This window comes from Hyphobacterium sp. (assembly GCF_043584775.1).
Classification (GTDB): Bacteria; Pseudomonadota; Alphaproteobacteria; order Caulobacterales; family Maricaulaceae; genus Hyphobacterium.
In genome coordinates this window covers 2,611,262-2,723,666 of the sequence record NZ_CP121327.1, presented here as the reverse complement: position 1 = coordinate 2,723,666, position 112,405 = coordinate 2,611,262, and the positions used below count along the sequence as shown (strand labels likewise).

Sequence of the window (112,405 nt, the reverse complement as noted above, 5' to 3'; positions counted from 1 at the left end):
CAGTCCCAATGCCCGCAGAGCCTGCGCCATTTCCCATGGCCCGGAGTGCGCCTTGAACGCTATGCCACCGATCCGCGGCGGTTGATTTTGTGCACCTTCAAGGCGGGTAAACTCGATGCCGGTTGATCCTTCCCACAACGCGCCCGACTGAATGGCCTCGGACGTCGTGAAGGGCCACAATTCGGGCAGACCGGTTGCCGCCTGGAGCGCTTTCAAATGCTGTTCTGGCGTGTCGGTGATAACGGCAACATGGTCAATTTCTATACGCATGAATTCTCGCCCACATGAAAACTGGAATCAGCGCAAGAGCCTTATCGAAGTGCGGACTATTCGGCAGTACACGTCTGAGTGATCAGGCTTTCTGCCGCCTCACCAATCAGGTCCAGCGCCTCGGGCGACATGGCATGCGGGGCGGTCGCATATTCTTCTGGCAGGCCGGTTTCGGCTTGCTGGAACAGGTGATTGACGCCGGGCACCACGGTGATCTCGGTCGGATGGTCGCGCCGCGCCCATGACAGGGCCGCGGATTGGGGTTCATGCCGAACCTGCAGATCGCGCTCTCCGAAAAAGGCATGCACCGGCCCGTCATACTCGGCCATGGAGAAGGCCGGATCCAGATCCAGCGCAGCAACCGCATAATCCTGCCCCCAGATCGCGCCTTGCTGGCGGGCCGCCTCTTCCGGAAAGCCCAGCGCGGTCAGTGCTTCGGTCAACGCAGCGGGATAATCCGTCACCGTTTCATCGCGCATCACCGCAAACATGGCATCCTGCAGCGCCCGGTTCCGGTCGGCTGCCCCCTGCCCGGCACCAGAGGCGAGGAATATGGCTTCCGACTGATCATACAGCGTGTCGGCCATGGTCATGTGCATGCCGGCCAGTGTGATCAGAAAGGCGGGTTCGGCCTCATTTGCGGCCAGAAAGGCGATGAGTCCGCCTTCGGAATGACCGAGAATGGCGGCGCAGCTGGCATCCACGCCGCCGGCCCCGCGCATCGCCGCCATCGCCGCCACGGCATCGTCCGCCAGATCATGGGGGGAGGCGGGAGCGACAGCATCCGAACCGCCAATGCCTCTGTCATCCAGCCGCAGCGTTGCGATACCGCGCTCGGCCAGCGCATCGGCCAGAACGCCGAAGACCGGCTGTCCCACAACGGTCGCATTGCGGTCCTGCGCGCCCGAGCCGTTGAGAAGGAGGACCGCCGGGAAAGGTCCATCGCCCTCCGGGCGTTGCAGCGTGCCGGCCAGCCGGACATCTCCTGACATCACGATAAAATCATCAGCTATTGCATCGTCTTCCGGAAAGAAAACGCCCCGGACCCGGTCGCGCTCCAGCGTCAGGGGGACGGTCGCGCCGCCCTGGCTGAACGTGCCGGAGAGGGTTTCACTATCAATCCGCTCAAAGGCCATCGATGCGCCGACACTGGCGATTGTGCCGGTAAGCCCGTCAGTATCCATTTGCGTGATATCGATGGGCATACGCGCCCCGCCCTGATCGACACTGATCAGAACCGCTTCGTCTCCGCGCACCTCCAGAACCAGCTCGAGCTGAGCCGCGCCCACATCCAGCGTGCCGGACCAGTCGCCTTCATAGCGCCCGCCATTCTCATCGGACCGGGCCTCATCCGTTTCGGCCGTGGCCAGCACGGTGCCGCTTTCTGCAGACGAGCCGGTGGGACCGGGCGCGGTGTCACCGCAAGCGGCCAGCAGAAGGGCAATGATCAGAGCAAACGGACGCATGACAGACCTCATTCGTTTTTTCGCTAATTAGTCTTGACGCTAAATAAGGCGCGTGTCAATCATGAGCCATGAGTGATGTTTTCAAGGCGCTGGCCCATCCGGTCCGGCGGCAAGTGTTGGCAAAATTGCGGGACGGGCCCATGTCGGCCGGGGATCTGGCCGAGGCTTTCCCTGTGTCCAAGCCGACCATGTCCGGTCATTTCACCGCGCTGAAAGAGGCCGGGCTGATTCTCGCCGAACGTCACGGCACCACAATCCGCTACCGGCTCAATGCCGGGGCCGCCGAAGAAGCGATCGCCCTGCTCATGGGCCTGATCGGCAGTAAGGAGACTGACACATGATCCGCCTGGGTTTGATCATTTCCGCCTTTGCTTTTGTCCTCGCCGTCATCTTTTCGGCCTATGGCTGGATCAATACCGATCCGGGCGCGCAAGTGCCCGTCCATTTCAACCTATCGGGCGAAGCTGATCGCTATGGGTCAAAAGCCGAGGCCTTCCTGTTTATGCCGGCCATTCTTCTCGGCATCACCTTCCTGCTCGCCATCGCCCCGAATATCGACCCACGCGGCAAGAATCTGCGCCGCTCCCGGCCGGTCTATATTGTCGGCTGGATCATCGGCGTTGTGGCGCTGGCGGGCGGTCAGGGCCTGATCACCTGGACGGCCGTCGGCGGCGGAATAGAGGGCGAGGTCATGGCGCGCGGCGTCGGCGTTTTCATCGCCGCCATCATGCTCCTCCTCGGCCTTGTCATCGCCAAGGCCCGCCCGAATTTCTTCGCCGGCTTTCGAACCCCCTGGACGCTGTCTTCCGACCTCAGCTGGGACAAGACCCATCGATGGGCCAGCCGAATATATCTGGCGCTGGGTGTGGCCGGGCTGGCCGCCTCCCTGCTTCTGCCGCCGGAACCGGTGACCATCGGCCTGCTGGCGGCCGTGCTGGGCAGCACGCTGGGACTCGTCATCTATTCCTTTCTGGTGTGGAAGCGCGACCCGGCGCGCGAAACGCTCAATCCGGACGATGCCGATGAGGACGACGCGGTCTGATTGATCGCTTGCGCGGGCCTGTGCTTGCGATAGTTTCCGCCCGAATTCGAATTTCGGGAGATGCGGCATGGCGCGCAAGGATATCAAGCGGATTGTACTGGCCTATTCCGGTGGGCTGGATACGTCCATCGCCGTCAAATGGCTGCAGGAAGCCTATGACGCGGAAGTCGTCACCTTCACCGCCGATCTCGGGCAGGGCGAGGAAATCGAACCGGCGCGCGAGAAAGCGCTGGCGGCCGGGGTCAAGCCCGAGCACATCTTCATCGAGGATGTGCGCGAGGAATTTGCCCGCGACTACATCTATCCCATGGTCCGCGCCAATGCCGTTTATGAAGGGCTATATCTGCTCGGCACCTCCATTGCGCGCCCGCTGATCGCCAAACGCCTTGTCGAGATCGCACACGAAACCGGTGCCGATGCCGTGGCCCATGGCGCGACAGGCAAGGGCAATGATCAGGTCCGTTTCGAGCTCGGCTTTGCCGCGCTGGACCCGTCCCTGCATGTCATCGCGCCCTGGCGGGAATGGGATCTGACCTCTCGCACCAAGCTGATCGCCTATGCCGAAAGCCGCGGGCTTCAAATCCCCAAGGACAAGCGCGGCGAAGCGCCCTTCTCGGTCGATGCCAATCTCTGGCACACATCTTCAGAAGGCAAGAATCTGGAAGACCCCTCGGCGCAAGCTTTCGAGGAAACCTTCCAGCGCACGCTCGCCCCGGAAGATGCGCCGAACGAAGCCGAATATATCGTCATTTCCTTTGAAAAGGGCGATGCCGTCGCGCTGAACGGGGAGGCGCTCTCTCCGGCGACCTTAATCGAGCGCCTCAACGAACTCGGCCGCGCCCACGGCATTGGCCGTCTCGATCTCGTCGAGAACCGTTTTGTCGGCATGAAATCGCGCGGCATTTATGAAACGCCGGGCGGCTCCATCCTGATGGCGGCGCATCGCGGTATCGAGCAGATCACGCTCGATCGCGGTGCCATGCACCTAAAGGACGAGCTGATGCCGAAATACGCCAAAATCCTCTATGAAGGCTTCTGGTTCTCGCCCGAGCGCGAAATGCTGCAGGCCGCCATCGATCTCTCGCAGAAATATGTCACCGGCGATGTGCGCCTGCGGCTGTTCAAGAGCTCGGTCAATGTCGTGGGCCGCCACTCCCCGGCCTCTCTCTACAGCCTTGAACACGTCACATTTGAGGATGATGATGTCTATGACCAGAAGGACGCACAGGGCTTCATCCGCCTGAATGCCTTGCGCTTGCAGCTTCTGGCGGCCCGCAAGAAACGTCTGGGGGAGAATGACTGACCTGTCAGTCAGGCAATCTTTCTCGCGAAATTGTCAGGTGCATTGCCGGCACAGATATCTTCCAATGCCCCTAAATCAGCTGTGAGACGCCCCATGATCCGTCCCCTTTTCACCGCCGCATGGCTGGCCATTTGCCCGATCACCGCCTTTGCGCAGGATGAAGCGCCCGAACCGCTCGCGCCCTTCGAGATATCTCGTGCCCTGAGAATCGAGGCCGGTCGCGCCGCCGAGGCCGGCGATCTGGAAGCCGCGCGTCGCGCACTTCAGGCTGCCAGCGCCCTGCAGCCGGGAAGTCCGTCCGTCCTCCTCGGTCTGGCACAGATCGGCATGGCCAGCGGTGATGATGAACTGGTGCTGTCCTCACTCGAAGCGGTGGCCGTGGCCGGCCTTTCTTTCGACCTGTCCCGTCTGGGCGAGACCGATGCGCATCTGCGCGCGGCCTATCCTGATCGCTATGCGGCTCTGGATGGTCTGCTGGCCCGGCATTCCGGCACGGCCGGAGAGGCCGAACGCGCCGCCGAGGTGTCTGTCGCCAACAGCCTGATCGAGGGCATCGCCGTCGAGATCGAGACTGACCGGATTTTCCTCTCCGATGTCATCGGGCGTCAGGTGCTGGTCGTCGAGCCTTTCGACCGCTCGAGCGCGCAGGTCTTTGCCGATGCCGAAGATGGTCTGCAATCGGTCTTCGGACTGGCCTCGGACGATGTAAATCGCGTCATCTGGGCCGCGACCGGGACCCTGCCGCAAACCCCTCTGGCAGAGGGTGAGGCGGCCACAACGGCTCTGGTTGCGCTGGATATGATCACCGGTGATGTCTATCGCCGCTTTGAAATCGATGGCGCCGACCGCATCGCCGACCTCGTCACCCGCGACGGCATTGTCTATGCCGTCGATAGCGGCGCGAACCGTATCTATCAGCTGACCTCGCTGTCCGGCCGCTTGCAGCTTCTATCGGACGACGCCCGCTTTGCCGGCCTGCAGGGCGCCGCGCTGGCCGATGGCGCGCTCTATGTCGCCGATTATGCGCTGGGTCTGTGGCGGGTCGATCTGGCAGATGGCAGCGCACAGCAGGTGCGCGCCGGAAGCGAGAGCCTCATCGGCATTGATGGCCTGTCTGCCACGCGCGAAGGCCGTCTGATTGCCGTGCGCAATGGCATGGCACCGAATGCCGTTTTTGCGATAGATCTTGCGGATGATGGATTGAGCGTCGCCAGCACGGAAATCCTGCTGCGCAATCACCCTGCCTTTGGCGAGCCGACCCTGGTCGATGTGCAGGATGACCGGGTCTTCGTCGTCGCCAATGCGCCCTGGGCGCTCTGGCCGGAAGATGGCAGCGGCCCGACCGAAGCCGTGCCGCCCACCATCATTCTGGAATATGATCTCGACTGATCAGTCGAACTCTTCAATGCCGCAGGCTTCGCGCATGGCGGGCTCGGCATCCTGCATTTTCTGACCCATCACGAGGATGTCGGTGATTTCCATGCCTTGCGCTGCAGCAATGGTCATGACTTCCGCCGGTTCATTGGTGTCGGCCTCCATGACCGCCATCATGAAGGACAGCTCGGTCTCGTCGAGGGCCTCGACGATATGACCGGCAGCGCACGCGCAATCCGCAGCGTCATTGCCGGATTCGGTGCAGGCCGCGGTCAGTTCTTCCTGCGGCGTCAGCCCATAGGCGGCGGCGCTCAGGGCGATGACAGCAGCGCTGCCAGCGAGCATACGAAACATGGGAACTCCTTGGTGTCTGGTTTGCGGGCAAGACTAGCGCGAATTCGATGAACCCGAAATGACACCACTGGAAAAACAATGTCATCCGGCGCATACTCCGCTTTGCGAGGACATAGAAACGGAGAGACCGCCATGCGGATCACCGCTACGCTTATTCTGGCCGGCGTCATTTTGGCCGCCTGCGCCACGCCAACCCCTTACCAGGCCGCCAATCAGCCCGGTGGCAGCGTCTATGGCTATGCCGAGCAGGCGATCGAGCGCGACCGCTATCGCATCACCTTTTCGGGCAATTCTCTGACCGATCGTGAAACGGTCGAGACCTATCTGCTCTATCGCGCCGCCGAGTTGACGCGAGAGCGCGGCTATAACCATTTCACAGTGGTTCAGCGCGCCACCGACGAGGACACGCGCACCTGGGGCGGCGATCCCTTCTATTCACGCTTCTATGTTGATTATCGCTTCTACCACCCGCGCTATGGCTGGTATCGCAGGCATGACCCGTTCTGGAATGACACGCGCTATCGCGAGACCACGCGCTATGAAGCCGTGGCCGAAATCGTCATGGGCCGCAACCCGTCCGGCAATGACGCCAATGACTTCAATGCCGGTGAGGTCCTGCAAAATCTCGGCCCGGACATTGTCCGGCCGGAAGTGGGTTAAAGTTCTAGCAGGAAGGAGTGATGGTTGACGTTCCTGGCCCTTGCTCAGCTGGTTGCGCTGGCTTCACTCCCTGTCGATCATCGTATCCAGTTCGACAATTATGATTTGCAGCCGCCGCTTCAGGAGATGGAACGTTCCTGCCAGCCATTCATTGATCGTGCACGATTGCCTGTCGACGAACGGGTTACAGTGCTTGTCCCCGAGCGGGTTTATAGCTGTTTTCGCGGTGCGACCCAGTTCACAAGCGTTGTGGTCTTATATGTCGAGCAAATTTCGCCAAATCCTCACCAGAGCCGGCATATAGCCGAACTGATCCGGCAATGGCGTTCCGGTTTCGATGAAGCCGGATTTCGACAACTCAGCCTGAACTATTCCTGCGCCGAATTTGTGCTGGCTCAATATGCCAATGATCAACACTCGGACCTGATAATCCTGAGCGAAGATCAGAACCGGGTGACGACGATCACTCAGTTTGAATCAGAGTGCCGCCAATTCATCTCTTTCATGCATCCCGTTGATGTTGGATGGCAGCCCTGACTAGGGGCTGGCGGGTTGGACCGCCATCCCGCACATCGCGGCAGTCAAGTTCGGTGGATTAGTAGGCGAGCGAATGCGGGTTCGACCAAAACACTTCTTGCCTTACCCGCCAAGGTCGCGAAGGATCGGCGCATGATAAGGCTGATGATGTCGATACGATCGGGCGCAATATGGCTGGCGATAGCGACCGGACTGTTTGCGTGTGCGACGCCCGGAATGTCGACCGGCGATCCAGAAGCAACTTCCGGCTGCCATTCCGTCTATACATCCATTTACATCCCACCCACCAGATTGGGTGGGAGCGGGCACGTTCAGCAGGTGCGTGTCGGCGAGGACTGCGAAATCAATTCGAATTATTCTGATGTCGTTGCGCAATTGGCATCTGCCGGTACGGCCTATGACGAGCGGCGAGCATTGCAGCTGGATCATCGCCGCGCGGCTATAATCAATTACTTCAATTACTCGAATCACGAATACCGGATGGATCGGGTGTTCGAAGAATGGATCCAGCAAGAGGCCGGAAATTTCGAGGACAACAGAGCGGCGGCAGGTAACAATCTGCGAAATTATGTCCGCTTGATGAGCCTGATTGCGACGCTTGATCACGGGCAGGGTTATCGCTGGGATGAGTCCGCACGATTGCAGGCTTACCCGATCGACACAGATATTTCCGTAAGCCATCCGGAGTTCTGGCCCTTCAGTGAAGGCGTTTCGCGGCAAGGTCATTCAGTGAACGTCCCCCTTCGGCAGGTCGCGCTCGATGGCGCTGCTCGCTTGCGGCAATCGCTAGCCGAAAACTATCTGGACGGATTTTCAAATATCGAAGAGGCCTGCGCCGCAAACGAGATCCGGCAGCAGCCGCCATCCGGCCCCTTCACCGCCGATGGCGATGGCGCAATCTCGATTGCCTTGGCGCCCTATCAAAGCGAAGCCTATGAGCGGGAGTTCGTGGACTGGCATCAGCGCAGCGACTTGCAGGATGTCGAGCTCGCCTCAACACCGGCGAGAGCGGATCTGGTGATACTGATTGTTCGCGATTTTTCATCTGAACGGTCCCGGAATCCGGCTGGCGCGGCTTGGCGGCCAAGCCACCTGGATTCAGACCTTTTCGTCTCATCTGCAGAAAGCCCGGAATTAGACAGAAGTCGCGAACTGTACGGATGGCAGCTTAGCCTGGGCTGGATGGGATTCTTTGGCGAACACCAGATGCGCGGGCTCTGGCAGGCATTTGCAGCGGATGCCGCCCTAGACTGCCGACTAGATTCAAGCCGCAGCTCTGAATACTGCATGGCCAATGGCGACTCGCACCGGATTGTCAGAACCGAGCGCATCATCCTTCCTCTCGCCAGCGATGAGATGATTATTGTGGATACTGGGCGGCTGCGGCCGCCGGCAACATTGTCGAATGCGCTCTATCGGCGGCCGTCTGTTATGCAGATTCAGCCGGTTGAGGGTGATAGACCAGCACGAATGGCGTGCATGGTTTCTGGAAATCTGGATGGGGCGAGTCTGGCCGAGGAGTTCAGTGCATGTGTCGAATTCGCCGTCTCACCTCAATCTGACCCTATTGAGGATTGCGTCTGGCCATGGCTGTTTTCGGACTTCCGGTAGCCCTTAGACCTCCATCCCGCACATCGCCGCGATCACTTTAGGCGGCCGAAAGCGGGTTAGGCCAACAACCGCTCTCTTGCCTTACCCGCCAAGGTCGCGAAGGATCGGCGCATGATAACGCGGGCCACATCAATCTCGACAGCTGCGGCATTGCTGGCGGTAACGCTGGGTTTAACGTCTTGCAGCGATCCACGCTCCGCTGAGCCGTGGACGATAGATCTGGGCGAGGAAGGTGAAGTAGAGCTTCTGGTTCGTCCGAGTGCGCTGGATACCGTGGATCAATATGGTTGGCTAGATGAAGAAGAGCGGCAAATACGGCCTACTCGTGGCCACAGGATCGCTGTAGTTTTGCCGCCGCCAGAGCGATCCGCGACATGCTCGTTTGCAGATGAGTACCCAACTCCCTGGCTGAGCGTGCGAAACCGATATGATGTTGAGTCTCTGGGTTCGTTTCAGCAATTCACTGAGCATGTGCCTAGCTCCAGCCAATCGGGGATTTTCAGAATGGCGATAAGCGACCTGCGCGCCAATCCAGAAACGGTTGGTCGCTTCAATGATTTAATGCCGTCTCATTCGCTGCGAGCGCAATGGGTGTTTTCTGACGCCGAGAATTTTATCCTCAGCTGCACAGCTGAGTATGACGATTGTAAAATACTCATTCGCATAGCGACCGAAACCAGCATTTTTGATCGTTTGCAAACCGCGTATCCGCTCACCGATGAGAGCTTATCAAGCTGCATGGCCGAACTGCTTGCCTATGGCCGCAGCTTGGTCCGTGCCCACGAGAGGTGAGACTGACGACATGACTGAAACAGGCCAGCAGCGATTAGATATCAGTCAAAATGCAAACGTGACCGTTACAATTCTCTGAGATCAGGCGACAATTGGCTTGTTAGACCGCCATCCCGCACATTGCGGCGATCACCTCAGGCGGGATAAGCAGCATCAGCCCGCCGAGCGCCGCGATGGCCAGGCCCGCGCCGAGGCGCAAGCCGGGCTTTCGCCCCATATGCGCCAGTGCGCCAATGCCCAGCGCGGTGCCGGTAACAGACGGCAAGGTGCCGAGGCCAAAGCCCAGCATCACCCACGCGCCCTGTAACGCGCTGCCCGCCAGCATGGCATAGAGCAGGGCGGCATAGACCATGGCGCAGGGCAGAGCCCCCCAGGCCAGCCCGGCCAGCCAGGGCGAGACCGGCCCGGCGGCCATGACCGGCTTCATCACGAAACGGGTGACCGGGGCCAGCACACGGTCGAGCACGACCGGCGCGGGCAGATAGCCGGTGAGAGAGAGGCCAATCCAGACCAGCATCATCGCCGCGCCCCAGCGGAAAACGGCCTGAGCGATCGAAAAATCCATCACCGAATAAAGCCCGGTGCCGGCGGCCCCCACCGCGGCCCCGGCCAGAACATAGCCCAGCATCCGCCCGCTTTGCGCGGTCATCAGAACGCCCAGCCGCGTGGTCGCACTCTGGTCAGGTGACAGGGAAAACATCAGGCCCGAGGCAATGCCGCCGCACATGCCGGCGCAATGCAGACTGCTGGCAAGGCCCGCGATCAGACCACCCAGAAAACTGATTTGTGCCAAGGCTTCCATGGCGCGCACACTGCCTCTAAATTCAACGGGAATGAAGAGTGGCGCGCGCGGCACAACGCCGCTGTGCAAGCGGGGCCTTTTGGCCGTATAGTTTTTGTGGATTTGTTCGGGGAGGGACATCATGGCAGCTATTGAATTGAATGCAGTCCGGCCAGGCGCACCCATGCGCTGGCTGAAGGCGGGCGCGAATGACCTCAAACGCGCGCCTCTGGTCTCGATCAGCTATGGTCTGGTATTCGTGGCGCTGGGCGCGCTTTTGTCCGCAGGCCTCTGGTGGATCGGGGCGGCCGCCTGGATTCCCGTTGCCCTCTCCAGCTTTGCGCTGATCGCGCCGCTCTTTGCCGTCGGCTTCTATCAGATTTCAAAGCATCTCGATGAAGGCAAGGCGGTCAGCTTCAGTGATATCTGGCTGGTGTCCGGCGAGAAGATTTCGCAAGTCGCCTTTCTGGGCCTGCTCCTGATCATCTTGCTGCTCGGCTGGGCGCGGATTGCGCAATTCCTCTACGCCTATTTTGCCTCGCAGGATTACACCACGCTGGCGGAGTTTTCCTCCTGGGTGCTGACCCATCCGGCGGGCCTTTTGATGGCAGTTGTGGGCACCATTATCGGCGCCGGGCTGGCACTGGCCGCCTTTGCCATTTCCGCCATTTCCTTTCCCATGCTGATTGACCGCGAGGTCGATGCCGCCACAGCACTCATCGCGTCAGTGACGGCTGTGCGGCGCTATCCGCTGGCCATGCTGACATGGGCCTGGCTGATCGCTTTCTGGACGATTATCGGCACGGCCTTCTTTCTGGTCGGACTGGCAGTGGTCTTCCCCTGGCTGGGCCATGCCAGCTGGCGCGCCTATCAGGACTTCTGCACCTCGTCAGGACCGTCTGCGGCATCCTGATCAGCCTCCGCATCGGGCAGCGGCCGGTCGCCATCATCAATGAGAATGCGATGAGCTGCACCTTCAAGGTCATCATACTGGCCGGACTTCATCGTCCACAGAAAGGCCAGTAGACCCAGCGCGCCCATGCCCAGCGCAATCGGGATGAGATAGATCAGGACCGCCATTAGCGTGCGAGCCTCAGGGCGTTGAGCGTCACCAGCAAGGACGAGGCCGACATGGCAATGGCGGCTACGAGAGGCGTCACAAACCCGAAGACGGCGAGCGGCACCGCAATCATGTTGTAGAGCACGGCAAGGCCGAAATTCTCGAACACGCGGCGCTTGGCCTTTCGCGCAATCACAATGGCTTCCGGAATGGCCGACAGGCGGTCGCGCTGGATCACGAAATCGGCGGCAGCCTGCGAGATGTCGCTCGCACTGGCCAGCGACATGGAGACATGTGCGGACGCTAGCGCCGGGGCATCGTTCAGCCCGTCGCCGACCATCAGCACGTGGCGGCCCTCGTCTTTTGCCATTTCCAGAGCAGCGATTTTCTCTGCCGGTTTCAGCCCGGCCTGCCAGTTGTCCATGCCCAGCGTGCGGGCCATGCCTTCGACGGCCTCGTCATGGTCGCCGGACAGGATGCGCGCGGGCAGGCCTAGCGCCTCGACGGTGCGGACCACCTCGGCGGCATCGGCGCGGGCCTGATCGGCAAAGGCAAAGCGTACAGGCGCGTCGTCGCCCGATTGCAGCCAGACTTCCGAGACCGCTTCGCCCGTGGCCTCAATCCCCATCCAGCGAGCCGAGCCCAGCCGCACGCGCTGACCGTCAATCATCGCTTCCAGGCCGCCGCCGGGGGTTTCGATGACGCCATCGGCCACCGCGCCCATACCGGCAGGATCGGCAATTGCCCGTGACAGCGGGTGACGGCTGGTGCGCGCCAGCAGCGCCGCTCGCTCGAAATCGGCATCGGAAATGGCATCGCGATTGACCAGTTGTGGCTTGCCGAGGGTCAGCGTCCCGGTTTTGTCAAAAGCGGCGATATCGGCTTCTGCCAGCCGCTCCAGCGCATCGCCGGATTTGACCAGTATGCCCGACCTGTAGAGCCGCCCGGAGGCCACAACCTGCACGGCCGGTACAGCCAGCGCCAGCGCACAGGGGCAGGTGATGATCAGGACCGCAATCGCATTGAGAATGGCAGTATGAAAACTTGCGCCCAGAAGCAGCCAGCCGATCAGTGTGAGGGCCGCCAGCGTATGCACGATTGGCACATAAAGCCGCGCGGCATGGTCTGCCAGTTTCACATAGCGCGAGCGGCTCTGTTCGCCGGCTTCCACCAGCCGGGTGATTTCGGCCAGCAGGCTGTCATCGCGCCGGGCCGTGGCGCGCACTTTCAATGCCGCGCCCAGATTGACCATGCCGGAAAAGATCTGTGTGCCGGGACTCGCCTCCGCCGGGCGGGTTTCGCCGGTTACCAGCGCGGCATCCAGCTGGCTGTTTCCGTCCTCGACTTCGGCATCGACGGGCACTTTCTCGCCTGCCGCAATCAGCAACAGGTCGCCGGGCTGGACATCGCGCGCCGGAATGGCCTTGACCTTGCCCGCGGCATCAATCCGGTTGGCCGACGCCGCCTGCATCGCGACCAGACGCCGCGCTGCCGCCCCGGCCTTGGCCCGCAAGCGGCTATCCAGCCAGCGTCCGATCAGAAGGAAGAAGAGCAGCATGGCCGCCGCATCGAAATAGGCTTCCTCGGCGCTGTTGATCGTTTCAAAGATGGATAATCCGCAGGCGAGCAGAACGGCGAGCGAGATCGGCACATCCATATTGACCTGCCGGCTCTTCAGCGCGGCCCAGGCAGAAGAGAAGAAGGGCCGTCCGGAATAGGCCACGGTCGGCAGAACGATCAGCGCCGATAGCCAGTGGAAGAGGTCGCGGGTCTCCGTCGTCATATCGACGGCCCCGGACCAGACCGAGACCGAAAACAGCATCACATTGGCGGTCGCAAATCCGGCCACGGCCATGGCGCGAACCAGGCGCTTTTCTTCCTGGGATCCGGCATCCGCGCCGGTTTCCGGCTCGAAGGGCGTCGCCGGATAACCGATCTCCCCAAGTTTTTTCACCATGTCGCGGGCGCGCGCCGCCGGGCCGTTCCAGGCCAGCGACAGACGCCCGGTCGAGAGGTTCAGCCGCGCATGAGAGACACCGTCGAAGCCGCGCATGGCGGTTTCCACACGCGAAATGCATCCGGCGCAATGCACACCGGAGACAAGCAGATCCATCTCCTGATGACCGTCGCGCTCGCGCACGAAGGCTTCAGGATCAATCCCGCTGGCATCTATTGCAGCCATATCTCCTGTTCCATCTCAAACGGCGGACCGTCCGGGGTCGACACCACCAGCGTCCAGCGACCGGCCGGAATATCGGCCTGACTGGCATAGACGCCGGGCCCGTCACCGCGCAAGTCCAGCACGATATCGAGATTGGAATCCGCAGGATGGCGCAGCCGGGCATCCAGCATCAGCCCGGTGACGCCCTGTCCGTCCGCGTCTGAAATCTCGAGCCGGACGCCGGTTTCGTCCACCGTGCTGATGGCTGTCCAGCCGAGCTCGGCCTGCGCCTCGCGGCGCGCCAGCGTGTCATTGTAGTTTATGCCCTGCACATAGGAGCGCGGCTCGTCCTCCCCCCGAAAGGTGCGGAAGGCCTGAGTCAGGAAAACCGCATTGACGGCAATGATGATCCCGAAAAAGACCAGCAGGCCGATGAGGACGTGATATCCCTTGATTTCACGGATCATTGCGGGCCTCCCGACAGGAAGACGGTTTCTGCGGTACGCGTTTCGTCCGAGCCTTGCGGCGAGACAGTGAAGACCACGCTTTCATTGCTGGTCGTGATGGCGTCGCGCGGGACGGTCAGGAAGAGGCGGAAATCCTGGGTGCGCTCGGCGGGCACATCCACGGTCAGGCCGCGCGTGACCTCCTGCCCCAGAATCCGCCACTCCAGCCCGTCCGGCCCGTCAATCTCCACCGTGTATTCCAAGTCATCATGGGTGCGGTTGATGATTTTCAGCGTATAGCCATTGCGCACCGATCCGTCTGACAGGGTGACGAAATTCGGATTGCGGTCGCGCGTGACATTGACGTCCAGATTGGCGCGTGTCGTCAGGCCAAACAGCATGATGGACCCGGCAATGGCCAGCGAGATTGCATAAACCAGAACCCGCGGCCGCAGGAATCGATAGACCGGCTTCAGCCCTTGCTGACGGCGGTCGATATTGATGTCGGTGTCATAGGAGATGAGGCCGGTCGGACGATCCACCTTCTTCATGATGTCGTCGCAGGCATCAATGCACAGCGCGCACTGGATACATTCCAGCTGCGATCCATTGCGGATATCAATCCCCATCGGGCAGGCCACAACGCAGGCCTTGCAATCAATGCAATCGCCGCGCCCCTCCCAGCTTTCACCCTTCTTGTGTGGTCCGCGCGGTTCGCCGCGATCCACCCGGTAGGCGACATTCAGCGCATCGCGGTCCGTCATCGCCGCCTGAATGCGCGGCCAGGGGCACATATAGGTGCAGACCTGCTCGCGCATCGTCCCGGCCAGCGTATAGGTGGTGAAGGTCAGAACCCCGAAGAAGAGATAGGCCGACAGCGGCGATCCGCCGGTGAAGAAATGTGACAGCGTGTCATAGGCATCGTGGAAATAGAGGATCCAGGCCCCGCCCGTTGCCGCCGCAATCACCAGCCAGACGGCATGCTTGCCGATCTTGCGCCAGGCCTTGTCGAACGACCATTTGGCACGGTCCAGCTTGATCCGCTTGTTGCGGTCGCCTTCAAATAGGCGCTCGACGGCGATGAACAGATCGGTCCAGACGGTCTGCGGGCAGGCATAGCCGCACCAGACCCGTCCAAACAGCGCCGAGACCAGAAACAGCGCCAGTGCCGCAATGATCAGAAGGCCGGAGACATAGTAAATCTCCTGCGGCCAGATCTCGATGAAGAAGAAATAGAAGCGCCGGCCTTCAAAATCGATCAAAACCGCCTGATCCGGGGCGGACAGACCGCGGTCCCAGCGCAAGAAGGGGATGAAATAATACGCCCCCAGGGCAAGGATCATGAACACCCATTTGGCGAGACGGAACTTGCCGTGCACCAGCTTGGGATAGATTTGCTCGCGCTTCTTGTACAGCTTGCGCTGCGTGGCGTCATTCACCGCCTCGACCCGGTGCTTTTCAACACCGGGGGCGGCAATAAGGTTATGTCTGGCCGTGCTCATTTTCGCACTTTGCCTTCATTCGGGGAGAAAGGGGATGCGGCTTATTCGCCCGCCGCACCCTCGGTTTCGACCTCAGCTTCGCCGCCACCCAGTGAGTAGACATAGGTTGCGACGGCTGTGATCGTCGGATCATTCAGACGGCCTTCCCAGGCCGGCATGACGCCATAGGGTCCGCGCCAGATCGTATTCTCGATCTCTTCCGGGCTGCCGCCGTAAAGCCAGATGGCATCGGTCAGATTGGGCGCGCCCTGGGTTCGGTCGCCCAGACCGGCGGCACCGTGACAGGTGGCGCATTGGCTGGCGAAAACCGCCCCGCCCGCTTCCAGAGCGGCTGCGTCAAACCCGGTTTCGCCCGACAGGCTCAGAACATAGTCGCGGACATGGCGGATGTCCTCGCGCGACAGGAGACCATCAGCGCCATAGGCCGGCATTTGAGAGAAGCGGGTTTCGGGATGATCCGAGCGGATGCCGACCACCAGAGTGTGGCGGATATCGTCAAACGAACCGCCCCACAGCCAGACATCGTCATTGAGGTTGGGATAGCCGACAAAGCCCTGTGCACCTGCGCCGTGACAGGTCGAACAGAAATTGCCGAACGTCGATTCGCCTGCGGCCAGCGCAAAGCGGAAAAGCGCCGGATCGGCTTCGATCGCGCTATAGCTATCCGCCGCTTCCAGCCGCGTGAAGAAGTCGGAACGGGAGACTTGAAGAGCATCCAGATCATTGGCGACATTCACGCGCTCGGAATTGCCTACCACGCCGGTGGTATGGCCCTGCATGCCGGGAGGGGCGGGCCAGGCGGGCATCAGCACCCAGTAGACAACGGACCAGGCAATCGAGGCGTAGAAAATCCACAGCCACCAGCGCGGTAGGGGATTGTCCAGCTCTCGAATACCATCCCATTCATGGCCCGTTGTTTCGGTGCCGGTTTCCTGATCGATATGTTTCTCAGACATGGGTTTCGTCCTTTTTCCCGTCTTCGATGGGCGGGGCATCATCATTCAGCGGCATGCGGGCTGCGGCGTCGAACTTTTCGGCATTCCGCGGCCAGAGGGCGTAGACCAAAACGCCGAGAAAAACGGCGAAGAAGAACAACAACCCCCAAGTCTGCGCGAAACTGGCCAGAGCCTCATACATGCGTGCGTCTCCTAGCGCTGGTTCTCTTCGGCTTCGGGTTCATAGGTGGAGAAATCCACCATGGTGCCGAGGACCTGAAGATAGGCGATCAGCGCGTCCATCTCGGTGATAACGGCGCTATTGCCGTCGAAATTGCGGACCTGAGCGCCCGGATAGCGCGCGATCAGATCATCATAGCCGGACGAAAACTCGTCGACCTGGGCTTCCAGGTCGGCCGCGGCATTTTCAACCGCCTCGTCCGAATAGGGCACACCGAGGAATTGATTGACCCGCAAGTGCGCGGAGATGGTGGAATAATCCAGAACCGCATCCTGCAGGAAGGCATAGGGCGGCATGATCGATTCCGGCACCACGGATTGCGGATGGATCAGATGGTCACGATGCCACTCATCCGAATAGCGGCCACCCACCCGCGCCAGATCCGGCCCGGTCCGCTTCGACCCCCACTGGAAGGGGCGATCATACATGCTCTCCGCTGCCAGCGAATAATGGCCATAGCGCTCCACTTCGTCGCGCAGGGGACGGATCATCTGCGAATGGCAGTTATAGCAGCCTTCGCGCAGATAGATTTGCCGGCCCATCAGCTCCAGCGGAGAATAGGGACGCACGCCTTCAACCTCTTCAATCGTCGAATTGAGGTAGAAGAGCGGGGCGATCTCGATAATGCCGCCGATGGAGATGGTCACGACCACGCCCAGCGTCAGGATCAGCGAGTTCTTTTCGAAGAACTTCTGGTGGAAGCTCGGTTTTTGAGGTGTATCAGCCATGAACCTGCTCCTATTCCGCCGGGATCGCGCGCGGTTGTGGCGTGACCACATCTTCGGTCTCGCTCACATCGCCGGTGATCGTCTTGTACATGTTGAAGGCCATCAGGATGGCACCGAGGAGGAAGAGCAGTCCGCCGCCCGCCCGGATGATGTAATAGGGATGCATGGCCTCGACGGTCTCGACGAAGGAATATTCCAGGAAGCCGAGATCATTATAGGCGCGCCACATCAGGCCTTGCGTAATGCCCGACGGCCACATCGCCGCGATGTAGAGAAGAATACCCAGCGTCGCGAGCCAGAAATGCCATTCGATCAATGACCGGCTCCACATGCCTTTCTTCTTCCACAGCCAGGGAACCAGGCAATAGATCGCGCCAAAGGAAATCATGCCGATCCAGCCCAGCGCCCCGGAGTGCACGTGGGCGATGGTCCAGTCGGTATAGTGCGAGAGCGCGTTGACGGCGCGGATGCTCATCAACGGGCCTTCAAAGGTCGACATGCCATAGAAGGCCACGGAGACCACCATCATCCGGACAACCGGATCGGTGCGCAGCTTGTCCCAGGCGCCCGACAGGGTCATCAACCCGTTGATCATGCCGCCCCAGCTGGCATCCACAACATGATCGAGAAGGTCATGCCCAGGGTCTGCGCCCATTCCGGCAGAGCCGTATAGTGCAAGTGGTGCGGGCCCGCCCAGATATAGATGAAGATCAGGGACCAGAAGTGGATGATCGACAGGCGGTAGGAATAGACCGGTCGCTCAGCCCGCTTGGGGATGAAATAGTACATGATCCCCAGGAAACCGGCGGTCAGGAAGAAGCCCACCGCATTGTGGCCATACCACCATTGCGTCAACGCATTCTGCACTCCGGAAAACACCGAATAGCTGAACGAGCCGAACGGATCGACGGGGATGGAGAGATTATTGACGAGGTGGAGGACGGCAATCGTCACGATGAAGGCGAGGTAGAACCAGTTGGCCACATAGATATGCGGCTCCTTGCGCTTCCAGAGCGTGCCGAGGAAGACCAGGAGATAGGCGACCCAGACAATGGTCAGCCAGATATCCGCATACCATTCCGGTTCGGCATATTCCTGACCTTGCGTAACGCCCATCACATAGCCAGAAGCGGCAATCACGATGAAGAACTGATAGCCCCAGAACACAAACCACGGCCACAATCCACCGGCGAGGCGGGCACGGCTGGTGCGCTGCACCACATAGAAGGAGGTCGCGATCAGCGCATTTCCGCCAAAGGCGAAAATCACCGCCGATGTATGCAGCGGGCGCAGGCGACCGAAATTCAGAAAACCGGCCTCGCTGAAATACAGCTCGTTGGGAAAGGCCAGTTGCAGGGCGATGACCACGCCGACCAGAAGGCCGACCACGGCCCAGAACATGGTCGCGATCGCGCCGGCCTTTACGACATTGTCATGGTAGAGGTCCTTTTCCTCCACCCGGCCATTGGCCGAATAGGCATTCACCACAAGGATGAGGCCGACAACGAACCCGCCCAGCATCAGCCAGCCATGCGCCACCATTTGCGGATCAACACCGCGGGCAGCTGCCATGAGGCTCCAGAAGGCACCGAGAATACAGATCAGCCCGATCAGCATCCCGTCGAGGCCGGATGATTTTACCGGCATCGCAGTGGCTTGCGACATGGATAGTCCCCCAAATCAATCTTTGCTCTGCGGGATGATTCCACAGACTGACTAAGGGTAAAAGGGGAGTGACCCCAAAAAGAATGTGGCATGCTGACACATGGCAGGGAGTCGCAGGCCGGAACGTATTGAACATTAACCTTCCGCAATGCAGCGCAGTAGGGCATTTGCGATTTGCCCTTGTGACGCTACTTTCCCCGCCAGCCATTCACCTTTCCCGGAGAAAGACACATGAAACGCATTCTGATCACCACGACCAGCCTGGCCGCGCTGGCTCTGGCCGCCTGCTCGCAGGAAGGCACAAATACCCCTGACGCGGATGACGCCAATATGGACAATACCGCCACCGAAGCCGCGATGAATGACGCCACCATGTCCGACGAAGGCGCTGAAACGATGGACTGGCAGGCTGAACTGGAAACCAATCCGCTTCTGGCCGATCTGTCCGGCCCCTATGGCGGCGTGCCGCAATTCGACGAGGTCAGTCTTGATCAGCTCGAAGCCGCGATAGATGCCGGGATTGCGGCCCACCTCGCCGAGATCGACGAGATCGCCAATAATCCGGAACCGCCAACCTTCGAGAATACGATCGTCGAGATGGAACGTGCTGGTCAGGCTCTGGGCAATGTCTTCAATTTCTGGGGCATCTGGTCGTCCAACATGTCGTCGCCGGAATTCCGCGACCTGCAGCGCGAATTGTCACCGCGCCTCTCCGCCTATAATTCGCAGATCACGCAGAACCAGACGCTCTTCAATCGCATCCGCGCGGTCTATGAAAGCGACGAGATGGAGAGCCTGCGGCCGGATCAGCAACGCCTCGTCCAGCTGACCTATGACGGCTTTGCGCGGAATGGCGCGACGCTGGAAGGTGAAGCGGCCGAACGCTATGCGGCCATCAATCTGCGCCTGTCGGAATTGCACACGCAATTTGCCAACAACGTGCTGCATGACGAGGAAAGCTACGTCACCTATCTGACAGAGGATCAGCTGGGCGGCCTGTCGGACTCGCTGATCAACGCCTATGCGGCGGCCGCTGCCGAGCGTGGCCGTGAGGGCGAATATGCCATCACCAATACCCGCTCCTCGATGGATCCGTTCCTGACCTATTCCGACGAGCGCGATCTGCGCGAGGAAGTCTGGCGCACCTATTACAATCGTGGCGACAATGGCGATGAGTACGACAACAACGCCATCATCGCCGAAATCCTGCAGCTGCGCGACGAGCGCGTCGGGCTTCTGGGCTATGACAATTACGCCCAATGGCGTCTGGAAAACCGCATGGCGGGCAATCCGGAGAACGCGCTGGAGCTGATGGAGACCGTCTGGCCGGCCGCCATCGCCCGCGTCGAGGAAGAAGTCGCCCAGATGCAGGCGCTGGCCGATGAGCGCGGCGACGACATCACCATCGAGCCGTGGGATTACCGCTATTACATGGAGAAGATCCGGCAGGACCGCTATGATCTCGATTCCAACGAAGTGCGTCAGTATCTGCAGCTCGACAATCTCCTGCAGGCCATGTTCTTCGTTTCCGGCGAACTCTTCAATTTCGAGTTCACCCAGATCACGGACGGCTCGGTTCCGGTCTGGCATGAAGACGTCACCGTCTATGAAGTGACCGACCGCGATAGCGGCGAACATGTCGGCGTCTGGTATCTCGACCCCTTCGCCCGCACCGGCAAGCGTTCGGGCGCCTGGGCCTCCTCATTCCGGGGTCACACCACCTATGACGGCCTGGAAACCCCGCTCTCGACGAATAATTCCAACTTCGTCGAACCGGCACCGGGTGAGCCCGTCCTGATTTCCTGGGACGATGCCAACACCTTCTTCCACGAAATGGGTCACGCGCTGCACGCCCTGTCCTCGAATGTCGCCTATCCGTCGCTGAATGGCGGCGTGCGCGACTACACCGAGTTCCAGTCGCAATTGCTGGAACGCTGGCTCTCGACCGATGAAGTGATCGACAATTACTTCGTCCATGTTGAAACCGGCGAGCCGATGCCGGACGAGCTCGTGGCCCGTATCGAGGCAGCATCGACCTTCAATCAGGGCTTTGCCACGACCGAATATCTCGCCTCGGCACTGGTCGACATGTACTACCACACGACCGACCCGGCCGGCATTGACCCGGACGCGTTCGAACGCGAGACGATGGAGCGCCTCGGTGCGCCGTCCGAGCTGGTGATGCGTCACCGCACCCCGCACTTCGGCCACATCTTCTCCGGCGAAGGCTATTCGGCGGGTTATTACGGCTATATGTGGGCGGACGTTCTGACCTCTGACGCGGCGGAAGCCTTCGCCGAAGCGCCGGGCGGATTCTACGACGAGACCGTCGCGGCCGCGCTGGTCGAGCATCTCTTCGCCCCGCGCAATTCGGTCGATCCGGCCGAGGCCTATCGCGCCTTCCGCGGACGTGATGCTGATATCGCGCCGCTGATGCGCGATCGCGGCTTCCCGGTTCCCGGCGAAGACGACGGTGAAAGCGGCGAGGAATAGGCTCGCCTTTTCAATCGGCCCGGAGCATTCTGTTCCGGGCCGTTTTGTATCTGCCTGACGTCCAGACCTTTTTCGGGGATTTTCATGCCACATCGTATCCTGCTTGCCGCCATCGCTGCTATTGGCCTTTCCGGCACGAGCCTTGCGCAATCCGCTCCGACGCCGCTGGAGGCCCGATACGACACCGCCATCCCCGATCTGGAAGCGGCGCTGGGCCATGATTTCGGCGAAGAAATCACCCCGCCCGAGGACGCGGTCGAATATCTCCGCACGCTGGCTGATATGGCCCCGGACCGCATGCAGGTCTTCGATTATGCGACCAGCTGGGAAGGCCGCCCGCTCGTCTATGCGGTGATCGGCAGCGAAGCGAACATGGCCCGCCTCGACGAGATTCAGGCCGACCTGCAGCGCCTCGCCGATCCGCGCGGCCTGTCAAATGCTGACCGCGACGCCCTGATCGACGCGCTGCCTGTCATTGTCTGGCTGGGCTATGGCGTGCATGGCGACGAGATTTCCTCCACCGATGCCGCGCTGCGCACCGCCTATCATCTGATCGCGGCGACCAATGATCCGGTCGCTGACAGCATCCGCGAAGACGCGCTGGTCATCATTGACCCCACGCAAAACCCGGATGGCCGCAACCGCTTCGTCAATTCCTTCACCCAGGCGCGCGGGCTTCAGGCCGATGGCTTCCGCTATTCCGCCGAACACGATCAGCCATGGCCCGGCGGGCGCCATAATCACTATCTGTTCGACATGAATCGCGACTGGTTCATCATGACCCAGCCGGAAACCCGTGGCCGCACCGCGGCGATGCTGGAATGGCGGCCCATGGTGATCGTCGATGCGCATGAAATGGGCGGCGATCAGTCCTATTTCTTCCCGCCCGTGGCCGACCCGGTCAATCCGGTTCTGACCGAGGGACAGCTGGAAGGTCATGACATTATCGGGCTCAACCATGCCGAATGGTTTGACCGTATCGGGTCGGACTATTTCACCCGCGAGATCTTCGATGCCTTCTATCCGGGCTATGGCGACACCTGGCCGATGATGCAGGGCGGCGTCGCCATGACCTACGAGCAGGGCTCGGCGCGCGGTCTTGTCTGGACCCGCCGCAATGGCGAGGATCTGACCTATGCCGAAGGCGTTACCAATCACTTCATCGCCAGCCTGTCGACGGCTCAGGCCGCGGCGGAAAACCGCGAACGCTTTGTCCGCGGCTTTCATGATGTCCGCGCCGCTGCCAGCAATAATGGTGAGGGCCCGGCCTCCATTATCCTGTCGCGGGAAACCAATCGCTGGGGCGCGGAACGCCTCGCCCGCCTGATCGCCCGGCAGGGAATTGAAATCTCCCGCATCGATGCCGGTACGACCGCTTGCGGCACGTCTTTGCCCGAGGGCGGATTTCTGGTCCAGCTGAACCAGCCCGCCGGACAGCTCGCCCGCACGCTTCTGGAACGCGATACGCCGCTGCCGGAAGATTTCCTCGACAGTCAGGAAGACCGCCGCACACGCGGGCTTGACCACGAACTCTACGATGTCACCGCCTGGTCCCTGCCGGTGATGTTCAATGTGCAATCGACCGAATGCGCCAACCGCCCCAATCTCTCCGGCGAGGCCGTCACCGCCGATGACGCCATGCCTGCCGGCGTCGCGGACTCGGCGCGCTTTGGTTATGTGATTCCCTGGACCGATGCCGGACAGGCCCGCCTTGTCGCCGCACTGGCGGCCGAGGGCGTGCCGATGCGCACGGCGGCCAGCGAATTCACCATTGACGGTGAGACATTTCCGGCCGGATCGGTCGTGATTGCGCGCACCAGTGCCCCGGCCAATCTCGACTCCCTGATGCGGCTGAATGCGCGCATGATCGGCGCGTCCTATGCCGGCCTCGCCACCAGCTGGACCGAGCGCGGCCCCAATTTCGGGTCGAGCCAGTTTGCCGACATCATTGCGCCGCGCATCGCCATGGCCTGGGGTGAAGGCACGGACGCCAATTCGGTGGGCGGCCTGCGCTATGTGCTGGAACGCCGCTATGGCCTGCCGGTGACGGTGATCCGCGCGTCGCGTCTTGGCGGTGCCGATCTTTCCGGCTTCGACGTCCTGATCCTGCCCGAGCAGTCGGGTGGCGGTTATGGCGCCGAGATCGGCGAATCCGGTGCCGGCAATCTTTCCCGCTTTGCGCAAGGCGGCGGCACGCTGATTGCGCTCGGGGATGCCACCCGTTTCATCACCGATCCGGATATCAACCTTCTGCCGCTGCGCCGCGAACGCGCCGCCGACACGCCCACCGGCGGTTCCGGCGAGGGCGCTCTGGTCTCCGGCAGTGTGATCGAGGATGACGCTGCGCTTCAGGCCGCGCTCGAGCCCCGCAATGCCCGCCCCGACACCTCGCCGGGGGCATTGCTCAACGTCACCGCCAATGCCGATGCCTTCCTTTCGGCGGGCTATACGCAAGGCGCGGCAGCCATGGTGACGGGCTCGGACATCTATACCGCCGTGCCGCTGGACGAAGCCGATACGGTGCTGCGCTTTGCCGGACCGGAAGACCTGGTCGCATCGGGTTATCTCTGGGAGGAGAATATCGCCCAGACGGCCTACAAGCCCTTCATGGTCTCGCGGCGGTCCGGTGCCGGTTTTGTAGTCGCCTTCACCCAGGATCCGACCGCCCGGGGCTATCAGGAAGGCCTGGATCTGGCCCTGTTGAACGCGGTGATCCTGGCCCCGGCGCGCTCCTACCGTCTGCGATAGGGCAAAAGTCTGGTCATTTCCGGAAAACGCCGCGCGTTTTTGAAAATCATCACGCGATTTTCGAATTCGCAAAGCAGAGACCGAAGAGCGTCCCCATAGTCCATCTCGTCAGCCGCCTCCCCGCGGCACATATCAAACGAGGTCGATTATGTTGAATGCTCTTCTCCCCGCGCTTTTTCTGGGCGCAACGTCCGTCGCCGGTGGCCCTGCCAGTGCAGAGCTGTCCTATACACCTGCCGAACTGACTACGCAGAGCGGGTCCGCTGCCGTCTATGAACGCGTTGTGGATGTCGCCAACCGGGTCTGTACGGCGGAAAATCGCAACTCGGCCATGGCCGCGACGGCCATCCGGATCTGCGTGGCCGACACGGTCGACCGCACCGTGGCACAGATCGCCGCCCCGCAACTTTCGCAAATCCATGCCGCCCGGAGCATCTCCCCTGATGGACGGGACGCCGTGGTGCTGGCCGCCGTGCGCGACTAGCTTTCCTGCCCTGCCGGCTTTTCTTCCGCCCCCCGGGTTTTTAGAAAAGCTGGCAGGTTTTTTTTGATTGAGGCATAATTCGCCACATGACCGACGCCGCGCTCATTGAAATCATCGCCCGCTCTTCGGCGGGCATTCTGTGTTTGCTGACCTGCACTATATTACTGGCCAATGCGCGCCAGTCTCTGGCCGGCCGGCTGGGTGCGCTCTTCGGCTTTGGCGCCTTTGCCTATATTGTCTGCGCTTCGCCGGAAATCTCGGCACTGATGGGCGTCTGGCACGTGCCGCTGGTGCCGTTTTCCTGGCTTGATTCGGTCTTCTTCTGGTGGTTCTGCCTCGCACTCTTCTGCGACCATTACCGGTTTCGCCTGGCACATATCTATCCGGCCATTCCCATCCTGATTCTCGTCGCGCTGCGCTTTGTGGTGACCGATCCGTTCTGGCTCGACCAGATGACGCTGATCAAGCAGGGCATCGGCTCCCTGCTCTTCCTGCATGCCACCTATTTCGCCCTGCTCAGCCTGAAGGATGATCTGGTCGATAGCCGCCGCCGCTTCCGCGTGGTGATTGCGGTATCTGTGGGCCTGTCCGCAGTGATCCTGATGGGGCTGGATTATCTCGGCTTTGATGACGCCTGGGGCGAGATCTATCAGGTCGGCGCCGCGGTCTGGCTGCTCGTCCTGTCATTTGCCTTTGCCATGTGGGCCCTGCGCGCCAGTCCGAACATGTTTATCGAGCGCCCGGCGGAGCCCTATCGGCATGACATTGCCGAGGTGACGGCGCGCATTGACCCGGCCGACCGGCCCCTGCTTGCCCGTCTGGAGGCGGCGATTGAAAGCGGGGCCTATCGCGAAACCGGCCTCACCGTGGGCAAGCTGGCGGACCGTCTGAACACGCCGGAACACCGCTTGCGCAAGCTGATCAATTCCGGCCTCGGTTACCGGAATTTCTCCAGCTATATCAATTCGCATCGGGTGGAAGATGCCAAGGAAATCCTCGCCGATCCGGAACGCGCCCGCCTGCAAATCCTGCAGGTCGCGCTCGATCTGGGCTATGGCTCGATTGCCAGCTTCAACCGGGCCTTTCGCGAAGCCACGGGTGAAGCCCCGACCAGCTTCCGCCGCAAGGCGCTGATGGCCGACTAGTCCTCGATCGTGAAGGTCAGACCGGCGCGGTCCTGCAACCGGTCGATCAGCACATCGCCCAGCGCCGCGCCCGGCGTCCATACGCCGCCGCCTGTCGTCTGGCGATCAACATTCATGACCAGCGCGGCAGCGCATTCGGAAATCATTTTCGAGGTCGAGCCATAACCGGGATCCTTGTCGCCCTTGGCCGAGGCGCGAAGCGTGTGGCCCTCTGCATCCTCGCCCAGAAACAGCACATCATAAAACCCGGTTTCCCGCGCTTCCTTGTCCGGGCCCTGGCCGGGCTTGGGCAAGGCGAATGTCTTGATCAGCCAGCGTGTCGGCGCAATCGCCAGCAGGATATTCTGGATCTTGTCCTGCCGGGCCGCCGCCTTGGCGCGCTTTTCGCCCTTGGGGCCATCGCCCGTCATCATCCGCTCGTCATAGAGAAAGTCCTCGCCATAGGCGTGGCCTGAGAGCGCATTGGTGCGGTGCACATTCTTGGTGTTGATCGGGGCCATGATGAATGGCGCCGTCCACGACTTTGCGCTCTCATCATATTCAGCGGCGTCCGAATGCGGTTGTTTCGGGCCTTTGAAACCCGGCACCAGCGAGAAAGGGTTGGTCAGAAGTTTGATCAGGGACTTGTCTTTCGAGGCCGCTTCCAGCGTTGCCGTCAGACTGGCTGCCGTGCCGCCGGAGAAGGTGCCCTTCATCTTGCGCACCCGGCCTTTAACACGGGGCAGGGTATGGCCGAATCTCTCCTTGGCCTCGCGCTGCAGGAACCAGACGCCGAGATCGAACGGAACGGAATCAAATCCGCAGGAAAAGACCAGACGCGCGCCGGAAGCTTCGGCTTTCTCCTGATGTTTGACGATCATCTGCGCCATCCAGGCGGGCTCGCCGCACAGATCGACATAATCCGTCCCGGCCTCGGCGCAGGCGGCCAGCAAGGGCTCGCCATAAAGCTGATAGGGACCGACCGTTGTGATGACGACTTTGGCGCTTTCTGCCATCGCTTTCAGCGTGTCCGGTTGTCCCGCATCGGCGATAACCAGCGGCACATCGGTGGATATGCCCATCTCTTCCCGGACCGCAGCCAATTTCGAGGCGGACCGTCCGGCCATCGCCCATTTCAGATCATTGCCGGCGCCATAGGTGGCATAAAGGTATTCTGCGACCAGCCGGCCGGTGAATCCGGTCGCTCCGTAAACAACGATATCATGTGTGCGTGTCGGCATGTCCGGCTCTCCCTTTGACCTGCAACATTGCGCACACAAGCGCCGGGTCAAGCCGTTAATGATGTTGCCTTGAACGCTAACCTGGCCTGCAGATTTCCGATTCTCTGCAATCTGTCGTATAATTCGGAGGTCAGCGTGGGGGAGAGCTCATGAAGCAATTTGCCGCCGCCGCCTTACTGGCGGTGAATCTCGGGGGGTCGGTCCTGGCTGACCCGCAGCTGGAAGCTGCAACCCTGCCAGATGCCCGATCGGTCGCGATCGGCGACCCGGCGACCGTTTTCGCGACGGTCATGAACACTGGCGACATGGCGGCCACGAATTGCCGCCCCGGCACCTCCTATGACGACAACAGTCCGACCACGCTGGTCTACCAGACCGTCGATGGATCGAATGCCCTGACCGGCACCGCCAATACGCCGGTCGATATTCCTGCTGGAGGGCAGCAGGGATTTCTGCTCGCCGTGACGGCCAGTGAAGCCTTTTCCGGCACCATTCCCTTTGTCTTCGAGTGCGATAATGGCGCGGCGCTGGGCCGTCCCGGGATTAATGATCTTGTCCTCACCGTTGAAGCCGGCTCGCCGCCGGATCTCGTGACCATTCTCGCCACCCCGTCCGCCGACGGTGTCCTGCGTATCCCGACAGCGGGCGGTGCCAGTGCGGCTGGCGGGGCGGTTATTAATATTGGTGGTGGAACCGCGAATGTGACGGCGACGCCAGTGCTGATCGGTCCGGCGGTCAATACGCAGCTCACCGTCGACATGTGTGAAACCAACCCGGCCACCGGTGTGTGTCTCGCGCCACGGTCATCGTCCGTTGATATGAGCGTCGATGGCACGATCCGCACATTTACCGTCTTTGTGCGCGCCGACCCGGATTACGGGGTGCCGCTCTATCCTGAATTTGTGCGGGTCTCCGTCGCGTTTCGCGATCAGGCCGCGGCGGACGACAGCGATGCGCAGCCACTGCGAGGTGCCAGCTCGGTGGCGTATACCGCTCCGGCCAACCCGGTGAACATGGCCGGTCCGTTGACAGGAATCTTTTCATTCCAGATGCGTGATGAAGACAATGACGCTGGCGGACGCTTTCTTGGCGATGGAATCATCGCATTCGGGGAAACCGGTACAGGCGTGGGCTATATGCCGACCCGTTTCGGAGATCAGGTGGTCTCTGTTGCCGGGAATTACAACGTCGAGGCCCGCAGCTTTGATGGCACGTTCGACTTCCTCCAATACATTGTCGTCAACTTCAATACGGCGACGGGCTCCTTGAACTTCAATTACCACCACATGGCCGGTTTCCGGGGGCTTTATGCCTTTGACCGCCCGGAAGACCGCCCCGGCATTGACGGACCGGCCTCGCGGTCTGTGTTCAGCGACGCAACGCGGATTTCGGCAATATCCGAACGTGTCACGATCTGCCCGCCGATGATAGACGGCACATTCGACGTCTATCTGGGCGAAGCACCGACCGACGGACAGCCGCCGGACATGACGCTGGACTTCGACCGGGATGAAGACCGCCCGGAATCGCAGGTCGGCGCCCGGGGCGAGTTCACAAGCGGGACCGGCAGCTATCAGCTTTTGGGCGCGGACGGATCCACGCCGCCCAACATGTTCCGCTCGGAAGCCAGCTATGACGGAACAGGCAATCCTGGCCCCTGGGGATTGCAGAATGCGAATCTGCGCTTGCCTGACGAAACCGAGATTGCAATAGAAACCGCCTATGTCGTTTCCTGCGACGAGAACGGGTTTGTTGTCGCAGCGATTTCTGGGACGGTTGGATTCACCATGCATTTCCGACGGCAGCAGCCGGCGGAATGATCACTCCAGCCTGAGCTCCATTAGCTCCACCGTCACGCCGCCAAAACCGGCCCTCGTATGCAGGCGAACCGGCAGAAAGGCGGTCCCATCGGCAATCGGCGCAATCCACATGCGCAAGGGATGGCGGGTTTCACCGGGTTCGGGCCAGTCTTCTTCATCATAGCCGGAAATAGGCTGATAATAGGCGTCGCAGACAAGCGCTTCACCGCGCCATCCGCGTGTCCGGATGCGTTCCGTTCCACGTGAAGCAAGGGCCAGATCATAGCGCTGCTTTCCATCGAAGACGGGAATGGAGCCTTCGCAGGGCGCGCCGCCGGAGGCCGCGACCATTTCCGACAGGAGCAGTGTCGCTGTCATCGGATCCACCACACCGGTCCGGTCGGCTTCGGACGCCGGCGGTTCGCCCCAGGAGGAGAATTCCGGCGTCGCGGTCGAGTGCGCCAGACCCTCTTCAAACACGACATCAATCACACGCGTTTTCTCGCCCGTGCGTTCCGTATGGCCATAGCTGACGGGCTGTGGCCCATGGGCCCCAAACCGCCCGGTAACATCGGAATCGATATCAAAATCGGTGAACAGGGCGGCCAGCCCGGCGGCCTCGACATGGGCGCTGGCGGCATAATCCTCTCGCCCCAACTCGGCATCCAGCGTCACCCGCCCGACCCGGAAGACGAGAACCGAGGCGGAATAATCCGCCGAGATGGACAGCGGGGCTTCACGATTGACCGGTAGGGCAGGAGACGCTGCCAGAAGGCAGAGCAGGCTGATGGATATCAAACGCAACACATTCACCGCCAATACCCTGATCCCGACACGGACCTACAGTCTATCGCGGCGGGCGGGCCTGTCGAGCGTCAGGCCGTCACCGCAGCGCGATCCGCCTGAAGGACGAGTTTCCGGTAATCATTGAGATCGCCCTCATAACGCGAGGCCCGGCCATCCTTGACCAGCCAGAGCTGGTCGGCTGTACCTTCGGCGAGATAGACATCGTGGGTGATTAGTACCACTGCGCCGTCATAATCATTCAGCGCGTAGATCAGCGCCTCGCGGCTGTCGATATCTAGGTGAGAAGTCGGCTCATCCAGGATCAGGATATGCGGCTTGTCGATAGCCATCAGGCCGAGCAGCAGACGCACTTTTTCACCACCGGACAGTTTCTCGATCGCGGTGCCGACTTTCTCATAGGGAAAGCCCATACTGGCCGCCACCGCGCGCTGTTTTGACGGCGGCGAGCCTTCCGGCAGGGCGTCGCGGACATGATCCAGCACGGTTTCGCCCGGACGCAATTCATCCATCTGATCTTGCGAGAAATAACCGATGCGCAGAGCGCGCGGCGCGGTGCGGTCCCCCGCCAGAAGCGGCAGGCGTTCGGCGATGGATTTCACCAAGGTCGTCTTGCCCTGGCCATTGGCGCCGACAATGGCGATGCGGTCTTCGGGATCCAGCCGCAGATCAATATCCCGCAGGATCACGGCATCTTCACCATAGCCGAGCGTGGCATCGCGAAGTTGCAGGAGCGGCGGCGCCAGCTTGTCGGTGGAATTGGGAAAGACGAAGGGCGTGGTCCGCTCGGCGAGCGGCACCGAAATTTCCTGCATCTTCTCCAGCTTCTTCACGCGTGACTGGGCCTGACGCGCCTTTGAGGCCTTGGCCCGGAAGCGATCGACGAAGGCCTGCAGGTGCGCCCGGTCAGCGTCCTGCTTGGCGCGCTCGCTTTCCAGCAGGGCCAGTTTCGCTGCCCGCAAGCGCAGCCAGGCATCATATCCGCCCGGCGTGATCGCCAATTGCTTGTGCTCCAGCGCCAGCGTGTGGGTGACGGAGCGATTGAGCATCTCCCGGTCATGCGAGACGATCAGTACGGTATGCGGATATTTCCGGAGATAGGTTTCCAGCCAGGCAGCGCCCTCCAGATCAAGATAATTGGTCGGTTCGTCCAGAAGGAGCAGGTCGGGCTGGGAAAAGAGGACACCGGCAATCGCGGCGCGCATGCGCCAGCCGCCGGAAAACTCCCGCGTCGGGCGCGAAAGATCGGCATCGGAAAAACCCAGCCCCATCAACACTTCGGCGGCGCGCGATTCCGCCGACCAGGCGTCGATATCCGCCAGCCGCATATGGATCTCACCAATGCGGTCGGGATCGGTCGCGGTTTCCGCTTCCTGCATCAGGGCGTGACGTTCTTCGTCTGTGGCGAGCACAACATCGAGAATGGTGTCGTCCGACGCTTCGACCTCTTGCGCCACCCAGCCCATGCGCGCCCCCCGGCTCAGCCGGATCGGGCTGTCGGGAGAGGGGTGGGCGATCTCCTCGCGGATGATCTGCAGAAGGGTGGATTTGCCCGTGCCATTGCGCCCGATCAGTCCGACCTTCCAGCCCGCAGCGATCTGGGCGGAAGCGTTTTCGAACAGGGCGCGTTCGCCGATACGGTAATCAAGGTTTGAAATCGTCAACATGGTGGCGCGGTGTAACGCGCGCAGCGCCCAGCGCAATGCCAATTGGGAGTCGCACGCTCGATGGACCAAGCCACCTTGCCGCAATGCGCCTGCGTGCTAGCTTTCAAAAAGAATTTTCGGGGAGCAAAAAATGTCGATCAAATCCAGATTTCTGAACCAGCCCGTCCTCAGCGGTGCGATCATCGGCCTGTTGGCCCTGACCGGCGCTGCCACGGCGCAGGATGTGCCGATTGTGCAGCCGGGCGCACCCGGACAGGACACCCGCACGCTGAGCGCGGACGAGGCCGTCCAGCTGGCGAATAATCGCTATTCCGATGCCGACGTCGCCTTCATGCAGAACATGATCCCGCACCATGCGCAGGCGGTGGAAATGTCGGCGCTGGTTGCAGACCGCACCAATAACGAAGAGGTGGTCGACATTGCCGGGCGCATTGATGCCTCTCAGGCTGATGAAATCGCCTTCATGCAATCCTGGCTGACCGAGCGCGGCGAAGCTCTCGAAAGCCCGCATGCGCATCACGGCATGGACCATGCAATGATGGGCATGGCCACGCCCGAACAGATGGTCGCGCTGGCGGCGGCCACCGGAACGGAGTTTGACCGCCTCTTTCTTCAATTGATGATCACCCATCATGAAGGCGCGGTCGACATGGTGGACGACCTGCTGGAACAATCCGGCTCGGCCTATGACCCGGTACTGTTTGATTTTGCCGGCGATATCAAGAATGAGCAGGAAGCCGAGATCCGCCAGATGGGTGCTATGCTGCGCGCCCTGTCCGAGGATCCGCGCTCCAGCCTGTCACCGGGTTTCCGCGATGCAGGTGAGGCGATTTCCGGCCTGACCCATATCGCCAGCCTGCCCAAGCCCACCGGCTTTTTCGACGCCGAGAACCCGGCGGGGCTTCCGCCCTTGATCGAGTCGGACGAAGACGATGCGGCCGAGGCAGAGGATGAAGATGCCGAGCCACAATTTGGCTCGCGCTCGCCCTTCCTCAGCTTCTCCAACACCGACATGGCCTTTTCCGGCGATCTGATGGCGGTCGGTAATTATCATGGCTTCAACCTTTATCGTCTGGGCGGCGCTCAGCCCGAACTGATCACCTCCGTGGTCTGCCCGGGCGGTCAGGGCGATGTCTCCATCATCGGCGATCTTCTGATCATGTCGGTGGAACAGACGCGCGGCCGCGTCGATTGTGGCCGTCAGGGCGTCAGCGAGGATGTCAGCGCCGAGCGCTTCCGCGGTATCCGGATATTCGACATTGCCGATCCGCTGGCGCCGCGCCAGGTCGGGCAGGTCCAGACCTGCCGGGGCTCGCACACCCATTCCATCGTTTCGGGTCCGGATGAGGACGGCATCATTGTGGTCTATAATTCCGGCACCAGCTCGATCCGCGATGAAGAGGAACTCGCCGGTTGCGTCGGCGATGTGCCCGGCGATGATCGCACTGCGCTTTTCCGCATCGATGTCATCGAGATTCCGGTCGATGATCCCTCGCAAGCGCGCATCGTCGACAGTCCGGCGGTCTTCGCGGATGAGGAAACCGGCGCGCTCGCCGGCCTCTGGCGCGGCGGCGATCATGGCGATGGCACGCAGACCACCAGCCGCACCGATGAATGCCATGACATTACCGTCTTCCCCAGCCTGAATCTCGCCGCTGGTGCCTGCTCGGGCAATGGCATTCTGATGGACATCTCCGACCCGCGCGCCCCGCGCCGCATGGATGCGGTCAGCGATACCGGCTTTGCCTACTGGCATTCGGCAACCTTCAACAATGACGGCACCCGCGTCCTGTTCACCGATGAATGGGGCGGCGGCGGACGTCCGCGCTGCCGCGTTCAGGACCCGATGAACTGGGGTGCCAATGCGATCTACTCCATTGAAGACGGCCAGCTGGACTTCAATGCCTATTACAAGCTCCCGGCCCATCAGTCGGACCAGGAAAACTGCGTTGCCCACAATGGCTCCATCATTCCGGTGCCGGGCCGCGATATCTTCGTCCAGTCCTGGTATCAGGGCGGCATTACGCTGATCGACTTCACCGATCCGGATAATCCGGTGGAGATCGGCTATTTCGACCGGGGTCCGGTTGATGGCGATGCACTGGTCACAGGCGGTTTCTGGTCCTCCTACTGGTATGATGGTCGCATCTACGCCACCGAGATCGTGCGCGGCCTCGACATCTTCGAGCTCGCCCCCAGCGAACACCTGACCGAAAACGAGATCGCCGCCGCCGCGCTGGGCGATCAGGGCGGCACCTTCAATCCGCAACAGCAAAACCCGGTTACCTGGCCGGATCACCCGGTCGTGGCGCTGGCCTATCTCGACCAGCTGAACCGGGACGGCGCGCTGGAGGCAGATCTCGCGGCCAGTCTGGCTGAGGCGCTGGACGCAGCCCGCACGCATATGGAGTCCGGCACAACGGATAGCGGCCTGTCGCAAACGCTGACGCAATTGTCAGACGATTTGTCCGGCGTCGATACGGATGGCGACAATGGCGCGCGCCTCACCGCCTTGCGCAACACGCTGACGGGCATTGCGGAGGCCTTGGGCTAGGCCTAGGCCTCTGGGCCGCGGCGGCAGGTTCGACATTCGGACAACGCCGCGGCTTTCACGCCATCATGCGCCATCGCCAGCCTTCAGGATCGGAAACAGCGAGACCGTCAAATGAAACCACCCGCCATCCCGTCCGTCCTGACGGTTGCTCTTCTGATCACCCTTGCCATTCCTGCCAGTGTCGGGGCGCAAATGCCGCCGCCTGTTCTGCCTATGAGTGAGACCGAAGAGGCGGCGCCGGAATTACCGCCGGTCTTGCCTCTGCGGGATCGGGCTGCGGTGATTGACCGGATCCTCGAGGAGCGCCTTGAGACCGTCGTGCCGCAGATCATGCGCGAACAGGGCGTATCCATGTGGGTGCTCATGGCGCGGGAGTATTTCGAGGAACCCGTCATCGCCACCATGCTGGATGCGCGCAGCATGGCGGCCCGCAGACGGACCATTCTGGTGTTCTTTGATCCGGGCGAGGGAGAGCCCATCGAGCGTCTCACGGTAAGCCGTTACGGGCTGGCAGGCCTGTTTGAGCCCGCCTGGGATCCCGAGGTCGAGCCGGACCAGTGGAGTGCCGTGGCCGGCATTATCGCAGAGCGGGATCCGGCGACCATTGCCATCAATTTCTCGGACCTTTCTGCGTTCGGCGACGGCATGACGCTGAGCCAGTACCGCTTGATGATGGCCGCCCTGCCGGAGGGATTCGAGGACCGCATCATTTCCGGTGAAACCCTCGCAATACGCTGGCTGGAGACCCGCACGCCAGGCGAGGTGGCGCTCTATCCGGCCATTGTCCGCACGGCCCACGCCCTGATCGCGCGTGCCTTTTCCCGCGACGTCATCACGCCGGGTGTGACAACCGCAAATGATGTCCGCTGGTGGTATCGTCAGGAATTCGCCCGCTTTGGCCTGACGCCCTGGTTTCATCCATCGGTCGGCATTCAGCGCGCCGGACAGGAGGGCATGCTCACAGGCGATGAAATCATCCAGCCCGGAGACCTGCTCTGGACGGATGTCGGCATCACCTATCTGCGGCTGAACACCGATACCCAGCACCTCGCCTATGTCCTGCGGCCGGGAGAAACCGCGGCCCCGGCCGGGCTGCGGAATGGTCTGGCCGCGACCAATGAGGTTCAGGACATTCTGCTGGCCCATTTTCAACCGGGGCGAAGTGGCAATGAGGTTCTGGAACGCGCCCGCGCCGAAGCGATTGAACGGGGGCTCAATCCGTCCATCTATACCCATCCGATCGGCCTGCACGGCCACGGCGCCGGACCGGCAATCGGCTTCTGGGACAATCAGACCGGCGATCCTCGTGGTGAAGGGCCGATCAACGCCAACACAGCGTGGGCGATCGAGCTCACCACCTTCAATGCGGTCCCCGAATGGGGCGGGCAAATCGTCGACTTCCGCTCCGAAGAAGATGCATTCTTTGATGGCGAAACGGTCCGCTTTCTCGACGGGCGGCAGACCGAGATCACGCTGATACCGTCCGGCGAGTAGATTGGGCGGTATTCAGGAGCGCTTGGCAAACGGATTCGCTCGCGCAGGCTTTGACCGCGTGGACGGCCACCACGGCCGGCACCGCCCTGTTGTTCCAAAAGCGCGCAAAGCGGGCGCTGCCGAAACGTCAACCAAGCTCATACTGAAAAGAGAATGGAGCGGGCGATGAGATTCGAACTCACGACATTCACCTTGGCAAGGTGACGCTCTACCCCTGAGCTACGCCCGCTCATGTCTGGGGTTCCGGCTTGCGCCGGGAGGCGGCGTATATCGCGCAATCCCGGCTTAAAGGCAAGACGCCAGATTCAGCTAGGTGCCGATTGTTTCCAGATAGAGATCGAACCGGTCCTGCCCCCAGTATTTCTGCCCGTCCGCGATCAGGAAGGGGACGCCGAAAACACCGTGATCATTCACCTTCTGGCGGGCTTCTGCCTCGGCGGCCTTTATCGCTTCCGAGGCTTTCAGCGCAGCATCGTCCGGCAATTCAAGGCCGATCCCGGCGGCGATGCCGGCGAGCACGTCATGCCGGTTGAGGTCCTGACCCTCACCCCAGCGCGCCTCGGAAGCCGCACAGGCAAACGCGAACCCCTTTCCGGCCAGATCGGCAAAGTGGAAGGCCCGGTTGGGCAGATTCGTGGTCAGCTCGAACGGATCGGGAAAGGCGAGCGGAAGCCCCGCCCGCGCCGTCATGCGCGGAATGTCTTCCAGATAATATTCCAGCTTGGGCCGGCTATCGGTCGGATTGAAGAAGGGCGCCCCGTCCGGCGGCCCGGTAAAGGGGATGGTTTCCAGCACAATGCCCGCCGCCTTCAGCTTGGCGAGGCCGATGCGGGAATAGGGGCTGCGGAAACCAAAAAAGCAGAGCGGCGGCGTCATGGGCGGATCCTTCGGGTCTGATGCAGGGAGCGTATCGCAGATTTACGCTTGATCCAGCACACTCATGCGCCATAACGCCCCTCATGGCAGCTACCCGGAATGAATTACTGGCATACTTGGATGAATTGGGCATCGCCCATTCAACGCTGGATCATGCGCCCGTCTTCACCGTGGAGGAAGGGCAGGAGATCAAGGCCAGTCTGCCCGGCGGGCATACCAAGAATCTGTTCCTGAAAGACAAGAAGGGCCGCTTCGTCCTGGTCTCCGCGCTGGGCGACACGCCGATCCGGGTCAATCGTCTGCACCGGCCGCTGGACTGCAAGCGCCTGTCCTTTGCGCGGGAAGAGGATCTGTTCGACGTGCTGGGCGTGCGTCCGGGCTCGGTGACCGCCTTTGCGCTGATGAATGATGCCGATGGCAAGGTGACCTTCGTGATCGATTCGGCGCTTCTCGCGACGGACCCCGTCAATTTTCATCCGCTGAAGAATGATGCCACAACGGCGATTGCCCGCGACGATCTTCTGACCTTTGCCAAAGCCACCGGACATGATCCGCTGATTGTGGATTTTGCCGCGCTGGCGGCAGACGACTGACCTTGTAAAACGGGGCCTCGCGCGCCAAGTAAGGCCCAAGACATCAAAGATGGAATCCTGCCATGAGCGACTTTTTCACGACCGACCCGAATGCCGCCCCGTCCGCTGGCTCCGCCCCTGCGGCGGACCTCATCAAGGACGGCACGGATCAGGGCTTCATGGCCGATGTGATCGAGCCCTCGAAAGAAGTGCCGGTGATTGTCGATTTCTGGGCGCCCTGGTGCGGCCCCTGCCGTCAGCTGGGACCGGCGATTGAAAACGCAGTGCGCAAGGCCGGCGGCAAGGTGCGGCTTGTGAAGATCAATATCGACGAAAATCCGGGCGTCGCCGGACAATTGCAGGTCAAGTCCATCCCCGCCGTCTTTGCCTTCCAGAACGGCCAGCCGGTGGACGGCTTCATGGGCGCTTTGCCGGAAAGCCAGATCAATGACTTCATCAAGCGCATTACCGGCGATGGTCCGGACAAGGAAGCCATCGCCGCGCTGATCGCACGGGCCGAGGAAAGCCTGGCCTCCGGTGATCTGGGCGGTGCCGCGCAGGATTTCTCTCTGGCGGCGCAATCGGACCCGGAAAACATGGCCCCGATTGCGGGCATGGCCCGCGTCTTCCTCGCCGGCGGCGAGCCGGACAAGGCGCGTGAAATCCTTCAACACGTGCCCGATGACAAGCAATCCGACCCTGCAGTGCAGGCCGTCATCACCGCGCTGAAGCTGGCGGAAGAAGCCGGTGATGCCGGCGAAGCCTCCGAGCTGGAGCAGAAGCTGGCGGACAATCCGGGCGATCACGACACCCGGTTCGAGCTGGCCAATGCGCTGGTGGGCAAGGGCGATCTGCAAGGCGCAACCGATCAGCTTTTCCTGATTCTCGAGGCGGATGCCGAGTGGGAAGAGGGCAAGGCCAAGGCGCGCCTGCTGGAGGTTTTCGAGGCTGCGGGCTTTGCCTCTCCGGTGGCAAAATCCGGCCGCCGCCGCTTGTCCACAATGTTGTTTTCCTGACACCCCCTTGGCAGAGGCGTTTTTCGGCCCTAGCTCAAAGGTATGACACAGCTTCCCAAAACCCTGCCCGTCTTCCCGCTGGGCGGCGCCATTCTGCTGCCCGGCGAGGTTCTGCCGCTCAATATTTTCGAGCCGCGTTATCTCAACATGATCGATGACGCGATGGCGGGCGACAAGCTGATCGGCATCGTCCAGACCCGCTCCGGCGGTCCGGCCGACCAGCCCTTTATCGAGGCCATTGGCGGCGCCGGACGCATTACCCGTCATGCCGAGACAGAAGACGGCCGCTATCTGATCGAGCTGGAAGGCCTGTCGCGCTTCGAGATCACGGCCGAGCTCGACAAGAAAACGCCCTATCGCACCGCGCAGGTCGACTGGTCGCTTTTTGATGCGGACCGCGCCGCGCCCGATGCGCTGCTGACGGCGGACCGCGAACGGTTTACGGCGCTGCTTCGCGGCTGGTTTGCGCAGGAAGGCATCAAATGTGACTGGGGCACGGTGGATGCGGCGCCCGTTATCCGGATTGTTGATCAGATCGCCATGGCGGCACCCTTTGCTGCCAAGGAAAAGCAGGCCTTGCTGGAAGCCGAGGATGGCCGCGCCCGCTATGATCTGATGACCGCCCTCCTGGAAAAGAAACTGGCGGAAGGCGCTGGCGGCACGCCGAACTGAGCGTATTGACTTTATATAAAACTTAAATTAATTAGCGTTTCAGTTGATGATATTTAACTAAAAGAAGCAATCCATGACTGCCTTGTCAACCTCACCCATCGCGCTCGTCTTGCGGTTTTTTGTTGTGATCGCGGCGGTGTTGTTAGTGCTCAAACACCTCGCCATCTATCCCGCGTCCGCCGCCGGAGCCGACTGGCTCGGACTTGTGGCGCCAGCGCTCTATCTCTGGGCCTTCTGGTCGGGTGCGGAAGTGTTTTCCAGATCGCGGGACGCCACAGGGTTTGGCCCGGCTTTGTTGTCCGGCCTCAATCAGATGGGCGCCGGCCTGATGCTCGGAGCCTGGGTGGCCATTCTCGCGGAACCCGCATTGCGTCATCTCATGCAGAACGGATTTGTGATGATGACCGGTGCCCGCTTTGATCTGACCCTCGCCAACCTGGTGCTCGCATTTGCCGGACTGACGCTGATCCTTCTGGCCCGGCGGGGCCGGCAGATTCGTGCCGAGCTGGACGGATTCGTCTGATGCCGGTCCGGGTCACGCTCGATATCATGCTGGCAAAACGCAAGATGCGGGCGCGCGATGTCGCCGAGAAAATCGGCCTGTCGGAAACACAGCTCAGCCTGCTTCGAAACGGGAAAGTCCGGGGCATGCGTTTCGATACCCTGTCGAAACTCTGCCTCGTGCTCGATTGCCGCCCCGGCGATATCATTGACTATGACGTGGATGCGGCCGACATGGATGCGTGACCCATCTGGCAAATTGCCGCCAGCGGCGCTAGATATCAGGGCATGAGCGAAATCACCGAAACCCCGCCCAAAGACGTTGATCCGAAGCTGCTGGAAGTGCTGGTCTGTCCGGTCACGCGTGGGCCGCTCGTCTATGACCGCAAGAAGAGCGAGCTGATCTCGAAGAAGGCCCGTCTCGCTTACCCGGTGCGTGAAGGCGTGCCCATCATGCTGCCGGACGAAGCGCGCGAACTCAGTGACGCGGAAGCGAAATGAGCCGCGCCTGGCCAACCCGTCTCGATTTCTCGAAATCACGCAAGGTTCTGACCATCGATTTTGATGACGGTCAGACGGCTGAATTGCCCTATCAGCTCCTGCGCATCGAATCGCCCAGCGCAGAAGTTCAAGGCCATTCTCCTGCCCAGAAGAAAACCGTCACCGGCAAGGAAAATGTAGGGGTCACGGCGGCCAATCCTGTCGGCCGTTATGCCGTCCAGATCGTCTTCGATGACGGCCATGACAGCGGCCTCTTCACCTGGGATTATCTGCGCGAACTCGCCGGGCTGGATTAGGCGGCGCGTCACCTCTCCTTCGAGGCTCGCTTCCCCGCTTTCGCGGGGACAGGCCGCTCGCACCTCAGGATGAGGTGGCGTGGATCTCAATTTGCTATCTCACCTCATGCTGAGGCGCTTTCCGCAAGGAAAGCCTCGAAGCACGCTTTACCTACTCTGCCGCCCGTTCCGCCGGCGCCGACGGCGCGGCCATCGGTTCCAGGCCCAGATCGGTGAACAGAGCGCCATCCACTTCCAGATCCGGATTGGGCGTGGTCAGGAGCTCCTCACCCACAAAGATGGAATTCGCTCCGGCCAGGAAACACAGCGCCTGAAGCTCGCGGCTCATGCCTTCGCGGCCCGCCGACAGGCGCACGACCGAGCGTGGCATCATCAGCCGGGCGGCCGCAATCGCGCGCACGAAATCAAACCCGTCCAGCGGCTTGGCATGGCCCAGAGGCGTGCCTTCGACGGCAACGAGGTGATTGATCGGCACGCTTTCGGGATGCGGGTCAATCGTGGCCAGCTCGACCAGCAGGCCGATGCGGTCAGATTCGCTCTCGCCCATGCCGATAATGCCGCCACAGCAGACATTGATGCCGGCCTCGCGCACCCGGCCGAGCGTTTCCAGCCGGTCATCATAGGTGCGCGTGGTGATCACCTTGTCGTAATATTCGCGGCTCGTATCCAGATTATGATTGTAATAATCCAGCCCTGCTGCCTTCAGGCGCTTTGCCTGATCGGCTTCCAGCATGCCCAGCGTGACGCAGGTTTCGAGGCCTTCCGATTTCACGCCTTCAATCATCTCGCAGACCGCATCGACATCGCGGTCTTTCAGGGATCGCCAGGCCGCACCCATGCAAAACCGCGTCGCGCCGCTTGCCTTGGCCTTTCGCGCAGCGGACAAAACCTCATCCACCGGCATCAGTTTTGACGCTTTCAGCCCGGTTTCGTGAAAGGCGGACTGGCTGCAATAGCCGCAATCCTCGGCACAACCGCCGGTCTTGATCGAGAGAAGCTGCGATTTCTGCACCGAATTGGCCGCATGATGGCGCCGGTGGACGCTCTGCGCGGCAAACAGCAAATCGTTAAACGGTGCGCGATATACAAGCGCCGCCTCGTCTGGTGTCCAGTCAAAGCGGGGCTTTGACAAGGTCTCGATATCAAGGACAGTAGCTGGCATGTCGTTTCACCCGATTTCGTCTGGAGCAGACCCTAGAAAGAGCGCGGCATTGCGACAAGCGGCCAAGGGCATGTTCTGGCTGGCTTTCGCAGCGATCACCGTACTGGCGCTTCTGCCCGGCCCGGCTGCGCCGCCACGCCTTCTTGGCACAGACAAGCTGGAACACGCTGCCGCCTTTCTGGTGCTGACGCTGCTGGCCACTTTCGGCTGGCGCGGCCTGCCACTCTGGTTCATTTCCCTCGCCATGATCACGCATGGACTGGTAATTGAACTCATTCAGGGCTCACCCATTCTGCAACGCACCACCTCTGTCGCTGATGTAGTTGCCGATGCCATTGGTGTCGCGCTGGCTTTGATCCTGACCTGGCTTCTGGGTTTCAGAAAGCCGTGACGCGGCCACCCTACAAGCCCTTCTATAACGGCCCGCCGCGTTTCCAGGTCGGCCTGTCCCGGATTGATCCCTCCCACTGGCTGAGCCCCGACCCGGAAACAGATTGGCTGCCGTTGAAATCGCAACGGCTGGATCGGGAGTCTGCGACATATTATCGGGCTCTGCCAACGGCACGGGCCGCCGAAGCAGAGGCGTTGGAACGGATCGAGGCCGCCACCGGGCAACGGCGGTCTGATCGGGATGAGCCGGCGCTTATCGCCGCCGGGCGTCTTGTATCGGATGATCTGGTGGTGATGGAGAATGCGGGCGAGGGCTGGGTGGCCACCAGCCTGCTTTTAGCCCAGCCGACTTTCTTTTCGCTGGACGACAGCTTCAATCGCGAACTGTACCAGCTTCATGACCCGGTTCCGAACGGCTCGCCCTCACTGGCCGGAAAAATTGCGCGTGTCTTCGATCGCATGCCCGCCGGTGAAGTCTTCGAACGCTTCAACTGGACGGTCCAGCTCGGCATGGAACGGCACTGGCCGCACGGATCAGCCATGCGGGAACAACTCAAGACCACCCCGCCGTCAGCGGCCATCGACGACCTCGCCTTGCGGGTCGAGCGCCAGACACTTGTGCGGCTGGAAGCGACGAATGCCATCCTGTTCTGTATTCGCATCTCCCTCGACCCGATCCGCGAGGCGCTCGCCGACCCGGCCGACCGCGTGGCCTTTGCGCAAAGCTGGCGCGCCGCATCAGAGGATGCACTGGCCTATAAGCGCTGGGGCCAGTTCAACGCCCATGTCGAGGCGGCGCTGGCGGCTTTGGGTGACGCATAGAAAAAGGCCCCGCCACCGGCAGGGCCTTTTCCGTTTCAGCCTGAGTAATGCCTAGGACTTGGGCGGTTCATTGCCCGCATCGTCCAGCTCGACATTGATCGCCGCTTGCGCGGCGGCTTCCTTGCCTTCGCCAGCCTCAAGTTTCGCAAAATATTCGCGTGTCATCTTGAAGATCAGCGGGGACAGGACCAGCAGAGCAATCAGGTTCGGCGCCGCCATCAACCCGGTAAGGGTATCGGTGGTCAGCCAGACCGTATTCATCAGCGCCGTCACATTGTCGCCGGCATAGAGCAGGCCGGTGGCGCAAAGGATCATGATGATCCACATGATGCGGAAGGGCAGCACGATCTTCACGCCGAGCAGGTATTCCGCGCAGCGTTCGCCATAATAGGACCAGCCCAGAATGGTGGTGAAGGCAAACAGCGCCAGCGCGATCGTCACAAACTGATCACCGAAGGGCAGATTGGCCCCGAAAGCCGCGGCGGTAATCCGTGCCCCGGTTTCACAGACCTGCGGAAGATCCCCGCTGATCGCGATCAGTCCGGCATTACACTCCGGCGGAATGACACCGGAAGTCAGAATGGCCAGACCCGTAATCGAGCACACCAGAATGGTGTCGATGAAGGTGCCGAGCATGGCAATGATGCCCTGGTCGACCGGGCTGTCATTCTGTGCGGCGGCGTGCGCAATCGGCGCAGAACCCTGACCGGCCTCGTTCGAGAAGATGCCACGGGCAACACCGCGTTGCATCGCCATCATGAGAAGGGCGCCGGAGAAACCACCGGCGGCAGCATCAAAGCCGAAAGCATTGCTGAAAATGCCAGCTAAAGCGGCCGGAATGGCATCGACATTCATGCCCACCACGACCAGGCCGACGAGGATGTAGATGCCGGCCATGGACGGGACGAGGGCGCTGGCCACCGTAGCGATACGCTTGATTCCGCCGAGGATAACCGCGCCTGCCAGAGTGGCGATCACTGCACCCGTGATCCAGTATTCAATGCCATACGTGTCATTGACGGTGCGGACGACCTCTGCCGTCTGGATGGCATTGCCCGTGCCCAGACCGGCCATGACACCGAAAAAGGCAAACAGCCCGCCGAGCCAGATCCATTTCTTGCCCATGCCGTTCTTGATGTAATACATCGGCCCGCCGACACGGCGGCCATCGGAATCGACTTCGCGGAACTTCACCGCAAGCACGCCTTCGGCAAATTTCGTGGCCATGCCGACCAGTGCCGTCATCCACATCCAGAACAGCGCGCCGGGCCCGCCAATGGCAATGGCCACGGCCACGCCGGCAATATTTCCGGTGCCGATGGTTGAGGACAGGGCGGTCATCAGGGCACCAAACGGCGTCACATCGCCTTCACCATGTGACTTGCGGCCCTTCATCAACTCGCCAAAGGCGAAGCCGATTTTCCGGAGCGGCATGAATTTCAGGAAAACCGTCAGATAGAGGCCGGTTCCCAGAAGGAGGACCAGCATGGGTGGCCCCCAGACGAAATCGTTCACATTCCCGACGATGCCGGAAATGGTTTGACCGATTGATGCGGTTTCAGCGTCCATGTCTCTCCCCAAGAGTTAATCGCTGCGCAGATTAGGAAGCTCTCGCCATGACGCAACGGGTTTTTCCGGCATCTGACATAAATGTGTCTGATATTTAACGGGAGGCTTGCCCCGATTTGGCGAATACTTGGCTGAAATTTCCGGAGAATTGCCATGTTCAGCAAGACCATACTTGTTTCTGCCTTATCGCTTGCATTCCTTGTGGTGCCCGCCCGCGCCCAGGACAATCCGTCCGTGGACGATGCGGCGCGCAGCCGTGTGGTCGAGGGTGTCGCCCGCCAGGTGGAAGAGAATTTCTACGATTCCGGCATTGGGGCGGAACTGGCCGCCGATCTGCGCGCCCGCCTCGCAGCCGGTGAATTCGACGCCGCCGGCAATGCGTCTCGCCTCGCCGAGCAGCTGACTGCGATCCTGCACCCGCGCGACACGCATTTCGCGGTGCGCTATATGGGCGCGCCGCCCCCGGGGGGCGGTCAGGGCCCGCAAGGCCCACAGGGCGACCCTCTGGCAGCGGCCCGCCGGGCGAATTTCGGCTTTAATGAAGTCGCGGTCCTTCCGGGTAATGTCGGTTATATCGATATGCGTCAGTTCTACCCCGCCCAGATTGGGGGCGATACCGCATTGGCCGCACTGGAATTCATCGAGAATACCGATGCCGTGATTTTCGATATGCGCCAGAACCGTGGCGGCGCGCCGTCCATGGTGCAGCTTCTGATCAGCCATTTTCTGGACCCGGCAAGCCAGGTGCCGATCAACACCTTCCTCGCCAGCAATCGGGAATATCCGGGGGAGATGATCTCTCTGGCCTATCTGCCCGGCGATGCGCGCCCCGACGTGCCGCTTTATGTGCTGACGAGTGCGCGCACCGGCTCGGCGGGTGAGGCCTTCCCCTATCATCTTCAGGCCATGGACCGCGCCACGATCATCGGCGAAACCACCTATGGCGCAGGTAATCCGGGCGGGTTCTTTCCGGCTGGTGAGGGCTTTGCCGTCTTTGTCTCCACCAGCCGCACCCGCAATCCGGTCACCGGCACGAACTGGGAAGGCGTTGGCGTTATTCCTGATGTCGACGTGGCCGCAGATGACGCCCTCGATACGGCGCTGGTGCTAGCCTATGAAGCCATCCTCGAAAACGTCGAGTATCCCGGTCACAGGCAGCTTCTCGAATGGTCACAGGAAGAGATCGAGGCACGGATGAACCCGGCTTCTCTGGATGAGACCGCCGCCCGCGACGTCGCCGGCAGCTATGGCGAGCGGCATATCGACTATGTGGACGGGAATCTGTTTTACCGGCGCGGTGATCGGTCCGGCCAGAGGATGTATCCGCTCGGTGAGGACCGGTTCATGATCGAAGGGGTCGACGGCTACCGGCTGACCGTGCAGCGCGAACAGGGCCGCATTGTCTCTTTGACGCTGCAACAGGCCGGCGGCCGGCCCCGCGTTTCTATCAGGGACTAATCGCGAACCTCGATCGAGAACACACCCCAGACCCAGTCACTGTCATCCATCCCGGCCAGAGCGTCATCGGTATCGCGCGGCCAGACAATCATGGCTGGTCCATATCCGCCGATGTTCAGGGCGTCGCCATCCATGCGGATCGCCAGGATCACATCATGATCCTCGATCCGCGACAATTCGATATCGCGCTGATAACCATCCAGCGCGGTGATGGTCAGCATTGAGCCTTCGGGCGTGGCGACATCCAGCACGTCCCGTAAAAGCGGGCCGGAAAAGACGCGGGTCACGCCGCCTTCGGGATAGGCGACGCGGACATCATGCTGGGTCATGTCCGCCAGACTGGCGAAGGGCATGACGTAGGCGCTGTCAAATTCGATGCCATAGGCACGGAAAAGCGGCTCAAGCTCGGGGTCCATCGCGCCGCGGTCAACCGTTCCGATTTCGCCATGAATGGTGACAATATCCCCGCCTTCGGCAAATTCTGGGTCGCCGGAACAGGCGGCCAGGCTGGCAGCGGCCAGGAATGTCAGTGCGATCCGGATCATCTCATCCCCCTTGGTTGCAGTGCAACATAACTGAATCGGCGGCGCAGGTGAATGCGAAAACCGGACCGGGTCAGCTTTTCAGTTCGGAGACACTGAGAGAAATGACATCGACGCGCTTCTGCACTGCCTCCAGCTTCTCTTCCAATACCTGCAACCGGCCCTCAATGCCGGTATTGACCACCGGAATCTCGATTTCGCTGGCATCGGAGAAATCCATCAGCGCGATCCGCTCTACCGTCCGCTCGATCCGCCGGTAGCGTATTTCGAGATCATTGGCATCGAGCTCGCCCGCAATATCGAGCGCCGGCTGAGGATCGTTGAATTTGACATCCAGTGCTTTCAGCCGCTCCAGAATGTCCGGACTCCCGGCCACCGTGTAGGCCACCCCCTTCAGGAACATGATCTCATCGGAGGTGAAGTCGGAATCTTGCGTCATGAAATTGTTTCCTGGGCAACCAGAGGGTCGCCTATTTGCGGTATGGAAGGGCGTTCAAGAATATCGGCGACACTGTTGATGTCCGGCACCGTGATATCGATACCATTATAAGCCAGAGCGTAGTTCTCGCGCCGGTTCATGGCGGCATAGTATTTGCCGGGCGGGATAAAAACCCGGAATTTCCCGTCCGATGTCAGCCGCGCAAAATGATGGGCTTCGCCCTTGTTTCCGGCTTCGTTCTTCGGGAAGAATGCGATCAGCATATTCTGTCCGCGCTGGTGATCCTTGAGGCCATAGCGCCGGAGAAAATTCACGTAATCCATCTGATAGGAAGGCAGCTGACCCACGAAAAGCCGGTGCTTCTTCTCCAGAACGCTCCAGGGAATCAGGTTGGACAAAGCCGGGATATGGTCGAGCTGTCCCTGCTCGGTGGATTCAGGCAGCACGCGTCCGCGACGCTTTGCGGCGGCTTTCAGGGTCGGGATCAGCAGGGTTTTGACCAGATGCGAGGCTTCATCCATCGCCGACTTCCACATCTCCGTGCCTTTGGGCCCGTTCTGGAAAACCCGCAGGGAGTGATCGACCGGATAGGCGACGACCGGCTGGAAATTGAACGGGATCTCCATGGCGGCGGCCAGACGGATCAGCTCCGGCAGTAACCGGATATTCTGCTTCATCACCGAAATGTGCATGACGGTCGCGCCGTCGCGCTTTTCAAGCGTGATGTCGCGGAAACGCAGCATGTTCGAGACGACGTCGTCGAAGTTTGCATTCACGCGGATATTCTCGAAGGTCGTCTTGTTCGGGGCATCGAACGACACCATCACTTGAGAGTCGGCGTATTTATTCAAGCTCTCGAACATGGTTTCGGTCACATAATGCCCCCCCGTTGTGAAAGCGAGCTTGAGATAGGGATTTCGGTTTGCCACCGGATTCTGGAAAATTTTCTGCCAGAAGGACAACAATAGGGGCTCGCCGCCGCCGGGCACCAGGTCGGACAGATAGGGCAACCAGTCTTCGACTTCCTCCTGAAACCCGCTTCGGCGGATCGTCGCGGAACGCGTGGGGGTTTCATAGCAATGCGTGCAGCGCAGATTGCAGCGATGGGTCGGCGTCACATAGAGGACGAGCGGTTTAGATTCGAGGATGGTCTTGCCCTTGGCGACTTCCTTGCGTTTCAGCAGAATATTGTCGCGGTACTCCGAATGGGGCGCACCATCATCATCAATGCGGGTATCATACGCCATCTGCAGCGGCTGGTTCTGAGCCACGGCGAGGCATTTTGCGCAACCGGCCGATTCCAGATCTCCCTCGGCCATCCAGCCGCGAAGCTTTTGCATTTCTTCGCCGTTCCAGATCTCCTCAAGGCTCTGCTCCTTGACGTTTCCGACCGGCGGATGAATCGCGGGGTTGCCGTAATTGCCACGATAGGCGCAAGGCTGCACCACGCCATTGCCTTCCACCATCAGTGACTGCCACGGCGCCATGCAACGCGGCGCGCCGCGCTCGCGCTGAACGGCGCCGGTATCAGGCGTCGCCTGAATCAAAGCATGAAAATCGGCCAAAAGCCCCCCTGAATGCCGGGCCCGGGCCCGGCTTCATGCTCCAAATTAGCGGCAGACCCACAATATATATGAAAACATTGAAAAAACAAGAAAAATCGGTAACCCATCGAAGGTGAAATGCCGGATTCCAAGCTTAACGGACTGGTGGCTCGCCTACTGGAAGAGCTGCCGGTAGCGGTTCTCGTCCTGCCGGGTCAGGATGACGGAGGTCTCACCCATCGGGCGGTTCAGAATATTGCCACCGCCAAAGCGCCAGCCTTCCCCGGACTCCGCCATGGCGGCATATTCTGTCAGTTCGCCGTCGACATTCTCATAGGTCGTTCGAAACAGCAGGAAGACATAGCGCACACCTGGCCGGTAACAGTGTCCCCGCTCCGTGCAGGGCAGGGTCTGCGCATCAATCGCGCCAGCCTGCAACACCTCGATCGAGGTCAGCGCGCCCGTTCGCCGGCGGCTATCGCTGAAAAAGCGCATATAGCGCTCGCGCGGCCACCATTGACGAATCCGTGGATCGGTCAGCTGGTATTGCGCGTAATGGTCTTCTTCCTGCCAGCCGGTCACCCAGTCCAGAAACACGCCATAGGCTTCCCGCACCTCGGCCTCGGTCGCGGGCTCGACGGTCTGGGCCGCGGCGGGCGCGGACAGGCCAATCGTCACAATTGGCAAAATCAGAGATAAAACAGAAAGACAGCGCAATAATTTCATGACGACAGAATGATCTGTGCACGAATAGGGCGCAATTCACGATGGGGTGAGGCGCCAAGGCCCCTCCTGCGTCTCGGACGTGAGCGCTGGGCACAATGGAAATGCCAGAAAAAGAAGATGGCGCGCCTTGAGGGAGAGGATTTAAACGCGCTATTCGAGACTTTGGCCGATTGGAACGTCCAACTCAAAGACGTTGAAGACTTCATCCACAGCGATGATCCGGGAGGGCCGCAGCCATGACGCAGCCCCTCCGCAAACCATTCGGCAATGCCGGTGCTGCCCAGCCCCGCAAATATCCCCCACCCTTCTCCCTGCGCCTGAGCGAGGAAGAACGCGCTATCCTGCGCCAGCGAGCCGGACGTCGCTCGCTGGGCGAATACATCCGACATGTGCTGTTCGGTGAGCGTGCCAGCCCGCGTAAGGTGAAACGGTGCCAGCCGTCGGAATCTGACCAGAACGCCGCCAGCCAGCTTGCGGGGTTGGGACAATCGCGGTTGGCCTCGAACATGAACCAGATCGCCAAGGCGGCGAATATGGGTGCACTGCCCGTCACCCCGGACTTGCTCGAAGAGCTGCATCAAGCCTGCGCCGACATTCGCACCATGCGCGATGTGTTGATCGCCTCTCAGGGCCTCAAGGTCCGGGGGTGAGATATGATCCTGGTCGGCAATCAGCGCGGCGGCGGCCGCGATCTGGCGCACCATCTCCTCAAGGAGGAGAACGATCACGTCCAAATTCACGAAATCCGGGGATTTGCCTCGGAGACGCTGGAGGGGGCTTTTTGCGAAGCCTATGCGGTCAGCCGGGGCACGCGGTGCAGGCAGTATCTCTTCTCGCTGAGCCTCAACCCGCCGCAAAATGAGCGGGTGAGCACGCAGGCTTTCGAGCAGGCCATCGAACAAGCCGAAACCAGACTCGGCCTCACCGGCCAGCCCCGCGCCGTCGTCTTCCATGAGAAGGAAGGCAGGCGGCATGCGCATGCCGTATGGAGCCGGATCAATGCTGAGAATATGAAAGCGATCCAGCTCTCCCATAGCCACAACAAGCTGATGAAGGTGAGCCGGGAACTCTACCGCGAACATGGCTGGCGGATGCCCGAGGGTATGACAGACCGCTCGAAGCGCGATCCGCGCCGCCTGTCACTGGAAGAATGGCAACAAGCGAAACGGCTCGACAAAGACCCGCGCGTCATCAAAGGGGCGTTTCAGGATGCCTGGGCGATTTCGGACAATGCCACCACCTTCTCCCATGCGCTGGAAGAGCGCGGCTTCAAGCTGGCGCGCGGCGACCGGCGGGGCTTTGTCGCCATAGACGAACACGGCAAGCCGTACTCCGTCGCCACATGGACGGGCGTAAAGACGAAGGCCGTGCGGGAGAAGCTGGGCGATGAACGCACGCTGCCGAGCCTGCCTGAAGCCAAAGAGCGCTATGCCCGCGAGATGCAAACCACCATGGACGGCCACCGCAGGGCGTTGCTGGACGAAGCCAGAGCCCGCAAGGAAGCCGCGCAGCGAGCCAAAGCGGAGCTGGTTGCCCGTCAGCGGGACGAACGCCAGAGCGCGCTGGATGCCATGGAGGCCCGCCGGAAGGCGGAAGTCCTCGACCGGCAGGCGCGCTTCCGTCCGGGTCTGAGCGGTGTGTGGGACCATCTGCGTGGTGAACACGCCCGCATTCGGCGCGAGAACGAGCTGGCGGCCTATGCCGCCCATGAGCGCGACCGCAAACAGCGCGACGATATTGTCTTCCGGCATATTGAAGAGCGCCAACGCCTGACGCGGGACCGCAATCGCGAACGCCTCGACCAGCTACGCCAGCGCCAGGACGTGCGGACAGATGCTCGCACCTTCGGCGAGCGGGCGGAACAAGCCCGCGCCGAACGGCTCGCCGCCTTCAAAGAGAAGCGCCAGACACAAGCCCCAACGCGCCCGCGAAGCCGGGATGGTCCCGACCTCAGCCGTTAAAAGAACGGCTGCAAGTCCCATTGCAGCCTATGCCAAGCCAATAAACGGGGAAACTCGCGCAAGGAGGCTCCGAACGAGGGTCTGCGCCGCCGCACGCCAGTGGGGCGGTGTGGAGACGTTTGGATGCCTTGCGCGGACTGGGGCAGAGCCCCTCCTCTCAATCCACGCCACTCAGCCGAAGCTTAGATCAATGAAAAGCAGTTTGAAGCCGGAGACTAGCCTCCGGTAAGTGCCTCCGCACCACCAAGTCGTCAGCACAGTTTAGCTTTGATGCTCCCTGCGAGCTAAGCGACCTGAGTTCCAGATTAATAGGAACTGCTGGAGCAAGCGGAGAACTTAGTGCTATCCAGGTTTCGGCTCCTGTCGAATTGCGACGCGCGACGATCGGAATGGTAACTGGTCCCGAATTGGAGTCCGTCCGCTTTACGTTGCGCGTGAATGAGAAGTCAGATCCGAACTGGCGCTGAAGATCACTCATCAACAAGCCGAGAGATCGCTCTGCCCGCTCTTGGGGGTAGGCTGGATACCCGCCATACAGCACATGCTCAATGAACTGAATGCCAAGCTTCCGATCCAATAATGCGTGCTCCATCCGATTCCGGAAACTTTGGAGACAGCGATAGCAAGAGGCATCGCATTGTTCAGGGCAATTCGCGAGAATTGCGCGTGCACAATCAAACAATTCCGCCGCCCTTGAAACAAGTTCGGTTGAAAAACCCGCTCCGCCCGGGAGCGTGTCGTAGAGGAATATCTCCACTTCGCGCCCTGCCGCACCCTCCTCGGTAAGGGCAGGACGAAACTCAGCAAGCACCTCACCAGGCTCAATTTCAAGAGTCTGACACGCGGCCTTAGCGAGCGCCTCGCACGTGGTGCGCAGGGCAGATTCCGCCTCTATACTGCCCGGAATCAGACAGAATGGAGTTGTCAGCGGAAGAGAGAACAGGGCGATGTCGGTCTTGAAGTCTGTTCCAAGAACGATATGCCGCTTTGCAAAAGCCCCGCCAAGGCATGGCCCCTCCTCGTCGCTGCGGAAGGGACGTGCGTGGGGCAACCACAACGGTTCCTCCGGAGCAGTCGTGGACTCGATGCGACCGCATGCTGTGCAATAATCGTATCCTTCATTGTCGATGCCGGTATTCGATACGAGGAGAAATTCTCTAGCGGGAAAGGCACGTACGCGCTCGGACACTTGCACCCATCCCTTGTCGGGCTTGGGCGTTTGCATAACCAGCTTCGCGCGGGTTGCGCGCGCGGTTTCGTTAGGTGCATCGGGCTCGGTTTCGGGCGGAGTGTCGATCGGGTGCGCAAATCCAACTGGTCGGAACCACACGCGGGCGGGCCCGAACGAATTGGTCGCCTTGCACGCCGGGCAATCCTCTGTCGCGTTTTCGCGCGCCTTCACATAGTCCTCAGTCCTCGCGTGCTCGCAGACGCCACATTCGAAATAGAGCTTGCGCTTACCCCACGCTGTGCGTCGGTCTCCTGAGTATGGCGAGTAGATAGCCTTGGAGGTGTATTGCTTTCCGTTGATCCAGAGCTGCTTGTTGGGCGCATATTGTGAAAGCGCCATAGTGAGGCCCTGCGACGGCGCATAGTCGATGACCGCTCTAAACGGAGTGGACTGATCGCGGTTGAAAGCGTGAAACGCCACAACGTCAGTGGGGAACGCGTAGCGCGGTACGACACCGCGATAGAGCAACCGATCAAGAAGTTTATCGGTCGCCGGATCAACAACGCGCGCGCTGTCGTCCGCATCGGCATCGACTTCAGACGCTGGCGTGTCCCCGCCTTCAGCGTCGCCATTAGCTGACCCCTCCGGCCCGTCCTTGCCCTCCACGAAGTCGATAGCCTCATCGATTGTCATGGTGGCATCGGAGGCCATCTGGTCAATCAACGTTTTCCGGTCGCCCACGGATAACTCTGAGGGAAGCCAGCGATCCACCGCCGTGGCGAGTTCGTTTTTGTTGTCTTCCAGCCACTTCGCGAAATCGACCCGGTTGAGGATCGAGCCTTCGGTCTTGAAGTCTCCGACCTTGCCCAGCACGGAAAACAGATTTGGATCGGCCCCAGGCGATGGTCCAGGTATGCGGTCCTCATGATAGCGTTGCAGCAGATAGGCGCGAAGGTGACGACGCGCTATCTCCGGATTTTCGAGCGTGAGACGCGGATCGATCACAGCGCCACGGATCATTTCTGCTGGCTCGGTGAAGTAGTGATCGTCATGGCTGTCGGCACTGCCAAAGGCTACGACCGTCGCCACCGCGTTCGCGCGGCGGCCAGCACGACCCGCACGCTGTTGATAGTTCGCGCGTCCTGGCGGCATGTTGCGCAAAGCTACGCCCGACAACTCTCCGATATCGATGCCAACCTCCATCGTTGTCGTACTCGAAAGCACGTCGATGGCGGGCTCACCGGGCCGGTCGTTATCGCGCCACGCCACGTCGATGTCTTGAAAACGAATTTCATGACGCTCGGCATGTGAAAATGCTTCGTCCGGCTGCGCAGCGCCAAGCTGGGCGGTATGCTCTGCGGCGATGACCGTTGTGAGTTGCGGATCGTTTGATTGCAGGGCTGCAGCGATTGGATCACGGTAGAAGCCGCGCCGTGCGCTATAGACCTCATCGGTGTCTGGATCGAAATCACCGATGTCCGCGCTTTCGCAATCGATACAGGTGGCGAGCTTCCCTACTGGACGGTGGACAGACTTGCAGCTATGGCAGCGTCGCCATTGCCCACCAAGTTGAAGGGTGAGTTTTGTCGCGACGAGACGATTGACGCCGCCTGTCATCGGCTCGGTGAACATCCCCATGAGTGTCGGCAACCACTGTTTCTTGAACACCGACCGTGCCTGCGAGTCAACGAGGACGCGGTTCATCGCCGTGAACCCGCCTTTATGTGAGCCTACTTTAGTTTGCCACCAAGAATCCTTCATATCCGAGAACCAAATGCCTGGATCAAGCGTCCAGCATCGAAGCCACGCGCGGCACACAGCTAGCTTCGCCTCATCGCTTTCGGCGATGCCAGGAAGGTTCGGCAATTTAAGAATTTTCGCCGATTGCGCGGGTGATTCCGCAATCGTCGCGATGGCGAGCGCTTCGAGATCGAGTCCCATATTGGTGTGCTTGAGCGCGTCGAAGATCGCCTGCATCAACCGTTCGGGGCATCGCGAAAGAGAATTCTGGAGTTGAAATAGTTCTACTCCCGAAGGCGCGGGACCGGGACTTGGGCCTTCCACTTCCCCAAGCGCTTCCGCATCGCCGAGTTGCGGTCTGAGCCGCACGCCGAGTTTGTGGGCGGCCACCAGCACGGCGAGATAGGCGTGATTAAGAACAAGAGTCTTGGAAAAATCGACGTCTTGCCGAAGAATTTCATAGCCGAGAGGCAATAGCGCGCGGACCGCGTCTCGCAATGAATAGTTCTGTAATGTACCCGCAAGGCGCGCCGCGACCTGGCGTGAGTCTGAAAAGATGAGGACCTTGCGCCCCCGCAACGGTGCGAATGCGGTTTGCGCCTGCGGTCCTGGCGGTTGAATCCGGAGCTGCGATCCGAGCAAGGCCTGAAACGGCTGATCGCCTTTGGTCTGGTGATCCTGAACGCTGGACTGGCCGTAACCGGCCGTCTTGTCGCAGCACGCACAGGGCGCAAATTGTCCCGGCCGCGCGGCGCGAAACGAGCCTTGACCGGCCGCTGGCGGCGCTCGTGGGGGCGCGAGAAACACGGTGCGGTACTGCTCGCCAAGTTCGTCGGGATTAAGTTGGCCTGAGACAAGATCATAGTGCGCCGCACGTGCACGATCTTCCGACGACGGCTCTTCAAGCAATAGGTCCAGCGGGTGCAGCGCTTCGAGAGGACCGGAAGCAGTATCGATCCGTTCGCCCTCCTTCGCCCACAGATAACGCGGATGGGCGACATCATTCGTGTAGGCGCGCGCATACGACGTGCCGCAATGCCGACACGTGAAATACTCCAGTACCGGTGCATTGCAGCAGGTGCATCGCTCGTGGGGCTGTGAAAACAATCGTCCTGCAGGACTCGGGACCTCTGCCTTCTCATCCGAGCACTCGGCATTCATGCATATCCAGAGGCCCGGGAGCCCTCGAAAGAACGAGTGTATGCGGCAAGGTAGAAGGCTGGCTTCACCAGGCTTCTCGCGCGCGCGACTCCCCAGCGCGAGCAGAACACCGATCGCCTTCTCCGTCACATCCGCTGGAACAGCGCAATCGAAAACCACTTCCGGCAATTCGGACAACGAGACAGCAGCTAGCATCGTCTCGTTCACTAAGCGGTTGAACGGCGCGTACTCACGCAGCGCTTGATAAAGCTTGGCGTCTAAGTCTCCCGCAAAAGAAGATTTGCGAAAAGCGAGAAAGCTAGCGACTGCTGATGCCCGCTCGTCCGGATCGGCGGAATAAAACTGATCTAGATCGACGGCGGCAAGCGCAGTTGCATCGGCGTGTGTACCCCTCGCAGCAGGATCGCGGAACAAATACTCGCCTTTGATCGGCTTGAACGTATCTGACGGAACGCCGGAAAGCTGGGCCCCGAATCCGCCTGCGTTTTTCTTGCCCTCTTCGCTGAAGCTAGCTGTGGCGCAGATGACCTGAAACCGTTCGGAGGGAACACCGAGGCGCTCGCGCAATCGCCGGAGCAGAAGCCCAACCTCCGCACCTTGCGCGCCTCTGTAGAGGTGCGCCTCATCCAGAACGACAAGAAATTTCTCGTCGGGGCGTGCTTGCAACCACTTACGCGTCGCATCGAAAATGGGCCGTTCAATGGGCCGCATCATCATGTATTCGAGCATCGAATAGTTGGTAATGAGCAGGTCGGGTGGCGAGGTATGCACCTCGTGACGGGTGAGTAGTTCCGCATCGTGCGTGCGCCGGTTCGCGCGCTTCGCCCACGGCGTTGGGGGTTTGCCGAGCCAATCCGAGACGCTTTCTTTCGCGGGCCATTTGCCTCGCTTTTGCAGCGTCGCAAAGAGTTCTGCAGCACGCGCATCTTCCTCGTTGACTAAATCGGCTTCAAAGCGCCGCTTAGCATCTTCGATCTCCCCGAAAAACTCGCCGATAGATGCAAGACGGCTGCCGTCTCGACGTGCAGACCGTAACCCGGCATAGGGCGTACGACTCGTATATCGAGCAAACAGCGCCGGGCGCTTTGCCCAATTTTCGAACAAGGCAATCGTACGCGGATCGCCAAAAAGTGTGCGTAAACGGCCAAGCTGATCGTTGACGAGAGCGTTCATTGGATAGAGCACCAAAGCACGCACGGCGTGATGCTCGTGGAACGCTTGCGGATGCTCGCGTGCTTCAATCGCAAGCTTCCCAAGAATCGGCAACAGAAATGACTCGGTCTTACCTGAACCTGTGCCCGTCATAATCATCAAATTCCGCCCGTTGCTCAGCGTTTCTTGCAATGCCTCCAATTGATGTAGATATGGGCTTCCATAGATGACTGGCTTTCCTGCGCTCGGGTCTGACAGCGTTCGCAGGGCTTCCAGTGCTGCTTGAGGCAGGTCTTGAATTTCTTTGTATGATTTGGAACTTTTGTAGCGCGGTGTGGATTCCAGATACGGAGCTTGGAAAATGCCACCGATCTGGCTGAGCAACTCTCGTCGCTGCTGGACTATGGCGGGATGACTAATATGATACGTCGCTTCGATATATTGCGTCAGGGTCAGGCGCAGGTCGTCGATAGTCTGCTGAATTGTAGCCGTTGTCATGCGACTTCTCCTTCGTCGTTGCGCACAAGCCAGAGGCTTTCACCTAGCCACCGCAATTCGCTTTGAATGCTCTCAATCGGGATCTCGAAAGCGAGCAATGCACGCGGTAGCGTGACCTGCTCGCCGAGGAGGTTCAATCGTCTTGAAGCCCACGCCGGTAATGGTGCCGAAAACGAAAGAATAGCGGTGCGTTCGGTAGTGGAGACTCGAACCTGCTGGGGGTTGCCCGCGAGGGCATCAAGCGCAGCTTGCAAGCGCCATGCTTCGTCGCAGTCGCGCGTCCGCGAGTCCTTTGCTTGAATATCAATAAAGCGATTCACCGTCCCCCTTTTCACTTCAACTAGGCACCAAAGATTTGCACCAAAGCGCTGTGGCCTACGTGCGACAAAAATGCCGGTGTGCTTTGGACTCAAAAGAGACCAGCGCCCTTTGTAAAATGAGTTCGAAGACGCCGTGTCCAGGACTTCAATGTCATCGAACACTTCTGGGCTTGCCTCTGGCGGGAGTTGCGTTCTCCACAGTGCCGCAAAATCTGCTGCAGACATCGTGGCTGGTGCATTTAGCCACAGACGCTCTGGAATCTCGATCAGCCCAAGGTCGAGTAGTTCAGCGCGGCACCCCTGCGCATCATCGACGCGTACATCGCGCAATCCGCTTTCGTGATGCCTAACTGGAAGCTGGCAAATAGGCGTGATCTCGTCGCCCGAAATACCAATTATTATGAATGTGCCGTCGAGCCGCATCACGAATGCTGGAGGTGCGGGACGCAATACGATGCCGGTAAGTTCGTCGGAGTTCGCCCGCATTTCCAGAATATCACCGGCCGCTATTAGATCTTGGATTGCATCTTCTATTTGGGTCCTTAGTGTCTCTTCATCATCGGAAAGGGGGGCCAGGGCAGTAAGAACAAGCGAACACAGAGTGCGGCTGGCGCATGGGGCCGCGTTGAACACGGCTCTGCGAATGGATTGGGCGAGTAGCTTTCTGTTGAGCGCCGGTGCTTCACCGACCTCAAATGCAACGCCAAGCGACTGCGCAGTCTGCTCGATCGCACTTGTACGATCTATGATCGCCACTCCGTTCATGCGGCCTCCGAAGCGTGAATTTGCGCGCCCATTTTGGCCGCCAGACGCGCGAAATAAGCGCCCCTTATCAGCGCGGTATTTGTTTTTAGCGCGTCAAGCGAATCCACTGAATGCAGATCGGACTTAGTGATGGTCGATGGCGCGAAGGCTAGCTTAAGCGCGAGGCGACAAAGCGTTTCATCGGTACTGACTTTATACACTTGTATGGTCAGCCGGAGGAACTCTTTAATCGCGGCGGCTTCGTCGGCTTCGTAGCGCCAATTGTAGGCGCGCAGGCCAGCCCCGAAGCCCCGGGAATAGAATACACGGCCATAAAGCTCACCAAGCGTATCAGCCCTCACGGAGCCAACGGCCTCAATCCAGTCCTGTCCGCACAGCACAAGTTCAAGCCGCTGTTCCAGCGCGTGGATCGCGTTGCGTCGCGCCATGAAAGCCATTGGTCCCATAAGTCGGCGGGCGGCATGCCACCTCTTAAGTGCGTTGATGATGGCGGTCGGTTGCACGTGCGCCGTCGATAAAGTGGCGGAAATACCTAGCTCGCTGAAACTCGTGAGTTGTGATTGAACGGTAGTGGCAATCACCCCGTAGTGCCGACCGTTGTGCTTCGCCGTCAGTAATCCGCCTTTGCCGCGCAACTCGATTCCCTCCAGCGCCTTCCCATATCCCACCGGGCGAGCCCTATCGACGGCATTGAGATCGTAGCACTCGATTGTTGGTTGGGGGTCCCCTGCGCTGTCATCGGAGAGCCGAACAGTTGTTGCGTTCAGCCGCAGCCAACGCACGGGCTCTGCTTCCTTCTCGAACGTGACGCTTTCAGACCCATACTCATCTAGCAGTATGGTCAGTTCGATCCGGGCAGCGCGCTCCAAATGTTCGACATTCGAATCGGAAGTAAGCTTGTGAGAGACGAGTTCGCTGAGCTTTTGACGTGCGACCGGTGTGAGATAACGTCCAAGAGTTTCCTCGTGAAATCGCGTGCCATTTGCACCATAGAAGCGAGCATCGAGTTTCACGTTTCTTGCGGATGGCGCGCTGATGCGTATCTGAGCGTCGCCGTTCAAGAGTTGCTCAAGCGTAGCTTGACGTGGCTCAAGCGCGAGCGAGACGCCGGCCTTACCGGCAATGGCTTGCTGCCAAGGGATCGGAGGGCGTACTTCAAAGGCAATTTCCTCGGCTTCAATATCCGCGCCCGTGGCTGTGCCAAGCGCGGACGCAGTGATGCTGTGGAAACCTACGGCAAGTGTGCCGAGCGAAATATATGTTTTGCCATTTGCAGCGGGTTTGAAGCGCACGGGCGGATTATTATCAACCGCTATAGAAAATTCCTGCACGGCGATATCGGAACTCAAGCTGAATAAAGCGGCCTCGGTATCGAGGAATTCCATCGCCCCGGTTGCCGAATTCCATCGCGGACTCAAGCCCAGCGCCTCTATGCGCACACTCAGAACATAACCTAGACCCAATGACTTGAGGGCCGCGATCTGTGCACTGTCGAGGTTTTGGCTCACGTCCAGTTTCCAGAGATATGTTCCTACCATATTAGTTTGTAGAGGCGAAAGGGCGAGTGTTTGTACAATGCTGTCCGCAAAGGGATGAGCAGTAATTAGCAGGTACGATTGGTTCGCGCGGACATGGCAACCCGAAAGCTCAAATGCTGATCCGTCCGCACGAATTTTGAGTAGTCGCATGGGCAGCGCTGAAAGAGTTAGGCGCTGGCGCAATTTTACTTCGACCTCGGGCAATGCTCGTTCAAAATTGAAAATCAGCCGGTCTTCCGTCGGATACGCATCAAGCGGTTCCGTTGACTGTCCCGTGTATGAAAATAGCGCTCGTCCAGGAATCCACGTATTTGCTTCCCCGTGCAGACGAAATCGCATGCGGGCACGCTCAAGATCGTGGGGCGAGAGCCCCGCTTGCCGCAGTGGCGTTGCGAGATCAGGAATCGCGAGCCCTACATTCCATACTTGCTCTGCAACAGGGTGAGCCGATAGGCGAGGCTGTTCAGCGCGATCTGTTCGCGCAGCATCTGCGCCTCCTCGGGATGCAGCGCTAGGCACAAAGCCCTGCTTCGAAGAATTGACGAAACGGGCATCGCGCAGCACGCGGCGCGCTTCTCGCAAACGCGAGCCGGAAGAACCCAACTTATCAAAGTCGCGTGCGATCCGCTTGAGGGTTGCTGCTTCAATAGGTGGGACGGCATCCGCAACATCTTCGCGGCCAAGGGCCATTACAATGCGGGCCGTCAGCGCTTTTTGCTGAAGAAAGCCTTCGAAGCGCGATGAGCCGCCAAAATACCGCTCGCTCAGCATATCGCCGATTTCATCAAGCGTCAGTTCACCACTGCGTGCGAGCGCGTGCCGAAGCTGGTAAAGATGGTCCGCGAAATGGCGTTGTAGGTAGCGAGGGAGGATGGCCTGCGTGATTGGCCAGGCGATGATCGGAAATTGCCGCGCCCACCTTCCTGAAGGCGTTAGGCCTCGAAACTCCGAGGCGAACCGCATATACCAATCGCGCATCTGATTGCGTTCGCCGTACTGTGGCCAGCGTGGGAATGCTGCTGCGAAGGAGTCCCAGTATTCCGAGCCGTCATAGCGATAGCCAACTTCTGCTGCGGCCGCGATCCACACCAACCAGTATGCGCGATCAGCCTTCATCGATGATTCAAGTTGGGCATTCAGCAACGCACGAGCAGTGGCGCGCTCATCTGCTGATAGGCCGTGTTCAATTGCGTAAACAGAATAGTTTTCAGATGCTCGCAGGTCGCGCACCCGAGCGTACTGTTGAGAGAGTCGCTCCTGGAGTCCCGCTAGGCCCAATCTCGCCCCCAACCGTCCATACTACACCGCCTTGCGCTTTTCTGGGGCGAGAAGTTCCCCACGGATCAGGCGCGGAATATCGTCGCGATTCCACGCTTTGTATTCATCACGTCTGTTGGCACGCGGCTCCATCCAACGCGCGCGCGCTAGGTCAGAAATCTCCTCAACTGTTTTCAGTGTTGATAGATCAGGGTGGCCTTTGCCGGTCGCGAGGATACATTGCGCATTCTTGACCAGTGGACAGAAGAATACCTCGCGCTGAATGCCATGTTTGAGAACAGATTCATTGATTCCAAGCTGCCCAAGTGCGGCGCGAATTGTCCGCAACCGCCAATTTGGACCTTGCCCGTATTTATGGCGATCTGCGTAAGGGTGTTCCGATAGCCGGAGGAATTCGCGCATCTGGGCAAACAGGTCGTCCGTGATGTGGAAATGGCCCCAGCCCACCGTATATCCAATGGACTTGTAGTATTGCTCTCCGTCGAGTTTTAGGCGGTTGTAGAGAGATGATCGTCCCATTGAAGAACTGGTCGTAACTGCCAGGAGACGAGCTCGTTTCTCTTCGCCGGAAATGATCCCCGTTGTAGATCCATACGATAGGGCAAAGTCATCATAGACATCCCTCGAACGCACTAGGCAGGCAATCGCCTTGCCAGCGAGCAGCATGTTATATGGGGGAACAGCGCCAAGCACGTAGGCGTCCAAAATATTCACGAGCCGACTGGAACGGTCGCTGGCTTTCCACCCAATCAGGTTGTCCCGCACCGATAAATTGAAGACCGGGTCGCCCAGCGCGAAAATGCCTGCCAACCGATTGTGCGCTTCGTCCCAAACGAGGTAACGGAGTCGCCGTCCGTACCCGTTTGATACTGGAACCGACCACGTCAGCGAGGCCGTCCGGAAGAGGTTGGACTCAAAGGTGGAGGCTTCGACCCGAATGAGCGACAGCCGAATCTTCGATGCATCAATCTCGTTGCCATTCGCAAAGTGGGGCAGTGCTTCGGGAAGAAACTCCGATAGAAGCCGATCAGCGGATCGAACTCGTTCATCGCGTTGCATACGATGCAATTGACGAACAGATTCCTTACCGGCGTCGGGTCGCACCAGCGTCCCGTCAGGAGCTTTGGCAAAACCGAGGCGCGTGAAATGCAATCGTATCCTGCGCTTTAGCCTGGCCTCAGGCGTGAACACCCGAGCAACAGGTGCATCGGTCTTTTTCTTTTGTTTTCTTTGGCTCAAACTCTAAGCGCCCCCAACCCGCTTTCGATTCGTTATATTTAATTCATATTTTAGCACGCATGAGTTGAACGCTTAAGAAAAAGATGCAAATCCAGATGTTGAGCGTGGGCCTATTTGACTGAGAGGTCTACCTTCGGCGTCATGAAACGGCATGGGCATCGCGGTCTGAGGCAGGGCAGAGGGCCAACCTACGCATGGTCGGTGAGGTATCCTAAGAGCGCAGACAGCTCTTTGGTCGATGGGATGGCTCCAAGGAAGGGCAGCGCGACAGCTCCCTTCCTGGCCTCGATGGTATCGTCCCACTGACGGTATCCCGCTGACGGCGTCCACAGACAGTGTCTCCATGACATGGCCATGGGGGTATCGGGGGAGCTTGGAGGCTCTCCTGATCTGTGATCGAACGGCAGGCTGTTCGGACATGGGGAGGTGTCGGAGGGGAGAGGTCAATCTCCACCTCTGGCGAGTGATCAATCGGCGAAACGATTGCATGGCGTGAACGGGCTCGAAGCCTGGTCATGCCAAGGCCGGGGGTATCCAACAGGGGCGCGCAGCGGGCCCCTTTGGCAAGCGCGTTGTACTACAACGCACAGCTTGCACACCGCACTTCAGTGCACATCTCGCACACCGCACTTCAGTGCACATCTCGCACACCGCACTTCAGTGCACATCTCGCACACCGCGCTTCTTGCTGTGGCAATATCAATCTGAGGCGAGCTCACTCATGCGAGCCGAAGATGGTCCAGGATCACGAACGCCAAGCTCTCAACGTAACCGAGTTGAAGCTAATGCTGCGCCAACAATTTCAGCTTGATCATAACTAGCACTTCTTACCATAATTACGCGGATAAATTGTTTTCGGTATGAAACGAACAGGCTGGCGGGGTTATTATGCCAATATCAGAGCTCGACGTAAAAGCTACACTAATTAAGGAATTCAGCGATTTTCAAAAATTATATGAGTATGCATATGCTGATACGGTCGACCCAAAATCCGACTCTGTAATATATACTCACGATTTCGATCTGCTTTACCCATATATTTTCGGAATCGGAAAGGAATCAAAAGAGTTTGATATACTGGGTCAGAATATATTTACATTAGGTGATAATTATTTTTCGAATGCCGGTTATTCGACAGTATTCACCATACCAAGCTTATTGGAGCTTTTAGATGCATTGGATCATAGATACGAGCGAATGAACCGTCTCATTAACTCCCGTATTGAGGTGCAGAAACTAAAGCATTCGCTCTCTAATTTGAATACGATTCGAGGCGAGAACAACGCATCTGATTTCCGCGAAATACTGATTGCCTTGAAAGCGCTAAAGGCTTCCGATGCTTCACCGAATTTGATTAGATTGATTTCTATGTTTGAAAATCGGAAAGTTTCTCTATTGCACGATCATATCGATCCGTCTGGTCTGCATAACTCGGATTTTTACTCTGCAAGATTTGAAGCTATTTTCGAATCTATGTACGATGCGCGTTCTAAGAGAGACAATCGTGAGGAGATTGATAAACGATTTCACTACACTGTAGATAGTTGGAATATTGAATTATCTATTAGATCAACCCGAATGGACTCTGTCCAAATTGACCACGTTTGTCGGCCAGGAATCAGCCGTTTTTTCCCTGATGATTTCCGTGCTCAATGTTCACGGCACCCTTATGTGCCAATGATAAAGCTATACTCTTTGTACCGTGCTTCATCCGATGGTGACATTATTGCCGAATCAGCGTCGTTCATTCGGCATGGCATTAAGAGCTTACACAATAAACATCAGTTGTTGTCGGATCCATTACTTGACAATTTAAGCGCTTTGACTGAATATGAGAAAGATGATATTGATAGGGTATATAATGAATACATACGACCACTAAGAGGCAACTATGGACAATCGAAGCTCAACATTTCGGGCGATGATTTAGCAAGCATAATTGAAAAAGAATTGGCTAAATATGATTCTGTAACCACAGAAAAAGGATTAAGAGAAAGGTTTGAGTACAATGCTGTCGAAATCAAGCGTAGTGCTCACACATTCGTTGAGTCGCACCCGGAGCTGATTGATGAAAAAATACTTGGTCAATATAGCCTTGATGAATGTCCACGAGTTAACGAAATTCGGAAGAATCTTGGCCTTTCATAGCTCGAGATATGACTCTGTTGGCCTGCGTTGTAGGTGACGTGAGGAGCAAGAGTTCATATATTTGTTTGTTTAATACCAACCTTTCTATATGAGACATCAGATGCTCATATTTATCGAGAAAATTTTCGCACGCCGACAATACGGAAGGCGTTCGCTCCTGATTAATATTTATTTTTAGCCATTCACTGAACGGTTTACTGGCTGATATCAGCTGTAAATAGTGACCGCTTTGATCGGTCTCCATGGACTTTTCAGATTCGCTTGATTCAAACTTTTTATAAAGATAGCGCGCATCATGTTCGAGCGCGATAAGTGCGTGATCGTGGAGTCTCAAAAACGCATCAAGCTCTGTAGCCTGAGCGGTTTGCCTTAGTGCTTCTGCTTGTAAAGTAAGCTCTTTCTGTTGAATTTCTGTGCTTTCCTTCTGTGTAAAAGCATTAAATACGAGCCAGATAATCGCAATGCTTGTCGATATACCGCCAAGGTAAGTGCCGATACTAGCAAGTGATGCTGTATCAGATATATAGAAAAGCACGATGCTTGCAATAATAATCAAAATGGTTGTGGATAGAAGAATTCGAATTGGGTTCTCGTATGTCATGGTTGCGGCCACTCAGCTTGCTATCAGAAAATGTTGCCATGCTAGAACGGAAAATTCAATCTAGGCGCGTTTAGGATTCCGCCGCTTTAGGTGCCGGTAGAGCGTTGATCGCCCCACGCAAAGCTCCAGAGCGATATCGGGAACGGGCATTCCCTTGGATCTCAAGAAGAGCGCTTCTTTCAAGGTTTCACCATCGATAGCTGCCGGTCGGCCAAACTGCGAGCCGCGCTGACGGGCCGCTTCCAAGCCGGCGTTTGTGCGCTCGATGATGAGCCGCCGTTCGAACTGAACGATTGAACAAAGGACGTGGAGGATTAGCTCGCCAACCGCTGAGCCGGTGTCGATATATTCGCAGATCGAATGAAAGCTAATGTCCTTGGATTGGAGCCAATGCACCGTATCGGTGAGATCGAGCATGGATCGCGCCAGACGGTCGAGCCGCCAGACGATGAAGGTATCTCCCGGCGATAGTGCTTTGAGGGCGCGTTCCAGACCGGGCCGTTCATCGGCAACACCGCTTACGCCATGATCTTTGAATATCTTCTCGCATCCCGCGCCCTTGAGCGCGTCTATCTGGAGATCGAGAGATTGCTCATGGGTGGAGACACGCGCATAGCCGATCTGCATGGCCTCGCCTCGTCTCTTATACTTAGAAAACCTCACTGAGCGCTGCTTATAGAGTCTCGAAACCCTTCCCCTTCGGGATTCATGGGTTTCGGCGTCTTTGGCCTCTGCAAACCCGCAGAAACCGGACGCGCTCAATGGTGGATTCACCATAGCAGTACGAGTCTCTTTTCGGAAGGTTTTTGAGACACTTACATATCATCGTATGCGTTGCGACGAGCCTTATTCTGGCAGGCTTCCCGGCTTTCGCCGAAACCTACGAAGCGGCCCCGCAGGATGAGCTTACAAACCTTGATCTGATGGAAATGCCTGACCGTGAGCGCCGCCTATGGTTAAGCGGTTTTATGGTTGGTGCCTCGAACGTAGCAGCCTTGCATGATGTAGAGGCGGGGCGCTGTGTGGCACGATGGTTCTTTGAAAATGAAGCCCAATCCATGCGGGACATTGAAGCGAGTCTATCCGCTTATCCTAACAACTTTCCTGTCGAGGTCGTGCTTGCTTTAGCAAGGCGCGAATGCCCAAGCGTAATTCCTGCGCCTTAGCGAAGGGTCGGAAGGTCCAACGGCAAGCCGATAGTAGGTTCCGCACGTGACGAGGCATTTTCGTCGTTTAAGGCTTCAATTTTGAGGTCAGCCTCCTGTCTAGACACTGTGTGCGTGACAGCATCCAATCGGTCTGCAAGCGCTTCCAATTCGTCTAGGCTCAGTGGATTGTCTTCGTCGGCCAGCCGTTCTCGCGCCGGATCGATAACTTCGGTCTGAACGCGTGAGAGTTCCTGTCCGTGCGCTCGGGCGCTTGTCAGCGCGTCTCGCGATAGGGCGTAATCTTCGTATGAAGAGGCATCCAAGGGGATGATGAGCGACGCGGGAAGTGCGTCGCTTCGCAGGCGCTGGCCGTCTGCGGTTCGCATCGAGCCATCGGCGGCGCGGAATACGGCACGGCCATCCGGCAGGCGTGCGGCGCGGGCTTCCATCTCGTCGAGACGCTCGGCTAGGTCTTCGGTTGTCTGCGCATTCTCCAGGAGCGCCGTATCCAGCGCGGCTTGTGCCCGGTCGGTGGCATCATTGGCGGCTTGGTAAACCGCCGCATAGGACGGGTTCCGCAAGAGCTGCTGCAAGGCGGTTTCGCGGGCGTCTTTCTCGCGTTTTTTCTGTTCGATGGTGTCTGGGTCGCGGTCGGGCAGGAAACGGCGAATGCGGCCCACATCGCGGCCTGCCATTTCATTGTTCAGGTCGTCTATGTCTTGCCGTCTTTTCTGCTCACTCCACCGCTCATCCATCACCCCATGATTATAAGCGAAAAGGCATTAAGAATTGCTTAAGAAATGACGCATGCCATTGTATTTACGTATCGTTCCATTCTGGCAATCTGGTTCATCACCAGCCTAGAAGCTCGCAAAGATGTGCACTTCTTCAAAGCCGGTTTCGATCACGATCAAATCGCTGATCGCCCAATCCCGGCCCATCGCTTCATAGTCGATATAGGGCGCGAGTGCCTCGGGAATGTCGTGAGCGTTCTCGGTCGATTCCTGGGCAAAGTCGGCAATACTGGAATATTCCCCATAATAGCTATCTTCCATCGCCCGGCGGGCATCATTGAGATCGCCGCCGAAATATTCGACGAGCTTGCCCCCAAGCCTGCCATGCTCGGCGATAAAGGCCGCCAGTTCGGTGACGCGCTCGAAACCGTCATATTCGCTGAGGCGAACGCCTTCAAAGCCTTCATAATCATGGATCGCCCATTCTTCGGCTCCCGCGATGGGTGACGCGGCCAGCATGGCCCGAACCTCGCCTTGTATGTCCGCCACGTCCTGCGTGGCGTCTATCCAGCGGCCATGCAGGATGCCGCTATTGTAGGCGGCCAGACAGGCCACATAGATTCTGATCTCTCCTTTTTGCTCTCCCATTTTCAATTCTCCTTTGGTTAAGGGTTGCGCATGCAACCCCTGCCTTCCGGCGAGGATGGGTGTGCAAACGGAGACAAAAATCGACGGCGGGCGCAGTCACACCATAGCCACCGGCGAAGGCGGGCGAGCCTCGGGAGACCGTCTATTTTTGGTGAAGTGCGCTGAGGGCGAAGCCCTAAGCTCTTGCATCAGGGATCGTCACCCGAATGGGCCAAGACCCACGCGTCGGGGCATGGTGGCCAAAGGCCATAGAGCCCGCCCGGATGCCCAACTCATTCAAAGATCAAATTCGCCACGGAAAACGACGGCTGGCTTTGCGGAGGGTCACTTTTCCACATTCTATGCCACGGTCGCGCTAGCATTTATGGAAATGCGCGTTACAGTTGAAATCAACGGTCGAGGAGATTCCACTATGCGGGCTTTATGGGCGGCTTCGATTTCAACTCTGGCGATGAGTGTTTCGGCAGCGAACGCCGAATTTCTTCAGCCTGATCCTGTTCTCTATGCAGATCAGATGAACCTCTATGCCTATGTGCACAATGATCCGCTGAATCGGTATGATCCTTACGGAGAGGATTCTTGGCTGGTGAGCAGACCCGTCGCCGGTGGAGCCCGCCATATGTTCGTGATTACGAACGCTGATCGGTTGGGCGATCCGAATGCAACGCGATTTTCCGGAGGCCCAGAACCAGGTGTCCGAGATGCCGCATTGGTTCCATTAGCAGGGGTGCCGTCAGGAACAGATCGAGATGATGGCAGGACCTGGGCCAACATCAATGACGAAAACTCAAATGCGACATTCACCCATATACCTGATGATGTAGTGCCCGATGCCGTGATGGAAGCCGTGGGCGAAGCCGCAATTGGGCATCCTGATTATGATCTTGGTGTTGTACCGGGCGGCAACGACGGCGCGAATAGCAATTCATACGCGCGTGCTATTGTTAATCAGGCTGCTGAAATTTCCGGCGTCGATCCCACAACCATTCCTGATCCCGCAGGATGGCACCCTAATGTTGATCAGGCGGACGCCGTTCTATTTGATCAAGGGGGCTTAGATGCAGCACGGGAAACTATGGCTACTCAATGTGACCAAGTGGGGCGCTGTTGATAGTTATGAAGGCGTATCAATTGTCGCGAATAGGATTAGTCGGAATAATTGCGATGCTGGGGGCTTCGGCTTGTTCAACGGACTACAGCCCTAGCGTAGCCACATGCAGGTCAATTGTTGAGAACGCGCTGGGCGAGGAGTCCAGTTTAAGGTTAAGTCGAAGTCGAATTCTCGAATCCCACGATATCGAGTTGGTGGCGCATTACTGCAGCTCATATCATCCGAATTGTGCAGCGGCCGATTCGCAGATTCTTGCACTGCGGTCTCAGGATTGGACTATCTACCTGTTTTACGGCGAATCCGCCGCTTCCCCGCCAGTGCACGCGACCTGCTTTAGAGACCGGTTGGACCCTTAGCGATGTGCATGGGTTTAGGCTTTGCCTTTACTCCTGAGCGGATGCATTTCGTCAAAATTTCCGTTCTCTACTTAGCTATCTGTGTTCAGGTTCCTTTTTGCTCAGACGCTATCGCTCAACAGCCCTGGCTTCCCTCCGAAACCGCCGCTGAAATCCGAGAAATCATCGCTTCGGTTGATGACGAAACCGACCTCACTGCGATCAAGCTCCGTCTGGACCAGATAGTCGATCCGGCGATCAACGTCGAGGCCGGTATCGCGACCATTGAGAGAATGGCGTCTGAAGTTCGCGCTATGGCCGGTCCGAACCCGTCGAACGTCCATCTGCTCGTAACGCTGCGCCAGTATCTTTACGATGAAGGCGCTTGGAATGGCTTCCAGCCCTTTGCTTACGATCATAACGACCCGCTGGGTGAACATTTACCTAATAAGCTCTTGCCCAACTATCTCGAAACTCGGGAGGGCAATTGCGTCACCATGCCCTTCTTGATGATCCTGATTGCCGATCGGTTGGGGCTGGATGTGACGGCGTCTACAGCGCCTGTTCACGTCTTTATACGCTACACTGATGACCAAAGCGGGCGCACGATCAATATCGAGGCGACTAGCGGCGGGCATCCGGCGCGTGATGAGTGGTATCGCGAAAATATGCCGATCACCGATCTCGCAGTGGAGAACGGCGTCTATCTGGCCACGCTTTCCCGGCAAGAAACTGTGGCGGTCATGGCTACGGTAGTCATGGAGCATTTCATCGAGGAAGGCCGGTATGAGGAAGCCATCGCTGTCGGTGATGTGATCCTGCAATTTTATCCGAACTACGCCTATGTGCTCGCAAAGATCGGGACGGCTTTCTACTATCTCCTGGAGCGAGAGTTTCACAGCCAATACCCAACGCCGGCTGAAATCCCTGTCGAGCGGCGCGACTATTATATGTTCCTCGCTTCGAACAACCACCGGGCATTCGAAACCGCTTACGCGCTCGGCTGGCAGCCTGAAGGCGGGCTGTCGGGTGAGGAGAGCCCGCCGGAGTAGGTTTGGTGAGATATTCGGGTGGCTGAACTTCAAGCGATTGCGCCAAAGCTGACCTTACGTCGGCACTATACGCGGCGATTGGTGTGCAATCTCTGGCGGGCCATGCGGGTTGAACGGCTCAACTTCATCCAGGGCCGCATCCCATTTGAGAGCTTTGTCTATGATGAGGTTCTGGATGGAGCAGCTTCTGGGCGGCTCTTACTACCGGATGGCTCGGCATACGACGCACCAGATGAACCCATTGACGGCAAGACACTGGAAAACTTCATCAAGAAGAGTTCGTCCATCTTCGATATCGACCGCACCTCGGGCTATCAGAACATCAAAACGGCCAACAAGACGCTGCAATATATGCACGCCTTTCTGGCGTGGCGGCATCCCGACCGCGTGGCCCGCTGGAAGGGTCGGCCCACAAAGTTGTTTGACGATCTGATCGTGGAAAATCTGGACGATAGTTTTCGCGTGTTTGAAACGCGAAAAACCTTCCCGCACGGCATCAAAATCCTTGATACCAGCAAGGCAGAGCCAAGCGTATTAAGCCTCACCGTGGCCGATATTTTTGCCAACCGGGACGAGAAGGCTTTTATGGGTGAGGCCTACACGTCCTGCAAGGCTCCTTTATTGGCTGTGGCCGCATTTGCGCCGGTTGAAAGCGATGTGCTCAACCGCACAATCGTGCTGACACCAGAACAATGGGCCATTGTCTGCGAATTTCATCTGGAGGGGCCGGACATCGATAAGGCCCGGCACGATCTCTTTGACGATCACATGATGGTGGCGCGCGGCGTGTCGATTTCGTTTCAATCACGCGATTATGGCATGGAGACCATCCCGGCCATTCCCGAACACCAATCGGTCTGCGTGTTTCGCTTCAAGCAGAAGTACAAAAGACGGATCGAATATGCCGACATCCGGATAAAGGAATTGGAGCCGCTAGAGCCGTTCAATAATTCTGATGGCGGCGAGATCATGATGGCAGCGGCTCAAACCGAGTTCCACATGATCGGCGAAAAACACATCTGCCTGCCTGTTCATCTATCCACAGAAGAAGAACGGCATTTAGCGGAACTTTTTGAGTTTTTGGCGTGAGGTTGATCCAATGGCTTTAATGCCGAAACCCGATGATGCGACATCACGATCTCACGACATTATCCATTACATTCTCAACTCGAATGAAATGGGCGTCCGGCGCGCGCTCGCCGATGATCCTAACTGCGTCAATGCCAAACATGCCCAGAGCGGAATGAATGCCGCCATGCTGTGCGTGGCGGGCCGCATGCCGAACTTCTTCGACCTGTTGATGGAATATGGTGGCAGCTACCTCGACTTCTCTCATACCGATGAGGAAGGTGAAGACCTTCAGGAAATCGCGCTGGGTACGCTCCATCGCGGCTTGATGGATGCGGTCGAGGCTGCTTATGAAGCCCACGCTCCGCACGTCATCAATAACTGGCCCGAGCCCTGATTTTCCCGGATTTCCAGATTCGTACCTGACCGGTCCCGGCCCGGTTTTCTAAACGTGCCTTCATCGCTGCCATTTCCGGCAGCAATCCGATGGAGGTGCGATCATGCACAAGCAATCTACACACGGGGCAAAGACCCCCTTCTTTGAGCGGTTCCAGAACTGGGCCGCGATGATCGGGGCGGTGCTCGCCACCTTCTTCCTTCACCCGTTCGCGTTTGACTCCTCACAGGGCTTTGTCACAGCGTTCGGCGAGGAACATTACGGCATTGGCTGGGCGATACCCGGCATGTGGTGGCTTTTGACCTTCGGCGGTCTGGTGGCGGGCTTCTCGCTGATCATTCGCGTCATCGCCACGGGCGGCATCGTCTCGCTGATGCGCCGCTTCTTCTGATCCCGATAGCTGAAAAGGAAGACCGCCATGACGACCGTCTTTCATCCTGATCAGGTTTGGCCAGCCCCTCTGCCAGATATCTGGAGGGCGCTTGGCTGGCTCCTCATCCTGATCGGCGTGATCGTTTTGATCACACTGCCGGGAGCCGGACTCCTGGTCGTTCTCGTCGGCGTGATCGTCATTCGTCACGCCCGCAAACCCCGCCGCTTCGGAGGCACGATCTGGACCTTCCGAGCAATCCACTAACCCCCAGACAATTAGAAAGGAGGTGAGTTTTCATGTCGTTTTTTACAAAACGCGTCCGTGTTGGAACGGTCGGCGCTGCTGCCGCAAAGCCGGTCTTCAAGGAGGTCGTTGATTGGGGTGCCATCGCCGGCACTGCGGTCGTCGTCTTCATTGTCCTGGCCGTGATCGGCAACGTCGCCGGTTAGGTCGCTCATCCACTCCAACCCCTCCTGTCCGGAAGTTAAAGCGTCCCCCGCGCTGACCGGGCAGGAGGATGGAGATCAATCATGTCTTTTGAACAGAACGAGCATTTCAGGCACGGGAGCGCCCGCCCGTCGACGGCCGACGATGTCGAGCAGGCCGGGTATTTCAAAGGCTCCATGAACGCCTTCCTTGTCGGCCATCTAAATGGCCGTGCCGTGAAATTTTCGGGACAAGGTTCGGGGCTAGTAATTGCAGGCGCCCGTGGAGGTAAAGGCTCGCTATTGGGGTTCAGCCTTGCCGATGGCGCATTTGGCAATCACCTTGTCTCGCTCGATCCAAAGGCGGAAGGGGCGTATTGTTTTCAAAACCAAGCCGCATCCGGCAAATACAATATCTCATGGAATCCTGCAGGCCTGTTGGGCCTGCCCCAGCACCGCATCAACCCGGTTGATTATATCCGCGCTGATAGTCCGTCCGTGGTCGCTGATGCTGCGGTCTGGGCAGAAAACTGGATGCCGCCAACGGGCGCATCCAATGCCGTCTACTTTGAATCCCGAGGCCGCGAGAAGCTGACCGCCTTTGCGCTGACGCTGGCCGAACTCGATGGCGCGCTTACACTGCCGCGCCTCTATGAAGTCGTGAACGCATTCGTCGCCGGTGAATCGGCTTGGCTCGATTTTGCCTTCGAGATGAGCGAATCCCGTTTTCCGCTCTGCCGCCGTGTGGAAGCAGAAATCGCTACCGCGCGTGAAAACCCGTCCGGGGGCTTTCATGGCATTGTCGGGGAGCTTCTAAGAAGTTTCTCCTGCCTTGCCGATCCGATGCTGATGGCCTCGGTCTCACCGCCCTATGATTTTTCTTTCGCGGATCTGTGCTTTTCGGCTGGCTCAGGAAAGCCGGTCTACAAGGTCGATCTCTGCCCGCCTGCGGAATACCTCTCGACCTGGGCACCGGTCATCCGCTCGATGTTTACCGCCGGGATGATCTACAAGGCGCGTTCGCCGGTTGCGCGGCCCCAGACATGGGTACTTGATGAGTGCGCCCAGCTGGGCTCATTCCCGCTGGTGCCCAAGCTCTTCGTCTATGGGGCCGGGATCGGTATTCGCCCCTGGGCGATCTACCAGACCACCCAGCAGATGGCGCTCACAGGTTCCAATGTTGAGGCGATCATCACCTCGTCTGCGGCAGTCAGAAGCTATTTCGCGGTGCGTGATCTGTCCTCGGCCCAGACAGTTTCCCGCATGCTTGGTGCCCAGACGCTCGAATATAATGACGATGTTGCACATCAGCAGGCCAGACGCGGTCAACAAGAAGCCCTGAGCGCGCTCTTAAGCGGCGGTGATCCGCTCGATGCGGCGCTGCGTTTTGATCACTTTACCAAGGCCGAAGCGCACCGGTCCAAGCAACAGCGCTGGCTGAGAACGCCAGATGAAATCCTGAACACGCCGCCGGGCTATCAATATCTCTTCATGGATGGGCTGCCGGGCGGGCTCTATGCGGAGCGCCGCAACTACTACGAGGCGCGCGAATGTGCCGGGCGCTTTCATCCCAATCCTTACCAACAATCCGACCTCTCCCGCGTGAAGGTCAAAACCCGTTTTGGATGGGAATGGCGGCGCGTGATCCGAGAAAAGGTGCCGCCGCGCTTTGCCCATCTTCCGCAATATGCAGGCGGTGAGTGGTCCTATGTGGAGGGTTTCAAGCCATGACCAAGCACACATCTTTTGCTGCCGGACGCGGTGACCTTCCCGGCGGCAGTTTCACGCCCCCGCGCGCGCCGGTGCTCGGCGCAAGTTTTGAAACCAGCCGCGATCCAATGATCGCAGCCCAGCACGCCGATCTTCAAAAGAGTGAAGCCGAGCGCCGCGCTTCACAGATGGTCGCTAATGACCGTCCAAAGCCCGTCCAGCGGCCAAGCCCTGCCTTGGCGCATACGCCCGATGGTGAAGCCTTCAATGCGCGCTGGCGCGCTGAACAGGACGCCGCCAGCCGCGATGCCCGCAAAGCCGAGTTCAAGGCTAGGCGCCAAACCTTATCCCCCAAGCGCGACTTTAGCCGGTCCCGCTAACCTCAAACCTCAGGAGATCAATATGACTGATCAATCCCAAACGCCCGCACCGCAGGCACAACAACAGACCGCGCCGCAAGCGGAGCGGCCGGCACCAGCCTCCAAGCGGCCCGCCGATACTCTGCGGGCTGAGAACGTCAAAGCCACGATCTGGGGCCGCGATGATGAAAACGGACCGGCCTTCGCAACGAAGATTTCGCGAACCTATAAGGACGCAGAAGGAAACTTGCGCGATTCCGATCATCTCTCCGGCGCTGATCTCCTGCGAGCCGCCCGTGTGGCCGAGATGGCTTACGCCCGTGAGGGCGAGTTGAAGCGTGAACAAGCCCTCTCACGCGAGGAGCGCAAAGCCCAGCACCAGGACGCACGAACCCAAGAACCGGCTCAGCAACAAGTTCAGGATAGAGGCCGATAGCCCATAAGAAAAACCTTTACAAATCGGGGAAAGTATAAATAATGTTCTTCTTTTGTTCTTAATTGAGAAGGGAGAGCAAAGACGAACTGAAATAAAGATAGGAGCCCGTCGCAATGGACGACCAGACCAAAGATATTGTTGCCTCCCGGTCCATGGAAAACGGCTCCGGCTCTGCGCCTTCGCTCGTGGTCGAAGACTATGCTGAGGACGCTGCAGCGCTTAATATTCCCGACGACAAGGCGCGCGAATTCCTCGAAACCCTGTGGAACATCATGCTTATGTGCGCTGATGTCGAAATGGGTTTTGATCCCGTCTCATTGATCTGTGGACAGAACGAGAAACCGAGCCTTTCCGGCCCGTTTGCGGCCTCTGGCATGGTAGAATCGGACGGAGATAAGAAGGAGGCGCGATGACCCCTGCCAAGACAAATACCGATGCTGGCCGTCCGGCGGTGATTTACTGCCGGGTATCAAACTCCAAACAGAAGACTGAGCATGACGGCTTGCGCTCGCAAGAAACCCGCTGCCGCGAATATGCCCGCTATCGCCAGCTGGATATCGTCAAAGTGTTTGATGACGATATTTCTGGAGGGAAGGTGTCTCGCCCTGGCATGGATGCGATGTTGGCATTCCTCAAGCAGCATCGCCACGAAACGCCTTTTGTGATCATCGATGACCTCTCCCGATTGGCGAGAGGCATTCAGGCTCATTGGCAACTTCGCGAATTGATATTGAGCGCTGGCGGGGAGCTGATCAGCCCATCAATCGAATTTGGAACGGATTCAGATTCAAAACTGGTGGAAAACATGCGCGCTGTCGTCGCACAGCACCAGTTGGAGAAAAACAAGGAACAAACCCGCCACCGCATGGAGGCGCGGATCAAGAATGGCTACTGGACTTTCTGGGCACCCAAAGGCTTCCGCTTCAAAAAGAAAAAAGGCAATGGCAGCATCCTCGTTCGCGATGAACCGCTCGCCAGTATCATTGCCGAGGGTTTGGAAGGCTTTGCGTCGGGCCGGTTTGAAACTCAAGTTGAACTCAAACGCTTCTTTGAATCCCGGCCTGAATTTCCAAAAGACCTACCAAGCGGCAAAATCCGCAATCAGCGCATAAAGGATATGCTGACCCAGCCGCTCTATGCGGGCTATGTCGGCCTAGAATCCTGGGGCATATCGCTGAGAAAGGCCGACCACAAAGGGCTGATCAGCTTTGCCACCTATGAGAAGATCCAGGAACGCCTAACCCAAAAAGCCCGTGCTCCCGTCAAGAAGAACCTCAATGACGATTTTCCATTGCGCGCGTTCATTCTGTGCGGTGATTGCAAGCGGCCCATGACGGCCTGCTGGTCAAAGAGCAAGACGGGAAAGAAGCATCCTTACTATCAGTGCTACAACAAGGACTGCATTGCCCGGCCAAGATCGATCCGGCGCGATGTTGTCGAGAAGGATTTTGAAGCTTTGGTACGCAGCCTTGTTCCGAGCAAGGGCCTCATCACCATCGCCCGAAAAATGTTCAAGACGATCTGGGAGCACCGGATCAGCCACGTTGCCAGCACAGCTGACGCACTAAATGCGCAAGCAGTTGAACTGGATAAACAAATCACAAGCTATCTGGACCGCATTCTCGATGCTTCCAGTCCGACGGTCATCAAAGCCTATGAGCAACGCATCAGTACTCTGGAGGCTGACAAAGCCGCCCTGCTGGAAAAAGCGGCACAAAACACCCAAAAACCCAAATCATTTGAAGAGGCTTTTCAAACCCCGATGGCGTTTCTCGCAAACCCTTGGAAACTCTGGGCTTCCGGCGAGTTAAAGCAGCGCAGAATGCTCATGAAAATAGCGTTCTCCTCTCAGCCCGAATACGTGCGGGGAAAAGGATTTCAAACCCCAAATCTAGCCTTACCCTTCAAGGCTTTAGGAGACTTCTGCATGGGAAAATGTGAAATGGCGCACCCAAGAGGATTCGAACCTCTGACCTCTGCCTTCGGAGGGCAGCGCTCTATCCAGCTGAGCTATGGGTGCGTTTGACCGGTGGAATAACCCAATGAGGCCGGGGGTGCAATCACGTCGAGCGCCGCGATGACATGGCCTCGGCGCGCAAGGCCAGCTTGAGCAGCAAATCGCCGCCCAGTAGTTCCGCTGGCGCAGCTCCGGCGCGCTTCATCTGGCGCTCGGCTTCAAACGCGGCTTGCCGCGCCTGATCCAGTGCCCGTTCATTCCAGAGCGCTGCCTGCTGCTTGAAGGAGTCCGCTGCCGGGCCAAAGCGCGGCGCGCCCAGGCGCATGGCGGCATCCGGCCCGCCCGACTTCAGCTCCGACAACAGATCGATCCGCCGCTGTATGGTCCGCACCAGGCCAACACCGCTCGCCCCGCCCGACCGCGCCCGCATCCAGCTGGCATCGGCATCCTTCACCCGGCCGGACATGGCGGTATCGACGACACGGTCGAGTGCGGCATCGCCCCCCGCGGCTGCGCTGGCCTCGATATCGGCGAGTGTGATCGCACCCTCGCCGTCGCCGCGCACCTCTTTCGGGCCCTTGTAGAGTATGAGTTTGTCGACTTCGGACCGCGCCACGCCGCGATCGCCCTCGATCAGCGGCAGGAAACGGGCGCGGGCATCGCTCTCCAGGTGGAGGCCTTCCGCCGCCAGCGCGTCATCGACAAATGCGACCAGATCCCGGCCGGTTTCCGCATAGCAAGGTGCGGCGAGGGCCTTCTTGGCGGGCTCGAACGTCTTGCGCAGCTTGCCGGCGGGTTTGATATCCCCGGCTTCCACCACCAGCCAGGCTTCGGCGGGCATTTTTCCGGCTTCAAATTCTTTCAGGAACTCGGCAATCGGCGCTCCGCCAGCCTCGGTTGAAATCTGCACCCGGACAAGACGATCACCCCCCATCATCGACAAGGCCGCCATATTGTCAGCCAGCATCGCCGGATCGGCTTTCAGGTCTTCATCAGTCAGCTTGGTGACGTTGAATGGGTCATCCGGATCATCCACCAGCGCCTTGACCAGCAGATTGGCGCGCTCGCGCACCAGCCCCCGGTCAGGGCCATAGATCAACCAGGCCGTCAGATCACGATCCGGCTGGGCCAGCCGCGCATTCACATCACGGGCTGTCGCCTTCACTGGCCGCCGCGGTTGATATACCGCGCCACGCGCAGGGCAATCCGGTCAGCGGCTTCCCGCGCGGCACGTTCTTCGGCATCGCGGCGCGCACTGACGGCGGCATAGGGTTGAAGCGGAATATCAAAGGTCGCTTCGGTGCGGACGGTTTCGGTCAGTACGGGCGAGCCGGAGCCGGTATCGATCAGACTGAAATCTACCGACAGCGATAGCGCCGAGCGCGTCGCCACATCATCAGCCCCGACGCCCAGACCGGATGTTGTCACGCTGGTTTCAGCGGCGAGACGATAGCGCCCGCCCGCCGGTGTGCCGAAGCGGTCATTGAGGGATTCGGCCAGCATCTGGTCGATGCGTTCCTGCCCGTCAACGGCAACCGTGATCCCGCGCATGGCGCTGACCTGCTGCTGCGATCCATGCAAGGGCTGAAAGGCGCAGGCCGAGAGACCGAGCGTTGCGCTCGCCATCAGGACAAGGAGTGCATTGCGTTTCATATCTAGCCCGCCACAATGTTGACGATCCGGTCCGGGACCACGATCACTTTGCGCACTGTAAGGCCTTCCAGCGAACGCGCCACCCCCGGATCGGCCAGGGCCGTCTTTTCCGCGGTGTCCTTGTCGGTACCCTTCGGCAATTCGATCTCGCCGCGGCGCTTGCCATTGACCTGAACGGCAATCGTGACGGTGTTATCCACCAGAAGCGCCGGTTCGGCATCTGGCCAGGCGGCGGTCGCGACGATGCCGTCCTGCCCCAGCCTCTCCCAGCACGCTTCCGCCAGATGCGGCATGAAGGGCGAGATCAGCTGTGACAGCAAGACCAGCGCCTCTTTCTGAGCCGCCTTGTCAGCCTCATTCGCAGGCAGGAATTTGCGCAGCGCATTGACCAGGTCGTGCACTTTGGCGACGGCGGAATTGAAGCGGAAACCCTCAATGGCCTCCGTCACGTCGCGCACCGAGCGATGGGCGGTCTTGCGCAGCTCCAGGCCTTCCGGACTCACGCCGGACATGTCGGTTGCGTTGGTACCGTCAAAGCCGTCCACCACGGCCCACAAGCGCTGGACAAATCGCCAGACACCATCGACGCCGCCATCCGTGTATTCCACATCGCGCTCGGGCGGGCTGTCAGACAGGACGAACCAGCGGGCGGCATCGGCGCCATATGTGTCGATAAAGTCATCGAGATCAACGACATTTTTCTTCGACTTGGACATTTTCTCGATGGAACCGACCGTGACCGGACGCCCGGTCTCGATCTCGACCAGCCGGCCGTCGCGGTCCTCGATCTCGGTCGGGGCCAGCCATTTGCCGGATTCCGACTTGTAGGTCTCGTGCGTGACCATGCCTTGCGTGAAGAGGCCGGCAAAAGGCTCGCCCGATGGCAAATCGATCAGCCCGCAATCATGCAGGGCGCGGGTAAAGAAGCGCGCATAGAGCAGGTGCAAGATCGCATGCTCGATCCCGCCGACATATTGATCGACCGGCATCCAGCGCCGGGCTTCGTCCGGATCGAAAGGCTTGTCGTCCGGCCACGGTGAAGTAAAGCGCAGGAAATACCAGGACGAGCAGACAAAAGTGTCCAGCGTATCGGTTTCGCGCTTGGCCGGTCCGCCGCATTCCGGACAATCTACATTGCGCCAGGCGTCATTGCGGTCGAGCGGATTGCCCGGCGTGTCGAACGTCACATCGCGCGGCAATTCCACCGGCAATTGATCGGCCGGAACCGGCACGGTGCCACAGCTCTCGCAATGGATGATCGGGATCGGACAACCCCAATAGCGTTGCCGGGAGACCAGCCAGTCGCGCAGCCGGTAATTGGTTGCGCCCTGACCCAAACTCAGCTTCTCCAGCTCTTCAATCGCGCGCTCGATCGCGGCCTCGGTCGTCAGCCCGTCGAGGAAGCGCGAATTATAAATCGTGCCGTGATCGGTAAAGGCCTCGGTATCAATCGTGTGCGTCGCCGCATCGGCATCGGGCGGCAGAACGACCGGCGTCACCGGCAAATCGTATTTGCGCGCAAAGTCGAGATCGCGCTGATCGCCCGCAGGCGAGCCGAAAATCGCGCCGGTGCCATAGGTCGACAGCACGAAATTCGCCGACCAGACGGGGATTTCCCAGCTATCATCAAAGGGGTGCCGCACCTTCACATGCAGATCAATGCCCTTTTTCGGGGCTTTCTCGATCTCTTCCGCCGTCGTGCCGGCCGCCGCGCAATCGCGGGCGAATTTGTCCACCAGCGGATCATTCTTCGCCAGTTCCGCCGTGATTACGTGATCCGACGCCAGCGCCAGGAAGCTGGCACCGAACAGCGTGTCGGGCCGGGTTGTGAAAACGGTGATGCCTTCGCAGCCAAAGCGATCCTTGTCGGCCGGATCGGCGAAGGGGAAGGTCACATGCGCCCCGCGGGACCGGCCAATCCAGTTGGCCTGCATCAGACGCACTTTTTCCGGCCAGCGATCCAGCGTTTCCAGCCCGTCGAGCAGGCTGTCGGCATAATCGGTGATCTTCAGGAAATACTGATCGAGCTCCCGCTGCACAACTTGTGCGCCAGAGCGCCAGCCTTTGCCGTCAATGACTTGCTCATTGGCCAGAACGGTTTGATCGACCGGATCCCAGTTGACCTTGGCCTTGCGCCGTTCAACAAGGCCTTTTTCGAAGAATTTGAGGAAAATGGCCTGCTGATGCTTGTAATAATCGGGCTCGCAGGTCGCGATTTCCCGATCCCAGTCCAGCGCCAGACCCAGCCTTTGCAGCTGCCCGCGCATCACCTCGATATTCTTCAGCGTCCAGTCGCGCGGATGCACATTGCGATCCCGCGCCGCGTTTTCCGCGGGAAGGCCAAAAGCGTCCCACCCCATCGGGTGCAGGACGTCAAATCCGCGGGCGCGTTTATAGCGCGCGACCACATCGCCCATCGCATAGTTGCGCGAATGGCCGACATGGATTTTGCCGGACGGGTAGGGAAACATCTCAAGGACGTAGTATTTCGGACGGTCAGACGGCTCGCGCGATGCGCGGTCCACGCCTTGCTCCGCCCAGACGCTTTGCCATTTCGGCTCGGCCTCTCTGGGATTGTATCTGCTCATGGAAATGTCCTGAGCCCGCGCCGGAAGGGCGGGCAAAAAGGTTAGTTGTCGAGCGTCGAGATCCGCAATTGCCGCGCCCGCGTCAGAATCGCATTTTCAATGTCGATTCCGGTTTGCGGTGTGACGGTTGCGTCGACCCATTCGCCAGCTTCAGAGCGTTCCTGACGGAAAACCCGCACGGATAGAGCATCGCCCCGTAGTCGCGTATCGAGGATATAGACCGTGACCTGGAAGCGCTCATTCGGCTGTTCCGGATTGGCATACCAGTCGGTGACAATCACGCCGCCGAACGGATCAACCTGATCCAGTGGCATGAAGCTGATCGTGTCGAGGCTGGCGCGCCAGAGGAAGCTGTTGACGCCGATCCCCGCCGGACGCTCATCACTGGCCCCGCCGGAGAAGCTGGGCAGACGAAGGCCGCTGCGGCCATCGTCGCCGGATTCGGCACTGCGTGAGGACGAGCACGCCGCAAGCGCCAGCATGGATAGCGCTAGAACCGGCAAGGTTAGGGAGCGGCTGAACTTCATCTCTCGGTCTCCATGAGAAATAGTGTGGCAAACCGGACCCGTTGGCCCGACGGCGACGTGATCTATACCACGCGAAACGCGCATGGCCAGCCATGGGCGACACCTGATTCACCACGAGTTCGAAATGAACCATCGTGGCTTTCGCGCCACATCTGCCTTTTTCTTGCCTTATTTGCCGCTTGGCTTGCTTGACGATGAGGGTATGGCCGGTGTGGATTAGCGCTTCGTCCGGGGGACGGGGCCGACCGGCGGGGCCGCGAGAGGCACAATGACGCAGTATTCAGGCGCGATAATATTCTCCGCGCTTTCTGCAGTCCTCGCGGCCGCGCCGGCGCATTCTTTCCAGAATTCAGATGATATAAGCCATCGCCTGGCGGCGATTGACCTGTCCTTGCGCACGGATGCCGCTCTCGTCTTTGCCAGCGGGTCCTATGGCGGCAATGTGCTGGCGGACCTCGATACACGTTTTGAATGGGAAGCAATTTCCGACAATGGCTGGCGCTGGGGGCTGGAGGCCGGGCTCCATGCCCAGAGCGATATTACGCGCGAGGGGTTTGCAAATGCGGCGGGACCGGTTCTGACCGCGCCACGCAGATCGCTGACGACGGGCCGCTATCGCGGCGGCGCGCCCGAGACCGGCCGCAAGGCCTTCGCGATGGAACGCCTCAATGTCTTTTTGAAAGCCGGCTGGGGCGAGTGGCGGCTGGGCCTGACGCCCGGGGCGGCGCAGGTGGAGGCCATCAACCTTCCGACCGGATCGGCTTTTGTCCGCCTGGATGGCGGGCCTTTGGGGCTGGGCCGGCAGGTGATGACGCGCACCGCCAATACCGGTGCGGGCTTCGGGCCCTCAATTGTCTATTCAACACCGCGCATTATCGGCTTTCGCGCCTCGGCCTCCTTTGCGCCGCAAGCCCGCTATTGCGCTGTCGACATTTGCCTGTCGGACGCGATTGCCGGCGGGGCCGGATCCGCCAGCCTCGAAAATGTGGTCGAAGCCGGGGTGAGCTTTGATCATACCTTCAGCGAGGCTGGACAGGTCGAGGCCGCGCTCAACATCGTGACGGCGGACCCGCTTTCGGTTGAATTTTCCGATGCTTACAGCGCGGTCGGCGCACAGCTGCGCTGGTCGCGGGACGGGTTCTCCATCGGCGCATCCGGTCTCTGGTCGGACAATGCCGTGGCCGGCGGCGATTATCAGGCCCTGGCGCTGGCCGCGCGATATGATCGCGGCGACTGGAGTTACGGCGCGGAATGGGCCGGCTCCGAAGATGATTACCTTCGGGAGTCGGAGACGGCCGTGCAATTCACCCTGTCGCGACTGGTCGGAGATCAATTCACTGTGACCTTTGGACTACACTCGGCGGAACGTGACTTTGCCGTCCCGACGGTTCAGGGTATTGTAAATAATAGTGAAAATGGAACCGGCGGCTTTTTCGAAGTGACCTTCCGGAACTGAGCGACGGAAAGCTTCACCTTAAATCGTTGTCATTCTGAGATTCAGGACTTCGCCTTTTAACGATCTTTGGTTATGTTGATCGTCGCATCGAGGGGCATTATGGCATGAGCCAGGTGTTAAAAGCATGGACGATCGCTGCTGCGGTCGCGGGGTTTGTCGCCTCCGCGCCGGGCGCTTTTGCGTTCCAGGATGCGGTGAGCGCCTCTTCCGATGCGGATGCTCAGGCCTGGTATGAAACCTTCACGCTGAATGCCGATCTGGCACCCGGCGTCGATCTCGACTTCCCGGACAATGAAGTCGAATTCCAATCCGGCGATGGTTGGGGCTTCACCCTTGGCATTGACCGTAATGATGAAGAGCGCCGCGAATTCGATTCCATCGATGCCGGTGTCTATGTCGATCTCAATCAGCGCTTCCGTTTTGGCGGATCGATCCGCTTTTCCAATCCGGACAATCTCGTGACCGGACCTCAGATTGATGAGCGCGCGCCGGAAGTGAAGTTCGAAACCGGCTGGCGTTTCTAGGGTTTTAGCCCGTCTATCGCTGCCAATCCCGAAAATCCTGCGCCTGCCAGACGCTTTGCCGTGTCTGCCATTATGCCGCCCAGGGCATAGACGGGGAGGCGCGCGCCGATCGTCAGGGCGGACGCCCGCAATGGTCCCAGACCGGCCTGTCCGGCATGGCTGCGGGTTGCGAAGACCGGCGACAACAGCGCCGCATCGGCGCCGGCCTGCGCCGCCTGCGCAAGTTCGCGGCGATTATGCGCCGACATCGTCATGATCTGCCGGGAGTGGGTGCGCCGCCATTGGCGTGCGGGCGCGGCCAGCCGGGCCGGCCAGTGGACGCCGTCGGCATCACAGGCATCGGCCAGTGCCGGGTCAGCAGCGATCAGCAGGACCATGCCCGTCTCCCGCGCAATGGCTGAAAGTGCATGCGCTTCGGCAATTCGTTCCGCGCGGCCAAAATGCCGGTAGATCAGCGCGCAGCCATCCGGCAGGCTATGGGCAAAAGCGGCAACATCCGGCGTCCGCGCGGGATCTGTCAGGGCGATCAGCGGCGGCAGCACGCCGGGAACACCCGGCCATCTGGCGGCCAGCCTTGCCAGCGTCATCGCTTGGGAATAGGTGCGGGAGGACATGACTGACTCTGTAACCGAATTTGCCGCCCGCCGGAATGACATCCTGAAGCGGATCGCCGCTGCCGCAAAAGCCGCGGATCGGCCTGCCGCAGACGTGACGCTGGTGGGCGTCTCCAAGAAACAGCCCGACACCCGGATCGAAGACGCCCTGATCGCCGGTCAACGCGTCTTCGGCGAGAACCGGGTTCAGGAAGCGCAGGCCCGCTGGACAGAACGGCGCGCGGACTATCCTGACCTCGAATTGCGGCTGATCGGTCCCTTGCAGACCAACAAGGCGCTGGACGCGGTCGCCCTCTTTGATGTGATCGAGACACTGGACCGGCCCAAACTCGCCAAAGCCGTCAGGGCCGCCATGGACAAGTCCGGGCGCACGCCGCGCCTCTATGTTCAGGTGAATACCGGCGAGGAAGAGCAGAAGGCCGGGATTGCGCCGCATGACCTTGCCGGGTTTTTGACATTGCTGCGTGAGGATTTCGGCCTGGAGATCGAGGGCCTGATGTGTATTCCACCGCTTGAGGAGCCCGCCGGACCGCACTTTGCGCTGCTTGCCGATCTCGCGGCCGCCAATGGCCTGGAAAAACTGTCCATGGGGATGAGCGGTGATTATGAAACGGCCGTGAAATTCGGCGCTACCAGCGTGCGGGTCGGTTCGGCCCTGTTTGGCGAACGGCCTAGCGCCTGATCTCCAGCGTATCGCCGGGCTTCGCACCCGCCAGCACGTGCTCCAGATCCGTACGCGCCAGCGCTACACAGCCCAGCGTCGGAGGATAGTCCGGCTTCGCGCAATGCAGGAATACCGCTGAGCCTTTCCCCGGCACGGGCGGATCATCATTGTGAGAAAGCACCACCACGATGTCGTAAAGCTCGTCGCGCCGGGTCATGTCCTCGCACGATGCCGGATAGGGCAGGCGCACGGGCCGGTTATAGGCCGGGTCTTCGGGCGCATCACACCAGCCGTCATCGGCGCGGATCACGCGAACCGGCAAGGCCGTGGCCGGCGCAATGCCGCGATCTTTGCGGAAGAGCACACGCCGCAGCGTATAGACGCCCAGCGGCGTGACACCATCGCCTTCCACCTTGTCCGCCTCCGGTTTGACGGCACCCTTGCCAAGCGCCGCGCGATAAACGGCGTCTGGCGTGCGGAAGATGCCATCGGAGGTGACGGTAAAGCGGGTCATGTCGGCGGGTTTCCGGCAAAATCGGGCGGAATTCAAGCGGTCGGCGCGGGACGCCATCCAGCGCAAAAGCGCAAAACGCGGCGTCCCGGTCGCCTCCCCCACCACGGAGGTTTCACGTCGCCGGTCGCACCCGGCCTCACGTGCCGGGCGTTAACCATGCAATTTCGCGGCCATTTTTCACGTCCCGATGACGCTTTGCACACGCCATTGTGTCCTTGACCGTGATCGCGAGGGCGGTCATTTGTGCCGGGAATTTTCCGCCGCCCGGCAGGAATTGCCTCCCGTTCAAAAAATGGCATGATCAAGATATGAGTGCGAAAAAAACGATTCTGTGCGTCGATGATGACGACGACCTCCGCGAGACCCTGATTGAACAATTCGGGTTTCATGATGAATTCGATGTCCGCGATGCGGATACGGCGACCAAGGGCATCAAGATCGCCCGCGATGAACGCGTCGATATCGTGCTTCTGGATGTGGACCTTCCCGATATGGATGGCCGTGAGGCCTGCCGCCTGATGCGCAAGAATGGCGTAACGGCACCGGTCGTCATGCTGACCGGACAGGATACCGATGCCGACCAGATCCTGGGTCTGGAATCGGGTGCCAACGACTATGTCACCAAGCCGTTCAAATTCTCTGTCCTGCTGGCCCGTGTGCGTGCCCATCTGCGCAGCCATGAGCAGAGCGAGGATGCCATCTTCCAGATCGGCCCGTACGAATTCAAACCGTCCATGAAACTGCTGGTCACGTCGGACGAGAAGAAAATCCGCCTGACCGAAAAAGAAACCAACATCCTCAAATATCTCTATCGTTCGGGCGGCAAGCCGGTCTCGCGCGATGAGCTCCTGCATGAGGTCTGGGGCTATAACCCCAATGTCACCACGCACACGCTGGAAACCCATATCTATCGCCTGCGCCAGAAGATCGAGCCGGATCCGGCCCGCTCACGTCTGCTGATCACCGAAAGCGGTGGCTATCGGCTGCAATCGTGAGCTTTTCGGGTATTTCCGAGTGACAGCACCGCGATCAACGGTCAGGATAAGGGCCGGTTTCTGATTTCAGGTGTGTCATGCGTATCGGGCTCGGGCTGGTCTGTTGGGTAATCAGCGGCGGTATCGCGGCCGCCCAGACGCCTGTATCGATAGCTGAAACACTCGATATCCATCACTACGAAGTCACCGGTCTCTCGCCCGAGCATCTGATGGCCTCGTTTCGAAGCCGCCCGAATCCGGCCGTCATGGCGACGACCCGCGGTGGCCTCTCCATTCGCTATGATTTTGCCTTTGGTGGTGGGGAATGCCGGCTGATGCAGGTCGATCTGGCCCTGGATATCGACATCACCTACCCGCTCTGGCGCGAGGAGGATCGCGGCTCCGAGTCCATGCGCGAAGCTTGGCAACGGTTCAAATCCGCGCTGGAAATCCATGAAGAGGGCCATGTCGAGCGGTTTCGCGACGCCGCGGCGCGCCTCTCAGACCGGCTCGCGGCCATTCCGCCGGCACCGTCCTGCCAAACAGTCCGCGCGGCGGTGGACCGGCATCGCGCGCAGTTCGACCGTGAGGTCGAAGCCGAACAGGCGGCCTATGAACGCGAGACCGATAATGGCGCGACTCAGGGCGCGCGGCTGCGCTTTCGCTAAAGCACGAGGTCCAGCACGATCGGAACGTGATCGGATGGCTTTTCCCTTGCCCGCTCGGGCTCATAGATCCTGAAGCCATCGCGGCCCTTGGCGAGTGCCGCATCTTTGAGCGCCGGTGTGACCCAGATATGATCCAGACGCCGGCCCCGGTTGGAGGCGCGGTAATCCTTCGAGCGATAGCTCCACCAGGTGTAGATTTTCTCCGGTTCGGGAATGATTTCCCGCGCCACGTCGATGAAATCGCCGGCCGCCAGCATAGCGTTCAGTGCATCAACCTCGCCCGGCGTGTGCGAGACGACTTTCAGAAGCTGTTTGTGCGACCAGACATCGTGCTCATAGGGCGCAATGTTGAAATCGCCGAGAATGACGATCCTGTCCTCACGTGTGTTGCGCGCCGCAAAATAGTCCGTCGTCCGGGCCAGGAATTCCATCTTGTGCGCAAAGCGCGGATTGGTCTCGACATCCGGCTCATCGCCACCCGCCGGAATGTAGAAATTATGTAATTCGATACCTTCAACGCCGACGCGTTGATGCCGGGCTTCCTCGCGCGGGCAAATGCCTTCATCGCCAAGGTCCTCCAGCGGGTATTTCGACGCAATCGCCACGCCATGCATGCCCTTCTGGCCGCGCACATGGAAATGCTCATAACCCATTTCGCGGAAAGCTTTTTCCGGAAACTCCGCATTCTGGCATTTGATCTCCTGCAGGCAAAGCACATCCGGTGAGGCCGCCGCCACGAAAGGCGCAATCAGCGGCACGGCCCGCAGGCGCACGGAGTTTACATTCCAGCTCGCAATCGAAAGCGTCGTCATCTAACCGTCCAATCAGAGAATATTATAGGTCGAGCCGGCGAGGCCCACTGGCCAGCGCCCGCGCACAAAGAGACGCCAGCGCGCCAGGAAGGGATGCGGTGGATCATCATCCTCGGCTTCGGCCATAATCACCAGCGCGGCACCGTTTGCCGCCTGAATCAGCGACCCCGCCGCAGCGTTGAGCACCGCTTCGTCACTCATATCTCCCAGAGAGGCCGAATAGGCGACGGCATCCTGTGCCGCTTCACCGGCTTTCAGGCCGACATATTCCAGCACCGTCTGGATGCCGTCCTCGTCCAGCCGCATCGCGGCTTCCGACACCAGTCCGGCGCGCAGCATTTCCTCGGTCTCCCAGCCTTCCGGATTGAAATCCATGGCCTCGGCGGCCTCAGCCGCTTCGGTCCAATTGGTCAGGAGGCCGGCTTCAGCATGGGGAAAGCCCAGCCCGTCGAGATAGGTGCGCGACAGATCGCGTTCGCGTTTGTCGAGGGGTTCGCCCAATCGCATGAACAGGCGGGCATCGGCGAGCCCGTCGGCAAAGGCGCGAACCTTGTAAAGCAGCGGAATTTCATCCAGCAGCCGGGTAAAATCATCTTCAGCCATGGTCGCTATCTAACGCGAACCGTGCCGTTACGGAACTCGAATAACACCACGCAATTGGACAGGGCCTGCCCGTCCGGCAATTCGCGAAAGCGCCAGTCTTCCACCGCCCGTACGGCCGCAGTGTCAAAATGCCCGGCCGGGATCGATTCCGCCGAGCGCACGCGATGCGGCCGGCCTGTATCATAGACGTGGAAGCGCACCACGACCCAGCCCTGAAGGCCGCGCGCATAGGCGCGGGCCGGATAGACCGGCATTTCAAACTCGCGGGCGGCCAGCTGCGCCCCCTGGCAATCCTCCGGCCCGATCAGCCGCTCCACATTCGCGGGCACGGGAAAGGGCTGGGACGGCATGAAGGGTTCCGAGCGCGGATCCATACGGCTGGTGCCGGGCAGAGACGCCACGGACGAACAGGCGGCGAGGGACAGCGCCAGAAAGGCGAACAGAACAGAAGTGCGGATCATGGGCGCAAGCTAGCGGCTTTCGCGGAAAAGAAAATGCCCTGGACCAGCGTCCGGGGCATGTCTCGTCTCGTCTGGCAGTATCGCCTAGTAGCGATAATGCTCGGCCTTGTAAGGGCCTTTTTGTTCCACGCCGATATAATCGGCCTGCTCATTGGAGAGCCCGGTCAGCTTTGCGCCCAGCTTCGGCAGGTGAAGCGCGGCGACCTTCTCGTCCAGATGCTTGGGCAGGATGTAGACCTCGTTCTTGTACTGCTCGCCGCGCAGCCACAGCTCGATCTGGGCCAGAGTCTGGTTGGTGAAGGAGGCCGACATCACGAAGGACGGGTGACCATTGGCATTGCCGAGATTCACCAGACGGCCTTCGGAGAGAAGGATGATCCGGTTGCCCTCCGGGAATTGCACCAGATCGACCTGCGGCTTTACATTCGTCCACTGGAAATTGCGCAGTGCCTCGACCTGAATTTCATTGTCGAAATGGCCGATATTGCAAACGATCGCCATGTCTTTCATGGCGCGCATGTGGTCGACGGTCAGAACGTCCTTGTTGCCGGTGGCGGTCACGAAGATATCGCAATCATCAATCACGTCCTCGACGCGGACAACGGCAAACCCGTCCATGCAGGCCTGAAGCGCGCAGATCGGGTCAACCTCGGTGACAGCAACGCGGGCACCGGCCTGGGCCAGCGATTCTGCCGAGCCCTTGCCGACATCGCCATAGCCGCAGACGAGGGCCGTCTTGCCGGCCATCATCACGTCGGTCCCGCGGCGGATGGAATCCACCAGGCTTTCGCGGCAGCCATAACGGTTGTCGAATTTCGACTTGGTGACCGAGTCATTCACATTGATCGCCGGGAAAGGCAGCTCGCCGCGCTTCTGCATCTGATAGAGGCGCATCACGCCGGTCGTGGTCTCTTCCGACACGCCCTTGATATTGGCCTTGGCCTTGGCAAACCAGCCCGGTGTTGCGGCAATGCGCTTCTTGATCTGGGCAAAGAGATATTGCTCTTCTTCCGATTTCGGCTCGCCCAGGACAGACGGATCGTTTTCGGCTTTCTCACCCAGGATCAGATACATGGTGGCATCGCCGCCATCATCGAGGATCATGTTGGCGGTTTCGCCATTCGGCCAGGTGAAGATCTTGTCGGCAAAATCCCAGTATTCTTCCAGCGTCTCACCCTTGTGGGCAAAGACCGGAACCCCGGTTTCCGCGATCGCGGCCGCGGCATGGTCCTGCGTCGAAAAGATGTTGCAGGACGCCCAGCGTACTTCCGCGCCCAGCGCGGTCAGTGTTTCAATCAGCACGGCGGTCTGGATGGTCATGTGCAGCGAGCCGGCAATCCGGGCGCCTTTCAGCGGCTGCTCAGCGCCATACTCCTCGCGCAGCGCCATCAGGCCCGGCATTTCGATTTCCGCCATGTCGATTTCGGTACGGCCCCACTTGGCCAGCGACAGGTCTTTGACTTGATAATCAGACATTCAAACAGGTCCTTCCATCAGGATGATCGGGAGAGCTTTGGCCCTCCGGGGCGGGGACTCCCGGCCGGATAGGGGACAGCATTGCGCCGCCGGTTAGCATGCGCGGCGACGCGGCACAATGTAGGGACTGATCTGTCAAAGACAAAGTTTGTGTGAAGGCCCTGACTCTGGCGGCCTAAATCTTGTATAGTCCCTGCTGCCCGGCGTTTTCGGGCCATGACGCAGAGCAAAATTGCCGCGTTGAGTTGATGAATTGAGGGGTGGGTCAATGTCGAGTATTCCGGGGGCGCATGCCAGCCTAGGCTTTGGACGCAAGCGCGTTGATTTCTATGCCTCACCGGGCGTTACGGCCGGGGAGGGACAGCGCCGCGGCGAGCACGAAATCCGCGACGCCGACGGAGCGTCTCACTCGATGCGCCTGTCCCGTCCTGATACGCCCCTGGAAACCGGAGAGACGGTGACCGTTCTGCGCGCGCAAAGTGGTCCGGACCATGGTTCGCGCCCCGTTGCCGTTATCAATCATGATCGAAATGCCTGGACGCGCACAGCGCCGGAGGCCACGGCCGTTCTGGCCCGCAGCGGCATTACCCGCGCGACCAATTGGTGGCTGACCATGTTGCTCTTCATGGCCGCGGCCATTGCCTTTTCCTGGTCGGATATCCGCTTGTTCATGCTGGAAGTCGATCCGGGTATTTTCGCGTCGCTGCCTGAATTCAATATTTTCAATATCGTTGCAGCTGCAATTCCGGCTCAGGTCGGCTTTGACTTTGCCGCCGCCATTCCCGGCTTTGGCGGTCTGGTTGATCAACTCGGCCTGCCCGGATGGCTCTCGGCCCAGACGCTGGCCTTTGCCCTGCCACTCACAGCAATAGCCCTGATCACATATTTCGCCCGGTCCTGGCGCATCATCTGGGCGCCGGTCTATGTTTTCGCGGCCATTGCCACAGGTCTCGCGCTGGCGCCGGAATCACCGTTGATGCCTGCAATTCTGGCACTGGCGGGTGTCGCCCTCCTGTTCTGCGTCGGTGGATTTATCAACCGCACGCGGGATGCCGGCCGGCTTGAAGGCCGCATTGCCCGGCTGAGCGAGAATATTCTGCGCCATCCACCGGCTGAAACCGTCGCGGCTCCGGCAGCCGCAGGTGCAGCACTGGCGGCGACGGCCGTTGCCGATGCCGAAGCTGAACCCGATGCAGAAGCGGACGCAGATGCCGCTATCGCCAGCGCAGACGCTGCTGAAGATGCGACAGACTCCAGCGACGATCTGCCCAGCGATGAAGAGCTGGCAGCGGCTCGCAGCGAATCTGAAAACGCGGATCCGTCACCGGTTCCGTCCATGGCCGCAACAGCCGAAGAAGCGAGCGTCGAGGAAACGTCGACATCAGATCGTGACATGGTGATGCCGCCGCCACCGCCTTTGGCCAACCGGGCTGTCAGCGACACCGCGGAATCCGGTGAAGCGGGTGTCGCAGATTCGGATGCCGGTGAGACGAACGAGTCGGATGAGCCGGCCACGGCTGCGGCTTCCGCAATGCAGGCGCCCACTCCGGAACCCGTTGAAGCGCGGGAAGAAACTCCGGTGGCGGCTGACACACCCGCTACGCCCGAGGCCGATGTGTCCGACCCACCAGCCACAGCGACGGCATCCGCGATGCAGGCCCCAACGCCAGAGGCGGCACAAGATGCGCCCGCCATCGAGCCATCCCCCGATACGCCGGCCGCCGAGGACGTGCATTCTTTTGCAGCCTCCGGATCCGGTCCGGGTGAAACGCTGATGTCATCGCGCGATATTGCGGATGTTGAAGACGCCGCCGAAGCGCCAGAGGCACCGGATGCCGCGCCCGTTACGCCGTCGACATTGCAGAATGCTACCGGCGATGACGAACCGGACCCGTTCATGTCATCCCCGCAGTCAGCAGATTCCGCGCCTGAACCGGCCGCTGAGCCGGATCGCCAGGACGATAGCGACACGCCGCCGCGTCAGACGGATTCGTAGAATTTGTCCTCGACCAGCTGAATGAGGGCGGCCAGCGCGGCGTCTGCGTCTGGCCCGTCAGCGAGAATGGTGATCTCGGTGCCCGGCCCTGCGGCCAGCATCAAAAGATCCATGATGGAGGATGCGGCCACGACCTCGTCGCCGCGCTGGACATGGATGTCGGCATCAAAGCTTGCCGCCATGTCGACGAATTTCGCCGAGGCCCGCGCATGCAGCCCACGCTGATTGGTAATCAAAACCTGTTTTGAAACCGGCACTATTTCGACGCGCCAACGAGGACAGTGGAAGCGCGCGCAATATAGCGCCGCCCGGCGGCTTCTCCGGCTTCGGCCAGCGCATCCAGCGCCATCGCACTGCGGGATTCCGCCAGCTTGATCATCATTGGAAGATTGATACCGGCCAGCACTTCGACCTTCCCGGGCGCCAGCTGGGAGATCGCCAGATTCGACGGCGTGCCGCCAAACATATCCGTCAGGATCAACACACCTGCGCCGCTATCCAGCGTTTTGATCGCATCGCGGATATCATTACGCCGGTCTTCCAGATCGTCATCGGGGCCGATGCAGATGGCATCGCAATGCTCCAATGGTCCGACAACATGCTCGGTCGCGGCGATGAATTCGCGCGCAAGATCACCATGTGTAACGATCAGCAGACCGATCATGTTTCACCTCAGGATGATGTGATTAAATCCCGGAGTGTGCCGGGCGAAAAGGGCTTTCTTCATCGCCGTGTCATATTTGCGCAGCGCGCGGCAGCGTCACGGTGAATCGGGCACCCGTTACCCGGCCACTTTCATCGCGCCGATTTTCCGCGCAAATGTCTCCGCCATGGACATCGACGATCTGGCGCGAAATCGCCAGTCCGAGGCCGGAATGCGACCCGAATTCCGCGCCAGCGGGCCGCTCGGTATAGAAGCGCTTGAAGATGGTCTCGAGATTGTCGGGCGGGATGCCGGGCCCGTCATCGTCAATGGTCAGCTTCAACCGCCCGGATTCAGCAAGGCTCAGCGCGATGCGGATCGTGCCGTCTGCCGGCGAGAAGGTGATCGCATTGTCAATCAGGTTGCGGATGACCTGTCCCAGCGGCGCGGCCCGGCCCTCGACAAAAGCCTGATCAAGCGAGGTCTGGAAGACCAGCTCGGGCTCATCCGAACGCGACGCTTCATAGGCCGAAACCGTATCCCGCATCAGCTGAGCCAGGTCCACCTGTCCAACATCCTCGCGGGACAATTCGGCATCCAGGCGCGAAGCGCGGGAAATATCGGTGATCAGCCGGTCCATGCGCCGGACGTCTGAGGCAATCACACCCAGCAGGCGCTCGCGCTGTTCATCGGTCCGGGCTTTGGGCAGGATTTCGGCCGCCGACCGGATCGAGGTCAGCGGGTTTTTCAACTCATGCGCCACATCGGCGGCAAATTGCTCGATCGCGTCCATCCGGTCGTAGAGCGCCGCCGTCATTTCCCGCATGGCTTCGCCCAGCTCGCCAATCTCGTCGCGCCGCCCGGCGAGCGACGGCATTTGCACGCGCCGTCCCTTGGCCATGCGCACGCGCCGCGCCGCCTTGGCCAGCCGCCGGATCGGGCGGGCGATAAACACGGTCAGCGTCAATGATGTCAGAATACTGACCAGCGCGGCCATCAGGATAAAGGGAAAGAGCGCCCGGCGTTCGTCCGCGATAATCTCATCGAGGTCGAAGGATTCCAGCGTCACCACACCGACAACGGCGCGCACGGGCTGGATCGGCACCGTCACCGAGACTACACGCGAGCCGTCTGGCTGGCGGCGCACGCCTGCGACGGTCTCACCGCCGATTGCGGTTGTGATTTCATCTTCCAGTGTCCGGTTCAGCGCGGCGCGCTCTTCTGCCGTCCGGAACCAGCCCCCGAATCCGTCCAGCGTGCGCGACAGAAGGCTGCGGGCATCTTCTGCGAAGTCTCCGGGCAGCGCTTCGCCCGGCGGCGGGAGTTCAGTGACGTCAAACCGGTCGGCGAGCAAATGACTGTCCGCAACCAGCTGTGCGGCCTTGTTATAGATGCGCGCGCGCACTTCTTCCGGGAGGTAGAGGTCCCGCAGGATCAGCCGGGCATCGCCGTCCAGCAGGCGCGGCGAGGGATCGCTCTCGGCGGCGCCTTCCGCCATCACATTGGCGATCAGCTCGCCCTCGACGCGCAGGGCCTCGATCTTGGCATTGACCAGCCCCCGGCGGGTTTCCGACACGGCCAGCATGCCGATGATCAGAACCAGCAAGGCCAGACCATTGGCGGCAAGGATAATCCAGGCGAGGCGGGAAAAGGAGACCCCGCGAACCGAACGGATCGTCCGGCTAGCTCTCCTTGTAACGGTATCCAACACCATAAAGCGTCTCGATGGCGTCGAACGTCTTGTCGACTTCTCTGAATTTCTTGCGGACCCGTTTGATATGACTGTCGATGGTCCGGTCGTCGACATAGATCTGATCGTCATAGGCCGCATCCATCAGCGCATCGCGGCTTTTCACATAGCCGGGCCGTTGCGCCAGGGATTGCAGGATCAGGAATTCCGTGACCGTCAGCCGCACCGGCTCACCTTCCCACGAACAGGAATGGCGATTGGGGTCGAGCGACAGACGCCCGCGCATGATGGGTTTGGAATCCCCACCGGGCTGCCCCGGATCTCCGACCGGATCCGGACGGGCCCGCCGCAGAACGGCTTTCACCCGCTCGCCCAGAAGACGCTGGGAGAAGGGCTTGGTGATGTAATCATCGGCGCCGAGATTGAGCCCCAGAGCCTCGTCAAACTCGTCATCTTTCGACGTCAGGAAAATGACCGGCATGTTGGACGATTGACGCAGGCGGCGCAGAAGTTCCAGACCGTCCATACGCGGCATCTTGATGTCAAACACGCCGAGATCCGCCGGGTCATCCGTCAAGGCTTCCAGCGCGGCCGCGCCATCATTGAAGGTGCGCACCTTGTAGCCTTCGCCTTCCAGAAAAATGGATACCGACGTGATGATATTCTCGTCATCATCGACCAGCGCAATTGTGGCCATGAACGCGTCTCCTCATTCCCCGTTTTTCAAACCTTAAACAAGCTTGGCGCGAAGCGAAAGCGTTAGGGTTCACCACGCCTTAAATGTTTCAGTGGCATTGTCCGGGCCTGATTGCACGGAGTGCGCCTGATGGCGGCAGCCAAGATTCATTATGAGGTCTTCGTCAAGAAGCATCGCAAGGCGTCCTGGACATTGGCAGAGGCACGCCCCGATCGCGAAGATGCCATTGAATTTGCGAAGAATCTCCTCGATGCGACACCTACCGGATCGGTCCGCGTATCCAAGGAACGCTTCGATGAGGAGAGCCGCGCTTTCCGGTCCTTCACGATCTGGGAAGAAGGCGCTGAGAAATTCGAGACCGAAGCCGAGAAAACCGGCGATGGCTCCCTGCCCTGTCTGTCACCGGATGATCTGACCAATCCGTCAGCCCGCGACACGATGAGCCGCGTCATGAATGAGTGGTTTGTGCGCAAGCAGGTCACGCCGATGGAGCTCATGCACAGTCCAGAGCACGCCGAGGATCTGGAAAGCGGCGGCACCGAGCTCCAGCACGCCATCCAGAAGGTCGCGGTGGCCAGTGCGCGCGACGGAGACTCCACCGTTCACGCCTATGTCAAACAGCTCCTTGAGCTGACCACGAAAGCCTTTGACCGGATTTACAAGGACGGCAAATCCGGCCGCCTGCCGAAATTCTCCAAATACAAGACCTACGCCTCTCTGGTCGAAGCCTTTGCGGGCGAGAAGTCGCCATACAAGATCCGCGCGGCCCTGGCGGACCGGCTGTCTGACGAGCGCGGTTTTGGCAAGAAACTCTCTGTCCTCATGGAGTTTGCAACCGAATTGCCGGACGCCGATCCGGCCCGCAAGATCGGCTGCGAACAGCTCGATATCTTTCTGGCCGAGATTCTCAATTTCGAGTCCGGAATGACCGCTCTGATTGGCTCGCCGGAGGAATTGGGCGATCAGGTCCAGCGCCTGGCCGATATTTTCGACGGGTCTGATGATGCCGAAAGTTTGCAGGACGCGCCGACCGATGCGCGCACTCTGACCCGTCTGATGAAGACGGGCCGTTTGCCGGCCTGCAAGACCATGATCGCCAGTGCCTTGCTGGAGCGCCTGCGGCGGCCGCGCCGCATGCGGCCCAAGGATGTTCTGGCCGAAGTGAAGCTGGCCCGGAAACTCGCTCAGAAACTGGTGATGGCACAGGGACCGGACCTGGCCGTGGACGCGCTGCAGGATGCGTTTGCCAAACGGTCGGCGCGACTTTTGACGCCGGAGACCATCGGCGATTTTCTGGAAAAATGTGAAACGCCGGATCAGGAAATCGAAAATCTGCTGGCGCTGGAAGAAAATATCGTCGGCGCCCAGAACAAGCGCAAGCTGGCGGGCTACATCCGGGCTGCGCTGGGCAATCACAAGACGGAAGGCTGGTTCGTGTCGGGTGAGGGCCGCGCCATTGATCGTCTGCACCGCCTGACCGGGTTCCAGGCAAGGGCCCTCAAGGGCAATTATCCGGAAGAGGACAAATCCGGTCTGTCGGCGGCCTTTGACGCGCTGGGGCAGAAGGTGCTCGAGCGATCCGGGCTGATCGATGCGATTGCCAACGGCAAATCCCCGGCTCTGGACCGGGCCGCTTCGCTGCTGAAGCTGGTGACCTGCGGGGCCATTCCGGCCGGCAAATGCGCCATGCTTGCCCAACAGAGAGCCGTTCAGCTCATTCGTTCTGAAACAGGCCTCGAGGAAGCGCGCGCAGATACCGAACGCGCAAAGCTGGCAGATATCGAAACCATGCTGAAGGCCATTTCCGGCCAGTCCGCCGCTGCCTAGAGCGCGGCCAGACCACCCGGCGCTGCCGGATCAATACGAAAACTGGGAGCAAGGGGGTCACGGCGCTGGCCGCCTGACAGTTTCAGCAATCGCGCCAGTCCGGCGCGCATCAGCGTGACCGGCGAGAGTGACCCGCCGAGCCCCGGCGAAAGCCCGAATTGCCGCCGGAGAACGCCATTGGCATAGATCGCATTGGCACGCACCAGTGCCGCAGGCGTCAGGAATTCGGCGGAAATCGAGACATTGAGGTCCGTCCCGTTGACGATGCGATGCGGCGCATTCTGTGGCCAGGACACCATGTCTCCTGGCAACAGATCAATACATACAGCGCCCGCGTCAAAGCCGGGCTGATAGTCGAGTTGCTCGGCCGTTTCGCGCAGCACAACGGCCTCCAGAGCGTCCGGCGAGACATAGGGCGCTTCCGGCGGATAGAGCCAGACGCGCTTGTGTCCGCGCAAATGCCACAGCGCAACGCGAGCGACATCCAGATGATAGAAGACCTGCGCGCGAGGCGAGGCAATCAATAGGCCGACATCCCGCTTGAAGGTCCTGAGGCCGGGAATGGCGGATTCCAGCTCGCCGAACATCCGGTCAGCCAGATCGGCATAATCGGGAAGCCAGGCATTCGTGGCACGCAGATTGAACCAGACCCGTCCCGTTTTTGCGATCTCGATCAGTCGCTCACCGGGCAGATGGGTGATTTCGCCGCGCCGCCAGCTTGACCGGTCGCAGGCATCCTCGCCCATGGTGAAAACGCCCAGATGTTCGCGCGGATAGCGATCCAGAATGCCGGCCAGCGCAGCATCGCTCCAGTCCATCTGCGTGTGCAATCGATGTTTGAAAGTGGAAACGTGTGCGGCAAACCCCTTCGCATTCAGGTCGGGGGCGTGGTCGAGAAGGGCGGGTGTCATGATGCGGCGCTGCCGTAGAAGCCCAGCTTGAACGGGCCGCCCCAGAAGATTTTGCCCAGCCCGCGCACTGCCTTGTCGAGCATCCGGGCCCGGCGCGGCGCTCCGATGGCCCAGAGCACCGCTGCTGCCAGACCATAGACCAGGGCCTGGCCGGCCCCGACGATCATCCAGAACAGGATGCCCGGCAAATTCATCGGATTGTGCGAGGCACAGGCCGCGCTAGGGCCCTGACCGTAGGCGAAGGCGCGTTTCAGCGTATAAGACAGGCTCGCCCGGCTCGACAGCGGGTCTTCCCAGACCCAGGCCTCGGCGGACCAGGCAAAGACGGCATGCCGGGCCTGCATCTGGGCAAACAACAGATCATCTTCGCCGCCCGTCGTATTGCGTTCTGCCGAGAAGGGTTGTTCGCAGGGCAGGGCGGATTTGCGGACCAGAGAGTTCCCGCAACCATAATAATGATCGATATGTCCGCTTTCCTCGGGCCCGGAGCGGGCAAAGAATTCGTCATAATAGGCTCGATGCGCGGTCACACTCTCCGGCAGCCGGGTCCGGACCGGGCCGAAAACTGCGTCCGCATCATAGAAATTCAGGGTTCCGACCAGTTCGCACAGCCAGGTCGCCGGCGCTTCCTCGTCATCGTCAAGAAAGGCAATCAGCTCACCCGTACTGGCGGCAAGGCCGGCATTTCGGGCATTGGCCACACCGGCTTCGCGCATATGCACCACCTGCACAGGGATCGCTGCTTCCTTGGCGATGGCATGCGCGGCAGCAAGGCCGGAACCTTCCGGATCATTGTCGACGATCACCAGTTCCAGCTGAAGCCCGCAGGGATTGGCCTGCGCCAGAATACTGTCGGCGGCCCGCCGCAACCCGTCTGGCCGGCGGAATGTGGGAATGATGACCGAAATACTCTGCGTCATGAGGATGGCCCCGTAATAGGCTCCGCGCGGTGGGTCACCGCCCGCACGAGGCCGGAAATACGATGGGCAGTATCCAGCTCAACCGCTGAAATCTGGTTAAGGCGGCGGCGAATGCGCGCGGTGATATTGCCAACGGGTGTCCTGTCGGCGGCCTCCCAGAGGATGGAGCGCACCTGCGTGATGCGGGCATCACGTCCCGGCGCGGCGATCAGTGCGCTATGTACCGGTACGGTGTCGGCGGAATAATATTTCTTGTAGTGATCATGATCCGCGCCGATATCGCAGCGCTCCAGGCCCATTTGCGGCATGGCGGCGACCAGTTCGTGCAGGACTTGCTGGCCCGGCGACCACGCCCAATAGGCCGGGTCATAAGCGGCAATCCATGGATTGAATACGGTGTTGCTGCGCACACCAAACAAGCCGGCAATAATTTCGCCTTTTGCCCGCAAGCTGAACAAAAGCCCCCGAACCGGCCCGTTCTGTCTTGCATGGGTCTGATGCATGAAATCCTGCACCCATTGCGCGGCCAGCACATCATGCCGGCCGCTGGCCGTGTATTGCGCCCGCTTCCAGCCGAGCAATGAATCAAGTGCGGCATCGTCAGTATCTTCCGGGACAACCGATACGGGCCCGCACTCCCGCTCCAGCTGATGACCAAGACGGCGGTGATTCTTGAACCGCTTGGGATGCAGGGCGCGCTGGCTTTCTAGAAAAGCCGCGGCATCCGCCCCGGGCGCAATTGTATAGGCCTCACTGGTCTCGCCGACATTGGTGGAAAACAGGCCAAAGGGATCAAGCAGATTGTCGAACTGAAAGGCGCGAATGCCCGCCGCCTTCAGCGCTTCTTCGCCTGTCGCAAGGAAATCGGGCGCGCACACAAGCGCCTGCACATCGCCAAAAGGTGCTGCGAGGGACCGGGCCATTCGGCCGGGACGCAAATGGAAAGCGAGAAAGCCGGGCGTATTCTGGCCCTTTCGGAAAACCGCGACGCGCACATCATCCCGCACACGGGCGACGAGGTCGGCAAATTCCGGCTGGAGAAGTGGTGAGGCGAAGGGACCGGTTGCCAGCGAGCGCCAGATTGCCCGGTCTTCCGCATTCAACGCGGCAGGAGATAGAATTTCGGCTTGCACCATTTTGAACCGCTCCGGAAAGAACGGCAGTTACAGCGCAAGAAACGGGCCGGGTCAGAGGCTAGATGGCTTCGAAATCGTCGTTGGAGGCGGATATCCGAAGGATCTGGGCCAGCGATTGCTTTTGTCCGGTCGCCCGGCCGCACAGATACTCATTCTTGTCGAGTTGCTTGACGTCGCCGGATATCGCGCCGCTATCCACCCGCATGGAACCGGACAGCACAACAATCGGCGTTCTGGCGCACAGGTCCTGCATGGTCGTCAGCGTGTCATTGGGGTTGATGGAATCGGGCAGGCGCAGATCCAGAAGAACCAGATCGAATTTCTTGTTTTTCAACTTGCGCCGGGCATCCCGGAGATCGCGCACAACCTCGAAACCGATATCATAATCCCCGGATTCGAAGACCGTGTTCTGAACCAGCAGGGCGTCCGCAAAATCGTCTTCAACGTGTAAAACATTCAACGCAGGCATGGCTGATCCCGTCCTCTTCCCCGAACGGCTATATGCGCCCGATTTCATTAACGGCATCTTTACAAACGAAGAGTTCAGACGATTTCTGTGGAGTCCAGACCCGCCCGCCGTGCGGCGGCAGTGACTGTATTCCGCAACAGCATGGCAATCGTCATCGGCCCGACGCCACCCGGCACCGGAGTCATCCAGCCGGCCTTCTCAGCCGCCGCATCAAAATCAACATCGCCAACAAGGCGGGTCTTGCCCTCCCCGCGTTCCGGCGCATCAATGCGGTTAATCCCGACATCCAGAACGCACGCGCCCGGCTTGATCCAGTCACCCCGAATCATCTCTGGCCGTCCGACCGCTGCCACCAGAATATCGGCCTGCCGGGCCAGTTCGGGCAGATTCTGCGTGCGCGAATGGGCCATCGTGACCGTACAATCTTTTTCCAGAAAGAGCAGGGCTGCCGGCTTGCCGACCAGAATGGAGCGGCCGATCACCAGCACGGATTTGCCGGTCAGATCGCCCATCGCCTGTTCGGCGAGCAATACGCACCCCGCTGGCGTGCAGGGGCGCAATCCGGCTTCTCCGCCGAGGAGCCGTCCGGCGCTGATCGCGGTCAGCCCGTCAACATCCTTGTCGGGATCGATCCGGTTGATCACGGCGGCCGCATTGATGTGATCGGGCAGCGGCATCTGCACCAGAATGCCGTCGACGGCCGGATTGGCATTCAGTTGCTCGACGATTCCGATCACCTCGGCCTCGCTGATGGAGGCCGGCTTGCGGATGGCGGTTGAGTCCATGCCGGCCGCTTCGGCGCGGCGCACCTTGTTGCGGACATAGACCTCGCTGGCCGGGTCGTCACCGATCAGCACAACGGCCAGGCCCGGCTTGCGGCCGAGCAGTTTCTCAAGCTGCGCGGAGGCGGCGGCCACGCGCGCATCCATATTGGCGGCGACAGATTTTCCGTCGATGAGAATTGCGGTCATGTGTCGGCCTCCGTCAGTTTCGCGGCCAGCACCCCGGCCTCTTCGGCCTCGCATGCAATGGCGATCGTCTTGATCCGGCTGGTCTGCCCGCGTGTCAGTGTCAGCCGGGTTTTACCGATTCCCATCCGTTTGGCGAGCAATTTGACGAGCGCGGCATTGGCCTTGCCCTTTTCCGGTACGGCGCGGACATGAGCGCGCAGAACATGCTGTCCGTCAGCATCTGTCTCCCAGCCATCCAGACTGTCGCGCCGCGCATTCGGGGTCAGGCGGACCCGCAATTCCAATCCCTCCGGCGTTCGCCGGGTTGGCATCAGAGCGCCATCATGATTTGCGGCAGCAACCATCCACGAATGAACTGGATCAGCAGAATCACCACGAGCGGCGAGAAATCAAATCCGCCCAGGCTGGGCAGGATGGAGCGGATGGGCCGCAGGACCGGCTCGGTCAGGACAGAGGTCATGCGCCAGATCGAGCCGACGACGGGATTATAGGGATTGACCACTTTGAAACTGATCAGCCAGCTCAGAATAATCGCCGCGATCAGGACAAAAATGAAAAGACCCAGAATGGGGTCGACAAAATAGACAATCAGGGCGTCAACAAAGGACATGTTCGCTCTTCCACTCTCATCGGGAAACTCACCCTGCTCTAGCCCTTATGTGGGGACGGTCGCAAGCGAATGTCGGTTCGACTTGCACATGGCCCGGCCACCCGGCGCGTAATCTTGACGCGCTCCGTGGCGGGATTTATGCCTCGGCTTCCCAATCGGTCGGGGCCATAGCTCAGTTGGGAGAGCGCGTCGTTCGCAATGACGAGGTCGGCGGTTCGATTCCGCCTGGCTCCACCAAATCATTCCGGCCAGGTGCGAAACGCTCCGGCGGGCCCTCGCTGGCTTGGGGCGGCTCTGTCCGCGCGCCGCGAGCTCTGGCCCAAATCCCCTATATATCTTGGGGTTGATATCTGCGGCCCGGCACTCTCCTCTGTGGCGAACACTGCCCGCCGAGGAGAGATGATATGACGGACAGCCCCCCGCAAGCCCCGCGCCGCAACGCCTTCACCCGTTTTCTGGATGGTGTGGAGTGGCTGGGAAATCTCCTCCCGCACCCGGTCACGCTGTTCGCGATCCTCGCCGTCGGCATCGTGGTCCTGTCGGGTATTCTGGGCGGGCTGGGGCTGGCAGTGGAAGATCCACGGCCCGTCGGCGCCAATGGCCGCGCTGATGATGGCATGATCCGCGCCGTCAGCCTGTTGAGCGCGGACGGTGTGCGGCGGATATGGACCGGGCTGGTCACAAATTTCACCGGCTTTGCTCCGCTCGGCGTTGTGCTCGTCGCCATGCTGGGCGTCGGCGTGGCGGAAAAATCCGGACTTTTGTCTGCAGCCGTACGCGGCATGGTACTGGGGGCGCCGCGCCATGTCGTAACGGTAGTCATCGTCTTTGCCGGGATTGTGTCGAACACGGCGTCAGAAGTCGGCTATGTCGTGCTGATCCCGCTGGCGGGCGCGATTTTCTATGCGTTGGGCCGCCATCCTCTGGCCGGAATGGCCGCCGCCTTTGCAGGGGTTTCAGGCGGTTACAGCGCCAATCTGCTCATCGGCACGATCGATCCGCTTCTGGCGGGCATTACCCAGGAGGCCGCCCGTCTGATCGATGCGGACTACGTCGTGGTCGCGACCGCCAACTGGTATTTCATGGTCGCCTCGACCTTCCTCATTACCGCGATCGGCTCTCTGGTCACGATCTTCGTCGTTGAGCCCAAGCTCGGACCCTATAATCCGGACAAGGCCGATCCCGATATTCTCGACGACCGGATGATGGAGCCGCTGAATGCGGGCGAACGAAAGGGCCTGGTCTGGGCCGGTTTTGCCCTGCTGGGTGTGCTGGCGCTCATGGCGCTCACCCTTGCGCCAGACTGGGGCATATTGCGCAATCCGGATACGGGCGACAGGATCAACTCACCCTTCTTCCGGGGCTTTGTGGTCTGGATCCTGATCTTTTTCGTCGTCACCGGCATCGCCTATGGCCGCGCGGTCGGAACGATGAAGAATGATCGCGATGTCATCAACGCCATGTCGGCGGCTCTGGCCTCGCTCGGCCTCTATATCGTGCTGGTCTTTTTCGCGGCGCAGTTCGTGGCCTTTTTCGGCTGGACGAATCTGGGCGCGATCACCGCCGTCACCGGCGCCAATTTCCTGCAGGATACGGGACTGACCGGGCCGGTCATCTTCTTCCTCTTCATCCTGATGTGCGCATTTGTGAATCTGATGCTGGGCTCGGCCTCGGCCCAGTGGGCGGTGACTGCCCCGATTTTCGTGCCCATGCTGATGCTGATCGGATATGCGCCGGAAGTGATTCAGGCGGCTTACCGGATCGGCGATTCCTCGACCAATATCATCACGCCGATGATGAGCTATTTCGGTCTGATTCTGGCCTGGGCGACGCGGTATCAGCGCGATCTGGGCGTCGGCACGCTGATCGCGATGATGTTGCCTTACTCCATTCTCTTCCTGCTTACCTGGTCGGGCTTCTTCTTCCTCTGGACCTTCGTATTCGGCCTGCCGGTCGGGCCGGGCTCGCCGACCTATTATCCGGGCTAGGCGATAGCGGCGGTAGTAAGCCGTTGAGCAGCCGGATTGCTAGGCCGCGTTGCTTTCGTCCTGAAGCGTCAGGATGGCCACCATGCCGTCACGGGTTTCCGTGGCGCGCAGGTGAGAGCGGATGTCTTCCCGGCGGAAAACGCGCGAAATCCGGGCCAGCGCCTTGAGGTGTTCGGCGCCGGAGGTTTCCGGGGCCAGAAGCAGGAAAACCAGATCGACCGGGCGGCCATCAATGGCATCGAAATCAATCGGATTTTTCAGCTTGGCAAACAGGCCGAAGACATGATCCAGCCCTTCCAGACGCGCATGGGGGATGGCGACACCATCGCCTACGCCGGTCGAACCCAGACGCTCGCGCTCCATGACGGCATCGAAGATAATCCGTGAATCCAGACCGAGCTTGGCGGCGGCGGCTTCACTGATCATTTGCAAAGCCTGCTTGCGATTGGTCGCACTCAGACTTCCCAGAACTGTTTCGGCCGACAGGAGGTCGGGTAAAGCCATGACAAGGGTCCGGTTCAATTCAGGCAGAACAATTCGCGCTCTAGCCTTTAATGCTTCAAAGGGCTAGCGGGATTTATCGCGATCCGGATCGATCCAGCCGACATGCCCGTCGGGCCGCCGGTACACGATATTCACGCCGTTATGCGCAATATTCCGGAAAATCAGGAAGGGCGCGCCGGCCGCTTCCAGTTCCAGCACCGCCATGCTGGCCGTCATGGCCCGCATCTCCCCTGGCGTTTCGGCCACGATGACCGGCTCGGTGCCGTGCATATCTGCATCATCGTCGTCGAAATCACTCTCCGGCTGCCCCTGGAACACCGTGATCGGGGTGGTCTCGGCGGGCAGCTCGGACTTGTTCTCATTGTGATGGTTTTTCAGCTTGCGCTTGTAGCGGCGCAGGCGCTTCTCAAGGTGTTCCGCCGCCTTGTCAGCGGCCTTGTAGGCATCGCCATCATCGCCCTGAGCCTGCAGCATGACGCCCGATGGCAGGTGCAGCGAAACCGTGACCCGGAAACCGGACCCTTCGCGCGACACGGCCACATAGGCTTCGCTCGGCCGGTTGAAATACTTCGACACGCCTTCCTCGACGCGGCCGGAAATTTCTTCCTGAAGCGCGCCGGAGACGTCGATGCCTTTGGAGACGATTTGAATCTGCATTTTCATACCTACCGTAGCATACGGGGCGCTTGCAGGGAAATCAGGCCCCCGGCAAGAGCGGGCGGAACCTATTGGCGCGATCTCAAAAGTCAATCGCACCGCAAAAAGGGATGTCAGCTGGCCCTTTTCAGCATCCGGCGCCGTTGAATGGACGACGGAATATTCATGGCCTCACGATATTTCGCCACGGTGCGGCGCGCAATATCAATTCCTTCATGACGCAGCCGGTCCACCAGCGCATCATCGGACATGATCTCGTCCAGTGTCTCGCCATCGATCAGGGCCTTGATGCGATAGCGCACGGCTTCGGCCGAATGCGCTTCGCCGCCGCCAGAGGACGGAATGGAGGAGGTGAAGAAGTATTTGAGCTCGAACAGGCCGCGCGGCGTGGCGACATATTTGTTCGATGTCACCCGGCTGACCGTTGATTCGTGCATCTCGATCGCATCGGCGACGGTTTTCAGGTTCAGCGGCCGCAGAAAGGCCACGCCCTTGGCCAGAAACAGATCCTGCTGGCGCACGATCTCGGACGCGACTTTCAGGATCGTCCGCGCGCGCTGATCGAGTGATTTCACCAGCCAGCTGGCATTCTGCGAACACTCCGTGATGAAGGTCCGGTCTTCTTCCGAGCGCGCCACCGCGCTGATTTCAGCCGCATAGGACTGGTTGACCAATACCCGCGGAAGCGTGTCGGTATTCAACTCGATCCGCCAGCTGCCATCCGGATTTTCACGTACGAAAACATCCGGTTCGATCGCCCGGCTATTATCGGCGCCATAGGCGAGGCCGGGCTTGGGTGTCAGCGAGCGGAGCTCGGCAATCATGTCGTCGAGGTCTTCGGAATCGACCCCGCAGATCGACTGCAGGGCCGCATAGTCATGCTTGGCGAGCCGATCAAGGTTATCCAGCAATTTGACCATCGCCGGATCCAGACGGTTGCGGTCTTTCAATTGCAGCGCCAGACATTCCGGCAGATCGCGCGCCATGATTCCAGCGGGCTCGAAGCCCTGAAGCATGTCGAGCGCGGCGGCCACTTCGCCTGTCTTGACGCCCAGGCGCTCGGCAATCTCGTCCAGATCGGCGCGCATATAGCCATCATCATCGGCATGATCGATCAGATGCGCCGCAATCAGGCGCGGCACCGGGTCGGCACCCGCCAGCGTCAACTGATCATGCAGATGCTCGGCCAGCGATTTCTCACGGCTGGAATTGGCGGCCGCATCATAATCGCCGCCCTCGAATGACCCGCCCTTGTTGGCACCGGACCAGGATGAGGACATGCCGGGATCCATGCCCGCCATATCGGCTTTGGAATCAGATGAATTGAGGACGTCCGCATCCACGTCCACGGCATCATTGGCTTCGGCATGGGCCGAGCCATCCAGCTCGAGCTCCTTGCGGCCTTCGGCCGGGGTCAGTTCAACCGCTTCCGGTTCGTCGGATCGCTCATCGCGCTCCAGCAGCGGGTTACGTTCCAGCTCTTCCTCGACAAAGGCCGACAACTCGATATTCGACAATTGCAACAGCTTGATCGCCTGTTGCAATTGCGGTGTCATGACCAGTGACTGGCCCTGCCGCATTTCCAGTTTTTGATGAAGTCCCGCCAAGGGGATGCCTCCAGTCCGCTGAATCAGACCTGGAGTAAATCACCCAAAACTTTCACCGAGATAAACGCGGCGCACATCCGGGTCGGCGCGAATGGCATCCGGCGCACCTTCAAACAGCACCTCGCCTTCATGGATGATCGTTGCGCGGTCCGTAATCTCCAGCGTTTCACGGACATTGTGATCGGTGATCAGAATGCCGATGCCGCGATTCTTGAGGAAGCGGATCAGATCGCGAATGTCGGTGATGGCCAGTGGATCAATCCCGGCAAAGGGTTCATCCAGCAGCATGAAGGACGGGCGCGTCGCCAAGGCGCGGGCAATCTCCACCCGGCGGCGCTCGCCGCCGGACAGCGACAGCGCGGCGGCATCAGCCAGATGGGAAATACGCAATTCCTCCATCAGCTGGGCGACGGTTTCCTTGCGGGCTTTCTTGTCGGGCTCGACGATTTCTGCGACCGCCATGATGTTGTCTTTCACGCTCAGCCCGCGAAAAATCGAGGCTTCCTGCGGCAGATAACCGATGCCAAGGCGCGCGCGCTGATACATGGGCAGGCGGGTGATATCCTCACCATCCATCAGGATACGGCCATAATCGGCCTCGACGAGGCCGGTGATCATGTAGAAACACGTCGTCTTGCCAGCACCGTTCGGTCCGAGCAGACCGGCAACTTCGCCGCGCTTCAGATGCAGGGACACGCCCTTGACCACCGGTCGCTTGCGATAGGACTTGCCGATATTCTCGACCACCAGACCTTCATTGGCGGTGGTGACGGGGCGGGCTTCGCCCTCAGGCAGTGTATCGGTCATACTCACCCTTCAGCGTCCGCATCGTTGCCTGCATCGTCATCGTCCGACCCGCTGGTGGCGGGAAAGAAAACGCCTCTGACCCGGCCGGTATTCTGGTCCGTCCCGGCAGGCGCTTCACCGCGGCAGGCCGGAGCATTGATTTGGGAATTATTGGTTTCAAGATCGACGACAAGGCAATCGCCTTCGATCACATTCTCGCCGCGGCGCAAGGTGACACCGCCCGTCATGACAATAGTTTGGGCCGTAAGTTGATAGACGGCGCGCTCGCCCCGGGCGATTTCGTTCGGCGTTACGTAGAAGACGTCACCTGTTGCGATCACGCGATCAATCTCGCCCCAGCTGGCGCCGGTCCCGGTGGCATTGCCGGAGCGCGGCGCAAAGAAGACTTCCAGCGCATCGGAGCGCAGATTGGCCTCTCCCTGCGCGGCATCGACATTGCCGGAGAACATGGCGCGCCGTTCGGCATCAAAGGTTTCCAGCCGATCTGCGGTAATATCCATCGGCCCACCCTGTCCGCCAATCTGGGCGAAAGAGGGCGCCGTCAGCCCGGCCAGAGCCAGAAGCAGGATCGTCACGCGTAAAATCGTCATGGCTGGTCTCCACTCTCAGACGCTTCATTCCGGAGATGGGTCCGGACATTCCCTGTGAACACGACGCGGTCTCCGCCGTCCAGTATTTCATACCCGTCCGCACGGATAGTGCCCATGGGCCCGTCACCTTCAACCGGACTATCCCCCACAACGCGTTCATCGGAAAGATAGACGCGGGCATGTTCGGCCAGAAATTCGTATCCGGACCGGGTGCGGAAGCGCACATCGCTGTTGAGGTCCAGCGTGCGGGCATCGGCATCAAAAATGCCGGTGCGAGCGAGAACGCCTTCAGCGTCTTCATCGGCGGAGATCAGATCATAATCCAGCTGGGGTGATTCCAGTTCGGTAATGCGGGTATCCTCACCGCGACGGCGTATCGCGGCATCGGCCGTTACCACGTAGGGCGTGCCGTTCTCGTCGCGCCCGGTAAAGCGCGGATTGATCATCCGGGCATCCTCGCCCACCGTCACCGGTGCTTGCACTTCGCCGCCCAGCGATCTGAGCAGGATTTGCACAATCACCGCGGCAATGATCACACCCGTCAGGCCGATCAGGACCAGGCGCAACAGGCGGATAAAGGCCGTCCGCTTCCGGGCATCGGCCAGAGTCGTGGCGCGCTGCGGTTCCCAGGCCGTATGCCGGGGCGGGTGCAGGGAAGAGATATCGGCCGTGGTTGCAGTCATCTTTGCCTGTCAATGAAGGGCGGTCGCGGCAAGTTTATGGCAAAGCCGTCACGAATGGGCGAAAATGTCAGTCTCGTCCCACCCGGCCAGATCGAGATCGGCGCGCGTCGGAAGGAAATCAAAACAGGCCCGTGCCATGTCCATCCGGCCTTCACGTTCCAGCATCTCCGTCAGCCGGTCGCGCAGGGCATGCAGGTGCAGCACATCGGACGCAGCATAATCCAGCTGGGCTTGTGACAGCTCGGCAGCACCCCAGTCAGAGCTTTGTTGCTGCTTGGACATGTCCACATTCAGCAATTCGCGCGTCACATCCTTCAGGCCATGCCGGTCGGTATAGGTGCGGCAGAGCTTCGATGCGATCTTGGTGCAGAAGACCGGCGACAGTGTCACGCCCAGATCACGCTTGATCATGGCCACATCGAAGCGCGCAAAATGCAGGATTTTGGTGATCTTCGGGTTAGACAGAAGCGCTTTCAGGTTCGGGCAGTCATAGCTCGAGCGGTCCATCTGCACGACATGTGCATCGCCATCTCCGGCTGATAGCTGCACTACGCACAGCGGATCGCGCACGAGAGAAAGGCCAAGCGTCTCTGTATCAATGGCAACGGACGAACCGAAATCAATGCCCGGGGCGAGATCGCCCTTGTGAAAATATGTCGTCATTCTGATCGTCCTTGCCTGATCGTTCCCGTCTAGCCCGCTTGCCCTGTGACAACAAGCATCGGCTACCAGACAGGGCCCGAAAAAAGCCGGCCCATTCAAACTTGATGCTGCAAGAATCGCGAAATTTGTGCTATCAATCCTCATGACCAATGTCGCACACGATCCGAATACTGACGGACGTGTCGTTTTCGACCTTCAGGAAAATGACATTCTGCTTGTGCATTATATTGGCGACATTTCTCTGGATTTTGTGCTTGCGACGTCAGACCGGATTGTTGGCCATATTGAAAACGGCGTGCGGCGTATCCTGTACGATGTGGGTGATTCCAGACCGCAATTCACGCCCGTTTCGCTGTTGGACGAAGTCCGGCGCGTGGGGCGCGCTGGCGGCCGGCGTGCGCGGTTTTGCTATCTCGCGCCTGAAAACATGTTCACCCGGCATTTCATGCTGATCGAGGCCGCCGCATTCAACGATGGCATCCAGGTCAAATTCCTGTCCGATGAAGCCGAAGCCCGCGCCTGGCTGATGGACAATTAGCGCGCAACAGGCGCCATGCGGGCTTCCAGCCGCTGCGAGAACCAGCCGATGATCTCCCGCCAGAGAGCGTCTTTCAGGACGGCGCCTTCAACGCCGACCTCCAGATTGGGGTTGTCATTGATTTCGATGACATAGACGCCGGCCTCATTCTCCTTGATGTCGACGCCATAAAGCCCGTCGCCGATCAGCCGCGCCGCATTCTCCGCCAGTTCGATGACCCGCGACGGGGCCGCGTCGACCGGCAGGGTTTCCGACCCGCCTTCAATCACCTTGCCGCTGTCATCGCGCTTGATGATCTGCCAGTGACCGCGGGCCATCTTGTATTTGCAGGCAAACAGCGCCTTGCCACCCAATACCCCGATGCGCCAGTCATACGTCGTGGGCATATATTCCTGCGCAATGATCAGCGCCGTATCGTCAAACAGTCGTTTGGCGGTAGCCGCGAGTTCTTCGGGCGTCGAGACCTTGTGCACCTGGCGGCTGAAGGAGCCATCGGGCGCTTTCAGAACCACCGGGCAGCCGAGGCGCGCAAACACATTGTCTAGTTTCATCGACGGATCGAGAATCTCGGTGCGCGGTGCGGGCAGACCGGCGGTTTCCAGCAACTCGGCGAGATAGACCTTGTTGGTACAGCGGATCATCGACACCGGATCATCAATCACCGGCATGCCTTCCTGTTCTGCGCGTCGGGCAAAGCGATAGGTGAAATTGTCGATCGATGTGGTCGTGCGGATAAACAGCGCATCATATTCCGACAGGCTGGCAAGATCATTGGGATAGATCGGCTCCACCACCACGCCCTCGCGCGCCGCCACCGCCGCAAAGCGTTTCAGAGAGGCCGGATCGGACGGTGGCTGCGCTTCCTTCGGGTCAATCAGCAGGGCCAGCGTCCAGCGCGGCGTCTGCCGTGCCTTGGGCGAGGTCCAGCGCCGCTGTGTGAAATCCGCCATGGCCTGCATGGCAAAATCGCGCCGTTCGCCCTTCACCGCATTGACCGGCATCAGGCGGATCCGGTCGATCTCGCCATTCTTCTTTCCGCCTAGCGTGATGTCCAGCAAGGGCGCGCGGAACCAGTCAAACAGGAGTTTGGAGAATTTCGAATAACCGGCCCGCTCGCACTGTCCAAAGGCAATGAACAGGGATTCCTCGGCCGCTGCCCCGGCCTCAAGATCGCGCTTCAGCGCCGCATTCAGCTCGGGCAGGGCGTGCGCATAGAGCGATTTGCGCGACAACTCGACCATGGTCTGGACGCTGGGCGCGACGCGGTGGCCGCGCGCCTCCGCCAGAAGCGAGGCGTAATAGGCTTCCGACTGATAGGCATAGCTGCGGGCCAGATTGAAAAGCGACGGACGCCGCCCGGCAAACAGACCGGGCTTGGTCAGATAATCGCGAATGCGCATCAATTTGTGGGGGGTGTCCGCCTGCCCGACATCGCGGTCATGCTCAACGAGAACGAGCCAGTCGCTCATGCAGTTTCGGCCCTCAGATCGCGCTCCAGAACAAGCGCGCTTTCACCGTTGGAATAATAGCCATCCCGCGTGTCATGCAAGGAATATCCGCAACGCGCATACAGCGACCGCGCCTTGGTATTTCCGGCTCGGACCTCCAGCCGCAAGCGGTCGCAATCGCGGGCCAGAGCTTCGGCTTCACAGGCCTCAATCAGCGCCGCGCCGGCGCCCTTGTTTCCGAGGGCGGGATGCGTGGCAATCGAATACAGGCGAGCGACTGTTACGCCTTTGCGAAACAGCAGAATGGCCGAGCCAGCGGGCCGGCCGTCCACCTCGCAGATCGTCACAAAGGCGCTGGGTGAATCCAGTTTCTGACGGATGGTGCGCCGCGTGAACCGGTCGTCCTCGGTGAAGGCAGCCGCTTCAATTTCCAGAAGGGCGGGCAGATCATCGAGTGTGGCGGGGCGGCAAAGGGTCATGGCCCTAGCATGACCGCTTTTTGGCGCTTGCCTAGGCCTTGCGCACAAATTCGGTTTTCAGCCCCATCTGGCCCACGCCGTCTATCCGGCAATCAATATCGTGATCGCCGTCGGTCAGGCGGATATTCTTGACCTTTGTGCCGACCTTCACGACCTGGCTCGAACCCTTGATCTTCAGATCCTTGATCACGGTCACCGTGTCGCCATTGGCGAGCTCCGTGCCATTGGCATCGCGCCAGACCCGGACGGTCTCATCGCTTGCCGTTGTTTCACTGGCGGACCATTCGTGCGCACATTCCGGACAGACCAGCAGGGCGCCATCCTCATACGTCCACTCACAGGCACATTTCGGGCAGGCGGGGAGGGTGGTCATGGGCGTCGGCTTTCGGTCTGGGACATCGTCGAAAATGCGAACTTGCCGGAGCCGCGATAACAGGCCTAGGGTCAAATCCGAAATCACAATGCATTTTGCCAGGGGATTCGGCCCATGATTTTCTCCGCTCGTAAATCCGGCTTCTTCGTTACCCGTCTTGGCGCGGCCGCACTGCTCGTGGCCTGCTCGGCGCCGGACGAGGAAGCTATGGTGCAGGATGCCCCGCTGCCGGTTGAATCGGCGGCACCGTCAGAGGTGGCCATGCAGGCCGAACCGGCCACGTTGCAACGCCGTATTGAGGTCAACGCGGCCCCGGCGGATGTCTGGGAGAGAATCGGTCCTTTCTGCTCACTGGCCGACTGGCACCCGGCGGTTAGCAGCTGCACGATGGATGGCCATTCACCGCCGACGCGCACGATTGTCACCGCCGATGGCGCGGCGACCTTTGTCGAGACGGAATTTCGCCGTCATGACCCGGCATTTATCTATTCCTATCGCATCATGTCCGGCCCGCTCCCGCTAACCGATTATCAGGCCATGTTCTATGTCGAGGACAATGGCGCGGGCGGCTCGGAGATCATCTGGAGTAGCGTTTATACGCCGGATGCCGGTGCTGAAGCGGCCGCTGAAGCCGCGCTGGTGGACATATACGAAACCGGGCTGAATGCTATCGCCGCGTTGTATGCGGAATAGCGCCTCTGGCCGCGCGCAACCGAAACAAATGGGAAAGGAGTCCGCCTTCGCCGAGGCTACGGCGTGACATCCTTCGCTCGAATAAATGAAATGGCTTGCCCAGCCAAAGCTCGCGCCAATCCGTTGAGTCTGATTTCAATGGGGAAGGCCGCTGCCGCGGCATTCCAAACCTATTTTTGGCCCACTGGACCAAAAATTTTGCGAAGCAAATTGGTTTGGAATGG

110 protein-coding genes, 3 tRNA genes and 2 pseudogenes (1 of these 115 only partly in view) are annotated in these 112,405 nt (G+C 59.9%); 52 read left to right on the top strand and 63 right to left on the bottom strand.

All coding sequences use genetic code 11. The features are described from left to right. Both P0D52_RS13610 and P0D52_RS13605 read right to left on the bottom strand, forming a co-directional pair. Window positions 1–270 carry the start of a hypothetical protein gene (locus P0D52_RS13610; protein ID WP_394693189.1) on the bottom strand. Its footprint begins 573 nt before the window's first position, so only the first 270 of its 843 coding nucleotides appear in the window; its start codon is at window positions 268–270; its stop codon lies beyond the left edge, outside the window. Between the two features lie 56 nt (window positions 271–326). Then, window positions 327–1,736, bottom strand: a complete 1,410-nt coding sequence (locus P0D52_RS13605; RefSeq protein WP_394693188.1) for a serine aminopeptidase domain-containing protein — start codon at window positions 1,734–1,736, stop codon at window positions 327–329. A gap of 68 nt (window positions 1,737–1,804) precedes the next feature. Here P0D52_RS13605 and P0D52_RS13600 point away from each other — a divergent pair, with 68 nt between their 5' ends. From P0D52_RS13600 to P0D52_RS13585, 4 genes are all read left to right on the top strand, one after another. Then, window positions 1,805–2,077 (top strand): metalloregulator ArsR/SmtB family transcription factor, encoded by a 273-nt coding sequence (locus P0D52_RS13600; RefSeq protein ID WP_394693187.1) that lies wholly within the window; start codon window positions 1,805–1,807, stop codon window positions 2,075–2,077. After that, entirely contained in the window at window positions 2,074–2,778 is a 705-nt protein-coding gene (locus tag P0D52_RS13595) for an SdpI family protein (protein ID WP_394693186.1), read from the top strand. Before P0D52_RS13600 ends, P0D52_RS13595 begins: the two co-directional genes overlap by 4 nt. 67 nt (window positions 2,779–2,845) lie before the next feature. Next, window positions 2,846–4,081 (top strand): argininosuccinate synthase, encoded by a 1,236-nt coding sequence (locus P0D52_RS13590; RefSeq protein ID WP_394693185.1) that lies wholly within the window; start codon window positions 2,846–2,848, stop codon window positions 4,079–4,081. Window positions 4,082–4,174: 93 nt separating this feature from the next. After that, entirely contained in the window at window positions 4,175–5,470 is a 1,296-nt protein-coding gene (locus P0D52_RS13585) for a hypothetical protein (RefSeq protein ID WP_394693184.1), read from the top strand. Here P0D52_RS13585 and P0D52_RS13580 read toward each other — a convergent pair whose 3' ends face one another. Continuing rightward, on the bottom strand, window positions 5,471–5,809 hold the full coding sequence (locus P0D52_RS13580) for a hypothetical protein (RefSeq protein WP_394693183.1): 339 nt from the start codon (window positions 5,807–5,809) through the stop codon (window positions 5,471–5,473). Window positions 5,810–5,941: 132 nt separating this feature from the next. Here P0D52_RS13580 and P0D52_RS13575 point away from each other — a divergent pair, with 132 nt between their 5' ends. The 4 genes from P0D52_RS13575 (at window position 5,942) to P0D52_RS13560 (ending at window position 9,409) form a co-directional block, all read left to right on the top strand. Continuing rightward, window positions 5,942–6,469: a CC0125/CC1285 family lipoprotein gene (locus P0D52_RS13575; protein ID WP_394693182.1), complete on the top strand. Its 528-nt coding sequence runs from the start codon at window positions 5,942–5,944 to the stop codon at window positions 6,467–6,469. 24 nt (window positions 6,470–6,493) lie between these two features. Continuing rightward, complete coding sequence (locus P0D52_RS13570) at window positions 6,494–7,006, top strand: hypothetical protein (protein ID WP_394693181.1); 513 nt, start codon at window positions 6,494–6,496, stop codon at window positions 7,004–7,006. A 144-nt stretch (window positions 7,007–7,150) separates the two neighbouring features. Further along, window positions 7,151–8,617: a hypothetical protein gene (locus P0D52_RS13565; RefSeq protein ID WP_394693180.1), complete on the top strand. Its 1,467-nt coding sequence runs from the start codon at window positions 7,151–7,153 to the stop codon at window positions 8,615–8,617. A gap of 111 nt (window positions 8,618–8,728) precedes the next feature. Further along, the gene (locus P0D52_RS13560) at window positions 8,729–9,409 is read left to right on the top strand and encodes a hypothetical protein (RefSeq protein ID WP_394693179.1); all 681 of its coding nucleotides are present in this window, start codon (window positions 8,729–8,731) and stop codon (window positions 9,407–9,409) included. Between the two features lie 100 nt (window positions 9,410–9,509). Here the strand turns inward: P0D52_RS13560 and P0D52_RS13555 are convergent, their stop codons facing one another. Then, a complete protein-coding gene (locus P0D52_RS13555) occupies window positions 9,510–10,280 on the bottom strand; it encodes a sulfite exporter TauE/SafE family protein (RefSeq protein ID WP_394693178.1) in 771 nt (256 codons plus the stop codon). A gap of 52 nt (window positions 10,281–10,332) precedes the next feature. Between P0D52_RS13555 and P0D52_RS13550 the strand changes: the two genes are divergently transcribed. Beyond that, on the top strand, window positions 10,333–11,103 hold the full coding sequence (locus P0D52_RS13550) for a DUF2189 domain-containing protein (RefSeq protein WP_394693177.1): 771 nt from the start codon (window positions 10,333–10,335) through the stop codon (window positions 11,101–11,103). Here P0D52_RS13550 and ccoS read toward each other — a convergent pair. From ccoS to ccoN, 8 genes and pseudogenes are all read right to left on the bottom strand, one after another. After that, window positions 11,061–11,270: a cbb3-type cytochrome oxidase assembly protein CcoS gene (gene ccoS, locus P0D52_RS13545; protein WP_394693176.1), complete on the bottom strand. Its 210-nt coding sequence runs from the start codon at window positions 11,268–11,270 to the stop codon at window positions 11,061–11,063. The genes P0D52_RS13550 and ccoS overlap by 43 nt on opposite strands. Beyond that, on the bottom strand, window positions 11,270–13,432 hold the full coding sequence (locus tag P0D52_RS13540; protein ID WP_394693175.1) for a heavy metal translocating P-type ATPase: 2,163 nt from the start codon (window positions 13,430–13,432) through the stop codon (window positions 11,270–11,272). The genes ccoS and P0D52_RS13540 overlap by 1 nt, the downstream gene beginning before the upstream one ends. After that, on the bottom strand, window positions 13,420–13,878 hold the full coding sequence (locus P0D52_RS13535; protein WP_394693174.1) for a FixH family protein: 459 nt from the start codon (window positions 13,876–13,878) through the stop codon (window positions 13,420–13,422). Before P0D52_RS13535 ends, P0D52_RS13540 begins: the two co-directional genes overlap by 13 nt. Next, window positions 13,875–15,359, bottom strand: coding sequence for a cytochrome c oxidase accessory protein CcoG (gene ccoG / locus P0D52_RS13530; protein ID WP_394693173.1), 1,485 nt, complete (start codon window positions 15,357–15,359; stop codon window positions 13,875–13,877). The genes P0D52_RS13535 and ccoG overlap by 4 nt, the downstream gene beginning before the upstream one ends. Before the next feature lie 41 nt (window positions 15,360–15,400). Then, the gene (gene ccoP / locus P0D52_RS13525; protein ID WP_394693172.1) at window positions 15,401–16,315 is read right to left on the bottom strand and encodes a cytochrome-c oxidase, cbb3-type subunit III; all 915 of its coding nucleotides are present in this window, start codon (window positions 16,313–16,315) and stop codon (window positions 15,401–15,403) included. After that, window positions 16,308–16,496: a cbb3-type cytochrome c oxidase subunit 3 gene (locus tag P0D52_RS13520; RefSeq protein ID WP_394693171.1), complete on the bottom strand. Its 189-nt coding sequence runs from the start codon at window positions 16,494–16,496 to the stop codon at window positions 16,308–16,310. Before P0D52_RS13520 ends, ccoP begins: the two co-directional genes overlap by 8 nt. A gap of 11 nt (window positions 16,497–16,507) precedes the next feature. After that, complete coding sequence (gene ccoO / locus P0D52_RS13515; RefSeq protein ID WP_394693170.1) at window positions 16,508–17,263, bottom strand: cytochrome-c oxidase, cbb3-type subunit II; 756 nt, start codon at window positions 17,261–17,263, stop codon at window positions 16,508–16,510. Window positions 17,264–17,273: 10 nt separating this feature from the next. After that, window positions 17,274–18,928: pseudogene (ccoN, locus tag P0D52_RS13510) on the bottom strand (cytochrome-c oxidase, cbb3-type subunit I). A 231-nt stretch (window positions 18,929–19,159) separates the two neighbouring features. Between ccoN and P0D52_RS13505 the strand changes: the two are divergent. The 4 genes from P0D52_RS13505 to P0D52_RS13490 all read left to right on the top strand — a co-directional run bounded on the left by P0D52_RS13505 (window position 19,160) and on the right by P0D52_RS13490 (window position 25,798). After that, complete coding sequence (locus P0D52_RS13505; RefSeq protein ID WP_394693169.1) at window positions 19,160–21,421, top strand: M3 family metallopeptidase; 2,262 nt, start codon at window positions 19,160–19,162, stop codon at window positions 21,419–21,421. Between the two features lie 84 nt (window positions 21,422–21,505). Further along, complete coding sequence (locus P0D52_RS13500) at window positions 21,506–24,169, top strand: M14 metallopeptidase family protein (protein WP_394693168.1); 2,664 nt, start codon at window positions 21,506–21,508, stop codon at window positions 24,167–24,169. A 148-nt stretch (window positions 24,170–24,317) separates the two neighbouring features. Further along, window positions 24,318–24,653: a UrcA family protein gene (locus tag P0D52_RS13495; RefSeq protein WP_394693167.1), complete on the top strand. Its 336-nt coding sequence runs from the start codon at window positions 24,318–24,320 to the stop codon at window positions 24,651–24,653. An 86-nt stretch (window positions 24,654–24,739) separates the two neighbouring features. Beyond that, window positions 24,740–25,798 (top strand): helix-turn-helix domain-containing protein, encoded by a 1,059-nt coding sequence (locus tag P0D52_RS13490; RefSeq protein WP_394693166.1) that lies wholly within the window; start codon window positions 24,740–24,742, stop codon window positions 25,796–25,798. Here P0D52_RS13490 and P0D52_RS13485 read toward each other — a convergent pair. Then, on the bottom strand, window positions 25,795–27,018 hold the full coding sequence (locus P0D52_RS13485; protein WP_394693165.1) for a saccharopine dehydrogenase family protein: 1,224 nt from the start codon (window positions 27,016–27,018) through the stop codon (window positions 25,795–25,797). The two genes, P0D52_RS13490 and P0D52_RS13485, sit on opposite strands and share 4 nt — an antisense overlap. Before the next feature lie 149 nt (window positions 27,019–27,167). Here P0D52_RS13485 and P0D52_RS13480 point away from each other — a divergent pair, with 149 nt between their 5' ends. Continuing rightward, window positions 27,168–28,838 (top strand): hypothetical protein, encoded by a 1,671-nt coding sequence (locus tag P0D52_RS13480; RefSeq protein ID WP_394693164.1) that lies wholly within the window; start codon window positions 27,168–27,170, stop codon window positions 28,836–28,838. On the opposite strand, the gene P0D52_RS13475 is transcribed toward P0D52_RS13480, so the two are convergent. Both P0D52_RS13475 and P0D52_RS13470 read right to left on the bottom strand, forming a co-directional pair. After that, the gene (locus P0D52_RS13475; RefSeq protein ID WP_394693163.1) at window positions 28,839–29,621 is read right to left on the bottom strand and encodes a DUF3108 domain-containing protein; all 783 of its coding nucleotides are present in this window, start codon (window positions 29,619–29,621) and stop codon (window positions 28,839–28,841) included. It abuts the gene before it with no gap. Window positions 29,622–29,692: 71 nt separating this feature from the next. Beyond that, window positions 29,693–31,288, bottom strand: a complete 1,596-nt coding sequence (locus P0D52_RS13470) for an ABC-F family ATP-binding cassette domain-containing protein (protein WP_394694797.1) — start codon at window positions 31,286–31,288, stop codon at window positions 29,693–29,695. Window positions 31,289–31,418: 130 nt separating this feature from the next. On the opposite strand from P0D52_RS13470, the gene P0D52_RS13465 reads away from it, so the two are divergent. Further along, window positions 31,419–33,842: a DUF305 domain-containing protein gene (locus tag P0D52_RS13465; RefSeq protein ID WP_394693162.1), complete on the top strand. Its 2,424-nt coding sequence runs from the start codon at window positions 31,419–31,421 to the stop codon at window positions 33,840–33,842. A gap of 111 nt (window positions 33,843–33,953) precedes the next feature. After that, complete coding sequence (locus P0D52_RS13460) at window positions 33,954–35,336, top strand: M24 family metallopeptidase (protein ID WP_394693161.1); 1,383 nt, start codon at window positions 33,954–33,956, stop codon at window positions 35,334–35,336. Between the two features lie 154 nt (window positions 35,337–35,490). Here P0D52_RS13460 and P0D52_RS13455 read toward each other — a convergent pair. Continuing rightward, window positions 35,491–35,565: transfer RNA gene (locus tag P0D52_RS13455), tRNA-Gly, on the bottom strand. A gap of 80 nt (window positions 35,566–35,645) precedes the next feature. Next, window positions 35,646–36,212 (bottom strand): DsbA family protein, encoded by a 567-nt coding sequence (locus P0D52_RS13450; protein ID WP_394693160.1) that lies wholly within the window; start codon window positions 36,210–36,212, stop codon window positions 35,646–35,648. Between the two features lie 83 nt (window positions 36,213–36,295). Between P0D52_RS13450 and P0D52_RS13445 the strand changes: the two genes are divergently transcribed. The 7 genes from P0D52_RS13445 (at window position 36,296) to P0D52_RS13415 (ending at window position 39,770) form a co-directional block, all read left to right on the top strand. Continuing rightward, window positions 36,296–36,805 (top strand): prolyl-tRNA synthetase associated domain-containing protein, encoded by a 510-nt coding sequence (locus tag P0D52_RS13445; protein ID WP_394693159.1) that lies wholly within the window; start codon window positions 36,296–36,298, stop codon window positions 36,803–36,805. Window positions 36,806–36,867: 62 nt separating this feature from the next. Next, entirely contained in the window at window positions 36,868–37,800 is a 933-nt protein-coding gene (trxA, locus tag P0D52_RS13440; protein WP_394693158.1) for a thioredoxin, read from the top strand. Between the two features lie 42 nt (window positions 37,801–37,842). After that, window positions 37,843–38,472, top strand: a complete 630-nt coding sequence (locus tag P0D52_RS13435; protein ID WP_394693157.1) for an LON peptidase substrate-binding domain-containing protein — start codon at window positions 37,843–37,845, stop codon at window positions 38,470–38,472. 73 nt (window positions 38,473–38,545) lie between these two features. Continuing rightward, window positions 38,546–38,995 carry a hypothetical protein gene (locus P0D52_RS13430; RefSeq protein WP_394693156.1) on the top strand — a complete coding sequence of 150 codons (450 nt, stop codon included), beginning with the start codon at window positions 38,546–38,548 and terminating at the stop codon, window positions 38,993–38,995. Continuing rightward, window positions 38,995–39,219 carry a helix-turn-helix domain-containing protein gene (locus P0D52_RS13425; RefSeq protein ID WP_394693155.1) on the top strand — a complete coding sequence of 75 codons (225 nt, stop codon included), beginning with the start codon at window positions 38,995–38,997 and terminating at the stop codon, window positions 39,217–39,219. Before P0D52_RS13430 ends, P0D52_RS13425 begins: the two co-directional genes overlap by 1 nt. Window positions 39,220–39,261: 42 nt before the next feature. After that, the gene (locus P0D52_RS13420; RefSeq protein WP_394693154.1) at window positions 39,262–39,474 is read left to right on the top strand and encodes a Trm112 family protein; all 213 of its coding nucleotides are present in this window, start codon (window positions 39,262–39,264) and stop codon (window positions 39,472–39,474) included. Next, window positions 39,471–39,770 carry a gamma-butyrobetaine hydroxylase-like domain-containing protein gene (locus P0D52_RS13415; protein WP_394693153.1) on the top strand — a complete coding sequence of 100 codons (300 nt, stop codon included), beginning with the start codon at window positions 39,471–39,473 and terminating at the stop codon, window positions 39,768–39,770. Before P0D52_RS13420 ends, P0D52_RS13415 begins: the two co-directional genes overlap by 4 nt. 151 nt (window positions 39,771–39,921) lie before the next feature. On the opposite strand, the gene bioB is transcribed toward P0D52_RS13415, so the two are convergent. Continuing rightward, a complete protein-coding gene (gene bioB / locus P0D52_RS13410) occupies window positions 39,922–40,932 on the bottom strand; it encodes a biotin synthase BioB (protein WP_394693152.1) in 1,011 nt (336 codons plus the stop codon). 49 nt (window positions 40,933–40,981) lie between these two features. On the opposite strand from bioB, the gene P0D52_RS13405 reads away from it, so the two are divergent. Both P0D52_RS13405 and P0D52_RS13400 read left to right on the top strand, forming a co-directional pair. Further along, window positions 40,982–41,323: a teicoplanin resistance protein VanZ gene (locus P0D52_RS13405; RefSeq protein ID WP_394693151.1), complete on the top strand. Its 342-nt coding sequence runs from the start codon at window positions 40,982–40,984 to the stop codon at window positions 41,321–41,323. Then, window positions 41,320–42,144, top strand: a complete 825-nt coding sequence (locus P0D52_RS13400) for a heme-dependent oxidative N-demethylase subunit alpha family protein (RefSeq protein WP_394693150.1) — start codon at window positions 41,320–41,322, stop codon at window positions 42,142–42,144. The genes P0D52_RS13405 and P0D52_RS13400 overlap by 4 nt, the downstream gene beginning before the upstream one ends. A gap of 51 nt (window positions 42,145–42,195) precedes the next feature. Here P0D52_RS13400 and P0D52_RS13395 read toward each other — a convergent pair whose 3' ends face one another. Continuing rightward, complete coding sequence (locus P0D52_RS13395; protein WP_394693149.1) at window positions 42,196–43,713, bottom strand: alanine/glycine:cation symporter family protein; 1,518 nt, start codon at window positions 43,711–43,713, stop codon at window positions 42,196–42,198. Between the two features lie 153 nt (window positions 43,714–43,866). On the opposite strand from P0D52_RS13395, the gene P0D52_RS13390 reads away from it, so the two are divergent. Beyond that, on the top strand, window positions 43,867–45,171 hold the full coding sequence (locus P0D52_RS13390) for a S41 family peptidase (RefSeq protein WP_394693148.1): 1,305 nt from the start codon (window positions 43,867–43,869) through the stop codon (window positions 45,169–45,171). On the opposite strand, the gene P0D52_RS13385 is transcribed toward P0D52_RS13390, so the two are convergent. From P0D52_RS13385 to P0D52_RS13370, 4 genes are all read right to left on the bottom strand, one after another. Beyond that, window positions 45,168–45,716, bottom strand: coding sequence for a molybdopterin-dependent oxidoreductase (locus P0D52_RS13385; RefSeq protein ID WP_394693147.1), 549 nt, complete (start codon window positions 45,714–45,716; stop codon window positions 45,168–45,170). The two genes, P0D52_RS13390 and P0D52_RS13385, sit on opposite strands and share 4 nt — an antisense overlap. 70 nt (window positions 45,717–45,786) lie before the next feature. Beyond that, complete coding sequence (locus tag P0D52_RS13380) at window positions 45,787–46,152, bottom strand: hypothetical protein (RefSeq protein WP_394693146.1); 366 nt, start codon at window positions 46,150–46,152, stop codon at window positions 45,787–45,789. Next, the gene (locus P0D52_RS13375) at window positions 46,149–47,717 is read right to left on the bottom strand and encodes an SPASM domain-containing protein (RefSeq protein WP_394693145.1); all 1,569 of its coding nucleotides are present in this window, start codon (window positions 47,715–47,717) and stop codon (window positions 46,149–46,151) included. Before P0D52_RS13375 ends, P0D52_RS13380 begins: the two co-directional genes overlap by 4 nt. Window positions 47,718–47,870: 153 nt before the next feature. Then, complete coding sequence (locus P0D52_RS13370) at window positions 47,871–48,422, bottom strand: hypothetical protein (protein WP_394693144.1); 552 nt, start codon at window positions 48,420–48,422, stop codon at window positions 47,871–47,873. Between the two features lie 236 nt (window positions 48,423–48,658). Here P0D52_RS13370 and P0D52_RS13365 point away from each other — a divergent pair, with 236 nt between their 5' ends. Together P0D52_RS13365 and P0D52_RS13360 are read left to right on the top strand one after the other, a co-directional pair. Next, window positions 48,659–49,072, top strand: a complete 414-nt coding sequence (locus P0D52_RS13365; protein ID WP_394693143.1) for a hypothetical protein — start codon at window positions 48,659–48,661, stop codon at window positions 49,070–49,072. A gap of 3 nt (window positions 49,073–49,075) precedes the next feature. Then, window positions 49,076–50,383, top strand: coding sequence for a relaxase/mobilization nuclease domain-containing protein (locus tag P0D52_RS13360; RefSeq protein ID WP_394693142.1), 1,308 nt, complete (start codon window positions 49,076–49,078; stop codon window positions 50,381–50,383). Window positions 50,384–50,570: 187 nt separating this feature from the next. On the opposite strand, the gene P0D52_RS13355 is transcribed toward P0D52_RS13360, so the two are convergent. The 4 genes from P0D52_RS13355 to P0D52_RS13340 all read right to left on the bottom strand — a co-directional run bounded on the left by P0D52_RS13355 (window position 50,571) and on the right by P0D52_RS13340 (window position 61,245). Beyond that, window positions 50,571–56,105, bottom strand: a complete 5,535-nt coding sequence (locus P0D52_RS13355) for a DEAD/DEAH box helicase (protein ID WP_394693141.1) — start codon at window positions 56,103–56,105, stop codon at window positions 50,571–50,573. Next, on the bottom strand, window positions 56,102–57,190 hold the full coding sequence (locus tag P0D52_RS13350; protein ID WP_394693140.1) for a hypothetical protein: 1,089 nt from the start codon (window positions 57,188–57,190) through the stop codon (window positions 56,102–56,104). The genes P0D52_RS13355 and P0D52_RS13350 overlap by 4 nt, the downstream gene beginning before the upstream one ends. Further along, window positions 57,187–59,958 carry a hypothetical protein gene (locus P0D52_RS13345; protein ID WP_394693139.1) on the bottom strand — a complete coding sequence of 924 codons (2,772 nt, stop codon included), beginning with the start codon at window positions 59,956–59,958 and terminating at the stop codon, window positions 57,187–57,189. The genes P0D52_RS13350 and P0D52_RS13345 overlap by 4 nt, the downstream gene beginning before the upstream one ends. A gap of 69 nt (window positions 59,959–60,027) precedes the next feature. Beyond that, a complete protein-coding gene (locus tag P0D52_RS13340) occupies window positions 60,028–61,245 on the bottom strand; it encodes a Druantia anti-phage system protein DruA (RefSeq protein WP_394693138.1) in 1,218 nt (405 codons plus the stop codon). Window positions 61,246–62,133: 888 nt separating this feature from the next. Between P0D52_RS13340 and P0D52_RS13335 the strand changes: the two genes are divergently transcribed. Further along, window positions 62,134–63,393 (top strand): hypothetical protein, encoded by a 1,260-nt coding sequence (locus P0D52_RS13335; RefSeq protein ID WP_394693137.1) that lies wholly within the window; start codon window positions 62,134–62,136, stop codon window positions 63,391–63,393. On the opposite strand, the gene P0D52_RS13330 is transcribed toward P0D52_RS13335, so the two are convergent. From P0D52_RS13330 to P0D52_RS13315, 4 genes are all read right to left on the bottom strand, one after another. Continuing rightward, window positions 63,359–63,994: a hypothetical protein gene (locus P0D52_RS13330; protein WP_394693136.1), complete on the bottom strand. Its 636-nt coding sequence runs from the start codon at window positions 63,992–63,994 to the stop codon at window positions 63,359–63,361. The two genes, P0D52_RS13335 and P0D52_RS13330, sit on opposite strands and share 35 nt — an antisense overlap. 60 nt (window positions 63,995–64,054) lie before the next feature. Then, the gene (locus P0D52_RS13325; protein WP_394693135.1) at window positions 64,055–64,621 is read right to left on the bottom strand and encodes a recombinase family protein; all 567 of its coding nucleotides are present in this window, start codon (window positions 64,619–64,621) and stop codon (window positions 64,055–64,057) included. Window positions 64,622–65,156: 535 nt separating this feature from the next. After that, the gene (locus P0D52_RS13320) at window positions 65,157–65,837 is read right to left on the bottom strand and encodes a hypothetical protein (protein ID WP_394693134.1); all 681 of its coding nucleotides are present in this window, start codon (window positions 65,835–65,837) and stop codon (window positions 65,157–65,159) included. Between the two features lie 165 nt (window positions 65,838–66,002). Further along, a complete protein-coding gene (locus P0D52_RS13315; RefSeq protein ID WP_394693133.1) occupies window positions 66,003–66,524 on the bottom strand; it encodes an antirestriction protein ArdA in 522 nt (173 codons plus the stop codon). 232 nt (window positions 66,525–66,756) lie between these two features. On the opposite strand from P0D52_RS13315, the gene P0D52_RS13310 reads away from it, so the two are divergent. The 12 genes and pseudogenes from P0D52_RS13310 to P0D52_RS13255 all read left to right on the top strand — a co-directional run. After that, window positions 66,757–67,635 carry an RHS repeat-associated core domain-containing protein gene (locus P0D52_RS13310; RefSeq protein WP_394693132.1) on the top strand — a complete coding sequence of 293 codons (879 nt, stop codon included), beginning with the start codon at window positions 66,757–66,759 and terminating at the stop codon, window positions 67,633–67,635. A 364-nt stretch (window positions 67,636–67,999) separates the two neighbouring features. Beyond that, window positions 68,000–69,022: a transglutaminase family protein gene (locus P0D52_RS13305; protein ID WP_394693131.1), complete on the top strand. Its 1,023-nt coding sequence runs from the start codon at window positions 68,000–68,002 to the stop codon at window positions 69,020–69,022. A gap of 18 nt (window positions 69,023–69,040) precedes the next feature. Continuing rightward, window positions 69,041–70,111, top strand: coding sequence for a hypothetical protein (locus P0D52_RS13300; protein ID WP_394693130.1), 1,071 nt, complete (start codon window positions 69,041–69,043; stop codon window positions 70,109–70,111). A gap of 10 nt (window positions 70,112–70,121) precedes the next feature. Further along, window positions 70,122–70,487 carry a hypothetical protein gene (locus P0D52_RS13295; RefSeq protein WP_394693129.1) on the top strand — a complete coding sequence of 122 codons (366 nt, stop codon included), beginning with the start codon at window positions 70,122–70,124 and terminating at the stop codon, window positions 70,485–70,487. Window positions 70,488–70,590: 103 nt separating this feature from the next. After that, window positions 70,591–70,878, top strand: a complete 288-nt coding sequence (locus P0D52_RS13290) for a hypothetical protein (RefSeq protein WP_394693128.1) — start codon at window positions 70,591–70,593, stop codon at window positions 70,876–70,878. A gap of 27 nt (window positions 70,879–70,905) precedes the next feature. Further along, the gene (locus P0D52_RS13285; protein ID WP_394693127.1) at window positions 70,906–71,124 is read left to right on the top strand and encodes a hypothetical protein; all 219 of its coding nucleotides are present in this window, start codon (window positions 70,906–70,908) and stop codon (window positions 71,122–71,124) included. A gap of 32 nt (window positions 71,125–71,156) precedes the next feature. After that, window positions 71,157–71,309: a hypothetical protein gene (locus P0D52_RS13280; protein WP_394693126.1), complete on the top strand. Its 153-nt coding sequence runs from the start codon at window positions 71,157–71,159 to the stop codon at window positions 71,307–71,309. A gap of 81 nt (window positions 71,310–71,390) precedes the next feature. Next, the gene (locus tag P0D52_RS13275; protein WP_394693125.1) at window positions 71,391–73,016 is read left to right on the top strand and encodes a type IV secretory system conjugative DNA transfer family protein; all 1,626 of its coding nucleotides are present in this window, start codon (window positions 71,391–71,393) and stop codon (window positions 73,014–73,016) included. After that, on the top strand, window positions 73,013–73,375 hold the full coding sequence (locus P0D52_RS13270; protein ID WP_394693124.1) for a hypothetical protein: 363 nt from the start codon (window positions 73,013–73,015) through the stop codon (window positions 73,373–73,375). The genes P0D52_RS13275 and P0D52_RS13270 overlap by 4 nt, the downstream gene beginning before the upstream one ends. Before the next feature lie 22 nt (window positions 73,376–73,397). Then, entirely contained in the window at window positions 73,398–73,790 is a 393-nt protein-coding gene (locus tag P0D52_RS13265; protein ID WP_394693123.1) for a hypothetical protein, read from the top strand. Between the two features lie 113 nt (window positions 73,791–73,903). Next, complete coding sequence (locus tag P0D52_RS13260; protein WP_394693122.1) at window positions 73,904–74,203, top strand: hypothetical protein; 300 nt, start codon at window positions 73,904–73,906, stop codon at window positions 74,201–74,203. Beyond that, window positions 74,200–75,240, top strand: a pseudogene (locus P0D52_RS13255) (recombinase family protein); the annotation flags it as partial. The gene P0D52_RS13260 and the pseudogene P0D52_RS13255, both read left to right, overlap by 4 nt. A 493-nt stretch (window positions 75,241–75,733) precedes the next feature. Here the strand turns inward: P0D52_RS13255 and P0D52_RS13250 are convergent. From P0D52_RS13250 to P0D52_RS13230, 5 genes are all read right to left on the bottom strand, one after another. Then, window positions 75,734–75,810, bottom strand: a tRNA-Arg gene (locus P0D52_RS13250). A gap of 40 nt (window positions 75,811–75,850) precedes the next feature. After that, on the bottom strand, window positions 75,851–76,912 hold the full coding sequence (gene holA, locus P0D52_RS13245; protein WP_394693121.1) for a DNA polymerase III subunit delta: 1,062 nt from the start codon (window positions 76,910–76,912) through the stop codon (window positions 75,851–75,853). Next, complete coding sequence (gene lptE, locus P0D52_RS13240; RefSeq protein WP_394693120.1) at window positions 76,909–77,400, bottom strand: LPS assembly lipoprotein LptE; 492 nt, start codon at window positions 77,398–77,400, stop codon at window positions 76,909–76,911. Before lptE ends, holA begins: the two co-directional genes overlap by 4 nt. A 2-nt stretch (window positions 77,401–77,402) precedes the next feature. Further along, entirely contained in the window at window positions 77,403–79,988 is a 2,586-nt protein-coding gene (gene leuS / locus P0D52_RS13235) for a leucine--tRNA ligase (protein WP_394693119.1), read from the bottom strand. 41 nt (window positions 79,989–80,029) lie between these two features. Beyond that, on the bottom strand, window positions 80,030–80,515 hold the full coding sequence (locus P0D52_RS13230; protein ID WP_394693118.1) for a DUF3576 domain-containing protein: 486 nt from the start codon (window positions 80,513–80,515) through the stop codon (window positions 80,030–80,032). A 268-nt stretch (window positions 80,516–80,783) separates the two neighbouring features. On the opposite strand from P0D52_RS13230, the gene P0D52_RS13225 reads away from it, so the two are divergent. Both P0D52_RS13225 and P0D52_RS13220 read left to right on the top strand, forming a co-directional pair. Next, entirely contained in the window at window positions 80,784–81,971 is a 1,188-nt protein-coding gene (locus tag P0D52_RS13225) for a hypothetical protein (protein ID WP_394693117.1), read from the top strand. Window positions 81,972–82,075: 104 nt separating this feature from the next. Further along, a complete protein-coding gene (locus P0D52_RS13220) occupies window positions 82,076–82,495 on the top strand; it encodes an NtrZ family periplasmic regulatory protein (RefSeq protein ID WP_394693116.1) in 420 nt (139 codons plus the stop codon). On the opposite strand, the gene P0D52_RS13215 is transcribed toward P0D52_RS13220, so the two are convergent. Beyond that, window positions 82,492–83,109, bottom strand: coding sequence for a thiamine phosphate synthase (locus P0D52_RS13215; protein ID WP_394693115.1), 618 nt, complete (start codon window positions 83,107–83,109; stop codon window positions 82,492–82,494). The two genes, P0D52_RS13220 and P0D52_RS13215, sit on opposite strands and share 4 nt — an antisense overlap. Here P0D52_RS13215 and P0D52_RS13210 point away from each other — a divergent pair. Next, entirely contained in the window at window positions 83,108–83,791 is a 684-nt protein-coding gene (locus P0D52_RS13210) for a YggS family pyridoxal phosphate-dependent enzyme (protein WP_394693114.1), read from the top strand. The two genes, P0D52_RS13215 and P0D52_RS13210, sit on opposite strands and share 2 nt — an antisense overlap. Here the strand turns inward: P0D52_RS13210 and P0D52_RS13205 are convergent. Further along, window positions 83,781–84,287: a L,D-transpeptidase gene (locus P0D52_RS13205; protein ID WP_394693113.1), complete on the bottom strand. Its 507-nt coding sequence runs from the start codon at window positions 84,285–84,287 to the stop codon at window positions 83,781–83,783. The genes P0D52_RS13210 and P0D52_RS13205 overlap by 11 nt on opposite strands. Before the next feature lie 308 nt (window positions 84,288–84,595). Here P0D52_RS13205 and P0D52_RS13200 point away from each other — a divergent pair, with 308 nt between their 5' ends. Further along, on the top strand, window positions 84,596–85,282 hold the full coding sequence (locus P0D52_RS13200) for a response regulator transcription factor (protein ID WP_394693112.1): 687 nt from the start codon (window positions 84,596–84,598) through the stop codon (window positions 85,280–85,282). A 77-nt stretch (window positions 85,283–85,359) separates the two neighbouring features. Beyond that, the gene (locus P0D52_RS13195) at window positions 85,360–85,929 is read left to right on the top strand and encodes a DUF922 domain-containing protein (protein WP_394693111.1); all 570 of its coding nucleotides are present in this window, start codon (window positions 85,360–85,362) and stop codon (window positions 85,927–85,929) included. On the opposite strand, the gene P0D52_RS13190 is transcribed toward P0D52_RS13195, so the two are convergent. The 4 genes from P0D52_RS13190 to ahcY form a co-directional block, all read right to left on the bottom strand. Then, entirely contained in the window at window positions 85,926–86,741 is an 816-nt protein-coding gene (locus P0D52_RS13190) for an exodeoxyribonuclease III (protein WP_394693110.1), read from the bottom strand. The genes P0D52_RS13195 and P0D52_RS13190 overlap by 4 nt on opposite strands. 12 nt (window positions 86,742–86,753) lie before the next feature. Beyond that, window positions 86,754–87,344, bottom strand: coding sequence for a hypothetical protein (locus P0D52_RS13185; protein ID WP_394693109.1), 591 nt, complete (start codon window positions 87,342–87,344; stop codon window positions 86,754–86,756). A gap of 5 nt (window positions 87,345–87,349) precedes the next feature. Next, entirely contained in the window at window positions 87,350–87,805 is a 456-nt protein-coding gene (locus P0D52_RS13180) for a TonB family protein (protein ID WP_394693108.1), read from the bottom strand. An 84-nt stretch (window positions 87,806–87,889) separates the two neighbouring features. Further along, window positions 87,890–89,281: an adenosylhomocysteinase gene (ahcY, locus tag P0D52_RS13175; protein ID WP_394693107.1), complete on the bottom strand. Its 1,392-nt coding sequence runs from the start codon at window positions 89,279–89,281 to the stop codon at window positions 87,890–87,892. A 268-nt stretch (window positions 89,282–89,549) separates the two neighbouring features. On the opposite strand from ahcY, the gene P0D52_RS13170 reads away from it, so the two are divergent. Next, window positions 89,550–91,277 carry a hypothetical protein gene (locus P0D52_RS13170; RefSeq protein ID WP_394693106.1) on the top strand — a complete coding sequence of 576 codons (1,728 nt, stop codon included), beginning with the start codon at window positions 89,550–89,552 and terminating at the stop codon, window positions 91,275–91,277. Here the strand turns inward: P0D52_RS13170 and P0D52_RS13165 are convergent. The 4 genes from P0D52_RS13165 to P0D52_RS13150 form a co-directional block, all read right to left on the bottom strand. Beyond that, window positions 91,262–91,534 (bottom strand): HPr family phosphocarrier protein, encoded by a 273-nt coding sequence (locus P0D52_RS13165; protein WP_394693105.1) that lies wholly within the window; start codon window positions 91,532–91,534, stop codon window positions 91,262–91,264. The two genes, P0D52_RS13170 and P0D52_RS13165, sit on opposite strands and share 16 nt — an antisense overlap. Next, window positions 91,534–91,941: a PTS sugar transporter subunit IIA gene (locus P0D52_RS13160; protein ID WP_394693104.1), complete on the bottom strand. Its 408-nt coding sequence runs from the start codon at window positions 91,939–91,941 to the stop codon at window positions 91,534–91,536. The genes P0D52_RS13165 and P0D52_RS13160 overlap by 1 nt, the downstream gene beginning before the upstream one ends. Window positions 91,942–92,011: 70 nt before the next feature. Continuing rightward, window positions 92,012–93,634: a stimulus-sensing domain-containing protein gene (locus P0D52_RS13155; RefSeq protein ID WP_394693103.1), complete on the bottom strand. Its 1,623-nt coding sequence runs from the start codon at window positions 93,632–93,634 to the stop codon at window positions 92,012–92,014. Next, complete coding sequence (locus tag P0D52_RS13150; RefSeq protein WP_187166207.1) at window positions 93,603–94,307, bottom strand: response regulator transcription factor; 705 nt, start codon at window positions 94,305–94,307, stop codon at window positions 93,603–93,605. Before P0D52_RS13150 ends, P0D52_RS13155 begins: the two co-directional genes overlap by 32 nt. A 129-nt stretch (window positions 94,308–94,436) precedes the next feature. On the opposite strand from P0D52_RS13150, the gene P0D52_RS13145 reads away from it, so the two are divergent. Next, window positions 94,437–96,134 carry a hypothetical protein gene (locus P0D52_RS13145; RefSeq protein ID WP_394693102.1) on the top strand — a complete coding sequence of 566 codons (1,698 nt, stop codon included), beginning with the start codon at window positions 94,437–94,439 and terminating at the stop codon, window positions 96,132–96,134. Here P0D52_RS13145 and P0D52_RS13140 read toward each other — a convergent pair. From P0D52_RS13140 to P0D52_RS13110, 7 genes are all read right to left on the bottom strand, one after another. Next, complete coding sequence (locus P0D52_RS13140; RefSeq protein ID WP_394693101.1) at window positions 96,131–97,045, bottom strand: hypothetical protein; 915 nt, start codon at window positions 97,043–97,045, stop codon at window positions 96,131–96,133. The genes P0D52_RS13145 and P0D52_RS13140 overlap by 4 nt on opposite strands. Further along, a complete protein-coding gene (locus tag P0D52_RS13135; RefSeq protein WP_394693100.1) occupies window positions 97,042–97,965 on the bottom strand; it encodes a glycosyltransferase family 2 protein in 924 nt (307 codons plus the stop codon). Before P0D52_RS13135 ends, P0D52_RS13140 begins: the two co-directional genes overlap by 4 nt. Next, entirely contained in the window at window positions 97,962–99,101 is a 1,140-nt protein-coding gene (locus P0D52_RS13130; RefSeq protein ID WP_394693099.1) for a GNAT family N-acetyltransferase, read from the bottom strand. Before P0D52_RS13130 ends, P0D52_RS13135 begins: the two co-directional genes overlap by 4 nt. A gap of 58 nt (window positions 99,102–99,159) precedes the next feature. After that, a complete protein-coding gene (locus P0D52_RS13125; RefSeq protein WP_394693098.1) occupies window positions 99,160–99,570 on the bottom strand; it encodes a response regulator in 411 nt (136 codons plus the stop codon). Between the two features lie 74 nt (window positions 99,571–99,644). Next, window positions 99,645–100,541 carry a bifunctional methylenetetrahydrofolate dehydrogenase/methenyltetrahydrofolate cyclohydrolase FolD gene (gene folD / locus P0D52_RS13120; RefSeq protein ID WP_394693097.1) on the bottom strand — a complete coding sequence of 299 codons (897 nt, stop codon included), beginning with the start codon at window positions 100,539–100,541 and terminating at the stop codon, window positions 99,645–99,647. Next, window positions 100,538–100,852, bottom strand: coding sequence for a DUF167 domain-containing protein (locus tag P0D52_RS13115; RefSeq protein WP_394693096.1), 315 nt, complete (start codon window positions 100,850–100,852; stop codon window positions 100,538–100,540). Before P0D52_RS13115 ends, folD begins: the two co-directional genes overlap by 4 nt. Beyond that, window positions 100,852–101,151, bottom strand: coding sequence for a YggT family protein (locus tag P0D52_RS13110; protein WP_394693095.1), 300 nt, complete (start codon window positions 101,149–101,151; stop codon window positions 100,852–100,854). Before P0D52_RS13110 ends, P0D52_RS13115 begins: the two co-directional genes overlap by 1 nt. A 161-nt stretch (window positions 101,152–101,312) precedes the next feature. Between P0D52_RS13110 and P0D52_RS13105 the strand changes: the two genes are divergently transcribed. Together P0D52_RS13105 and P0D52_RS13100 are read left to right on the top strand one after the other, a co-directional pair. Further along, window positions 101,313–101,388, top strand: a tRNA-Ala gene (locus P0D52_RS13105). Window positions 101,389–101,555: 167 nt separating this feature from the next. Continuing rightward, window positions 101,556–103,139, top strand: a complete 1,584-nt coding sequence (locus tag P0D52_RS13100) for an AbgT family transporter (protein ID WP_394693094.1) — start codon at window positions 101,556–101,558, stop codon at window positions 103,137–103,139. Window positions 103,140–103,178: 39 nt separating this feature from the next. Here the strand turns inward: P0D52_RS13100 and ptsN are convergent, their stop codons facing one another. The 7 genes from ptsN to P0D52_RS13065 form a co-directional block, all read right to left on the bottom strand. Continuing rightward, window positions 103,179–103,643, bottom strand: coding sequence for a PTS IIA-like nitrogen regulatory protein PtsN (ptsN, locus tag P0D52_RS13095; protein ID WP_394693093.1), 465 nt, complete (start codon window positions 103,641–103,643; stop codon window positions 103,179–103,181). A 63-nt stretch (window positions 103,644–103,706) separates the two neighbouring features. Next, on the bottom strand, window positions 103,707–104,300 hold the full coding sequence (gene hpf, locus P0D52_RS13090) for a ribosome hibernation-promoting factor, HPF/YfiA family (RefSeq protein WP_394693092.1): 594 nt from the start codon (window positions 104,298–104,300) through the stop codon (window positions 103,707–103,709). A gap of 113 nt (window positions 104,301–104,413) precedes the next feature. Further along, window positions 104,414–105,907 carry an RNA polymerase factor sigma-54 gene (gene rpoN, locus P0D52_RS13085; RefSeq protein ID WP_394693091.1) on the bottom strand — a complete coding sequence of 498 codons (1,494 nt, stop codon included), beginning with the start codon at window positions 105,905–105,907 and terminating at the stop codon, window positions 104,414–104,416. A gap of 39 nt (window positions 105,908–105,946) precedes the next feature. Next, window positions 105,947–106,714: an LPS export ABC transporter ATP-binding protein gene (lptB, locus tag P0D52_RS13080; RefSeq protein WP_394693090.1), complete on the bottom strand. Its 768-nt coding sequence runs from the start codon at window positions 106,712–106,714 to the stop codon at window positions 105,947–105,949. 2 nt (window positions 106,715–106,716) lie between these two features. Then, window positions 106,717–107,304 (bottom strand): LptA/OstA family protein, encoded by a 588-nt coding sequence (locus P0D52_RS13075; RefSeq protein ID WP_394693089.1) that lies wholly within the window; start codon window positions 107,302–107,304, stop codon window positions 106,717–106,719. Next, window positions 107,301–107,987 carry an LPS export ABC transporter periplasmic protein LptC gene (gene lptC / locus P0D52_RS13070; RefSeq protein WP_394693088.1) on the bottom strand — a complete coding sequence of 229 codons (687 nt, stop codon included), beginning with the start codon at window positions 107,985–107,987 and terminating at the stop codon, window positions 107,301–107,303. Before lptC ends, P0D52_RS13075 begins: the two co-directional genes overlap by 4 nt. Before the next feature lie 48 nt (window positions 107,988–108,035). Then, window positions 108,036–108,650 carry a ribonuclease D gene (locus P0D52_RS13065; protein WP_394693087.1) on the bottom strand — a complete coding sequence of 205 codons (615 nt, stop codon included), beginning with the start codon at window positions 108,648–108,650 and terminating at the stop codon, window positions 108,036–108,038. 142 nt (window positions 108,651–108,792) lie between these two features. Between P0D52_RS13065 and P0D52_RS13060 the strand changes: the two genes are divergently transcribed. Further along, entirely contained in the window at window positions 108,793–109,188 is a 396-nt protein-coding gene (locus P0D52_RS13060; protein ID WP_394693086.1) for a hypothetical protein, read from the top strand. Here the strand turns inward: P0D52_RS13060 and P0D52_RS13055 are convergent. The 3 genes from P0D52_RS13055 to P0D52_RS13045 are packed head-to-tail and all read right to left on the bottom strand — an operon-like array spanning window position 109,185 to window position 111,488. Beyond that, window positions 109,185–110,657: a RimK family protein gene (locus P0D52_RS13055; protein WP_394693085.1), complete on the bottom strand. Its 1,473-nt coding sequence runs from the start codon at window positions 110,655–110,657 to the stop codon at window positions 109,185–109,187. The two genes, P0D52_RS13060 and P0D52_RS13055, sit on opposite strands and share 4 nt — an antisense overlap. After that, entirely contained in the window at window positions 110,654–111,115 is a 462-nt protein-coding gene (locus P0D52_RS13050) for a GNAT family N-acetyltransferase (RefSeq protein ID WP_394693084.1), read from the bottom strand. Before P0D52_RS13050 ends, P0D52_RS13055 begins: the two co-directional genes overlap by 4 nt. Before the next feature lie 31 nt (window positions 111,116–111,146). Then, the gene (locus tag P0D52_RS13045) at window positions 111,147–111,488 is read right to left on the bottom strand and encodes a zinc ribbon domain-containing protein YjdM (protein ID WP_394693083.1); all 342 of its coding nucleotides are present in this window, start codon (window positions 111,486–111,488) and stop codon (window positions 111,147–111,149) included. A 114-nt stretch (window positions 111,489–111,602) separates the two neighbouring features. Between P0D52_RS13045 and P0D52_RS13040 the strand changes: the two genes are divergently transcribed. Beyond that, a complete protein-coding gene (locus P0D52_RS13040; protein WP_394693082.1) occupies window positions 111,603–112,181 on the top strand; it encodes an SRPBCC family protein in 579 nt (192 codons plus the stop codon). Window positions 112,182–112,405: the final 224 nt, after the last annotated feature.

What these genes read in the sequence shown, in the direction of transcription:
- P0D52_RS13560 (WP_394693179.1), top strand. Translation starts at nt 8,729, where the DNA reads ATGATAACGCGGGCCACATCAATCTCGACAGCTGCGGCATTGCTGGCG.
- ccoO (WP_394693170.1), bottom strand. Translation starts at nt 17,263, where the DNA reads ATGGCTGATACACCTCAAAAACCGAGCTTCCACCAGAAGTTCTTCGAA.
- P0D52_RS13320 (WP_394693134.1), bottom strand. Translation starts at nt 65,837, where the DNA reads ATGGCAGGCCGCGATGTGGGCCGCATTCGCCGTTTCCTGCCCGACCGC.
- P0D52_RS13380 (WP_394693146.1), bottom strand. Translation starts at nt 46,152, where the DNA reads ATGACGCAAGATTCCGACTTCACCTCCGATGAGATCATGTTCCTGAAG.
- ptsN (WP_394693093.1), bottom strand. Translation starts at nt 103,643, where the DNA reads ATGGCTTTACCCGACCTCCTGTCGGCCGAAACAGTTCTGGGAAGTCTG.
- P0D52_RS13495 (WP_394693167.1), top strand. Translation starts at nt 24,318, where the DNA reads ATGTTGAATGCTCTTCTCCCCGCGCTTTTTCTGGGCGCAACGTCCGTC.
- P0D52_RS13285 (WP_394693127.1), top strand. Translation starts at nt 70,906, where the DNA reads ATGACGACCGTCTTTCATCCTGATCAGGTTTGGCCAGCCCCTCTGCCA.
- P0D52_RS13365 (WP_394693143.1), top strand. Translation starts at nt 48,659, where the DNA reads ATGACGCAGCCCCTCCGCAAACCATTCGGCAATGCCGGTGCTGCCCAG.
- P0D52_RS13290 (WP_394693128.1), top strand. Translation starts at nt 70,591, where the DNA reads ATGCACAAGCAATCTACACACGGGGCAAAGACCCCCTTCTTTGAGCGG.
- P0D52_RS13485 (WP_394693165.1), bottom strand. Translation starts at nt 27,018, where the DNA reads ATGCCGACACGCACACATGATATCGTTGTTTACGGAGCGACCGGATTC.
- P0D52_RS13395 (WP_394693149.1), bottom strand. Translation starts at nt 43,713, where the DNA reads ATGGACGCTGAAACCGCATCAATCGGTCAAACCATTTCCGGCATCGTC.
- P0D52_RS13505 (WP_394693169.1), top strand. Translation starts at nt 19,160, where the DNA reads ATGAAACGCATTCTGATCACCACGACCAGCCTGGCCGCGCTGGCTCTG.
- P0D52_RS13450 (WP_394693160.1), bottom strand. Translation starts at nt 36,212, where the DNA reads ATGACGCCGCCGCTCTGCTTTTTTGGTTTCCGCAGCCCCTATTCCCGC.
- P0D52_RS13190 (WP_394693110.1), bottom strand. Translation starts at nt 86,741, where the DNA reads ATGACGACGCTTTCGATTGCGAGCTGGAATGTAAACTCCGTGCGCCTG.
- P0D52_RS13565 (WP_394693180.1), top strand. Translation starts at nt 7,151, where the DNA reads ATGATGTCGATACGATCGGGCGCAATATGGCTGGCGATAGCGACCGGA.
- folD (WP_394693097.1), bottom strand. Translation starts at nt 100,541, where the DNA reads ATGACCGCAATTCTCATCGACGGAAAATCTGTCGCCGCCAATATGGAT.
- P0D52_RS13535 (WP_394693174.1), bottom strand. Translation starts at nt 13,878, where the DNA reads ATGATCCGTGAAATCAAGGGATATCACGTCCTCATCGGCCTGCTGGTC.
- P0D52_RS13215 (WP_394693115.1), bottom strand. Translation starts at nt 83,109, where the DNA reads ATGTCCTCCCGCACCTATTCCCAAGCGATGACGCTGGCAAGGCTGGCC.
- P0D52_RS13445 (WP_394693159.1), top strand. Translation starts at nt 36,296, where the DNA reads ATGGCAGCTACCCGGAATGAATTACTGGCATACTTGGATGAATTGGGC.
- P0D52_RS13605 (WP_394693188.1), bottom strand. Translation starts at nt 1,736, where the DNA reads ATGCGTCCGTTTGCTCTGATCATTGCCCTTCTGCTGGCCGCTTGCGGT.
- P0D52_RS13435 (WP_394693157.1), top strand. Translation starts at nt 37,843, where the DNA reads ATGACACAGCTTCCCAAAACCCTGCCCGTCTTCCCGCTGGGCGGCGCC.
- P0D52_RS13230 (WP_394693118.1), bottom strand. Translation starts at nt 80,515, where the DNA reads ATGAAGTTCAGCCGCTCCCTAACCTTGCCGGTTCTAGCGCTATCCATG.
- P0D52_RS13185 (WP_394693109.1), bottom strand. Translation starts at nt 87,344, where the DNA reads ATGGCTGAAGATGATTTTACCCGGCTGCTGGATGAAATTCCGCTGCTT.
- P0D52_RS13580 (WP_394693183.1), bottom strand. Translation starts at nt 5,809, where the DNA reads ATGTTTCGTATGCTCGCTGGCAGCGCTGCTGTCATCGCCCTGAGCGCC.
- P0D52_RS13325 (WP_394693135.1), bottom strand. Translation starts at nt 64,621, where the DNA reads ATGCAGATCGGCTATGCGCGTGTCTCCACCCATGAGCAATCTCTCGAT.
- P0D52_RS13260 (WP_394693122.1), top strand. Translation starts at nt 73,904, where the DNA reads ATGGACGACCAGACCAAAGATATTGTTGCCTCCCGGTCCATGGAAAAC.
- P0D52_RS13150 (WP_187166207.1), bottom strand. Translation starts at nt 94,307, where the DNA reads ATGGCCACAATTGCGCTGGTCGATGATGACGAGAATATCATCACGTCG.
- P0D52_RS13490 (WP_394693166.1), top strand. Translation starts at nt 24,740, where the DNA reads ATGACCGACGCCGCGCTCATTGAAATCATCGCCCGCTCTTCGGCGGGC.
- P0D52_RS13060 (WP_394693086.1), top strand. Translation starts at nt 108,793, where the DNA reads ATGACCAATGTCGCACACGATCCGAATACTGACGGACGTGTCGTTTTC.
- P0D52_RS13075 (WP_394693089.1), bottom strand. Translation starts at nt 107,304, where the DNA reads ATGACGATTTTACGCGTGACGATCCTGCTTCTGGCTCTGGCCGGGCTG.
- bioB (WP_394693152.1), bottom strand. Translation starts at nt 40,932, where the DNA reads ATGCCAGCTACTGTCCTTGATATCGAGACCTTGTCAAAGCCCCGCTTT.
- P0D52_RS13465 (WP_394693162.1), top strand. Translation starts at nt 31,419, where the DNA reads ATGTCGATCAAATCCAGATTTCTGAACCAGCCCGTCCTCAGCGGTGCG.
- P0D52_RS13045 (WP_394693083.1), bottom strand. Translation starts at nt 111,488, where the DNA reads ATGACCACCCTCCCCGCCTGCCCGAAATGTGCCTGTGAGTGGACGTAT.
- P0D52_RS13575 (WP_394693182.1), top strand. Translation starts at nt 5,942, where the DNA reads ATGCGGATCACCGCTACGCTTATTCTGGCCGGCGTCATTTTGGCCGCC.
- lptB (WP_394693090.1), bottom strand. Translation starts at nt 106,714, where the DNA reads ATGACCGATACACTGCCTGAGGGCGAAGCCCGCCCCGTCACCACCGCC.
- P0D52_RS13160 (WP_394693104.1), bottom strand. Translation starts at nt 91,941, where the DNA reads ATGATCGGTCTGCTGATCGTTACACATGGTGATCTTGCGCGCGAATTC.
- P0D52_RS13305 (WP_394693131.1), top strand. Translation starts at nt 68,000, where the DNA reads ATGGGTTTAGGCTTTGCCTTTACTCCTGAGCGGATGCATTTCGTCAAA.
- P0D52_RS13170 (WP_394693106.1), top strand. Translation starts at nt 89,550, where the DNA reads ATGTCGAGTATTCCGGGGGCGCATGCCAGCCTAGGCTTTGGACGCAAG.
- P0D52_RS13265 (WP_394693123.1), top strand. Translation starts at nt 73,398, where the DNA reads ATGACTGATCAATCCCAAACGCCCGCACCGCAGGCACAACAACAGACC.
- P0D52_RS13385 (WP_394693147.1), bottom strand. Translation starts at nt 45,716, where the DNA reads ATGATCCGGATCGCACTGACATTCCTGGCCGCTGCCAGCCTGGCCGCC.
- P0D52_RS13600 (WP_394693187.1), top strand. Translation starts at nt 1,805, where the DNA reads ATGAGTGATGTTTTCAAGGCGCTGGCCCATCCGGTCCGGCGGCAAGTG.
- P0D52_RS13595 (WP_394693186.1), top strand. Translation starts at nt 2,074, where the DNA reads ATGATCCGCCTGGGTTTGATCATTTCCGCCTTTGCTTTTGTCCTCGCC.
- P0D52_RS13480 (WP_394693164.1), top strand. Translation starts at nt 27,168, where the DNA reads ATGAAGCAATTTGCCGCCGCCGCCTTACTGGCGGTGAATCTCGGGGGG.
- P0D52_RS13470 (WP_394694797.1), bottom strand. Translation starts at nt 31,288, where the DNA reads ATGTTGACGATTTCAAACCTTGATTACCGTATCGGCGAACGCGCCCTG.
- P0D52_RS13040 (WP_394693082.1), top strand. Translation starts at nt 111,603, where the DNA reads ATGATTTTCTCCGCTCGTAAATCCGGCTTCTTCGTTACCCGTCTTGGC.
- P0D52_RS13050 (WP_394693084.1), bottom strand. Translation starts at nt 111,115, where the DNA reads ATGACCCTTTGCCGCCCCGCCACACTCGATGATCTGCCCGCCCTTCTG.
- P0D52_RS13140 (WP_394693101.1), bottom strand. Translation starts at nt 97,045, where the DNA reads ATGACACCCGCCCTTCTCGACCACGCCCCCGACCTGAATGCGAAGGGG.
- P0D52_RS13135 (WP_394693100.1), bottom strand. Translation starts at nt 97,965, where the DNA reads ATGACGCAGAGTATTTCGGTCATCATTCCCACATTCCGCCGGCCAGAC.
- P0D52_RS13275 (WP_394693125.1), top strand. Translation starts at nt 71,391, where the DNA reads ATGTCTTTTGAACAGAACGAGCATTTCAGGCACGGGAGCGCCCGCCCG.
- P0D52_RS13360 (WP_394693142.1), top strand. Translation starts at nt 49,076, where the DNA reads ATGATCCTGGTCGGCAATCAGCGCGGCGGCGGCCGCGATCTGGCGCAC.
- P0D52_RS13195 (WP_394693111.1), top strand. Translation starts at nt 85,360, where the DNA reads ATGCGTATCGGGCTCGGGCTGGTCTGTTGGGTAATCAGCGGCGGTATC.
- P0D52_RS13420 (WP_394693154.1), top strand. Translation starts at nt 39,262, where the DNA reads ATGAGCGAAATCACCGAAACCCCGCCCAAAGACGTTGATCCGAAGCTG.
- P0D52_RS13280 (WP_394693126.1), top strand. Translation starts at nt 71,157, where the DNA reads ATGTCGTTTTTTACAAAACGCGTCCGTGTTGGAACGGTCGGCGCTGCT.
- P0D52_RS13125 (WP_394693098.1), bottom strand. Translation starts at nt 99,570, where the DNA reads ATGCCTGCGTTGAATGTTTTACACGTTGAAGACGATTTTGCGGACGCC.
- P0D52_RS13270 (WP_394693124.1), top strand. Translation starts at nt 73,013, where the DNA reads ATGACCAAGCACACATCTTTTGCTGCCGGACGCGGTGACCTTCCCGGC.
- P0D52_RS13200 (WP_394693112.1), top strand. Translation starts at nt 84,596, where the DNA reads ATGAGTGCGAAAAAAACGATTCTGTGCGTCGATGATGACGACGACCTC.
- P0D52_RS13180 (WP_394693108.1), bottom strand. Translation starts at nt 87,805, where the DNA reads ATGATCCGCACTTCTGTTCTGTTCGCCTTTCTGGCGCTGTCCCTCGCC.
- P0D52_RS13430 (WP_394693156.1), top strand. Translation starts at nt 38,546, where the DNA reads ATGACTGCCTTGTCAACCTCACCCATCGCGCTCGTCTTGCGGTTTTTT.
- P0D52_RS13295 (WP_394693129.1), top strand. Translation starts at nt 70,122, where the DNA reads ATGGCTTTAATGCCGAAACCCGATGATGCGACATCACGATCTCACGAC.
- P0D52_RS13585 (WP_394693184.1), top strand. Translation starts at nt 4,175, where the DNA reads ATGATCCGTCCCCTTTTCACCGCCGCATGGCTGGCCATTTGCCCGATC.
- P0D52_RS13550 (WP_394693177.1), top strand. Translation starts at nt 10,333, where the DNA reads ATGGCAGCTATTGAATTGAATGCAGTCCGGCCAGGCGCACCCATGCGC.
- P0D52_RS13055 (WP_394693085.1), bottom strand. Translation starts at nt 110,657, where the DNA reads ATGAGCGACTGGCTCGTTCTCGTTGAGCATGACCGCGATGTCGGGCAG.
- lptC (WP_394693088.1), bottom strand. Translation starts at nt 107,987, where the DNA reads ATGACTGCAACCACGGCCGATATCTCTTCCCTGCACCCGCCCCGGCAT.
- P0D52_RS13350 (WP_394693140.1), bottom strand. Translation starts at nt 57,190, where the DNA reads ATGAACGGAGTGGCGATCATAGATCGTACAAGTGCGATCGAGCAGACT.
- P0D52_RS13425 (WP_394693155.1), top strand. Translation starts at nt 38,995, where the DNA reads ATGCCGGTCCGGGTCACGCTCGATATCATGCTGGCAAAACGCAAGATG.
- trxA (WP_394693158.1), top strand. Translation starts at nt 36,868, where the DNA reads ATGAGCGACTTTTTCACGACCGACCCGAATGCCGCCCCGTCCGCTGGC.
- P0D52_RS13130 (WP_394693099.1), bottom strand. Translation starts at nt 99,101, where the DNA reads ATGGTGCAAGCCGAAATTCTATCTCCTGCCGCGTTGAATGCGGAAGAC.
- hpf (WP_394693092.1), bottom strand. Translation starts at nt 104,300, where the DNA reads ATGCAGATTCAAATCGTCTCCAAAGGCATCGACGTCTCCGGCGCGCTT.
- P0D52_RS13100 (WP_394693094.1), top strand. Translation starts at nt 101,556, where the DNA reads ATGACGGACAGCCCCCCGCAAGCCCCGCGCCGCAACGCCTTCACCCGT.
- P0D52_RS13205 (WP_394693113.1), bottom strand. Translation starts at nt 84,287, where the DNA reads ATGACCCGCTTTACCGTCACCTCCGATGGCATCTTCCGCACGCCAGAC.
- ccoG (WP_394693173.1), bottom strand. Translation starts at nt 15,359, where the DNA reads ATGAGCACGGCCAGACATAACCTTATTGCCGCCCCCGGTGTTGAAAAG.
- P0D52_RS13590 (WP_394693185.1), top strand. Translation starts at nt 2,846, where the DNA reads ATGGCGCGCAAGGATATCAAGCGGATTGTACTGGCCTATTCCGGTGGG.
- P0D52_RS13115 (WP_394693096.1), bottom strand. Translation starts at nt 100,852, where the DNA reads ATGCCAACCCGGCGAACGCCGGAGGGATTGGAATTGCGGGTCCGCCTG.
- ahcY (WP_394693107.1), bottom strand. Translation starts at nt 89,281, where the DNA reads ATGTCTGATTATCAAGTCAAAGACCTGTCGCTGGCCAAGTGGGGCCGT.
- P0D52_RS13315 (WP_394693133.1), bottom strand. Translation starts at nt 66,524, where the DNA reads ATGGGAGAGCAAAAAGGAGAGATCAGAATCTATGTGGCCTGTCTGGCC.
- P0D52_RS13520 (WP_394693171.1), bottom strand. Translation starts at nt 16,496, where the DNA reads ATGTATGAGGCTCTGGCCAGTTTCGCGCAGACTTGGGGGTTGTTGTTC.
- P0D52_RS13310 (WP_394693132.1), top strand. Translation starts at nt 66,757, where the DNA reads ATGGTGGCCAAAGGCCATAGAGCCCGCCCGGATGCCCAACTCATTCAA.
- leuS (WP_394693119.1), bottom strand. Translation starts at nt 79,988, where the DNA reads ATGAGCAGATACAATCCCAGAGAGGCCGAGCCGAAATGGCAAAGCGTC.
- P0D52_RS13355 (WP_394693141.1), bottom strand. Translation starts at nt 56,105, where the DNA reads ATGACAACGGCTACAATTCAGCAGACTATCGACGACCTGCGCCTGACC.
- P0D52_RS13500 (WP_394693168.1), top strand. Translation starts at nt 21,506, where the DNA reads ATGCCACATCGTATCCTGCTTGCCGCCATCGCTGCTATTGGCCTTTCC.
- P0D52_RS13210 (WP_394693114.1), top strand. Translation starts at nt 83,108, where the DNA reads ATGACTGACTCTGTAACCGAATTTGCCGCCCGCCGGAATGACATCCTG.
- P0D52_RS13460 (WP_394693161.1), top strand. Translation starts at nt 33,954, where the DNA reads ATGAAACCACCCGCCATCCCGTCCGTCCTGACGGTTGCTCTTCTGATC.
- P0D52_RS13225 (WP_394693117.1), top strand. Translation starts at nt 80,784, where the DNA reads ATGACGCAGTATTCAGGCGCGATAATATTCTCCGCGCTTTCTGCAGTC.
- ccoP (WP_394693172.1), bottom strand. Translation starts at nt 16,315, where the DNA reads ATGTCTGAGAAACATATCGATCAGGAAACCGGCACCGAAACAACGGGC.
- P0D52_RS13415 (WP_394693153.1), top strand. Translation starts at nt 39,471, where the DNA reads ATGAGCCGCGCCTGGCCAACCCGTCTCGATTTCTCGAAATCACGCAAG.
- P0D52_RS13155 (WP_394693103.1), bottom strand. Translation starts at nt 93,634, where the DNA reads ATGGTGTTGGATACCGTTACAAGGAGAGCTAGCCGGACGATCCGTTCG.
- P0D52_RS13330 (WP_394693136.1), bottom strand. Translation starts at nt 63,994, where the DNA reads ATGACATACGAGAACCCAATTCGAATTCTTCTATCCACAACCATTTTG.
- P0D52_RS13110 (WP_394693095.1), bottom strand. Translation starts at nt 101,151, where the DNA reads ATGTCCTTTGTTGACGCCCTGATTGTCTATTTTGTCGACCCCATTCTG.
- P0D52_RS13145 (WP_394693102.1), top strand. Translation starts at nt 94,437, where the DNA reads ATGGCGGCAGCCAAGATTCATTATGAGGTCTTCGTCAAGAAGCATCGC.
- P0D52_RS13335 (WP_394693137.1), top strand. Translation starts at nt 62,134, where the DNA reads ATGCCAATATCAGAGCTCGACGTAAAAGCTACACTAATTAAGGAATTC.
- ccoS (WP_394693176.1), bottom strand. Translation starts at nt 11,270, where the DNA reads ATGGCGGTCCTGATCTATCTCATCCCGATTGCGCTGGGCATGGGCGCG.
- P0D52_RS13065 (WP_394693087.1), bottom strand. Translation starts at nt 108,650, where the DNA reads ATGACGACATATTTTCACAAGGGCGATCTCGCCCCGGGCATTGATTTC.
- P0D52_RS13390 (WP_394693148.1), top strand. Translation starts at nt 43,867, where the DNA reads ATGTTCAGCAAGACCATACTTGTTTCTGCCTTATCGCTTGCATTCCTT.
- P0D52_RS13370 (WP_394693144.1), bottom strand. Translation starts at nt 48,422, where the DNA reads ATGAAATTATTGCGCTGTCTTTCTGTTTTATCTCTGATTTTGCCAATT.
- lptE (WP_394693120.1), bottom strand. Translation starts at nt 77,400, where the DNA reads ATGAAACGCAATGCACTCCTTGTCCTGATGGCGAGCGCAACGCTCGGT.
- P0D52_RS13220 (WP_394693116.1), top strand. Translation starts at nt 82,076, where the DNA reads ATGAGCCAGGTGTTAAAAGCATGGACGATCGCTGCTGCGGTCGCGGGG.
- P0D52_RS13540 (WP_394693175.1), bottom strand. Translation starts at nt 13,432, where the DNA reads ATGGCTGCAATAGATGCCAGCGGGATTGATCCTGAAGCCTTCGTGCGC.